Below are 115,343 nucleotides of genomic sequence, written 5' to 3'. Positions count from 1 at the left end.
AAGCGAATGCTTGCCCTTCATTTCCGGTGCCGTGAATCCGGGCGTACCCTTCTCCACCAGGAATCCCCTGATCTGGTTTTCGAGTTTAGCCCAGACGACCGCTACATCTGCGATGGTCCCGTTCGTTATCCACATCTTTGCGCCGTTAAGCACATACTTGTCTCCTTTCAACTCGGCGCGAGTAATCATACTTCCGGGATCAGAACCGAAATCGGGTTCAGTCAATCCGAAACAGCCGATCGCATCGCCCTTGGCCAGCCCCGGAAGCCATCGGTCCTTTTGTTCTTCGGAACCGAAAGTGAAAATAGGAAACATGACGAGACCGCTTTGTACTGAAGCAAAACTCCGAACGCTTGAGTCGCCTCGTTCCAATTCCTGCATGATGAGACCGTACGCCACGTTGTTCAGTTCCGCGCACCCATACTTCGCCGGGAAGGTCGGGCCGAGGATACCGAGCTCGCCCATCTTCTTCACAAGATGTTTCGGAAATGTTCCTTCTCGGTAATGTTTCTCTATGATGGGAACAACTTCGTTCGACACGAAGTCACGCACGGTGTCCCTGACAAGTTTCTCTTCGGCAGATAGGAGGCTCTCAGTATTAAAGTAGTCAACGCCGCCAAACTGTACCATCGCAACCTCAAGATTTTGGTGGGTTCTCCGTCGACTCGCCGGATGCAATAAGCAAGCCGCCGGATCATATTTTTGTCCGATCAGAGGAGATCAGATTGGCAGAAAAAATAGCCAAGAATTGGCTCAGAATCAAGGTTGTCGCGGCAGCACGATAGTGACATGCAACGTCAGGGTGTGCCGAGATCATTGTACTGCCAACGCACTGATATGTCCATCCAAGAATCTTCGAGGCTGTTCTCAATGATCGAATTTGCCACTCCCTTTGAGTTTCCTTCCATCCAAATCCGGGTGCAGCGCATCGCGAATCCTTCGATGAGCCTCGACTCGTCATCACGTGAGAAATTGGGCGTTGCCGATACTCTTTCTCGTTTGACAGTGACTCTTTATTTCTTTAGTTTTCCAAATCGGAATCTGTTCAACCGCGTGAATTCAAGTCGTCAAATATTATAATCTTACATAATTCAATGAGACTCGAATGGAGAACTTTAAAGAAAAGTCAGCGATCGTAACAGGTGCTTCGAGCGGGATCGGTCGGGCGACCGCAAAAGCACTCGCAAGATCGGGGGCTAATGTGGTCGCCGTTGGAAGAAACAGAGAACGGCTGGAGTCATTGAAGACAGAGATCGATGGATCGGGTTCATTATCGATTGTACAAGCCGACGTGACCCTCGAGGCTAATCGCAAGAAATGCGTCGATAAGGCTTTGGAGCGCTTTGGCGGAATCGATATTCTAATTCAAGCGGCAGGAATAATCGCGAACGGGACCGTGGAGAATACGACCGACGCGCAATGGAACGAGATGATCGAAATAAATCTGACCTCCGTTTTCCGGCTCATGCAGCTTGCCCTTCCTTCTATTATCAAGCGGAAGGGAAATATCGTGAACGTATCCAGCGTGACGGGAACCAGAGCGTTTCCGAATGTACTCGCCTATTGCGTGAGCAAGGCCGGGGTGGATCAGCTTACAAGATGCGCAGCCCTCGAGCTGGCACCCAAGGGTGTGAGAGTAAACGCGGTAAATCCCGGCGTCGTAGAGACGAATCTCCACAGGAACAGCGGGATGAACGAAGAGACCTACGCAGGTTTCCTCGAACATTCCAAAACTACTCACCCAATCGGACGCGCCGGCAATCCGGAAGAGATTGCCGACTTGATTCTCTTCCTTGCCTCCGACAAGGCGTCTTGGATAACCGGCGTCACTTACAGCATCGACGGAGGACGGGCACAGACATGCTTAAGGTAAGAGTAGAAATAAATCTGGAGGTGCAAAATGTCTGAACACGAGATGGATGATGAGCTTCAGGAAATGTATGAGGACCCAAAGCGCCGTGAGAAGGTTCTCTCAAACGACGTCCTGAGATTGCCAATAAAATCAGTAAGACTTCAGGACGCGATTTCCATTTCACCTGAATCGAGTGTCCTGGAGGCGATCGAGCTCATGAAGTCGCACAAGATGGGATGTCTCCTCGTAGTGGACTCAAAGAAAGTCGTAGGGATATTCACGGAGCGAGATCTCCTTTACAAGTTGGCCGGCACGAAGAACGACTTGTCGGCGGTCAAGGTCAAACAGTACGACACTCCGAACCCTGAAATGCTTCAGGCGAATGACGAGATCGGTCACGCCCTCAATCTCATGCACATAGGCGGCTACAGGCATATTCCGATAGTGAACGCAAAAGGAGAACCAAAGGCCGTACTCTCTATAAAGGACATTGTCTCTTTCCTTTGCGAATACTTCCCGGAGGACGTCCTTAATGTTCCTTCAAAACCGCTGAGGACGACGACCGAACGCGAGGGAGCATAGTTTAGGAAAACTCTTAGGAGTAAGCGGGACCCGATGCAGATTTGAGCCCCGAGAATAAATTGACTTCCTTCTCAGCGAAGCGAACGCCTGAATCTATTGACGCTCAGCGAGAGGACAATTGTTCCTATCGCGAGGAGCGCGAGCGTTTGAGGTATTAGATCGCCGAAGTTGTCGCCTTTCAGAAATATTCCCCTGACTATCTCAAGCGCGTACCTTATCGGGATAATATAAGTCACGTACTGGAAGAACTTCGGCATGTTTTCAATCGGGAAAATAAAGCCTGAAAGTATCAACATCGGAAAGAGGAGGAGAAATTGCGCAGCCATTGTTGCCTGTTGCTGCGTCTTCGATATCGATGAGACAAATATCCCGAATCCAAGTCCGACGATGACAAATAGAACGCTGAGAGTGAGTAATGCAGGCAAACTCCCTGAGAGGGGAATTTTGAAGAAGAAGACCGCCACAATCAGAACGAGTGACACCTGTATGAAGCCAGTGATCGTGAACGGGATCATTTTCCCGAGAATAAACTCCCAATCGCGTAGCGGTGTGACTACTATTTGCTCGATTGTGCCGGATTCTTTCTCTTTCACGATTGCCATAGCGCTGATGACAGTCATGACAAGCATTAAGACCATCACCAGAACGCCGGGGACCATGAAGTTTACGCTTTTCAGATCTTGATTATACCAGGCCCGGGTCTGCGAGGTCACCTGCGGCAGGTCTGAAGGATTCTTTATCAGGTTGAACATTTCGGCACGCTTAACGAGGATGTTGCGCGCATAACTGGCCGCAATACTACTGGCGTAACTGAGTCCGATGCCTCCTGTGTTTGAATCCGAGCCGTCTGCGGCGACGACAAGCTGCGGGTTCCTCCCCGCCAGCAAGTCGCGTCCGAAATTGACCGGCACGATAAGCGCAATTCCAGCAGCGCTCCTCCTGAAGTACGTGTCGATGTCATTCATATCCCGGGAACGACCGACAAGATTGAAGTATCCCGATCCTGAATAGTGTTCGATGAGCTCTCTGCTTTCTTTGCTGTTATCCAGATCGCAGACGACCATCGGAATGTTTTTTATATCGAGCGACGCTGCATATCCGAGAAGGACTAGCTGGAGGATCGGAGCAGCAAAGAGCATCCCGACCATTCTGCGGTCTCGCCGCATCTGGAGGAACTCTTTTTTCACGACATGGAAGACTCTATTCATCTCAAATTCCCTTCGCGGCTGTGCGCCGTGAGGCAGTCACCAGGACGACAACGAAAATGATTATAAGCGGAACAATCTGATCCCAGATATCGAAAAGACCAGAACCCTTCAGGAGAATTCCTCTCAAAGAAGCTATGAAATATCTCCCCGGGAATAGATAAGTAATTGTCCGCAGCCAGAAAGGCATGCTGCTAATGGGAAATATGAAACCCGAAAGTATCATGTTCGGTAGAAACCCCAATGCTCCCGCGGCCAGGTAAGCCTGAGCCTGGGTTGCAGTAGCGGTCGATATGAGAATTCCAATCGCCAGACTTGCGCTCAAAAACAGGATTGTAACCGCAACAAGGAGAATCACGCTTCCTCTTATCGGGATGCCGAACAGGACTACGCTGACGGTGATTACGACGAGGGTGGCCAGCAATGAGAGAACAAAATAGAGGAGAGTCTTTCCAAGTATTACTTCCAGAGGTCTTACAGGCGCAAGCAGAATGTGTTCCATCGTACCACGTTCCTTTTCACGAACGATGGAAATGGCCGGAATCAGCATGGTAAGTACCATCAGGATAAAAGCAACCAGGCCGGGAACGAGATACTTCATACTTTGAAGCTCTGGATTGTAGTAGACTCTCGGTCTAAAGTCGATTGCCCCCGACGAGATTGAGAACCCCTTCCGGTTCATGTACCTCACAGTCAAATCCTGAGAAAAGTTCTGGACAATCCCTTCGATATAGCCCATGATTATGGTGGCATTATTGGAATTTGTCCCGTCAATGACGACTTGAACGTTTGTAGATTTGCCGCGCAGGATATCTTTCGCGTAATCGCGCGGAATAACCAGTACAGCAGTAGCCTTACCATCCTGGATGAACTTGTCAACCGCGGGTTCATCCGACACATTCCCGGCAAAATCAAAATATTCCGTGCTGAAGAATTTCTGTGCCAGTTCACGGCTTTCCATCGTTTGCGAATCATCCAGGAGACCTAGCCTCACGTGCTTCACATCAAAATTAAGTGCATATCCGTAGAGCAAGAGCATTAACACGGGTGTAAAGATAATAGCCGCCAGCGTAAGCTTGTCGCGCTTCAGTTGCCTGAATTCCTTAGTATAGATCGTCAGTACATTCTCAAACACTCTTCAACTTCCCCTGTTCGCGTTAACAAAGATATCTTCGAGAGTCGGCGCGGCTTTCGTGATGGAGAATCCCTTCTGTTTGTGCTCGTTCAGGAATTTCTCTATTGACCCAACCGGATCATCGGCTTGCGCGAACACGTGGACGCTTCCTCCGAGAATCGATGCTTCGGTCACCCACGGCTCGGCTTCCAGTAGGTTGAAAACCTGAACCGGATTATTGGTTTCAATTTCAAATAGCGGGAGATCGGCAAACTCACGCCTGATGTTTTCCGGCGAACCATAAACCACTATGTTCCCGCCATGCATCATCAGCACTCTCTCGCAAAACTCCGCCTCCTCCAAATGGTGCGTCGTGACAATCATCGTGGCGCCGCCACGCGACAATTCTCCTATCAATCCCCAGAACTTATCACGAATGACCGGGTCCACTCCGCTTGTCGGTTCATCCAGAAAGACGACCTTCGGTTGATGAAGCACTGCGCAGCCGAGAGCCAGCCTCTGTCGCCATCCCAACGGCAGATCCTTGGTGAGGATATTTTCCCTCCCTTTGAGGTCGGCAACCTCCACTACCCAGTCAAATCGTTCCTTGAGTATGCTGTTGCTCAATCCGTAAATCCCGCCGTAAAACTCGATATTCTCCTTGACGGTGAGGTCGCTGTAGAGTGAGAACCTTTGAGACATGTAACCGATGCTCTGGCGGACCAGTTCGGGATGGCGGGTTACGTCGATCCCCGCGACGAGTGCCTCTCCGGACGTAGGTCTGGACAATCCACAAAGCATTTTGATCGTCGTTGTCTTGCCCGCGCCGTTGGCGCCGACAAAGCCGACGATCTTCCCTTCCTCGACTTCGAATGATATTCCGTTAACAGCAGTGAAGTCCCCGAACTTCTTTGTCAGATTCGATGCCTTGATTGCGAGCGCCATCTTACAGCTGGCCGGTCGCCTTTTCAAGACTAATGCGCGCTATCTCGAGACCCGTAAGCGCCTGGGTGTAATTGAGTTTTGTTTGTAGAAGTGCGATCTCGGCATCCATCAGATCAGTGTTTGTAACCAGACCGACTTTGAATTTCTGGTCCGAAATTCTGTAGCTCTCTTCGGCATCATTAACAGCCGTCTGAGCAACGGCAATTTTGTCTTTTGCCTGTTTAAAATTCAGGTAACTCTGGGTCACGTCTAGATACACTGCGTCGGCAGTCTGTTTCAACGCGAGGTCGGCTTGTTCACGCTGGGCTCGCGCCTGGTCTACTTTAGCTTCAGTCTGCCCCCAGTTCCAAATAGGAAGACTGATCATTACGCCGGCATCCCAGGTGTTCTTGAAGGCGTCGGTTGGCGGTTGAATCCTCTGGTTGGGTCGTTGATAGTACAAGTCTCCGACGACAGCTACCTGCGGCAGGTATGCTCCCCAGGCGGCTGCCACGGCGGCATCCGCTGCTTGTCCCTTCAGTTTGAGCGATTGCAGCTCGTTTCGGTTTTCGAGCGCCGTGTGGAGCAATGCGCCGATATCCTGCATTGTCGTGTCGCCCGTCTGAGGGACCGAGGTAATAGTGTATTCCTTGTTTAGTGGTACACCGAGGACATTATTCAAGGCCACCGCCGCCAGTCTCAAATTGTTCTGAGCGTCGAGAAGCATCAACTGGGCGTTTGATACTTGAACCTTCACACTTAGTACGTCGCTCTGCGTTAACATACCCTGGTTCAACATGTCCTGGGCCTGTTTGTAATGGAGCTGCGTGCGGTCAAGGTTCTCCTGCATGAACTGCGCGGCTTCCATTGCCTGGTAGAGGTTCCAGTAAGATGTCGCGATCTGCACTTCTAGATTTGATCTATCCGCTTTCGAATCATATGTAACTGCTTCGGCTGTCTTCTCGGCTGCCTTCGATGAGTTTAGCAGCGTGAACCCTGTGAATATCGGCTGCTGGAGCTGAAGTTGCAGATTGTAATAATCGTACAGGTTCTGATAGAGCGAAAATGACAGCGGCGTCGGATTGCCGAACTCTCCCACCGGAATGGTCACATTGAACGGAGGAACAGTCGATAACCTGGTGTATCCACCTTTGAGTGTCAGGTTTGCCCAACGGTTTGCATTCACTTCATTTGATTTCTCCTGTGCAATCGAAACATTGAGCTGCGATATCTTAAGCGACTTAGAATTCTCGAGACCAATTTGTATGGCATCTTGTAGCGAAAGCGTTGTCTGAGCAGAAGATGTCATTGCCCACCCGATTAACACAATCCCAATAATTGCTCTTTTCACTTTAGTTTCCTCCGTGCGAATTAGCCGACAGCCGATAGTCCTTTTGCATGTAATCCGATACAATCGAACAATCGTCCGGCATTTTATTGTTTTATCAGACTTGTAAAGATATTGTCAAGCGAAGCGCCGATCTCTTTCATCTCCGCCTTATCATCAACGGATTTTCTCACGGCGTCGAGCACGGACATTACATCCATCTCCGTGTGATGATCGGTGACAAAGTTTATCCTGTCGCCAAGTATTATGACGTTTTCAACAAACTTAAATTTCGAAACAACGGCATGCGCCTCGCCGAGATTTCTCGAATGAATCTCATACACATGAAGGTGCGTTTCAGACGTCAGCGCTGCCACAGAATCGTACCTCAGGAGCTTGCCCTGATTGAAGAGCGCGACTCTACTGCATCTTTCAGCTTCGTTCAGATAAGGAGTAGCGACGAGAATCGTCATGGAGTTCTTGAGGAATGTGGCAAGGATGAGCCACAATTCTCTCCTCGATACAGGATCGACTCCTGTTGTAGGTTCATCAAGAATCAGAATCTTCGGCTGATGAATTACCGCGCAGCAAACTCCAAGTTTCTGTCGCATACCGCCGGAGAGCTGATCTCCGAGACGATTTTTAAAACCATTTAGGCGCGCGAATCTCAGCAGCTCGTTTCCACGTTGCTCCCAGTCCTTCACCTTATGGATCTTGCCGAAGAACTCGATGTTCTCCCAGACGGTAAGATCGCCGTAAGCCTGACTTACCTGAGAAAGGTAACCGATCTCTTCTTTAAGCTGCTGGCGGTCTTCAAGAAAAGTCTTGTCATTGATAACAATTTTGCCCGAAGTGGGTTCCAGCGCCCCGGCGATCATCCGCATGAAGGTTGTCTTCCCCGCACCGTCGGGCCCGATTATGCCCACCAGCTCACCTCGCTGAATTTCCAGAGTGACTTCGTCGACTGCGATAAGGTCGCCGTATTTCTTCGTAAGGTTTTCTACTCTGATTATCATTTGGTGTATATGGAAGCGTCAGCAGGCAGGCCGGCCTTTAAATAATTATCCGGATTAGGTATGCCGATCTTTACAGCGAATACAAGTTTGATACGGTCTTCCTTGGTTTCGACGTTCTTCGGGGTGAACTCGGCGGTCGGAGAGATATAGATTACTTTTCCGTCGAATGGGTGGTTCGGCATGCCATCGAGTACCACTTTAGCTCCGTTACCTAGTCTAATCTTTGCCAGGTCGACCTCGTTCACGTAGACAGTCATCTTCATCATCCGGAGATCAGCGACAGTGTAGATGGGCGTGCCGACGTTCGCGTAATCTCCAACCTCTACAAGTCTTTCCAGCACAGTTCCGTCGATTGGATTCAAAACGTAGGAATGCTCAAGCGATATCGTCGCATAATCGAGTGCAGCTTGTGCCTGCTCGACCTGCGCGGCCGCGGTCCTGATTTCCTCGGGTCTGGCAAAATGCTGCATCTTCTCGAGAGTCTGTTTTGCCGATTGCATCTGTGCCGAAGCGACCTCATACTGTGCCTGGGCCGCGTCCATCTGGGATTGCGAAACGCTGTGGTCACTAAACAGTTTCGTTGTGCGCTCCATTGCGAGGTTCGCCAGGTTGAAATTCGCTTCCGCTTGTTTGACACCCTCTTCCGCTACTCTCAAGTCCTCACTTCTGGCGCCTTTGACAAGCATGTCATACTGTTGGCTGGCCATAGTGAGAGCCGCCTGAGCTTGGTTCACTTGTTGAACGATCGAGCGGTGGTCTATTTCCGCGAGCGTGTCACCCTTCTTTACGATTGCCCCCTCTTCGTAATTGACCTTCATAATACGGCCCGGTACTTGCGCTGCAATTGAACTCTCGGTTGCCTCGATCGTTCCGGTCGCTGACACATCGTCCTTATCCGAGCTGGAGCTGCATCCAACGAGAGAGACTGCGGCAGCCAGGATCACTGCGGTAGTCACGACACGAATATTAAAACTCACTTTCTTACTAACACTCCTTCCATAAAGATCTTGAACAGTTGCTTCGGTAATACCTCTTCGGTAACAGAATGTCTCGCGAGGAAGTCGGAATTAAAGAGTTCCTTTGCTGCCCCCAGGTAAGCAATGACAAACAGGTCGATATTTAGATCCTTGCGGACAGTTCCCTGTTTCTGTCCTTCCCTGATTATGCTTGGAGCTACTTTAGTTATGAAATACGTGAGGATTGCCTGAATTTTTTTTGAAACCGATGGGACGCTATGCACGACGTCGGCCATAAGTCTTTGCCAATCTGGATCGACAAATCTCGGAAACATCTCAGCGACCCGCTTGATCCGATCATCCGCGGGGCCGTTGTCCGCCAGGAGGGCTTTAAACGCCTCTTCTCCGCGTTTAACTCTTTGATTCACTATCTCTTCGAGGATCGTCTCTTTGCTCGCGAAATGTTTATAGACGGTCTTTTTGCTGATCGCGAGTTCGGTCGCGATCTCGTCCATCGTGATCCGCTTGAAGCCGTGTTGACTGAACTTCTTGTACGCGAGCTCGACTATGGCTTGCTTTACTTCAGATTCGTCTGATACCATGGAAACTAATTTAGTGTTTTGAGTTTCCAATGTCAAGGGGGAATATAATGCTTGATCGGTACTTCTTTTGGAATCGGAGTTTAAGCGGCGGGCGTGAGAAGCTGGAGGAAGCTCTTGGCGATTATCTCTAGGTCCAGCCAAATCGATTGATTTCGGGCGTAGTAGACATACAGTTTTTCCACTTCTTCCTCGGAAAGGGTTTGGCCTCGATTGAGCTGTACTACACCTGTGATTCCCAGCTTCCCGAAAATCTCGTCGCCTCCCTGCGGGTAATACTCGGAGCGACCGACAACGGACCAGCTTCCGTTCAGGACCCGCGATAGATTACCGAAGACCCTCGCCGCGGTAGAGTCGCGTTTGAACAATCTCGCGGGAAGCAGGATCATTCCCGCAACCAGGACAAAGAAAATGTCAAAGCTACGCTTCAAGATCTTGTTGCGGCGCCGATTGATGCTGTAGTTGATATCCACCAGCGGAACATCCGCCAGCCCATCGACATAAGTTTTGCCGATTATTACGTCCATCGTGTCGGGCACAAGTTTGAAATGTACCCCCTTGTCCCTGACACTGGCGACAGCCTGGAGAACCTGCGCATAAGAGATCCGGCCTGAAGCGAAGACAACGTCGTCCGCTCGCCTCTCACGAACAATTTCGGGAAGTTCGCTTAAAGTACCCACGACTTTGATCCCGAGAAGCCTGGCTTCATCAGTCACTCCTTCCGAGACCACGCCGATAATATCAAAGCCCATCGCAATCCTGCCCCGCATCTTCCGTATCAGCTCGATGGCCCTCTGATCCATACCAACAACCAGAGTCCTCCTGCCAAATACTGGGTGTCTCGAAGTACCCACCGAACTCCTGAGTTGATATACCAGCCTCCAACCGGGTATAAGAATTACCATGAAGATTCCGGCAATCAGAACGATCAATCTGGAGAAGGCAAATGCCTTGAAAAAATACGTACCTGCCGAGACGAGCAGGAATGTCAGAAAGGCAGTAAGAAACGAATATCGAATTGAAAATTTATTTTCACCGTACACGCCGAGGCTGCCGGCCAACGTAACGAGTATTATTCCAGGCGCAAGATAAAAAACAGGTTTGCCATAGCTTGGAATTGAGTAGAGCTTGTGGACTCGGAGATACTCGCCCACGAACATCGCACAGACGCTTATAAGGTAATCGATCAGCACGGGAGACATGTCTCTCAGCAAATGTGAAAACGAATGTGCGAAACGGCTAAGCACGATTGCCACATTTAGCAATCGCGACAACATTGTCCCCGACCCATACCTTTTCTCCACGAAGATTATCATCGCCCTGTAGAATTCGTATGTCTGTTTAATGGTGCTTCGTCTCGTGCTTTCACCTTTAAAGTGAATAGCGGTAGTCTCCGGATTATAGTAAATCTTATATCCCGCCTTCTTAATCTTGTAGCATAAGTCCAGGTCCTCACCATACATAAAATAGTCTTCATCGAAGCCGCCCACCTTCTTGAATACAGCTCTCGGAATGAACATGAAGCTTCCGCCAATCGCATCGACCTCATGGCACTCTCCGGGATTGAGATAGGTCAGATTATATTTTCCGAACATCTTTGTTCGTGGAAACAGGAAACTAAGTCCGGAGATCTTTGTGAATGCCACCCAGGGAGTTGGGAAACTTCTCCTGCAGGATTTCTGGAGAGTCCCGTCGGCGTTCAGCACTTTACAACTTGACGCACCTGATTCCGGATGTTTCTCCGAGAACTCCAGCATTCTCTTTACCGTGTCTTCGGCAACAACGGCGTCAGGGTTTATGATCAGAAGGTACTCTCCCGTGGACGCACTTACACCCTGATTATTGGCCCGTCCGAAACCGACGTTTGTTCGGTTCTCGATCAGTTTTACATTGGGGTGATTTTTTCTGACAAACTCGACGGTGTCGTCATCGGAGAAATTATCCACCACGATTGTCTCTGACGGGACTCCTTCGAGCGCACGCCTCAGTGAGGCGAGGAGGTTTTCCAGGAAGCCACGGACATTATAGCTTACAATTACTACCGAGACTTGCGGAATCAATGATTTCTCAGCCTGAGGAACTTGAGCAGCCTTCCGACTCCGAGGATAAGGACTATCTTCACGCCCTCATAGACGATCCTTTTCGACATCTTGCTCGAGCCGACGCGCCGCTCGGTAAACACAATAGGCACTTCCACAAGTTTGAATCCCCGGCGATATGCGCGGGCATTCATCTCCACTTGAAAGGCGTAGCCGTTCGATCTTATGGAATTGAAATTGAAGGACTTCAGTACCTCTATCTTGAATGCTTTGAAACCGCTTGTCATGTCGTTCACCGGCACACCGGTCACGACTCTCGCAAAAATATTTGCACTATAGCTGAGGAGGAGTCTTTTCATCGGCCAATTTAAGACCGATACGCCGAAGGCGTAGCGTGAACCGATTGCTACATCGGCATGATTCTGGAGTGCCTGATGAAACTTCGGAATCTCATTGGGCTCGTGCGACAGATCCGCGTCCATTTCAACAACGAAATCGTATCCATGCTCGATCGCGTAGCGGAATCCTTCAACGTATGCGGTCCCCAGACCCGACTTGTTCTTGCGGCTTAATAGGCGAACACGTATGTCCGACAGAGAAATATCCGAAACGATCCGGGCGGTACCGTCGGGGGAACTGTCGTCTACCACGAGTATGTCTGTATCGGGATTGGAACTGAATACTTTCCTGATGATCGCCCCAATATTTTCTGCTTCATTGTATGTGGGAATCACAACCAGCGTCTTCGCCTTGTGCTCCTGTGAAGCCTTCGCAGTGGACGGGGTTTCCGATACTTGACTTAACATGTCACCTCCGAACTATCCGAGCCAAATGGATTAGTCCTCATCATGCGTGACCTTTTCCAAGGAGTACGTGAAAGACCGTCCAGAACAGAATCTGAAAATCCAACCGGAGCGACATGTTTTCAATATAATACAGATCATACTGCAGGTCGATCTTCACATCTTCGATACTCTCATCGTACTTGTATTTCACTCTGGCAAGGCCGGTGAGTCCCGGCTTGATTTTGGACCGTCGTCTATAAAGTGGGATTTCCTTCGCAAGCATGTCGACAAAGAACGGCCTTTCAGGACGAGGGCCGACGAGACTCATATCACCGACAAGCACATTCACAAACTGCGGTGTCTCGTCGAGGTGCGTCTTCCTCATAAATCGGCCTACCGATGTAACTCGTGGGTCGTTCTTTGATGCCCAGACGGGACCACTCTGTTTCTCTGCATCCACGTACATCGACCTGAACTTGATAAGCGTGAATGGTTTCAAGTCCTTGCCGACTCTTTCCTGACGATATATGACCGGTCCGCGGGAATTGATTTTAATGGCGATACAAACCACCAGCCACAATGGAAAACATATCACCAACGCAAAAGCCGATGCCAAGATGTCGATGAGGCGTTTCGTAACTCTTTGCCACTGCGTCATTATTTCAGGGACGACATCTATCAGCGGAAAGCCATACAGCTGAGACACTCTCGCCTGCCCGGCGATGGAGTCGTACAGATCAGGCACAATCTTTATCCCAGCCTCTGCGCCGTTGATGTGTGAGATGACGTCATAAAGGTGTTCTTTTTCAGATTCCTCGAGTGCGATAATCACTTCCCTCGCCTCCATTCTTTCGATCGTCGCGCTCAATCCTGCAACATCCGAAAGGACCGGAGCGGGTAGATTCCCTTTGGATGACGACTCGTTCAGGCTAACGAACCCGAGCGGTTTGTAGCCAAGCGTCTTGAACTTCGAAGCGAGATTATACACCGAGCTTGCTCTTTCACCCGATCCGACTATGATGGCGTTTCTCAATCCGACGCCCCCAATGAGAAGTCTCTTTTGTATGGTCCTGAATCCGATTCTGGCAATACCCGGGAAAGCAATGACAAGTATCCAGTACAAAAGTATGAAGATTCTTAAATGAGGAATCCTCCCCGATCCAGCGTCGTCGAAAAAGATCGCAAAGAAGAGAATGAGTATATAGACCGTCGAGATCTTCAGGATAGCTATGAATTCGTCGAGTCGGGAACTTAAATACGAAAAGTTGTAAAGTCCCCAGAACCAGTACAGGAACATCAAGAACAAGGTGAGGACCACAACCGGCCCCCAAAAATCAGGGACTGTCAGTATGGAGAATAGTCCGCTCCTGATTCGAAAGTAATAGTATATTATATTGGCCAATGTCAGGGAAAGAAAATCTAAAGCCAGTAAGGTGCGCGCTTCTCCACCCTTTTTCACGCTCAATCGTACCATTATCAGCTATATTTCAACGACTGAAGAGTCAACATCATCCCTTTAGATTCTCGATGTGTACCTTAGATCCTTCTCCTAAACCTGCTGCGATTAGGAAGATAGTCCCTCCCGACAAAATAATGAATAGACACGTGTGAATCGACAGACCAGACTCAGAGACAACGAAAACCAACTCAGAGACGATTGTCCTGGCGATTATGGCTCGCGGAGCCATCGACTATTTTTCGGAGATCTTCTTCAAAATCGGCTACTATTCTCTCCCAACTGAGAGAGTGCCGTACAGATTCGAGCCCATTTTCAGAAAGGCCCCCTTCAAGAGATTCTTGCTTTAGGATTTCGACAAGGCCGTTTCCAAAATCATCGGGTGAATCCGCAACGTGAACGAATCTTTGCGCGGCAGAAGGAAGCCCCCGAACTGCGATAGAGGTTGCGACCACCGGCACTCCCAGTACAATCGGTTCGATAACCTTGTTGAGTGTGCCCGCCCCGAACCGGGTTGGAGCGATCGCAACCGCACTCTTTAAGTATTCGGTGACAATATTATCTACGAATCCGGTAACTATGATATTCTCGGACGCCAGACTTCTTACCTTGCGAGTCGGACGACGTCCCACGACAAACAACTTCGCGTCCGGAACTTCTCGCAGGACTCTTGGAAAGATAGTGCTCACAAAATAAAGAACCGCGTCCTCGTTCGGGAAATACGGCATGTTTCCCGTGAAAATGACTCTCCGCTTGTCGGGGGTCCGTCTTGTTCCTTTAAAGAGCTCGGTATCCACTCCGTTGGGGAGTATGTGAAAATCCGCCCTGATGCCCTTTCCTAAAAGATAATCTCGATCCAGGGTTGAGCAGATGAATGACGCATCGTACTTCTCGGCGATACGTTCATAAGCTGCGATCCGGTCACGTTCCATCTTTATCAGCCATCGTGAAACCGGATTTCTCTCAGTCTCGACAAAGCGTGACAGGTAGAGTGAAACCGCATCGGTAAAGTCCAGCACCTTCACTGGTTTCACTGAAGAGACATACTCAATGTATTGTGCACTCCTGATAAAGTGAAAGTAGATTACGTCGGGATCGAACGCCGACGCGATTTCCGCAAGTCTTCTGCCCAACCGGCCGCTTCTATAAAGGGAAACTTGTATAGGCCTCCTGGTAAATACTCCGATCAGCGCGCCGATGGCGGACTTAAGCAGCGAATGCGGAACGGCCTCAATATCTGCTCCGAGCGCACGCACGCCGTCCAGATATTTCTCCTCCGATCGACTTCCCGAGAGACAAAGGACTTTGACAGTATTATTTCTCGCGAGATGTTTTACAATATTGTAGATCTTAAGCTTGTCGCCTTTGTGAGGGGGGTACGGGACGCGCGTGGTAACGATGAGGATCTTCAATCAATTTCCGGTTTGCTTATTGAAGTCACGAATTAAGTTTGAGTAGGTATTCCAAAACAAATCGCCGATTTGATGCCACGAGTATTTTTCACGGACAAATTCGGCGGCCGCGCGCCCGATTTGCGCACGGAGAGCCGAGTCATCAAGAATTTTGACTACATTCTCCGCAAAGTCTCCCGGTGTATCAGCAATGAAAACATGTTTCCCCGGCTCGCAGTTTATTCCTTCGCATCCGATTGAAGTCGTCACAATCGCCTTGCCTGCGGCCATCGCTTCCAGAATCTTGATTCGAATCCCACTCGCGGCGAAGAGGGGAACAATCATTACGCTGGACTCTCTAAAAACTGTGCGCACATCCTCGACGAATCCTTTGACCCTAACGTTTTTTCCATTATCCAGTCTATCAATGCCATGCGACGCATTCTTTCCATATATATTAAACTTAACACTGGGTTTCGATTTTGCAATTATTGGCATCACTTCCTGGACAAACCACTTCAGTCCATCGATGTTGGGGAGCCAATCGAGGCTGCCAACATAACCAATAGTATCCGTTTCTCCGACTGAGCTACCCTCCTTAAAGAAATCTGCGTCGACTCCCGCGGGAATCACATCGGCATCAATGCCGGCTCTCAACGACAGAAGTCGGTCGCGGTCTTGTTCGGTAATCATGATGCACTTGTCCATCTTAGCACAAATACTTGGTTCGTATTCCAGAATTTTCCGCGCCTGTAACGAAGCATATAATCTCAAAGCGGGATTACTTGATGTCTCGGCGAAGCGCTCCGTTATCTTGAATTCAAGATTATGCTCTCTAAGGACCACCGGCACTTCGAGTATCCTCTTCAAGGCAAGTCCGTAATAAGCCATGTGAAGATGGTCAACATGAATAAGTTCGATCTTCTTATCCGCTGCAAATGCGATAACCTTTTTTAGAATCTTCCCGGAATGATATTTCTGAACGTTGATTGGCACGGAAGAGAAGAGATTTCTTACGGCGCTCTTGAAACCGTATTTATATGGAGTCCGCACAATTAATACACTTTCACACAGCCTTGACAATTCCTCCGGCAACTCAGCCTTCTCGTTGCCGGAAACAGCAACAAAAAAGATTTTGGCTCCCCGTTCGGCCAGCAGCCGTGTAATATTAAATATGCTCACACTCCCGCCCTCGGTAAGAGGGTAAGGAATGCGGGGAGCTATCTGAAGTATCCTCACGTGCAACGGCTATCTATTTATCAACGAAGACAAGAACTTGAACAAGCTATCCTTCTGATACTCGAAAGCAAATCTGGAGCTTATCTCGAGAGCATTTCTGCGCACGCTATCCATCCACCGGTGGTCGAGTAGATGTTGTCGTAACTCCTCAGCGTCCTCATATACCAGACCAATATTGGAACTCGTGACGATTTCTTCACATGCTGAGAAAGTACCCCTTTTCATAAAGATAGGAATTCCGGCAATAAAAGCTGCCAGGAAACGCTGGGGGATGCTGTGTGTAAGTTTTAGTCTTTTGGAATTGCCGTTATAAAGTACAAGACAGCCATCAAACTGAGTCATGAACTCAGCGAACTTGCCGTTAACCAAATCAGGCGTGTCGAACCGCTCGAAGAAGTGCACGTAGTGCCCACCAAGATCTTCTCGCGTCGTCTGGCCGCAGTGTACGTGTATCTGACACCTTGTTACTTCAACTATCTGCGCTGTGACATCATTATACGTTTTCGAGAAATCGTTCGTGCCCGGAAAGACAAGATGAGGTTCGCCGGTCTTATCGGACATCAGCGGCATTCTATTCCTGGCAAAGTACTCCGAAGCGTAATATATCGGACCTACAAACATGGAACTGCCGTTCATCCCGAACTTCTTCGTGAAAAAACTTTTCATCGGTTCACTTCCCGTAATGAACCCCTGGACACTTGGAACGTTCCTTCTAAACATGTACAACTCAAGCGACTCTCTTATTTTAGATAGCTGAGAGGTAGGAAATGTCGGCAGATAGTGGACAATCGGAACAGTTGGATCAACCGCACGCAGGAAACGAATGTCTGCAATGACACTGATCCCCCAAGCCGCAAACACCAGATCGACTTTTTCTTTGTCAAGGACATTCTTAATGAATTTCTTTTCGTAGTTTCCTAACGCGAACAGAGAGAAAAATGAGTAATTAAATCCCGAAAGATACCTTAGAATCTTCCTGAGTTTGGCGACGGTTCCAAGCCCCTTCGGATTAACGGGCTCATATAGATTGTAAACTACAAGTTTCTTGCCGATCGCGTCGTGGACAGAAGGAGGTTCTTCATAAAAGTTAGTGAGGCTTGTATTTAACACTACGATGTCCGTGGCGACTTTCGACAATGCGATCAGGTTAGAAATCGCGTCTCCCATTTCACCCAGATAAAGAACTCTCATTGGAAATCCGCGTTGACGCTACTGCGGATCAATAGTTTGGAATATATGGTTGCAGTTTTGCTGCCGGCCGGCAACACACCAGTGGATCCAGCTTGATCATTAGGTTTTACACTTCCTATTCTCTCCATCAAGCGCTCAGATGTACAGCATTGAAGGTTTTGACTAGACAGTCCCATCTCCATTACCATATTGCGCCTTGTTCTCATGAACAGAATATTTGTCTATGATCATCGAAGCAATTACGGCAAAGACCAGGCTAACAATCCAATAGCCTAGCCTCGATACCTGCACAAAGAACGAAAAGAAAACTGCAACGTGTAAATGGGCGACAATTGCAAGAAGCGTCAACGACTTCCTGCGTCGATAGGCTTCGACAGCGACAGAGCAAAATGCTCCAAGCAAATACACAAAGAAGAGAGTTCCGCCTATCCCCCAGTCGGCGTAAAGCTCTCGCAGATAGCTTGCGGTGTTAGTTGACGCTGGAACCGAGTAGGACTTCTGGTATTCTAAAACTGGATCCGTGAGGCCGATCTTGGCAAACAATCTGAAGAACGGCGCAAAAGTATTTCCTCCGATCGGTGTGTGCTCTACACGTCCCGAAAACTCATAGTTCAGGAACTTGTTCAACACAGCAACATCAGAACTAAGATAGAGGTAGATAGAGGGCGTTATAAGCCCAACCCCATTCATATGCGAGAGACTTGTAGTCTCACCGGAAAAACTTTCTCTCATGCCACGAAACTGTCTTATGAACTCCATCCCGAAGATGAAGATAATCAGTATCGAGGCAAGCAGGACTACCTGCTTCCATCTAGCACTCCTCTCTGTGGCCTGTTTTTTCACCTGCGTGAAGAAGAAGGCTGTACCCCATAAGATGATCCCTATAAGCAATCTGCTTCGTCCAAATGCTGCGATCGCATTCGCAAGTTCAACTATGAAAGGAGCCACCGCAAGGAGAATCGGCCGGCGGCGAAGTCCCGCGAAATAACCTCCAACAAAATCAGCTGCTAGACTCACGCTGTCAACGTATGGCCACATGCCAGGAATTCCGCCCTCTTCCCTGCGAAGCGCATACATCAGATTGGCATTGAAAACGACACCTTTCACGCTGCCGAACATTCTCAACAGCACGGTCCAGTGTTGATATGTACCTATTGCCCCGATCAACGTGAGGGTGACAAGGACGATAGTCAGGACATCATGTCGAGGCGCCGGCAGTGCTCGCGTCTCGGGCATTTTGTTAGAATAGAAATTCCGAATTGTTAGAGAGGAAAAAACAAATACCGCCCATGACCCGAAAATAAACATGGTCGTCTCAAAAGAGAGAGCATGATAAGCGATAAGCCTCATTTCAAACAGTATGACCTGGATTCCCCAAACCATTCCATAAATAGTGATATGATTGATCCACCTTCCGAAAGCGCGTACGCCTATCCACATTGTCGCGACAGTGATTAGTACGTATAGGAACAGCGTCAGCTCAGGCACTTGCCCTCCGGAAAGTCAAATTGACCAGGAACTTCTTCTCGTTCTCTTCAAGTGAAAATTTAAAAACAATCAAACCGTAGAGTAAGAAAGAAATGAGTCCGAGAATTATTTTCATTGCAATGACATCCTGGAAGAATATCATACAGATCATGCCCCCAACAAGACAAGAAGCGGGGGTCACGATCTTTTTGACAAAACCTTTCAAGATTCCGACCTTCAATCCAAGTTTTTGGGACGTGAATGTATAAAGCAGGACCGCATCCATAATAATCCTAAAGAAGGTCGCTGTCGCTGCCCCGATCAGGCCAAACTGCTTTATCAATATGAAAGTAACCAAGAAATGGATTGGCAACTCAATAAGATGTATTTTCCCTGTCAAATCCGATCTGCCAACTGCCTGCAAAACTGTGAATGGAAGTTGTGCGACGGAGTTAACCAAGAATGCCAAAGAAAGGATTTCAAAAACCAATCCAGCACTTTGCGCGAAGCTGCTTCCCATCCACAACTTCAAAATCTCCGGCGCAAATATAAACAAGAATGCCCCGACGGGGAGAAACGCGAAAACCAAGATCCGTTCGGATTGTATGTAAAGCTTCCTGAAATCCTGATTCAGTCCACCGGTTCCATGAATCTGACTCAAGGCAGGAAACAGAGCGGAGACCAATCCGACTGACAGGACCAACATTTTTGATGTTGCCTCATAGGGGACCACGTAAAATGTAACGACACTTGTCGCTACCAATGCACTGAGCAGGAATCTTTCCGCGTATTGCAATAGCGGACTCACAACCTGGCTGACCATTGCCCAGCCTCCAAAGACCAAAACCTCTTTCATCAATGAGAAATTAAGTGTCCTGCTGAATTTCCCCCAACTTATGATTCGAGAGATCATCCCAAAAAGTACAATGGTCGTCATCAGGCGACTTAACATCACAAAACCGATTACCCACAATACATCGAAATGCATCCAGACTAAAACCAACGCTCCCCCCCACTGCAAGAATCCATTGATAATCTGGACCAGATTTGACAAATCAAATCTATCAAAACCCATCACGACACCGCGAAACACACTCTGCAGAAGAAGAACGGGCATAGAAACCGCGACAATCTTCAGAGCTATATCTACCGTTAACTCAAATCCTGGTGGCACTGTAAAGAGCAAATGTGCCAATTGAGAATCGAATACGAAGACCAGAACACCGAATATGCCACCAAGAAGGAGGCCAATAACCGTTGAGATGTAGACCACCGATACAACATCTTTGTCTTCACCGATTCCTTTTTTTTCGGCGACAAATTTTGTTACTGCCCGACCTATTCCCAGGTCCCATAACGTGAAATAGGTAATTACCGTCCAGACCAAAGACAATATTGCAAAAGATACGTTTCCCAGTCCCCCAACTATCTTCGGGACCGCAAAAAACATAATCAGCATGACGACGATTTGAGCTGCTATGTTTAATGCGGAGTTCTTATAGACCTGTTTCAAAGAACTTCGTCTTTAACCCTGAACCGCCTTGCAGCATTCGACGCGTAACGTCGCAGCCTTATCTCTAATGAATTTAACCCGTCAGATTGGAGTCTCACCCTCTCAAAGAGATGAACAGAATAAACGAGTGCTGAGAGGACCACAAACGCGAAAATAACCTCAATGAAAAGCCTCTTGGGAACAGTAGGCCTCTCAGGTGGAAGTGCTTTGTCGAGGACTATGACAGCAGGAGTATCTTTCTGTTCCTCAATTTTTGCCTGCTCATATAGCGGCAAAATAAACTCGAGCAGTTTAGTTTGGATTTCATAATCGCGGTAGAGTCTGAGATAAGCAATTCCGAGTTCCGGAACATTTTTAAAAGCTGGGAGAACACTTGCACCCTTGGTGAAATCCGACCCGGACCCAGTTTGCATGTCCATAAGTTTTCGATTCAGTTCCTGGATCTGAAGAGTCTTCAGCTTCACCTGAGGGGCGTCTTCTCCGTATTGTTGTTTCATGACGCCTAGCTCGACTTCGGCCTCTATTCGCTGGGCTTCGAGATCGGCGCCGGCGGATATCGCAGCCTTCGCTTGTTCCGGCATGTCATATACTTTATAGCGCTGCTGAAAATCCTCCAGTGTATCCTCTGCAGACCTCAAGTCTTCCAGATTTTTTGCATACCGTTGCTGAATAAATAATCTGTTATTATGAGCTTCCTCCACGCTTACCTTGACGTAAATCTCATTGAGAAGAACCACTAAATAGTTCGCCATATTCGCTGCGCGATTCGCGTCCTTATCCAAAACGGTAATATTTAGCGCGTCATTTTCATCAATGTCAAAAATCGTATTGGCGCGTAATTCTTTCTCAGCAGTCTCCATCGGATAGCTGCTTATGTCGTAAACCTTGACCAGGTCAAATCTATATATTACCGAATCCATTACGGATCGGCTGTTGAGGATGGCAAGATAGGCGTATGTCGGTGAAGCTGAACCCAATCCTGTTCTGCCAAGCAATGGAGATACGCTTTGAGCTAGAGACGCGAAACCGGACAGCCCGCTTAGAATGTCGGAATTTCTTGGAGGGAGGACCGAAGCTTCTGCCTTGTACCATCTTGGGATCAATAGAAGGATGATCGTGACAATGATCATGACAGCTGCAAACCAGACGAGGAGAAACCATTTCCATTTTGTCAAGACGTAGAGAAATTGCCAGAGCGTACTCCTGCTCCTGGCGCCTGCTAATGTTTCCGCCCCATCTTTCTGTGTCGAATTTGAACTCATTGGACCAATCTTTCTTTCTAATTAAGTAGTTGATCGAGATTGCTAAGGCTGAACTCAGAAGATTAATTCAGCTTAGGCGCGGTCGATCTCCAAAATAACGGATCACTGCTTTTGCCCAAGCTCATCACTGTCCGGTAAAAACAGTATCTCGGAGGGAACGCTGGTACCTGCGCGACACTATCTTTCTCATCTTCCTAAAGACGCCCCGGATCTTCTTGAATGCAAAACGGGGTATGCTATATGGCAGTATCATATGGCCAAGCTCGCGAATCCGGACGGAAAGCATCACCTCGTTAAGCATCGCTTTTACTTTAGATCGGAATAAAGGCCATGTCTGCTCACTCAACTCGATCCTTCCGTGCCACTCTTCCGTCAGCCAAGTGATTATGTTGCGCTTGTATACATCGTTCATTGGAGCAGTTTTTGCAAATGGGCTGTCCAATCCTGGAAATTGCAGAGGAAGGTAATCGTCTAACATTTTTTCATCAACCATTACAAGTGACTGCAATTTATTCAGCAAGGAAGTTGGGATGAAGAAACAATTAGTGTTGACCCATATCCTCGTGCCTTTATTATGAAGACGAGTCCTTTCCCATCTCGTATCAACGAACCCAATTGCGGCATTCAGGAAATACGTCTTTCTGATCAACCAATTGATATTGTTGTCCTTAAGGTAGCTTGGTCCTATCGCTTCAAAAGCCTCGTTCACGAAAAGGACGACATCATATTTTATCTCTTGTTCCCGGAGAAAATTCAAACCCCTTTGCCACCCGGAAAATTCCCTGTCGCTGTTATCACCCTCGAGATAAAAAGTATTCTCATCGAGATTCCGCCACGAACTTCCTTCATTCCTGTTGTCGACTATGAGGCACGTTATATTGCGCTTCTTGCCGTTAATGAGATACGATTTCAGTCTTTCAAAGGCGTGTGGATATTTCTCGTCATAATACTTGACAAAAATCAGGGCGACTTTCGGGTTGAAATTCAATCTCATTCGATGTCTTTGACGGTTACGGAACTATTATTGAAGGTGCTCTGCATTAAAGGGCGAACCGGCATATCATTCATCGTCATGCTCCAATATCCGATTCAAGCGGAACCATATGCGTTATCCAGTATCTTCATTACGCGTTCCGCCGCCTTTCCATCCCACAACTCAGGTACCCTGCTCTTCTTCCACTTTCCGGAATAACATTCCTTCACCAGATTTACAACTTTTTCAGCCGACATCCCGGTGAGTACATTCGTTCCATCTTCTATTGTTGCGGGCCGCTCGGTGTTGTCTCTCAAGGTTATGCACGGTACGTTCAAATAAGTGCTCTCTTCCTGTATGCCACCCGAGTCCGTCAGGATTATCTTCGCGTCCATCATCAGATTCAGGAAGTCCAGGTAGCCGAGCGGGTCCGTCAGCAGCAACTCCTTCACAGCCGCAAATTGTGACGAAAGTCCGAATTCTTCAATACGTTTCCGCGTTCTCGGGTGAATGGGGAACACGATCTTCCCGAATCCCGCAATCTCTTTGAAAATTCTCAAGATGATCTCAAGATTCTTAAGTTCATCCACGTTCGCCGGGCGATGAAGCGTGACGAGAGTGTATTTTCCCGCGGACAATCCAAAGCTTCCCTTCACGAGAGAACGCTTCGCTTTTTCCTTATACATTATCAGCGAGTCGATCATTACATCTCCGACAAGATGAACTTTCTTCTTATCTATTCCTTCATTATTGAGATTGACAATCCCGCTCTCTTCGGTAACGAAGAGATGATCGCTCAAAACGTCTGTCACGATCCTGTTTAGTTCTTCCGGCATTGTCCTGTCAAAACTTCTGAGGCCGGCCTCAACATGAGCAACCGGGATCCACAACTTCGACGCCGTGAGGCTGCATGCTACGGTCGAATTGACATCCCCGACTACTATTACGAGATCCGGCTTTTCCGCGACGAGAATTTTTTCGAATTCTACCATGATCTTTGCGGTCTGAACTGCATGCGAGCCAGAGCCCACTCCCAAATACACATCCGGCTTTGGAAGTTCAAGGTCCTCGAAGAATACTTTAGACATGTTATCGTCATAATGTTGACCGGTGTGAACGATGAGATGTTTTATGTCTTTATTCTTAGAGAACGCCCGATGCAACGGCGCCACTTTCATAAAATTCGGGCGAGCCCCGACCACACTAATAAATTTCAATCGGATCTTCCCTTTTCAATACTCCCTTTTCACTTACCATCGCCCAACAGGACGATCCTATCCCGCCAGTTCCTGACTTTCCTTGTAGCGTTTCTCGAGTCAACTACGCACCTGGAATTTTTGACAATCATGTCGTAGTCATACGATGAATGGTCAGTAGTGATCACAACGCAGTCCATCTTCTTCAGAAGCCGTGGAGTGAGCTTCACGGACTTGAATACCTTCCCATCCACGCGGATCTCAGGTACGTAGGGGTCGTTATAGACTATGTTCTGTGCCCCGTCGGTGAGCAGCAGTTCCATCACTTTTAATGCCGGTGAGTGCCTGGTGTCGTCAACATCCTTCTTGAATGCCACGCCAAGAATCAGGATCTTCGCATTTCGGAATTTGACCGGCCTGAAACTAAGTTCGCGCTGTACCATGTTGCGAACGTAGAAAGGCATGTTCTCGTTGACTTCAGCGGCGAGCGATATGAAATTCGTCTGGAAATCGTACGCTTTCGCGAGCCATTCGAGGTAGTACGGATCGATGAGTATGCAATGTCCCCCGATCCCGGGTCCGGGATAGAATGGCATGAAGCCGAACGGCTTCGTCGCGGCCGCATCGACGACCTCCCAGATATTTATCCCACCCATCCTGTCGCAAAGCTGCGCCAGCTCGTTGACGAGGGCGATATTCACACTCCTGAAAATATTCTCCAGGAGCTTTTCCATCTCGGCAATTTTTGGATTGGACACTTTCACCACCTGGTCGACGCTTTCCATTATTGCGAGAGCGGCCAGCTCCGTACTCGTCTCGTCTATTCCGCCGACGACGGTAGGAATGTTGTTTGTCTTGAACTTATTGTTGCCCGGGTCGATCCGTTCAGGCGAGAACGCCAGAAAAAAGTCTCTCCCCGCCTTCAATCCTGATTTTTCGAGTACGGGCAGAACATGTCCCTCCGTCGTGTTCGGAAACGTTGTGCTTCGAAGCACGACGAGCTGGTTCTTCTTCAATCCTCTTGAAATATTTTCTGCGGCGCTTATGATAAACGAGATATCCGGCTGCTTGTTTGGAGTGAATGGGGTCGGGACACAAATAAAAATCGCATCAAGGGTCCCAATACTTTCGTAATTCTTCTCGGCACGGAGTTTTCCCGATGCGACAACTCTCTTGAAATCCTCGTCGGCAATGTCACCGATATAATTGGTCCCCTTGTTTACATTCGTAACCTTCCGCTCGTCGATGTCAATACCGACAGTCTCAAAACCCTTCGACGCAAATTCGACCGCGAGCGGTAACCCGACGTATCCCAGCCCGATGACTCCAACTCTCATTGTCTTGTTGACAATCTTCATTTTAAGATTTTCAATTTGCGAATTCATCTTCCCTCATATTGAAGTTTATAATAATTCTGATACTCACCCGAAATGATCCGCCCCCACCACTTCTCGTTAGCGACATACCATTTTATGGTCTCGTCAATGCCGTTCTCGAACGAGTGCCGCGGGTTCCAACCAAGTTCGCTTTCCATCTTGGCGCAATCCATCGCGTATCTCCTATCATGCCCCGGTCTGTCCTTCACAAACTTCAGGAGTGTGTGCGGCTTTCCAAGTCGATCGAGAATCATCATGGCCATGTCGATGTTTTGGACCTCATTGCCGCCGCCGATATTATAAATTTCGCCGGGTTTGCCGGTCTGCAGAACCGTATCGATTCCCTCACAATGGTCTTCCACAAAAATCCAGTCCCGTACATTCTTTCCGTCTCCGTATATCGGTAAATCCTTATCCTGAAGAGCGTTGATGATCATGAGCGGAATGAATTTCTCGGGAAACTGGAATGGACCGTAATTGTTAGAGCATCGCGTGATGAGTGTCTGCAGCTTGAATGTTTTGTCCCAGGCTCTCACGAGGAGGTCGGCGCTCGCTTTGCTGGCCGAGTAAGGGCTGTTTGTCGCGATCGGTGTCTTCTCGGTGAATTTCCCCGTCGGACCGAGTGATCCGTAAACCTCATCGGTTGAAACCTGAAGAAACTTTTCCAGTCCGAACTCCCTGGCAGCTTCGAGCAGCGTCAGCGTCCCCTTGATGTTAGTCTCGATGAAAATGCGGGGACCCAGAATGCTTCGATCGACATGAGACTCGGCCGCGAAGTTCACCACAGCGTCGAACTGCCACTCGTGAAACAGCCTGGACACACATGAGCTGTCCGCGATATCTCCCTTGAAGAAATGATAGTGCGGTTCACCTTCAATATCGTTCAGACTTTCGAGATTCCCGGCATAAGTGAGCTTGTCGAGATTTACCAGCTCGATGTCGTTGTGTCTTCGGAGGAAATACCTGATGAAATTGTTTCCGATAAAACCGGCGCCTCCGGTCACCAGAATTGACTTAAGTGGCAGGGACATTGATTACTTAATTAAAATAATTAAAGTGTTATAAAGACTGTGGTACAATAGATGGTTGATTTTCAATTCGCTGTGTGAAAATATACCATCGCTGTTTCAGACTTTCAATAAGTGATTTTCTCCGGTTCGATGTCATGCTGCAGCTGGAAAATCCGAGATTTGTTGGATTGGAGCGTGACGACGCTGGTCAATTTGACTTGCTGCCAACTCTTGTAGATCGTTGGAAAATTGCCTAAGGATAGCTAAATTTAGGAAACTTATGGAGAAGTAAATGGCAAAAGTGTGTGACATCTGCGGAAAGAAGCCGGTTTACGGACACAATGTGAGTCACGCTCACAACATCACCAATCGCAGATGGGATCCGAACCTGCAAAGCGTTCGTGCTATAGTTGACGGAAAAGTGAAGCGCATAAAGGCATGCGCCTCTTGTATTAAACAGGGGCGAGTCAGAAAAGCCGCGTAGTAGAACCTTCCGTATACGAATCAAAATCCCCGGTTAAAGCTAATCATCCCGTTTGGAGAGTGCTCTTACCTGTCCCGCTTTTGAGGATGCTGTAGGACCTCAGCCCCCATAAAGTCTCCTTCGCTATGACTCGGAGAACAGTGTAGAGCGGCATCGCGAGAACCATACCTACTATCCCTTTCAGCTCCCCCGCCACCAGGATCAAGACCACAATCGTTAACGGATGCATCGAGGTGCTTCGGGAGTAGACGAGGGGTACGATCACGATGTCGTCTGCCACTCTGATCGCGACAAAAAGGATAAGTATAGGAACCAGCATGCTCAGGTTTCCAGTCTGGATAAGCGAGACAACTATAGCCGGGACGGCACCGACTATCGGTCCAAGATATGGGATGAGGTTGGCAACTCCGGCGACCACGCCGATAATAACCGCGTACTTTACGCCTATCAATAGGAGACCGAGGATTGAAAGAGTGCCGACTATCGCAGCTTCCGTAAGCCAGGCACGGATGTAAATCCCGAGCTGGATTCCAATCTTTTGAACAATGTTCAAAGTCATCTCGAAGTATTTATTCGGAACCAGCGCGATCATTCCGCGGATCATCATATCACTGTCCTTCAGGAGAAAGAAAGTGACAAACGGGACTATAACCAGGATCATCGCCACGGACCCGGCGCTCGTGATAATTGAAACCCATTTGTCCGCAAGCTCAACCGTCAGTTCGTTAAATTTCTCGGAGAGATTCCCGAAATTGATAAATGATAATTTGGATTGCAGTTCAGTCTGGATTGCCTGGACGCGGACATTGAAATCGGGAGACTTTATGGCGTTTTCCAGACTGACCACCTGTGCAAGGAGGGGCGGAAGAAAAGTCCTGACGAGGCCATAGATTACGGCAATTATCGATCCATAGATGAGGAGAATGCCATAGACTCGCTTCACACCCCTTGTCTCAAGAAACTCGACTAACGGTGACAGCAGGAACGTGCTTAAAATCGCAAGGAGAAAAAGTATGAAGACGCTTCCCAGGAGTGAGACGAACCAGAGCGCTGCCAGCAAGAATACGATCAGTAGAAATACTTTGAAGCTATTCTTTTTAAATATCGACCGCATCATCATCGTCCTTTAGAATTTTCCGAAGCACCTTTGAGATTGTATTCCACTCAAATCCGCGGCGAGCGAGAAATGCTGCGAGCCGTTCACGCCGCTTGGATAAATCAAGGCTTTGCATGCTGCGCATTCTCGAACGTGCCGCTTCACACGCAAGCTCGAATTGTCTTTCGTCTGTACCGATCCCGGCAACAGCTGCAGCGGCCAGTTCCTTTGACACACCCTTTTCACGCAGCCTCCGTTCCAGTTCTCTCCTGCCGAGAGGTTTGGATGCGGTCTTAGTGGCAACGAATGCCTCGGCAAATCTGGAATCGTCGAGCAAGCCAAACGATCCTAATTTGTCGAGCACCCGGACGATCACCTCCTGTTGAAAGCCTTTCTTCCGCAATCTCCCGCTGAGTTCACTAGCAGTTCTCATTCTGTAGTTGAGAAGTCGGACGGCGGAAAGGTAACCCTCCGTGAAATTCTGAGCGTCCTGGATCCGGCCGATTTGCTCGGAACTCAGGTCGTCGTTCCGTCGCAGTCCAAAATCTACGAGGACTTCTTTCCTGACGACAAATGCGCTCCCGTCTTCAAACACCAGCTTGAACTTTCCTCCCTGACCGGATCTTTCAATCGAAGCTATGCGCATCGTTCAGGCCGCATGGGACAAGACGCGGATTAGTCTCTCTGTTTCTTAACTTCCTTTTGTTTTTCCGGTTTTTCAGGAGCATTTGATCCGCCGTTACTGCCATTCTTTAGCGCGCCAAGTCCAAGTTTGCTGCGGACTTCGTTTTCCAATTCGTTTAGCGCCGCAGGAGTATCCTGGAAATATTTTTTGGCGGCGTCTCTTCCCTGTCCTAAACGATCTGACTTGTACGAAAACCATGTACCGCTCTTCTGAACAATATTCTGATCGACTGCCACGTCAAGCAGATCTCCCACCCGGGAGATTCCTTCGCTGTAAGCTATATCGAACTCAACTTCCTTAAAGGGTGGAGCGACTTTGTTCTTCACGACTTTCACCCGAACCCGGTTGCCGATGATTTCCGCTCCTTCTTTGATGTGATCCCGCTTGCGTATGTCGAGTCGAATGGCCGCATAAAATTTCAGAGCATTGCCTCCGGTCGTCGTTTCGGGATTTCCGTACACAATTCCGATTTTGCTTCTGAGTTGATTCGTAAAGACCACGGACGTGTTGCTCTTGTTGATCGCGGCAGTTAGTTTCCGCAGCGCCTGGGACATAAGTCGCGCCTGGGCGCCCATCTGGGCGTCTCCCATTTCGCCTTCGATTTCAGCGCGTGGCGTGAGCGCGGCGACAGAATCGATCACCACAACATCAATCGCTCCGCTCCTGACGAGTGTCTCGACGATGTCGAGTGCCTGTTCGCCGAATTCGGGCTGCGAGAGAAGCAAATTATTCGTGTCGACGCCGATTCGCTTTGCGTAATTCATATCAAGGGCATGTTCAGCGTCTATGAATGCCGCGATTCCACCGCGACGTTGGGCCTCTGCAATGACACTCAGACACAAAGTAGTTTTCCCGGAAGATTCCGGACCAAAAATCTCAGTTATTCTACCTCTCGGTATTCCTCCGATTCCCAGCGCCCAGTCCAATGAGATCGATCCCGTAGAAATCGAGTCGACCTTCGCTATCGGTCCTTCCCCCAATTTCATTACGGCGCCTTTGCCATAGTCGCGCTCGATTTGAGTCAACGCAATGTCAAGCGCTTTAAGTTTCGCTTCTTTGTCTTCAGCCATTTTTGGAACTACCTTTCTGTCCGTCTAGGTCAGCGGACGCTCCCTCGGACTCTTGTAATGGAAATTCGTGCAAGATTCTATATTCCGAACCCGACCTGTCGGGGTTCATAAAGCTTTCGAACAGGGCAACACTTCGTGGGACAAACCGCTCCACGCCCAATTTACTCTCGGACCAAAACTTCTGCAAGTCGATTGACGATTCTTTCCTGCCGCGATATTCCTTGAGCCTCGCGAGAGTGATGTGTGGCTTGTAGCCGCGCTGCTCCGGAGTGACGCCATATTTCGCGGAGCTTAACTCAATAGTTCGCGCAATTTTTGACAGCGATCCGTCGTCGCTGCAGTCGATCCAGATTCCCCGTTTCATTTTCTCGTTTGGGAAATAATTCATGCCCGCCAATCGTACCGGAGAAAATCCGACCGAACTCTTATTCAAGTCGTTCCTAGCAGATGCAAATAGCTCCTCAAGTCCGTCCTTCCCAAATTCTCCGATGAACTGCAGGGTTATATGCAGTTTGCTTTTGCTCTCGAGTCTCGCTCCCGGCTCGAAAGCGAACAATTCGTTCTGGAGTTCACCGATTTTCGACTTGATCTGATCAGGAATTGTCGCCCCAAAGAAAATTCTCATCACAACATTCCAAGAATTCTTTTTCTCACCATTTCAAGCGCGGTCTGTGACACTCGATCCTTGAATACCAGTCGCCCGTCCGGGAACATATGACGCGCGACCATGATCCCTGAAGAGTCGGCAAGGCCGACATACACAAGTCCGACCGGCTTTTCCTCAGTCCCGCCCGTCGGCCCCGCAATCCCTGTTACTGAGATTCCGATATCGGTGCCCGATATCCTCCTCACTCCATCAGCCATTGCACGAGCCACCTCTTCACTAACCGCTCCCTTGCTCGAAATCAATTCTGCCGGTACTCCGAGAATCTTTATCTTTGCGTCATTGCTGTAGCTCACGATGCCCCTGTTGAAGTAGGCTGAGCTTCCAGAGATGTTCGTGATACGATGAGAGATATAACCGCCGGTGCAGCTTTCAGCTACGGCGATCGTCAGTCCTTTTTCCTTCAGGAGATTTCCGACGACTTCCTCGATATCGATTTCCCCTTCGGCATAAATAAACTTGTTCGCCTTTTCCCTGATCCGACTTTCGACTTCCTGAATAATCGAATCAACTTCGGCAGCTGTTTTTGCTTTGACGGTAATCCGCAGGCGGACACCAAATTGACTCGGCAGGAACGCGAGAGTGGCCTTGCCCTTCAATATATCATCTACATTTCCGAGTAGTTCAAACAGCGAGGACTCCGCGATACCAGTCGTCTTGAGAACTTTGTGCCTGATCACCTGCCCGATCGCGCGAGAGCTGAGCTTCGGAACGACATACTCGTTCATCAGGTTTTCCATTTCATGCGGGACGCCAGGCATCACAGCGAAAAATTTTCCGTCGCGCTCAAAGAGCATTCCCGGAGCAGTCCCCCAATGATTCATGAGCACTTCGCAAGTCGACGGAACGAGTGCCTGTTCTTCGTTTACTTTTCTCATCGGCACGTTTCGCTTGAGGAGTCTGTCACGCACGTTCGCGAGGACTTCATTATTCATCACGAGTTTGTCGTCGAAGAAGTCGGCGACCACTTTCTTCGTGATGTCGTCGTGTGTCGGACCCAGTCCGCCCGTCACCATGATCGCATCAAAATTCCCGTAGTGTTCCTTGAACGCCGCCATAATTTCGCCATAGTCGTCGCCGACTACGACAGTTCGTTTGACCTCAATTCCAATTTCCGACAATTTCTTGCCGATGAATGCTGAATTGGTATTTGTAACCTGTCCGATCAGAATCTCATCGCCGATTGTGATAATGGCCGCTGTTTTCATTCTAAAAAAATCGCAGATAGATTTGGATGAGTAAATTTGTGTATATGCCGCAGGTGAGATCGTCGAGCATTATTGCCAGACCGCCTGCGTTCTTGTCGAATCGGCTGGCGGGAAACGGCTTTATGATATCGAGCAGCCTGAAGAGAAGAAATGCGGCCACAACGACGACGATTTTCTTCGGAAGAAATACGAATGAGGTCCACATACCTACGATTTCGTCGATGACGACACGTGACGGGTCGTGGCCGTACACTTTTTCCATTTTACCGGAGGCAAATGCACCCCAAAAGAAAAACACAGCAGTTGCGGGGATAATAATCTGGTTCTTCTCAAAACCGGGAATGAGATATATCAGGATTCCGACGAGCGATCCGGCAGTACCCGGAGCTACCGGTGAAAGCCCGCTCCCCAGTCCTGTAGAGACCAGTTTGTCGATAATGGTGGCTTTGCGCTCACTCAGATTCTGGTCTTCCACCCACGAACCGAAAGAAAGAATGAATAATCTTCAGGTTTTCCAGAACATACTGGACGCCGGTTCCAAATGTGAGAATCGTGACCACGAGCATCGAATAGTAGACCACATTTCTATCGAGAATAAGTTCCGTGACCGGTGACAACGCAGTGAAAGTATTTCTAAAGACGACCGCGAGCAAGATGCCATAAATGAAAACCATTTGGGTAAATGTCTTCACTTTTGCGCTGAAGTTTGTAGCCATCGACTGTCCCCGCAGCTCGGCAAACGAACGAAGAATCGTAATGGAAATATCCCGTACAACAATAACCGCAACCATCCACCAGCCGACCATTCCAAGCCACGCAAAAGCAATAAAAGCGGCCGAAGTGAGAACCTTATCCGCGAGCGGATCGAGGAACACGCCCCATTTGGTAACTTTCCCGAGTTTACGCGCGATCCAGCCGTCGTACCAGTCAGTCAGTGCAGCGACAGCGAATACCATCACCGAAACCTGCTTCAGAATAAGTCGCTCACTCACAAACATGACAACAAAAATCGGAGTGAGAAGAATTCTTAGAATTGTAAGCTGGTTCGGTAGCGTCATCTTGAGACAATTTAAGTTTGATCGGAATCGCGGTCAAGTAATTAAACATGCAGCCGCTAATCTTCATAAGTCAATTGAATTTGAAGAGTTAACGAAATATTTTAAAGTAATGACGAACAATTCCCTTCGGTCAAAGAGGGCCGATCGGCCGGAGGCTGAACCAGCGAAGAACGTGGCAGAAGTTGTCTTAGGTCTTGGTAGGAAATTCTTTCCTCAGGTCGTCAAACTCAGGCGTCACCTACATCGATATCCCGAACTTGCATTTGAAGAACTCATTACAGGAAAGACGCTGGCAGAAGAGTTGAATAATTCTGGCGTTAAAGTCACGAAGGGTGTCGGGAAAACAGGTATCGTTGGTGTATTGAAGGGCACCGGCTCCGCGGGGACCGTTGCGTTGCGTGCCGACATGGATGCGCTCCCGATCGACGAGCAAAGTGGTGTCTCATTCTCGAGCCAGTCAAAGGGAAAAATGCACGCGTGCGGGCATGACGCTCACATGGCGATGCTCATCGGAGCTGCGAGGATTCTCTCACATATGAGAAACGATCTCCGTGGAAAAGTAATTTTCATCTTTCAGCCCAGTGAAGAAAAAAACCCGGGTGGTGCACCGGGAATGATTCGGGACGGGGCGGTCTCCGATGCCGATGTAATTTTCGGTCAGCATATCACGACTGATCTTCCCACCGGTCGGATCGGATTTCACGCCGGACCGATGATGGCTTCCGCGGACGAACTCTATTTCACGATAATCGGTAAGGGCGGACATGGAGCCAAGCCTCACGACGCCATCGACCCGATTTTCATCTCGGCGCAGGTGATCACGTCCCTCCAATCAGTGATAAGCCGGATGAAGGATCCGCTCGATCCTTCGGTCTTGACGATCGGCTCGATCCATGGAGGAACGGCCACAAACATAATCCCTGACTCGGTGAAATTATCGGGCACACTCAGGACAATGAATGAGAGCTGGCGCAGTAAGGCCCTTAAGTTGATTAGTTCAACGGCAAAGCAGACTGCGTCGTCGGTGGGAGGAAGGTGCGACTTCACGATAAGCAGCGGTTACCCTGTACTGGTGAATTCAGAATCCGAGACAGAGTTTGCCAGGCAAGCTGCGCAGAATTTGTTTGGGAAAAAGTCCGTAATCACGGTGCCCGCGGTGATGGGGGCAGAAGATTTCGCTTATTTCCTCCGAGTTGTCCCCGGCACGTTCTGGTGGATCGGTGCGGGCAACAGGAAAATGGGTGCCACCTCTTCAATTCACAGCTCATCATTTCGGATAGACGAAGAAGCTATGTTTTACGGTTCTTCCCTGCTCGCATTCCTCGCAATCGAATATCTGAGACAGCGTGAACGCGACACTTAAACAGGCCGCAGGCGCATCCCTTCAGAAGATATTCGAGTTGATCGTCAATTCAGGCGCCGCGATTCAGCCGGGCGAGTTCATCGAGAAGCTCGAATCCTGGGCGGAGAACTCACCGGACCAGCTGATGGCTCTGAATAATTTTGAGCGGTTCCTGTCGACGACGCCGAATATCGCATCGGTGGTCTCAGACTTTGGAAAGAGCGAAAAGCTGTCTCAGGACTTCCTCCGGATAGTCTCTACAAGCCAGTATCTCGCCGACATAATGGTCACGCACCCCACGTATTTCCGGTTTCTGTTTTCTCCGGTTGGAATTGAAAACCAGTTGAACCCGGCCGCGCTCCTGTCCGAGATTACACGTCAGGTATCGATTTATGGAGAGGCGTCTCACAAGACGGATTACATCAGACGAATTTACAAGAGGGAAATTCTGAGAATTGGGGGAAGGGACATTTGCGGACGTGACGAATTGCCGGGTACCACCCTTCAGATTTCCCAACTCGCGGATTCAATTCTCAAGAGCTCATTCGAAATTGTAACCGAAATATTCAAAATGAAATACGGAGTATCGCCTCCGCCGGTGTCGTGTATCGCGCTCGGGAAGTTCGGCGGCAACGAGCTGAACTACAGTTCAGACATCGACCTCATGTTCCTTTATTCCGATTCGGAGGACAGTCAGGAAATTTCCGAGAAGGCAAACTACTTCGTGAACCAGCTTGTGAAGCTGCTGACATCAGAATCACCGGAAGGTCATCTCTACAGAATAGATCTAAGGCTGCGGCCTGATGGTGCGGCCGGTTCGGTAGCCCGGAGCCTGGGCAGTGCTATCACCTATTACGAATCGCGCGGCGAGTTGTGGGAAAGACAAATGCTGATAAAGGCCCGTCATGTAGCCGGTGAGGAGTTAGTCAGTAGCACGTTCCTCAATCATATGCGGCCTTTCGTATACCCGCGGACATGGTTCGAAAATCCTATCGATGAAATCCCGCGCATGAAAGTGAGAATCGAGGCCGCAAACCCGAACGAGCTCAACGTCAAGTCGCGGCGCGGCGGAATCAGGGATATCGAGTTCATAGTCCAGGCGCTTCAGCTGCTCAACGGAGGTCTGAAGCCTGAGGTTCGGGAAGGCAACACACTTATCGCTATAATGCTTCTAGGAAAAAATAAAATCATCAGCAAACAGGAATCATCTCTACTTACCGACGCGTACTCTTTTTACAGATTGGTCGAACATCGACTCCAGCTTCTCCTCAACATTCAGACTCACACTCTCCCCTCCGACCTTGTCGAATTCCGAAACCTCTCCAAGCGGTGCGGTTACAAAAACGAGAGAAGGTTCAGGAACGAATTGTTCGGCTATTTCGACCGTGTAGCAGGAATGTTCGACAGTGTTTTCAAGATCGACCAGCCAATCGAGAGGTCGGAAATAGAGCAGCTCCTCGAAGGTTCTCTGAACGACGAGCGAACAAAACACGTTCTCGAAAACTACGGCCTGGTAAAGTCGGCAGAGAGCTACCGCAACACCCAGTTCCTATCGCGGGGCGTCACGCGCGCCGGAGACGTCGAGTTCCCCGCGGTGGTGACGAAAGCCTTCAGGGAGATCGCGCCCGCATTGTTCGAGGACATGAAATTGACAGTGGACCCCGATCTCACGCTGAGGAACCTTGCGAGAATCGTGCCGACGGTCAAGAGTCTGGAAGTATTTTACGGATCGCTCGCCGACGAGAATTTTAGACGGCTGATCCTTACCCTTTGTTCGAAGGCGACAAGGTTCGTCGATTATTTGACCGTGCAGCCTATTCTGTTCGATCTTGCGATTTCCCGCGACCAGCTTCTGGACCGTGCGATATTCGTTTCGGATTCGCTCGGCACACCGCTTCTCAAAGAATTCAACGAGCTCAAGCTCGGGATGCTGTATCTTCTCGGTGAGATTACGCTTCACGAAATGGAGGAGACATGGACGAGATTTACCGAAACGCTCCTGACAAGCGCGTGCGATTCCCTTTTTCATAAGAACAAACCGACTATCATTGCCGGTGGAAAGCTCGGTACAAGAGAGATGTCGTTCCTCTCGGACCTCGACGTCATATTCATCCTACCCGATAAACACAAAGCCATGAAACCTGCCATCGAAAAGAAAATTTCCAAGCTCCAGGAACTATTCCTCGATGAGAATGGTGCTCAGGTGATTTCCATAGACTTGAAACTCCGACCGGAGGGCAAAAGCGCTCCTCTCTTGATGACCGAGTCTGAATATAAAGTTTACCTAGAGAAGAGACTGTCGATCTGGGAATTAATGGCAATGACTCGTTTCAGGTCGCTGTCAAACGATCAGGAAGTGATGAATCTGATCTCGCATGCTCTTCAGAATTTTCAATTAACTCGTGACGCGCTCAAGGAAATCCTGTCGCTCTACAGTAAAGTCATTCAGAGCAAAAGTTACTTTGACGAAATAGATATTAAATTCGGAGACGGAGGGATCTTTGCAATCGAATTTCTCGTCCAGGCTCTCATATTGAAAGACCCAAAGCGGACCGTAGCATTCATACCGGCGAGTGTACCGCAACTTATCGACGAGTTGAGGGGAATTGATTTTCTGGAAGAGGCGGCGGCCGAAGAAATAAAAGAGTCGTACGAATTCTATCGGATGATAGAGTTTTCGAATTACGTTTCACTTTCGAAGACCAGCCACAAGATTCCACACGATGAAGCCGAGCTCGCGTCACTTTCCGCTTTACTCGATTTCAAAAACCCGACTGAATTCAGCGACAGCCTCAAGTCAAGGATGCGCCACATGAGCTCGCTCTTCAAGAAGACGATTCAAGATCTGCAGGCAGACGCCAAGTAGTGGCACGCTTGGGAAGAATCGAGAAGCGGCAGCACAATCAACCCGCAAAGAACGCCAGGAGCCTACCGGAACATCGGGTGGCGCAACTTGTACCGTTCGACAGATCAGACTATCTGGTCTCAGCGGGACTTGCGTCGGCGTCATTTTGCGTTTACCTCTTCACCATGTCGCGAAGCGTTCCGCCAATCGACGGCGGAGAGCTGACGACTGTCCTCTGGACGTACGGGATCGCTCATCCGACCGGTTACCCACTCTTCAGTCTCCTGGGCGGGTTATTCGTTCACATTCCCCTCACAAGTGAAGTTGCGGTAAGGGCGAACCTGTTTGCAAACTTATGTACATCACTTGCCTGCGGAACCTTCTATCTCGCCTTTGTTTCTGCCCTCAACGTATTCCCGCCCACATCTCCGGACCGTGAACGGGACAGGACGAAGGTCGCTCCCGGTGACAAAGCATACAGAACGATGAGACTGCCGCGAACCGCCGCTTCGCTGACCGCCGCGTTAGCACTGGCATTCTCACGGACTTTCTGGGATCAGAGTAATTCTGTCGAAGTCTACCCACTCCAGTTACTTCTGTTTGGGTTGGTCATTCTCTCCTGGACGCGATTCTACTCCGCGCCGTCGAGACGAAAAGCATTCATTTCGGGCCTCGCACTCGGAATTGGATTTACAAATCACATGACGACCGTACTGACGGTACCTGCACTCTTGTTTCTGGTATACCTCACCTACAGGGACAGGTTGTTCGACAAGTCCTTAATCCTGCCCGTGATCTATGGAGGACTTATCGCTTCGGCTTTATATCTTTATCTTCCGCTCAGAGCTTCGCAGTCTCCACTGATGAATTGGGGAGACCCTGAAACTGTCAAGAGATTCATCTGGCACGTATCAGGCAAACAATTTCGGGTTTGGATGTTCAGCTCGACCGACGTGTTCCAGAAACAGCTGGGGGTGTTCTTCACGAGCATTTACCCTGAATTCAGACTGACATTAATACTAATCCTGGTCGGGATAATCGTCTCCCTTAGATTATACAGAAGGTTGTTCTGGTTTTGCGTTCTCCTTCTCGCGGGGGATATACTTTACGCGGCCAACTACAATATTCATGATATAGCAAGCTACTTCTTGCTCGCGTACGTCGCACTCGCACTTTTTGCAGCAGTAGGAGTGAAATGGGCAGTGGAGCAAGTTGCAAGACTGAATGTCGGATACCTTTTTGTTTTCGCCTGCTTGGCAATCTTCCCGCTCTTCGCGGCATATTCGAACTTCGCCGATGTCGACGAAAGTAAGGATTACTCGGTTGAAAAGTACACACGTGATATATTGACGAACCTCCCGCAGAATGCGGTCGTCTTATCGTTCCAGTGGGATAACTTCGTCTCGGCCTCGATATACTATCAATACGTTGACCGTATTCGTCCGGATGTCACCGTAATCGACAAAGAATTGCTGCGGAGGTCATGGTACGCAGCTGACGTCCACACACGATTCGCCTCACTTTTCCCTACTTATGACCCGGCATATGATTCATATCGTGAGAATCTCAGACTTTTTGAAAACGAACTTCCTTACGACGCCGCAGCAATCGAACGGAGCTACTCGAACTTTATCAGGGAAGTTATTTCAGGTGGACTCAACAGCGGAAGACGCGTATTTGTCGGACCGGAAATGGAGGACCAATATCTGTACGGATACAAGAAGGTTCCATTTGGATTACTATTTGAACTCAGGACGGATACAGTGTATGTTCCCTTCAAGTCCGGCGGACTGGACGGATTTTTGGCGAGCAAGACGGTTGAGACCGACTATTCAAAACAGATCCTGGGATTCTATACACGAATGTTCTATATGCGGGCGGTCTATGAATTTGCACACAGCAACATCCCGGAAACACGATCGTGGTTGGACAAAACACTCGAGGTGGATCCGTCTTTCCAGTCCGCTGTCGCAGCAGAACAACAACTTTCTCAAAGGCAGTACGGCAAATGAGTTTTGAAGGCCTGCTGGGAATTTTCATACTGCTCTACATAATTGAACTGGGTTTCTATTCCTACGCCGCGAATATATCCAGACGAAGCTCAAGATCGATTCGAAATCTCAGCACGCTTCCGCGCGTATCGGTGGTAATAGCCGCAAAAGATGAGGAGGTGAATTTACCTGCTTGCTTGAAATCTGTTGTCGAGCTCGATTATCCCGCCGACCTGCTGGAAGTAATTGTGGTGAATGATGACTCGTCTGACTCCACGCCTGCCGTCATTGATGGATATTCTCGAATAACCAATACGGTGAGGAGAGTCGACGCGGTAGAGACAAAGACTCTCAAAGGAAAAGCAAACGCACTGTCTCAAGGAATCGCCAATGCAAGCGGCGAATTTATTTTTCTTACGGACGCCGACTGCATCGTGCCAAAGGGTTGGATCAAGGAAACGCTGAAGTACTTTGATCCGGACGTCGGTATAGTAGGCGGAGTTACGCTCATAAGCCAGACGGATAAGGCCGTTTATGGAATGCAGGCGCTGGATTGGGATTTCCTGTTGACGGTGTGCGCGGGCGCCGCCACGCTCCACAAACCTATAGCGTGCCTTGGAAATAATCTCGTGGTTCGGAAGAAAGCCTATGAAGATGTGGGTGGCTACAGCAGGATTCGTTTTAGTGTAACGGAAGATTTCGCACTCTACAAAGCGATAGCGGAATCGGGAAAATGGAGATTTGCTTTCCCGATGGACCGAAACACGCTGGTGGAAACCAAACCGGTCGGGACATTGAAGGATGTTTTTTCCCAGAGAAAGCGATGGGGAACCGGAGGAAAAGACACCGGCATCTTCGGATTCCTGACACTTGGCGCCGGATTCATGCTCCACTGGGCGATCATTATATCTCCATTTGTATCGCTCGAAGCGTTTGGACTCGGCTTGATTGCAAAGATTATTCTTGACAGCGTCTTTGTTTTGCCCACGCTATCGCACTACGGAAAGATTGCTCACTTGAAATTTATACTTTATTTTGAGATTTATTATATAACATACGTTGCTATTCTTCCCTTCCTGGTTTACGTGGGGAAGGGAGTCACCTGGAAAGGACGAAACTATTAATGTCCGAATCGTCCGAGCGATTCGATTATTTTGAAGATCCGACCACATCGTTGAGCGAATTAAGAATTCCGCTGCATGTCGGGCTGTTTCTGATCACTCTTTTTACGACGACTCTAGCAGGAGTTCAGTGGGTCGGCAAGGACGCCTTCGACTTGCGCAATTTTGAGTCTGGGCTCGCATACAGCTTGTCTTTACTACTCGTCCTCGGGACACATGAATTCGGGCATTACTTCCTGGCACGTCGGCACAAGGTAAAGGCGACCCTGCCATATTTCATCCCCTTCCCGGCAATTCCGGGATTGTTGAACTTCGGAACGCTGGGCGCGGTGATCCGCACCAAGACGCCCGTGCCGTCACGCAAAGCAATGTTCGATATCGGAGTCGCCGGACCTATCGCGGGTTTTATTGTGAGCATAGCCGTACTCATTTTTGGATTCACTCACCTACCTTCACGTGAGTACCTGATTGCGATTCATCCTAACTACAATTTTGCTACGAACACTGTCCCTGGATCGGACGGTATTCCGCTGGCTTTCGGAAACACGATATTGTTCAAACTGCTCCAACTCGCATTCACAAATCCGCACAGCGAATTCGTTCCGCCGATGAGCGAGATTTACCATTACCCCTTCCTCTGTGTCGGTTGGTTCGGTCTGTTTGTAACAGCAATGAATCTCCTTCCCGTCGGGCAGCTGGATGGCGGTCACCTGATTTATGGGATGTTCGGCAAATCGCACAAGAAAATAGCCCGCATATTTTTCGCGATCATCCTTGCAATCGGATTGGCCGGACTCCTTCCACTTGCAGGAATCCAAACAGACTTCGGCTGGATTGGATGGATCCTTTGGTGCATCATCCTCTTTTTTGTCATCAAGCTCGATCACCCTCCGGTAATGGACGCATCGCCTCTAGACACCAAGAGAAAAATCATCGGATGGCTAACCATCGTTATTTTCATCGTCTCATTCTCACCTACACCTTTCGCAGTCCAATAGGGGAAATTCTTGAGAAGAACAATTTTAGTGTTTGCATTAGCTTTGATATTCTCTGCCTGTCAGAAGGCGGACAATTTAGTCATTGACAGTTCGCAGCCTATCAACGCTGAGCTGACTTCGTTTGACAGAGACAGCGTCGACATAGCCCAATACATCGGCAGCCAGTCGTTGACGATCGGCGACGATTTTGTGGTGAAGCTGAGTTCAGTCGAAGGCTTTGGCCATCTTGACGCGATGGTCCTCAATGATTCAGGCACAACGCTGGCGGATGTTTCATTTCCCACTGCAAGCGGCGACCTGGTAAGCGGAACTATAACCATATCGAGTTCAGGAGTATACGTCGGCGACCTCGCCTACACTTTCACCGCGTACAACGTCCGCGGTAATGCGGGGAATCCGACAACAAAATTTGTAAGACTATTCAATTCGAAAAACCACGCACCTGTCGTGGATTCAGTGCAAGCACCGGATTCGGTAAGTGTAGACACTCTCCTGACGGCGCTTATAGACATCTACGCGTTTGTTCACGATGCGGACGGATTAAACGACATCGTAAAGGCATATTTTAACTCGACGAGGCCCAACGGGCAGCTCTCTAACGGTAATCCTTTCATCATGTACGATGACGGAGGAGCCAGTGGAGCCGGGGGCGACGCGGACCAAGTGGCACACGACGGCATCTATACGTTGCAGATCCAGCTCCCTCCGGGCACCACGACGGGCACGTACAAATTCACATTCTTCGCCGTCGACCGGAGCGGAGTTTCGAGCTCGCCACTGTCAATTAATCTCAAGGTTTACCAATGAAGATGAGATGTTTTATTTGCATTACATTTCTTGTCGCAAATGCAAACGCGCAGCTACTCAAGGAGACATACAAGCTCGGCGGCTCGTCGAGTCTTCCTTCCAGCAATTCGGTTTCGCAGATTGTTATCGAAGGCTCAAAAGTATTCCTCGGTACTGATAAAGGGTTGAATCTGACGACGGACGGCGGGAAAACATTCCAGACCAACTTCGGACAGAACTCACCGACAGGCATCAGTGTAAACGCGGTCGCCGTAAAAGGTGATACTATAGTCGTCGCTGTCTCCACTACATTGGATCAAAGCGGGACGACTTATCCGGTTGGCAAAGGACTTTATGCGTCGACCGACAACGGAGCGACATGGACGAGTCAACCTCAAAGCCTCGACTCGCTCCGGGATTCAACTGTGGTCTTCGGCATCGACACCCTGAAGGCGCTCCCGGTGACTACTGCCGTCAACAACATTTCATACGACCTGGCATTTCACAAGGGTTTTTTGTACACCTCCAACTTTGCCGGCGGACTGAGGCGAAGTACAGATCTCGGCAAGACTTGGGAGCGCGTCGTGATTCCTCCCGACTACCTTGATTTCATAAGCGCGGACAGCAGTTACACTTTCCAACTTTCACCAGTCTCGGGCAATATCACTAGCGAAAGCAATTTGAACCACCGAGTCTTCTCCGTGTTCTCAGACGGCGACAGCGTACTATACGTCGGCACGGCAGACGGAATAAACAAGTCGACAGACAACGGTCACACATGGTACAAGTTCGATCACCAGAATCAGGCGAATCCTATCTCAGGAAATTTCGTGGTCTCTATCAACTCCCAGGGTCTTAGCGGGGTTCATCACATCTGGGCGGCGACGGTGAACGCCGAAGCGTCCGACGAAGTCCCGGCGCTGAGCTATTCGGCAGACGGAGGATTAGATTGGAAACAGATCCTCAGCGGACACTTCTTCCACGGGATGGCCTTTTACGGAGACATCGTATATGGCGTCTCAGATGACGGACTGTTCAGGACATCAGATTACGGTCACTCCAGTCAAGTGATAACAAATGTCTACGACTCGAGGACCGGTCAATCCACTCTCTCGCCCGCCTTCTACGCGGCTGCGACCTCAGGAGACACACTCTGGGCAGGTTCATCGGACGGAACTGTGAACGGAGTGGATGACGGGGTCGAGATCGATCCGGCCAGCTGGCAGGTATTCAGAGCATTTGTACCGGTCGCTGCGACTCATACTACTTACTTCTACCCAAACCCGTTCTCGCCTCATCTGGATGTCGGTAGAATACATTACAGCGTAAACAAATCGCAGAGCACAGTGACTATACGGGTTTATGATTTTGCAATGCACGTAATCTCAACCGTACTTCAGAACGCGACACGTACCACGGGAGAGCAGGACGAGCCCTGGAACGGCACTGACGACGGCGGAAAAAATGTTGATAACGGAGTTTATTTCTACAGCGTCGCTCTTGACGGCGGCAACCCGATTTGGGGTAAAATCCTGGTGGTAAGATGAAGACACTTTTCCTTGTTTTTCTAACTTGCTCAATCTCTCTCGCACAGAGTTACCCAGGGAGTTTTGCCCGCCTCGGCTTGAATGCTAAGGGAATGGCACTCGGCAACTCCATCGCGGCAATGACCGAAGGAAATGTGTATACATACTACAACCCTGCCCTGGCGTCCTTCCAGAATGGCGGAAGTGTTTCAGCATCTGTCTCTTTGCTTGACCTGGACCGGGAGCTAAACGCGCTTACTTACACCCAAAGTCTGAAGCCGACCGCGGGATTGTCACTGGGCATCCTTAACGCAACCGTATCCGATATTGATGGCCGTGATGCTGACGGAGTCCACACTTCAGACCTGTCGACGAGTGAAAACCTGTTCTTCTTCAGTTTTTCAAACAAGTTCAGCGAGGGATTCTCGCTGGGACTGAGCCTGAAGCTGTATTACTATAAACTTTACGGCGGAATAACATCGACATCGATAGGTTTCGACCTGGGCGCGGCTTACAAAGTTACTGGCGATCTTTCGATGGGCGTTGTGGTAGCCGACCTCGGGGAAGATTACCACTGGGACTCTTCGAGCCTCTACGGCACAGACGGATCAAACTTCACCACAGCCTTCCCGCACGTTGTCAAGTTAGCGGCATCTTACGCATTGCCGATAACTCCCTCCGTTCTATCGGTCGAATATGACGTTGCGCCCGCGCCGCTGAACGGCTTAAGGGTCGGCCTGGAGGTGTCTCCGTTCGAAGTGCTTGCGATAAGAGCCGGAGTATCGTCATCGAATGAACAACATGTGGGTACGCAACTGACCTGGTCTTTTGGATTCGGTGCGAAGGTATCGTTCCTTGATTTGGCCCCCGAAATAAACTACGCTTATGTAGTGGAGCCGTTTGTGCCTAATGGAATTCAGTCATTCTCTCTAATTTTCGGATTCTAAGAATCATGAGAACAACTATTTTGGCGGGCCTCTCGGTGATGTTTCTCGCTGCTGGCGCATTCGCGCAGCCGGGAACAGCAGGATTTCAAATCTTGAAACTCGGTTATTCCGCCCGGGATCTTTCGCTCGCAAACTCATCCGATGTACTTACGAAGGAACCGATTGCCGTTTTTCTGAACCCGGCCGGGTTGGCATCAGCTGGTGACCCTCAAGGGATCGGTCTGAATATTCTGCTGACGCACAGAACCTACATTGCAGGTACAACCATCGATTTGTTCGGAACAAGGTTCGAGGGCGGCGGCTTCTCTTTCGGCACAAGTCTTCTTCTCTCCACCGTCCCGGATATCGAGGTAAGGAACGTTGTCGGTGATCCCGCAGCTACGTTTAACGCGAAGGATTTCGCTTTTGCCGCGGGTATCGCTCACTCATTTGATAGGTTCGACGTCGGCATGTCTGCGACCTATCTTTATGAAAAACTTTTCATTTACGAATCCCAGGGACTGGCTTTCAACGCCGGCATGAAATACTCGATCGCTGACAACATCCAAATCGGAGTGGCGACCGGTAACATCGGCTCCGCGTCTCAGATGATCTCCCAGAGGATCACCCTTCCGCTTTTTCTGAGAGCAGGCGGAAGTTACACGACATCACTGGACGCGAATTTTGCCCTGACCGCATACGCGGGTGTTGTGACATTCAAGTCAGGCGGTATAACGCCGAGTATCGGTGCTGAGCTTGGCTATCACGATCTCATAGCATTCAGGGCGGGATACGCGTCCGGAAATGACCTTATGGGATTCGCGGTCGCAGGTGTGACGGGCTTTTCGTTCGGCGGCGGAGTACAGTACCGTTTCGTAAAGTTCGACTACTCATACGTACCGATTCAACAGGATTTCGGCAACACCCAGACATTCACCCTCTCTTTCATTCTTTGAACCGGGTACATGCTTGACGTATTGATCGTCGTAAGTTCCGATCCCCGGTACGACACTCGAAGCACCAAATTCCTGAATTCCCTTCTTGCGACAGGATTCAAATCAAGAATTGTCGGGATTTCGATCGACGGGTCCTCGGAACATACAGACCAATTAGTGCGCCTTCCAACAAGAGCACGGAGCGGCAAGAAATTCTTTTTTGATTTTTACAGGAATGTAATTCCAGAAGCGAGACGCACACAGGCAAAGCTCGTGATCGCGGGAGATCTGTTCGCTTTGCCGCCCGCTCTTGCAGCAAAAAACTCGGGCTCCCGTGCAGGTTTATCTTCCAGATTAATCTACGATTCGAAAGAACTGTACAGAGAACTCCCCAGCCTGAAAAGGAGAAGGTCGAGCTTTCTTTTTTGGGATTTCATAGAAAACCGATCGATCAGAAAAGTGGACTCGGTAATAACGGTTAACCAATCCATTTCCGAGGCTCTTGAGGCAAGGTGGCATCTTCCCACCACAGTTGTGATGAATGTTCCTGATTCCAGACCTATGCGGCCGGAAACTCCGAGATCGCTCGACAAAATTCTCCTCGCGTTCTCCGGAGGACTTCAGCCAGGTCGAGGATTGCACAATCTCGTCAGGCTCTTGACCTTCCTGCCGGAAAAATACGAACTGCGAATCATTGGAGATGGAAATCTGCGACCTGAGTTGGAGAACCAGGCGAAGATGCTGCGCCTGGGAAATCGCATCCATTTCAGCGGAAGAGTGAGAAGTTCGGAAGTCGTGAATGAATTGTCTAAATGCCACTTGGGTGTTTATCTCATGGAGAACACCGGCTTATGTCATTACCTGGCGCTCCCGAACAAACTGTTCCAGTTCATATCCGCCGCAATCCCGGTAATCGTTCCCAATTTTCCCGAGATGGACAGAATTGTAAGAACGTATTCGGTCGGGAGAACGGTTGATCCCGCCAATCTTGATGAAGCGGCAAAGACAATCGTCGAAATGACTTCACGTCGTGAAACTTACGACGGGTTTGTCGCCAATTGTGTGAACGCGTCTTCGGAATTGAACTGGCAGGTGGAGAAAGAAAAATTCCTTAGGGTAGTGAGCGGACTAATCAAGTAGTCCGAATTTTTTCCTTTTTTCCCAGAGAGTCTTACGAGTGACGCCGAGCTGCTTGGCAGCGGCCTCAAGATTGAAATTGTTCCATTCCAGAACCCGCTTCAGGTATTCGCCTTCAATCTGGTCGAACGACATTCCTCTCGGCAGATGAAGACCGTCCTCCATCCCGGGAGTCTGAGTTGCGAGGCTGGTGAGCGCGATTTCGTCGCCGTCGATATGTTCCTTCTCTGCGAATATCATCGCGCGCTCTATAACGTTGCGGAGTTCCCTCACATTTCCCGGCCAATTATGTGAAAGAAGCTTTCGCTCTGCAGAATTCGTCAAACCCTTCACGTGCTTTTTGAATTTGGCATTGAAGTCTTCGATGAATTTCCGTCCGATCAGGATGACATCCTTATCCCTGTCGCGCAGGGGCGGCACGATAAGCGACACGACATTAATGCGATAGAACAAGTCACTCCTGAATTTTCCGGCGGACACGTCGGCTTCCAGATCGGAGTTCGTAGCGGAAATGACCCTGAGGTCGACAGGAATCTCTTCGAGTCCTCCGACGCGTCTTATGCGGCGATTTTCTATGAACGACAGAAATTTTGCCTGAAGCGAGAGGTCCATGCTCGTGATTTCGTCGAGGAGAACCGTACCACCGCTCGCCACTTCCAGGAGGCCTTTCTTCGAGGTCTTCGCGTCAGTAAAAGCGCCCTTCTCGTATCCAAAGAGTTCCGCTTCGAGGAGATTGGACGGAAGCGACGCGCAGTTAATTTCCATGTATCGTTTGTCGAATATCGGACTCGTGTAGTGTATGACGCGTGCGACAAGGTTTTTGCCGACTCCGCTTTCTCCCCTCATGAGTATGACGGCTTCCGTGACTGATGAGACGCGCTTGATAAAATCCCGCATCGCTTTGATGGGCTCGCTTTCGCCAATGATACTATCGAACGAATAGCGGGACTTGAATCCGGATTTTATTTCATCGACTTCGGTGCGTAGCCGTCCGACTTCCACGGCGCGGCCGATAGCAAGTTTGAGCTCGTCAAAATTGATCGGCTTTGTGAGGTACTCGAATGCACCGGCCTTCATGGCCCTTACCGCCGTATCGACAGCCGCTTTCGCGGTCACCATGATCACCGGCATAAACCTCGACAGCCCGCGAAGCTTGTCGATCAATTCGATGCCGTCGATATCGGGCATCATCACATCGCTCACGACAACGTCGGGGTATTCGACCTTTATGGCCTCGATGAGATTTGTAGGATGATCGAAGAATTTCATGTTAAACTGCTCGTTGCGCAATCCGTACTTCACGAGCTTGATGATGTTTTCGTCATCATCCAGAAAGTAGACCACAGGTACAGCCATGTTGCCTAAATATAGTTTACGTGACTAAGATGCACAAGAGACATGGTGCTAAAAGCCGTTCAATGCTCGAGTACTTTCATTCCATGGGATTTCGAAGCGTATCCTCCACAGATTTATTGAAATAGGCACTCTCCTCAGAGGATCCCGCGTTAACACGCAGATATTTCTGCAGCATGGGATACGAAGAGACGTCCCTTACAAGAACATTGTTTTTATCCAGGAGACGGTCGAACATTTCCCGTGCCCCGAGGGGCGTAGAAAACAGGAAGAAATTCGAGTCGGAGTCGAGGGCTTCCACCCCCGCGAGCGATCTCAGTTTCGTTATCATTTCTTTTTTCTGTTTCTTGAGGAAGTCGACGCGTTCTGCAAAGAGCTCCGAGTGTTCCAGGAGCTTAACTGCCGTAAATTCAGAAAGAGGATTAACAGTAAAAGGGATCTTAACTTTTAGAATCTCAAACGCCGTCCCAGGATGCGCTGCGAGGTAGCCGATCCTCAATCCCGCAAGGCTGAATGCTTTAGAGAATGTTCTTAGCACGACAAGATTTTCATACTTGGTAACGAGATCAATTGCGCTTTTCTTTTCTGAGAATTCAATATATGCTTCATCGAGAAGGACTATCGCGGGCGTCGATTCGAGTAATCGCGCAAGGAATCCGGAAGTCACGGATTTGCCGGTCGGATTGTTCGGGGACCCGATGATGACAAGTCCATTTCCGATTTTCGAGGCAACCCGCAGGATTTCATCTTCATCAGGGGACAGATCCGCGCGCGCGTTCACCTTTACTATCCTTCCTCCAAGAATTGTGCAAATCTTCTCGAAGAGATAGAAGGTCGGCTGGGGGATCAGGACTTCGGTCCCCTCCATGACGATCGAGGTCGCGATCGTGTAGATTAGCTCGTTAGATCCGTTCGCGACGATGAAGCAATCAGGCTGTAAGTTGTGCCGCTCCGACAATTTTCGTGGAAGTTCAGACGCAAAGACTGAGGGATACCTGTTCCAACCGATTCGGAAGAACTCTTCTGTGATTTCTTTCTTCAATTTTAGCGGAATGTCGAAGGGACTTTCATTCTGGTTCAGTTTGATTTTCGCCGGATGCCCCGACACATTATAAGGGGCGAGTTGAAGTACTGTATTCCTGAAATTACTTTTTGCGTCCACTTTTCTCTCTGATCTTTATAGACATCGCATGTGCAGTAAGTCCTTCGTTTTCGGCAAATGTCTGAATCTTCTTTGAGTCGTTTTCGAATGCCGTTCTTGAATAATGGATTATGCTCGAACGTTTCACGAATGCGTCGACGCCCAGCACGGAAGAGAACCTGGCGGTCCCGCCGGTGGGAAGCACGTGGCTCGGTCCGGCGAAATAGTCGCCCACTGGTTCGGGCGAGTATTCTCCCAGGAACACAGCTCCGGCATTCCTGATTTTGTCGAGGATCTCCCAGCTATCCCTTGCGATCAATTCCAAATGTTCGGGCGCAATCTGATTTACAAGGGCTACTGCATCACTGACGGTTCGCGCGACGAACGCGGCGCCGTTCCTGCGAATAGACTCCGACGCGATTCGTCCCCGCACTAACCCTTTAAGCAGCACTTCAATGTTCCGTTTGACTTTCCTGGCGAGCCTCCCATCCGTAGTCACAAGGATCGCGGCAGCATTGACGTCATGTTCGGCCTGAGCAAGGAGATCAGCAGCGACCTCTGCCGGGTTCGCGCTCGAGTCTGCGAGTACCACGACCTCGCTCGGCCCGGCAATCATATCAATGTCCACATCTCCAAACACTTCCTTTTTAGCCGCCGTGACATAGACATTCCCCGGACCGACGATCTTATCAACTTTAGGAATCGATTCGGTTCCGTATGCAACAGCCGCAATCGCCTGCGCCCCGCCTACCGAGTACACATTTTCGAGGCCAAGAATGGCGCACGTGGCGAGAACGTTCAGGTTCACACTGCCGTCCTTATTCGGCGGAGTGATGACAATTATCTCGTCGACACCGGCGACTTGAGCAGGAACGGCATTCATAATAACGGTCGATGGATATGCGGCGGTGCCGCCGGGGACATAAACCGCTACGCGTTCGAGCGGCAGCACCCGTTGACCGAGGATTGTTCCATCCTCTTTATGAATCGTCCACGACCTTTCTTTTTGATTTTCGTGAAACATGCGGACGTTTGCCGCAGCCTCTTCAAGAATCGACATTAATCGCGATCCCACTGCCGATTTAGCGCGTGTTATTTCCTCGGGCGGTATTCTAAATCTCTCGAGAGTGACTCCGTCAAATTCCTGAGTGTACTTCTTCACAGCAGCGTCCCCTGATGCCCGGACATTTCGGATGATCTCGACGACCGTCCCGCGCACACCGGCGTCAAGGATAGCATTCCTTGAGCGAATCTTCTTAAGTAGTAACTGTGCCCTTTCGGATTTGAGATCGACTATGGGGAACACACCATGAATTTTCATATAACTCAATTTATGCGAGGCCGCAGTAGTTTCCAACGTTTTTCCCCCACCAGCCTTAGGCCTACGTCTATACCTTGAGCTGGCCTAGAACAGCATCTCAAGAGTGAGGCCGAATAGATCATGGTACATACCTGAGCTCCATTCGGGATTTTTGGCGTATGACATTTCAATAGTTGTAATGGGAAGAACCGGCAGGACAAGTTTTATGGGGAAGCGAAGAGAGAAACCGTATGAAAAACCAGTGCCCATCATAGGAACCTGCAAATGATTATAACCGTCTTCAACTCTAACGGTAGGAGCCTTGTATGTGTACCCAAGTCTGAGGGATAAGATGCCAAGTGCAGAAGCTTCTAATCCTAACCTGTACTGGTCAGTGTGTGAGACGAGATTGTCCGGGGGGCTCGAGCCTTTGAACAAATGGGAATAGTCCAGGGCTCCTGTCAGTCTGAAAAGCTCGAAGTCCGCAACCCGGTAGTTCGATGCAAACAAATAAGATCCGCCGATAGTCAATACTTCCGGCAGGATAATACCCGGATTCGGTTGGAGATTCGGACCGGAGACCGGATTCAGTGTGGCGCTTCTCAAAATATTAGAGAACGTCGCGCCGCTCGAAACAATCGCGAGGAAGAAAGTGTTATCCGCAAGAACAGTTCTGTTTTCTATTCCCACATCCACAGTGAATTTGTCCGCGTTCGATTGGTAGATTTGTGTTGCGCCGTCAGGAATCGAGGTCGAATTCGATCGCGTGTACATAACATATTTGCCGGTAATTCCCGCAGCAAAACCAAGAGGTAACCCGAATCCAATACCGAATCGAGCCACATCGGTCCGCCATCCGCCGAGGTAGGAACTCGTGTAAGCGATTCCCGCTCCCAACGGTCCGACCGGAAACGCCGTAGAGACGTCCCACGCCGCTAGTTTCCCATTTTGAAATGGATTTGACGTGGAATCGCCGAGAAAGAGTTCACTCACATCCCGCGAGAAATATTGATAATCCGAAGCGGCGTGGACGAACTGCACAAAACCAAGTTTCGCCGGATTCAATACGACAGCATGAGGATAATCGGGATCGGCAACGTAGGCTGACATCGCGGCCGCCCTGGTTGGGAGCAAATACTCATCATCAAGGAAGATGGATTGACAAAACAAGGTGCCGTTCCAGAAGAACGTAGCAAAGATGATAATAAGAAGAAAATGAAAACCGCCGCGTGCAGGGTGACCGCTCAGGAGCTCTTCATCATTAACCGTCGCAGGTTTATTTTCTGCGGGCCATTTCATTTCAAAGTCAACCTCAGGCTGTCGACTTTCTTGCCATCAGATTTCACTACAAGAAATTCAAATCCGTGGATATACACTCTTTCTCCTTGGGCGGGTATTCTTCCCAGCTCGGACAACACCATTCCGGCCACCGTAGTATAGTCTCCTTTGGGGAGTTTAATTCTCAGCCTTGTTTCGACTTCAGCGACCTCAGCACCGCCTGATATCAGATATTGTTTCCGCCCGGTCTCGAGTATCTTCTGCTCATTTGACATAATCGCAACTTCCCCGAGAAAGAGTTCCATTACATCCGACGTGGTGACAAAACCTGTCGTGCCTCCAAATTCATCGATCAAGACAGCCACATACACACGTTCGGACCGAAACTCGTCCAAGAGATCCACCACTGAAATGTTCTCAGGGACAAAAAGGACATCGTTCACAAGTTCGGATATTGAGGCGGCGTTCTTAAACAACTCTTTTGCATGGACAACGCCCACGATATTATCTATCGTGGAATCGTATACCGCCACCTTGGATTTTCCCGTCTTTTCAAATATGTCCCTCAGTTTTTCAATTCTGGTTCCGAGCTTGACAGCTACAATCTGCGTTCTTGGGACCGCGATGGTTCTCACAGGTAGATTCGCATTGGACAGAAATTTGCGAATCATTTCCGATTCAATCTTATCAAGATACCCGCTACTGACAGTTTTCCCCAGGAATCGATAGACGTCACGTTTTTGAAAAATGGCAGAATGCGGTGGAGACTTGAAAATATGTTCAGCTATAAATGAAGATACGCGGGCAGTGGAATCGACCACAGGCCGGAAGATGGAATAAAAGACTTTCACCAGCGGGAGTAAGTAACCCGCGGCAGGTTCTGCACTTCCCATGGCCGCAGTTTTCGGGATGAGCTCCCCCAGCAAAAGACCGGCAGACGTTGTCAGGAGAATCACTGCCGAAAGGCCCAGGTGCAGCTGTTCATGGAACACTCCCTCGCTTAGAGACGAGAAGATTGTGATGAACAAATTCGCCGCAACTACCACTGACGCGAAGAAGATGTTGTCATTTTGGAGAAAGAAGACGGCGGACTTTGCCGAATAGCCCTTCCCCTGTCCCACGAGAAGCGCGACTTTGTCGGAGACAACGAAAGAGGTTTCCGCTGCCGAGAAGCAGGCGACCATTATAAGCGAGAACACCAGGACCGCGTACTCCGTCAAAATGCGAACTCCTCAAATGAATATAGAAAGTCTGCGCTGCAAAGAACAATCGACGGCGAAAATTGTCTCGTGGAAGGCCGGAAAATTATCTCTCCTGTCGTACTGCGTTTCGCTCCGCTATCGAGACGAACAAAAGAATTACGGCAGCCGCCGCAACATCAATCAGGAAGTCTTTGAATTCCGGCGAACGCCCCGGAGTGAATGACTGATGAAATTCATCGCTCGCACCATAGACGGCCACAATGATGAACGCGCCAGTAATTCTGTAGGTCGATAGGAAACTGATTCTATTCTGATGCCGCAATGCCAGGTACGCAAGGAAGTAAAGGGACGCATACAAAACAATATGTGCAATCTCGTGGGCCAAAGGAAACTCAAAATGCGAAAGGGTGGAACCAGGTACCGATGAGAGAACAAATATCAGAATCATCCAAGCAAGGGCCGGCAACTGATACCTGACAAAATCAGGCAATCTTTTCAAACTCGACTATCTCCCCGCGATCAATTTTTCTGAAGGCTGCCGGGAGATCTTCGATCAGGTCAGTCGCAATCATCGGGTAGAGTCCCTTCGACTCCAGAGCAATGTCGCCGGCTACGCTGTGTAAATAGACCCCGGCGATCGCTGCGTCTACGGGGCTGAGTTTTTGACTAACCAGCGCCGCGATAATTCCTGTGAGGACATCTCCCGTACCGGCAGTTGCCATGCCGGGATTCCCGTGGACATTTATGAAAGTCCTGCCGTCCTTCGACGCGATAACCGTGGGTGATCCCTTCAGCACGAGAGTAACGTTGTTTTCTCTCGCGAAGCGGCGAGCCATCTCGACTCTGTCTCTTGAAATTTCTGATTCAGAAAATTTCGTGAGCCTGCTGAATTCACCGTGATGAGGAGTCAGGATTATTTCTCCCTGGCTGTCCTTCAGCATCTCGGGTTGGTCGGCTATTGCGTTCAGGGCGTCTGCGTCGATGATTATTGTGCCATCATGACTTCTGAGCACCTTGTGCACCAGCTGCGCAGTCTCCTGATTCTTCGAAATACCGGGTCCTATTACAAGGACGTCAGCCCAGTCAAAGTACTTCTGGATATCGAGAAGGACCGCGAGTGAAAGCGTGCCGTCACGCGTTTCGGGGAGCGGCACCGTCATGACTTCAGTGAGTTTCGTTTCAAAGATCGGATTCAAGCTGGAGGGTACGCCGAGGATCACAGCGCCGGCCCCACCGCGCATTGCAGCTTGTCCAACCATCACTCCGGCTCCGGTAAGTCCAACAGAACCTACGAGCCCAAAAACTTTTCCGACCGCGTGTTTGTGAGTCTCTGCCTTTCTGCGAGGGAGAAGATTGCGAACATCATCGCAGTTAATCATATATGTGTCGACCTTCTTGGCTCCCGGCGTGTCATCGGGCAGACCGATGTCGATAAGAAAAATTTCGCCCGCGTTTTGCTTACCGTCGTTCATAAGGAGACCGCGTTTCAGGTTTGACATGGTAGCGGTAGCCGCGGCACGCACGGAAGCTGCATAGGACGAACCATTGTTGGCACTTAACCCGCTGGGTATATCCACAGAAAGCACAGGAGTAAACGCGTTTCGCGCGAGTTCAATTGCTTTCTGGGCCGATCCACGTGGTTCGCCTGTCAGGCCGGTGCCCAGGATCGCGTCTATCACAAGGTCACAGTCGTTGAGATCCAACGACCCTGATTCTCTTTCAAATTCCAGGATCTCAATCTTCGCATGCTGGTCGGAGAGTTGCCTTAACTTGTCGAAAAACACCTTGGGGTCTCCGGTAATATCCGAAGTACTTCCGAGTACATAGACTTTCAGCGTTGCGCCCATTTGAGCCAGATAAAAAGATGCGCCGAACCCGTCCCCGCCGTTGTTGCCGGTCCCGCATAGCGTAGCGATACGTTTGCCGCGGACTTCGCCCAGCATCTTGGAGGCCACCTTGGCTACTCCAAGGCTCGCCTTGTCCATCAGCGAGACACCTGTCACCCTTCCCCCTTCGATGGCTTCCAAGTCGCAAACTTTCATCTCTTCTGCAGTCAATACTTTTTCCATACTACCTCAGTAGGCTATGTATCATAGTCAAGAGTCTCGTTGCTTTTTCATGATAATTTAACAACTCAGACACTCTAAATAATTTTAGAACAGCTTCTCGGTCAAAGATACAATGTACCCCGGTGTTATGCCAAGTTCAATAACTGCCAGAGCGGCTAATACCAGGGCAGCCGCACCGAGTCGGGAGACTCTAAAAGTGGCGATCTCTTCCGGTACTTCCTTGAAATACATGTTTACTACCACGCCCACATAAAAATAAACCGAGACGACACTTGCAAGAACGCCGACAACCGCAAGCCATGTCATGCCGGAACTAACGGCGGAAGCGAAGAGATAATATTTTCCGAAGAATCCAGCAAACGGCGGAAGGCCGGCAAGGGAAAACATGAACAGAGCCATCAGGGCCGCGATCACGGGATGCCGATTCGCCAGCCCTTCGTAATCGCTGAGTTGAAGATACTTCCCGTCCCGGCTTTCAAGGACGGACACAACGCCGAAGGCGCCAATCTGCATGAAAGTATATGCAAGCATGTAGTATAGAACGCCGGTTGTTCCCAGGTTGTTGCCAGCCGCGATCCCCACCAATGCATAACCCGCGTGCGCGATACTGGAGTACGCGAGCATCCGTTTGATATTCTGCTGGACCAATGCTATAACATTCCCAAGTATCATAGTGATTGCGGCGATATATGCGATTACAAGCTGCAGCTGCCAGGTCGGGCGGATCGAATAACTGAAAGCAACTACAAGCGCAGCGAATGCTGCCGCCTTGCTTCCGGTCGACATGAATCCCGAGATGGTTGTGGGTGATCCTTCATAGACGTCAGGTACCCACATGTGAAACGGGACAGCAGAAATCTTGAACGATAGTCCGATTAGTATGAGAGTCGCGCCACCCCACAGGAGAGAATTATTCTGGAGCGACGGGAGCCTGCCGACGATCGCTGCCAGGTTCGTCGTTCCACTAGCACCATAGACGAGGGAAATTCCGTAAAGGAAGAAGCCTGTAGAGAACGCACCTAGCAAGAAATACTTGAGCGAGGCCTCATTCGACCTGGCGTCCCGCCTATTGTATCCCGCAAGGACATACAAGCTGATTGACATCAGCTCCAGACCGAGAAAGAGGATCATCAGATCCCGCGCGCTTGCCATTAACATCATGCCGATGGTTGCGAAAATTATAAGTATGTAGTACTCACCGTGGTTGACTTCCGTCCGTTCCAGATACGGCTTCGAAAGCACTACGCTGAAGCCCGCGCTTAACAGAAACACAATTTCGAAAAAGGCAGGAAATCTTCCGGTGAAGACCATTCCGTTGAAAGCGCTTCCCTGCGCATAGAAAGTGTTCGCGGTCAAAACCGCTGTCGATATAATGCCCAGCACTGTAAGAACATAAACGATATTTGCTGATTTCTTAAAGCTCGCGTCCACAATGAGAAGGAGAAGCGAAAAGACGCTCAAGAAAATTACAGGACTTACGGAAATGAGATCGTTATAGTTAAACGCCATCAGTTACCTCTGGGATTACAGTATATCTATAAGTTTTCATTCAGCCACTCAAGTATGATTTCCATCGCCTCAGGCTTCGTGTTTAAGAGATCGATCCCCTGTGCTGCCGTCTCATCGAAAATCTTGACCGTCCTGGCGCCGCTGGTGTACTTGTCGGACAGTTCTGCCGCGTCCTTCGCGGGCTGTCCCTTGCCCGCCATGTACAAAACTTTGTGCATGGCTCTTTCGCCAGGCTTGTGGCTGAGAAATGTCAGAGCTCCCTTCAAGGAACATGAGATTGCAACCGTGGCCTTGACCTGTTCGCGGTAAGCCGCATTACCGCCGCATGCGACGTAGGCACCGAACGAAACGCCGATTGAAGCGAGTCTACCCGCATCCACGCCTTTTCTATGGGTCAACCAGGTTACCGCACCGTCGAAATCGAACGGAGCGAGCTGCGGATCGCTTAGTACGGAAGTAACGTCCTTCAGGTTTGCTGATTCGCCATGTCCTCGAACGTCGTACGCCAGGACCTTGTAGCCGGCGCTCACGAGCGCAGCCGCGAAGCTGTTCCATTGCTCCCTGCCCTTCTTGAATTCGTGGACGAGTACGACACACGGCTGCGCAACAGATTTCTTTCCGTTTTCAAAATAGAAATCACCGACGATCCTGCAATGATCAGGAGTTTCAAAAGATATACGTTCTTTCTCAATTCTCGCCATAGAACCTCCAGGCGCTGCTCCGAGTTGCAAGATAGAAACCGACAATGAAAGAGTAGGAATCCGCGGATTGGCATTCCGGAATTCCGAACTGTCTTCGTGGCAGGAATCAGCCTTGGAGGTGGCGTGACTATCTGCGACCGCAGAAAGCATCACCGTGCAATGCATAATATTATTCCGGTGCCTATCACTGCGTAACGGCGAGCGCTCCTACTTTTACCTTCGTCAAGGTATCAACCAACGCTCTGACCGCCAGTTCGCTCTTGGATAAGAACGTAATAGGGTGCACACCAATCCATACTATGAACAGCACCAGGACCGCGAGCACTGCGGCCTCACGAAGGTTCAGATCCTTCATAAGTTCATTCTCCGGAACGTCAATCTTCTTGAAGAAGACCCGCTGATACATCCATAACAAATAGACCGCGGCAAGAATGACGCCGCTCGTGGCAAGGATTGCATAAGCCTGGCTTCCGAGGAAATCGCTCTTAAATGATCCTGCGAGGATAAGAAATTCACCAACGAATCCATTCAGACCGGGAAGCCCGACAGATCCGAGCATGGAAATCATGAAGAATGTAGCAAGGACCGGAACGACCTTCGCCAGGCCGCCGAAATCGCTTATCATTCTTGTGTGCCTCCTGTCGTACATCAAACCTACCAGAAGGAAAAGGGCGCCTGTCGTCAGGCCGTGGTTGACCATTTGAATTACCGAACCCTGGATTGACTCCACGGTGATCGCGAAAATTCCAAGGACCACGAATCCCAGATGCGCCACTGACGAATACGCGACAAGTTTTTTTAAATCCTTTTGGACCATCGAGACGAGGGCTCCATAGACTATGCCGATGATCGCGAGGACCGCCATGAGAGGAAGAAATTTGAACGTCGATTGCGGGAAGAGAGGAAGCGAGAACCTGAGGAGGCCATAAGTCCCCATTTTAAGGAGAACACCAGCGAGAAGCACGCTCCCTGCCATCGGGGCCTCAGTGTGCGCATCTGGAAGCCACGTGTGAAATGGAAATATGGGCACCTTTATTGCAAAACTTAGCGTGAACGCCAGGAACAACCACACCTGAATCGCCATAGGAATTGTCGGACCGATCCTGTAGAGTTGGACGAGGTCAGTTGTAAATCTTCCCCCGGGCAAAGTTCCAGCGTAATACCCCAGCCAAATGATCGCGACCAACATCAGGAGGCTTCCAAACATCGTGTACAGGATAAACTTTACAGCGGCGTATACTCTCCGCTCATGCCCCCATATTCCGATGATGAAGTACATCGGGATCAGCATTGCTTCCCAGAAAATGTAAAACAGGAAGAGATCGAGCGAAGAAAAAACTCCAAGCATTCCCACTTCGAGGAGGAGAACGAAGAAGTTGAAGCTCCGGACTCTCTTTTGAATTGAGGACCATGACGCGATCAGAGACAGCAGAGTGAGAAGTGTCGTAAGGACAATCAAGAGTAGAGAAATTCCGTCTACGCCAAGATGATACGAGACATTGAGGCTGTAGATCCATGGAACAAATTCTACGAACTGGAATCCTGCCGCCGAACCGTCAAAACGGAGGTACAACAATACCGACAGGGCGAACGTCAAGCCGGCGAAAAAGATGGCTTCAATCTTGGCAACGCGATCGCTCCGCATCATAGGAAGGATCAACGCTCCAAGGAGCGGCGTGAAAATCAAGTATGTCAGCAAATTGGAATCGAACATTTCACAGTACTCTTATTACTTCAGAATGAGGAAGCCGACTATCAAAATGATTCCGACCACGAAGATCGTGGCGTAGGTCTGGACTAAACCCGTCTGGATCCGGCGGCTAAGTCTCCCGACGAGGCGTACCAGCTTACCGGTACCGTTCACGCTTCCGTCAATGACCATCTCGTCAACTCCCCGCCACAGATATTTCTCGCTGAGATATACAAGCGGTTTCACGAAGATGGCGGAATAGATTTCGTCTATATAATATTTGTTAAGAATAATCTCGTAGAAATCACCGGCCATCTTCTTTAGCCTGGTTGAGACGGCGGGCTTCTTCAAATAGGCAATGTAGGCAAGATACACCCCACCGACCGCGAGCAGAACCGAGATAAGCATCAAGACAAATTCGGTAGAATGCTCAAGAAAGAATAGTGAGGGCATCTTTGCCTGTGCGTTATCAAATACTGGCTCGAGGAATTTGTCGAAGGTCTCTCCGCCACCAAGAACGGATGGGATACCTATCCAGCCTCCTACAACTGACATGATACCGAGGACCCAAAGTGGTATCAGCATCGATGGAGGAGCGTCGTGCACGTTGATATGATGCGAGTCGAATCGGGGATTCCCCTCGAAAGCCATAATGAAAAGTCTGAAAATATAGAACGCGGTCAGGAAGGCAGTGATCACGCCAATCAACCACAGGTAGAAAGAAGTCGCGAACGCATGGGCGAGTATTTCGTCCTTGCTGAAAAAACCTGCGAGCGGCGGCAAGCCCGCGATCGCCAGACACGCAAGGAGGAATGTCTTGTGCGTTCCCGGCATGAGAGACTTGAGACCTCCCATATTCCGAAGGTCCTGGTTTTCATGCAGTGCATGAATGATAGCTCCGGCGCCAAGGAAGAGAAGCGCCTTAAAGAACGCATGCGTCATAAGATGGAACACGCCCGCGCTAAACGCGCCTACGCCGACAGCAAGAAACATATAACCCAGCTGACTGATGGTCGAATACGCGAGTACTTTCTTGATATCATTCTGCACAAGACCCATCGAAGCCGCGTAGATCGCGGTAACTGCTCCGACAATCGCCACGAGCATCATAGCTGAAGGGGCGAGCGCGAATATGACGGCACTCCGGGCGATCATGTATACTCCGGCGGTGACCATCGTAGCAGCGTGGATCAGAGCGGAGACTGGAGTTGGACCCGCCATGGCGTCGGGCAGCCAGATGTATAACGGGATCTGCGCGCTCTTCCCTGTCGCGCCGATGAAAAGTAGTATCGCTATCCACGTCACGGTCGTGTCACCGGTCGCGAAATGAGACGCAGCGGTTCCAAATACCGTGTCGAAATTGAATGTCCCGAAATTCACTAAAATCAAGAACATTCCGATCAGGAAAGCAAAATCCCCGATTCGGTTTACGATAAACGCCTTCATCCCGGCGTCTCCGGTCCACGTTATGCCGACTCCTTCGAACTTTCTGTCGTACCAGAACCCGATCAGAAGATAGGAGCAAAGTCCGACGCCTTCCCAACCGAGAAACATCAGCAAAAAATTGTCCGCAAGGATTAGATTCAGCATCGAGAAGACGAAGAGATTCAGGTAGGTGAAAAACCTAAAGCAGCCCCTGTCGCCGTGCATGTAGCCGATTGAGTAGACGTGAATCAGAAAACTCACTCCTGTAACGACGAGGAGCATGACTATTGACAGGGGATCGATAAGATATGAAACGCTGGCCGATATCCCGCCCGCCGCGATCCAAGTGTACAAATTGAAGATATGGTTTCGTTGGCCGGCAGGTTCGCCGAGCAAATCGATAAGGATCACGACTGCGCAGGCGAAAGAAAGAGCTATTGTCGCACTCCCAATGAGCCCAACAACTTTTTCCCCGAGTTTCTTCTGGATGATCGCACCGAACAAACCGTTTATTAGTACGCCTAAGATCGGAAGCGCGACAATATATATTACGAGGTTCTGCATGACATATCCTTAATTAGGAGCCGATTGTCCGATGGAGCCTGGTCCGATCAAACCCTCGCGACGATTTACCATTTCAGAATATTTACTTCGTCGATGTTGACCGTGAGTCTGTTACGGAAGAGCGCGATGATTATCGCGAGTCCAACGGCGGATTCGGCCGCCGCAACCGCGATGACGAAGAAAACGAGAATTTGTCCCGCGGGGTCGCCGGAATATGCCGAAAAAGCGATCAACGATAGATTGACCGAATTCAGCATCAACTCGATGGACATGAAAATCACGATAGCATTCCGCAAAGTCAGAACGCCGACTACTCCGATCGAGAAGAGAACTGCACTTAGACCTATATAGTATGACAGTGGTATCATTTAATCGAATTTTTTCTTTGCAAGCAAAACCGCTCCCACTATTGCTGCCAGTAGGAGGAACGAAGTAATTTCGAATGGGAATAGGTAATTGCCGAACAGGACCTTGCCTATCGCTTCTACCGTACCGAGAGTCTCCGCTTGAGACGATATTGGTCCCTTGGAAGTGTAGGCTCTCACGAAATATAAAATCTCTATGAGAAAGGCGACACAGAGAAGGGTCGCGACTGTATTCGCGGTAGTCGGCTTCCAGCGAGAAAGTCTTTCATCTCCCAGGTTGAGCAGCATTATCACAAAGAGAAAGAGTACCATGATGGCGCCGGCGTAGACTGTGATCTGGATGATCGCAATGAACTGAGCGCGCAGAAAGAGATAAAGCACTGCAATCACGAAGAAGTTCAGTACCAGATACAGCGCACTCGCAACGGGGTTCCGGCGGGTGATCATCAGGACGGCAGAAATTATTGCAACAGCAGCGAGAATTAAAAACCCAATAAGCTCGAGATTCAACAGTTTGCCTCAAGATGTGTATTCTGGACGGAAAAATATAAAAAAAGGGGCGAAAACAATCAACGAGAAAAGCCCACGGCCTGATTCGTCCGAGAACTCCATTGCAATTTGGAATTGCAGATAGGCGATCCCGGTCGTTCTTGCTGTCAGTCAGCTGAGCCGCCGCGCGCGTATCATTTCTTTACGTACTTCCAGTTTCTGATTTTCCCTTCTGCCATCCATTCGATCGCAGTTTTCAATCGCTTGTTTCTAGTCTCATCCGTCTTAGCTTCGAGAATCCACATTACATACTCTCTCTTATTGCCGGGACTGAATTTCTCGTAGGTCTCGAGCGCCATCTTATTCTTCTTCAGTGCATCCATGAAATAGGCCGGAGGAATTGATTCGACTTCGAGACCCGCCTTTCTTCGTGCTGGAGTTTTGATTCCGACTTCGTTCAGCTCCATTGCTTTCTTGATGTACGATGCAATTATCTTTTCGGAAGGAAGATCTTGAACCGATCCAATTTTTCCAAAGCTCCCCATTGCCTGGGTTTCTTCTTTCGCACGCTTGTTGCCGAAAATCAACTTGCCCTTCCAGAACCCGAAGGCGCAGTGATTCTTAAATGAGGCCATGTTGCAAAGGATGCCCTTGTACTCGAAGATGGGCATGTTCCACTTGATGGTTTCCACAACATCGGGACACGCGCGATCTACGATCTTCCGCAAATGAATCAGGATAGGTTGCGCGAACTTTTCCGACTTTGCAATGTAAGCGTCAACTCTCGGGTCCTTTTTGCCCATGCGTTCTCCTTTAATGAATGATTTACTTTACGGACATTTGTTCAAACTTTACGAAAAATTCATCGCAGAGACAACTCCTCCGGCCTTCGGCTGAAAAACTTGATTCTCGACTACCTTCTTGATACTTTCATCAAAACACAAGGAGGCAGGAGTCGTCATTTGATCGAAGGGAACTTCCCGAACGAACCCAACTGACGAGCAGAGGTCGGGCCTCCAACCCAATTCAGTAGACACGAATAATTAGGAGGATTCATGTCAAAATATTTTGCGCTTTCGGTGACGGTTATAGCGTTGCTGGCCGTCCAGTCTCAGTGCCAGATGGCAAAACCGGTCTTCGGCCCCGAGCTCGCGAAACTCAGTTTCCTGACAGGGCATTTTTCAACCCAAACCAAAGTCTATATGGATCCGAACTCGGGTGAACCTATCGTGGGATCAGGCACCTCCACACTCCGCTGGGGGCTCGACTCGATGTTTGTGTTCCTGGATGCAACGGAAAACAATCCGGGGCTCGGGCAATACAAAGGATTCGGCATCCTCGGATATGAATCGAGATCCGGGAAATACGTATTGACGATGTACAACAATTTTGGAGACAGGCCCGAATACACCGGGGCCTTTTCGGGCGATACACTCACAATGTCGTCCAACATCAGCACGCCCGAGGGACCGTTCGTTCAAAGCCTGAAGTGGTTCAAGGAGGGAAACAACGTGAGGCTTCAGGTGTTCAACGACATGGGTCAAGGGAGCATGCTTTCAATTGACCAGATTGCGACTCCTTTATCCGATAAATAGGATGTCGGAATGACGACTGATCCCAAACCCACCCTCAGCCTCGAAGATCCGGAATTGGTTTCAATGATCGATGAGCTTTCTTTGTGGTCGGCACCGTTCGGACTTGCGCTGCTCGACGCCGTCCATTACGGGAAGCACTTGAGAGTGCTGGACATCGGGTCCGGGTTAGGTTTCCCGATTGTGGAGCTCGCGATGCGCCTCGGAGAGACATCACTGCTGACCGGAATCGATCCATGGCACGAGGGCTGCAAAAGAATACGACAGAAGTGTGATGTATGCGGCGTGAGGAACATTCACGTCGTGGAGGGAACTGCGGAAGATATGCCATTCGCGGATTCCCTTTTCGATATGATCGTCTCCAATAACGGCATAAACAATGTCGAGGATCTCGGCAGGACGCTCGAAGAATGTGGACGTGTATTGAAAAAGGGCGGACAGTTCGTGTTCACCATGAATACGGAAAAGACGTTCATCGAATTTTACGAAGTGCTAAGGAGCGCCCTGGGAGATGCCCAATTGAAAGACGGCGACAGAATTATTTCCGACCACATTTACCTGAAACGACGCCCAATCGATGAAATCAAACGGCGACTTAATGGGTCGGGTTTCAAGGTGAACTCTCTCCGGGAAGATTGCTTCAGTTACAGATTCAGCGATGGATCCGCCATGTTGAATCATTTTTTTATCAGGCTTGCGTTCGGAGAAAGCTGGAAGAAGCTCGTCCCGAGCGATATCCGGGAAAGTGTCTTTCGGAAGGTGGAAAACGAAATCAACGACTCTGCAATGAGAACCGGCGCCTTTTCCATGCAAGTCCCTTTCGTTACGGTCGATTGCGAGCGCGTGTAGCGATCCAATCATCCTGACTCGAGCTGCTTAGCGCTGTCCACGAAATGTTCTTTTCTGATATCGAGTACGCTTTTCGCGGGTATTCAATACTTGAAAGTTTGAATCTCCCGAAATAATTTCGCATGTGAATTAGGCGTGGAATTATCTTCATAGTTCTGATTTCACCTTCCTCACTATTGACGCGGCAAAGGAAGCAATACTGATCGCAAAAAAAATCTTCGATACGACGTAAGGAGCCTAAGAATGGATCTCGGACTAAGAGGAAAGACAGCAATAGTGGCGGCGTCCACGAAGGGTCTTGGAAAGGCGGTGGCGCTAGCACTTTCCAGTGAAGGCGCCAATGTGGTCATTAACGGCCGTCATAAACAAAATCTCCACGATGCAACGGAAGAGATAAAGAGTGCCACCGGGAGAACGCCTGTCGCTCTTCAGTGCGACCTTACAAAACCTGAAGACATTGAGAAATTATTCGATCAAGTCGAAAAAGAGTTGGGTAGTGTCCATGTGCTTGTCGCCAACGCAGGAGGGCCGCCGGCGGGAAACTTAGCGGACTTCAACGACGAACAGTGGCTCAACGCAATTGACTTGAACCTCATGAGTACTGTTCGGCTCATCAGGAAGTCTCTCCCAATTATGCAGAAGCAAAAGTGGGGACGAATAGTCAACATAACTTCACTGACTGTCAAACAACCGGCGGATAATCTTCTCCTGTCCAATTCCGTTCGCGCCGCGGTTGTCGGTTTTGCAAAATCGGTTTCGCAGCAAGTCGCGAAAGACAACATCCTCATAAACAACATCGCACCATACTACGTATCTACAAAGCGAGTGGATTACCTTCTGGAAGAAACTGCTGCAAAGAGGGGCATTACAAAAGAGGCGGCCTTACAGAACATCGTCAAGGAGATTCCGATGGGAAGACTTGGAACGCCTGAAGAATTCGCGAGCGTTGTTGCTTTCCTTTGTTCCGAGAAGAACGGTTACATCACCGGAGCAACTATACAATTCGATGGCGGCGCATATAGAGGCCTCTTCTAATCGCGCCCTGCGGCCTTGTTAACTTAAGTCTGCCTCAGTAACCTATTCTTCCATCAGGCTGCGATACTGCCTGCTGATTAGGTGATGTGTGCACATCGCAAACAGGGGGAAGGTACTTCGCGTTAAAGATCTCCTGGACCTTCTGCGGGCAGAACTCGGTAGCGATCTTTCCGGTTTGAACACAGATCGTCGCGCTTACCACGCCGTCTGGCTGCACAAAAGAGCTGATAGGCAGTCCGATGTCACGGTCGTCGTAAGCATACTTCATGAACATTCCCCAGATTGGGGCCGCGGCGCGTCCGCCTTGACCATCCCAATCCGTGAAATGAATTCTGTCGTCGTCGAACCCGACCCATACTCCCGCCACAAGTTGTGGAGTGTAGCCTACAAACCACGCGTCGCCGAAATCCTGAGTCGTGCCTGTCTTTCCGGCTGCGTCAAGGAAGAACGAGCTTCGCACGCGTGAACCGGTTCCACCGTTAACCACGCCTCTCAACATGTCTGTCATCAGGTACGCGGTCTGCTTGCTCAGGACCTCCGTGGATTGAGTCTGGTTCTGCTCGATCACGTTTCCATTCTTGTCTTCGATTCTCAAAATTGCGATCGGTTTTGTGAGAACGCCCTCGTCGGAAAAAACTCCAAATGCGGAGACCAGTTGAATCGGTATGACCATATTGGTTCCCATCGCGATCGAAGCATACGGCGGAATGTAAGTTGAGATTCCCATTCGGTGCGCGTAATCAATCACCTGGTTTACCGGCGCGATTTCCTGGATGGCACGCACCGAAACGACATTAATCGAACGCGCAAGCGCTTCCCGAATCGTCACCTCACCGCCGAACGACCCGTCCGCGTTTCTCGGCGACCACCGCGTGCCGTCAGGCATTACGATCGTCACAGGCTGATTGAGAAGTTTATAAGAGGGCGCGTATCCATTATCAATTGCCACGGAGTAAATGAACGGCTTAAACGCCGATCCCGGCTGACGCTCTATCTGTGTGACATGATTCAGCCCATAACGGAACTGCCGGTAGTTCGAGGCGCCTACAAGAGCTTTTATGTAGCCTGTCTTCGGATCGATGCAGACAAAACCGACTTGAATTGTCTGTTCAGCCTTCTTGACGGAATCAATGAACGATTGGCTCGTTTCAAGAGTGCTGTAGATCATATTCCGCTCGTCCTCACTCACGGCATCACGGTACTGCGGAAGTTCCTTTATCGCCTTGTCGATGGCTGTATGGAGAGTCGCCTGGTTTGTGGTCCAGTCCCACCTCGAATCGAAAAGTTTCTGATAATCGCGGATATGCTGGTCCACTGCACTATCAGCGTACGCCTGCATCCTCGAATCGAGAGTGGTGTAGACGGTAAGACCGTCCCGGTAGATGTCGAAACCGTATTTCTCTGCTTTCTTTTCCAGGTCCTGCCTTATCATCTCGACAAAATGCGGAGCGAGACCCGTCGATGGGCCATGGTATTTTACATCAAGCGGCATCTTCTTCGCGTCTTCGTAAGTCGTATCGGAGATCTTTCCATCTTCAAATAAGTTCTTCAACACGACGTCTCTCACCGTCAGCGCGCGGCTCGGATGCTCAAGCGGGTCGTATCTACCCGGTGAGCGGAGCATTCCAATCAATAGCGCCGCTTGCGGGAGCGTAAGGTCGGAAGATGATTTGTCGAAATAAAGTTGCGACGCGGATTCAAGGCCATAGACGCCCCTCCCGAAGTAGGCGACATTCAAATACATTGCAAGAATTTCTTGTTTCGTGTAAGTGCGCTCGATCTGAACTGCGGTAACGGCTTCTCTGATTTTTCTCGTCAGTGAGACTTCCTGCGATAGGTAAAGGTTTCGGGCAAGCTGCTGAGTAATCGTGCTCGCGCCCTCTTTGGCTCTAAGATGGACGACGTCGATCGCCATCGCGCTCAATATCCTAATCGGGTCGATCCCCCAATGCGAGTAGAATTTCTTGTCCTCAGTTGAAATCAGAGCGTCGATAACATAATGCGGGACCTCGTTGACATCGACGGCCGCGCGATTCGTCAGGAAGAACTGGTCTATCACTTGCCCGTCGGCGGAAATCACTCTTGTTGCCAGCTCCGGTTTTGGATTCTCGAGCTCCTCGAGCGAAGGAAGGCCGCTGACCACATACACTACATAGCCGATAAATAGCACTACGACCGCTATCAGCGCACCGAGTCTTACCGCGCGATTGTTTCTTGTCAATTCCTTCTTCTTCCTTCTTGACGACTTCCGGTATTCAGGGTCGTTGAAGTACCTTTCCATTTCTTCCTTGGTGTAGCGCCATTTCATCGTTCAAATTCCCATTTCATCAAATGCATCGTTCCGTCTTCAAAAATACCGTAAGTAAAATTCTTCAACCAGTCACCAAGGTTAATGTACATTCCTTTGCCGAATCTCTCGACTTTCGGGACATGATTGTGACCCATTATCACGTAGTCATAGCCTTCCCGGAGTTTCCTTTCCGCGTATTGCATCATTCCATCGGTCTCGCCGAAATCCTTGTTCGTCGTGTACTCCCTACTTTTTTTCGAGAAAGTCCGCGCGAGTGCGAACCCCACATCCGGATGAATCCACTTTATCATTCGACGAACGAATCCGTTTCGAAGAACCTTCTTCAGCATCCTGTACCCTTTATCCCGCAATGCAAGTCCGTCGCCATGGATCACAAGAAATTTCTTGTCGTTTATCTCCTCTGTAAAGCCGTCCTGAAACACTCTCATGCCCAATGACTCGGAAAAAAACTGTCCTTGTGCGAAATCGTGATTCCCTGCGACATAATCAATTTTCACTCCCCGGTCGGCAAGTTCTCTGATCTTGGCGTAAAGCCAAAAATAATCCTTCGGAATAACATATCTGTACTCGTACCAAAAGTCAAACAAGTCGCCGACGATAATGAGGCGGCTTCCCTTTTCACCTACAATACTCAGGAACTTCAACAATTCATTCTTTCGTTTCAAATCGAATTCTTTCCCGATGGAAGGCGCTCCGAGATGAATGTCAGAAATGAAATAGACGGGCTTCAATTACGATTTTACTCTCAGGTCAATTGAACGCCTGTCTTTCGCCATCCTGCACCAACCTTCTTTCGAAGAGCAATAGGTATAGGTTATCTCTACGATTACCGTGTGAGTGCCGGATTTCAATCCAGACGCAATGCATTTTACTCTCAGCGGCTTCGAGCTGTCCAGATACTCTCCGGTCTTTGAAAAGCTGTCGATGCTGAACTTCACACTGTCGGCTGATTTGATCGTCACCGGAGGTTCTGCATTTAAATGAATCCCTTCCGATGGTTTCAATGACAACGAGAGAAAGAACTCCTTGCCGTTCGCAACCTCTAAAGTTGCAGGACTTATTTCGACTCCGACGTACTTCTGGGAATTACCAGATTGAGCAATCATAGACATTATCATTAACGAAATTAGATTTAAAATCATTTCCTCATTCCGGTTCGGATCTGCTGTGCCATTCTACTTTGACCTGTCGAAGCAATATAAGACCACCGACAAAAAATATCAGTACAGACAGGACCGCGATCCGCTGACTTCCTGTGAAGCTTGAAATTGCTCCAAATGTGAGAGGTCCCATGATCGCAGAAGCATTTCCAGCGATGCCGTCGTAGAAGCCGAAGAACTCAGCCGCATGTTCCCCCGGAGTAAGTAGCGCCATTAGGCTTCTGCTCGACGACTGCGACGAGCCGATCGCCAATCCTGCAAACAGACCGATAATATAAAACTGTGTCTTCGTCTCGATGAAAAACGCCGAGAGCACGACGCCGATCCAGATCACAAGCGTTATGGTAATGCTCTTCTTCGGTCCCCAATGGTCAGTAAGGATTCCGAATACAACGGAACCGATGACTGCGGTTGTCTGTGCCACGATAAAGAAGACTATTACTTCGACAGGGCTGAACCCGAGTGTGCCGCGCGCATATAGTGCCGAGAAAAATATTACAGTGTTCACACCATCGATGTAAAGGAAGAAAGAAAGAAGGAACCGGGCGAGGTTTTTATGTTTGCCAAGTCTCTTGAACGTCCTGACCGCGCGGCGAAAACCGAGACGGAAGTACGGAAGTTTATGGTGGTACACGCCTGTGTGATCACGCAATCTGAGAAAAGCAGGTATGGCAAAGACAGCGAAGAAGACCGCGGCTATGAGAAAGCTGAATCTGAAATTCATGATATTCGAAGGCGCGAAACCTCCCTTGATGAATGGGAAAGCTACTGCAAGAATGGAAAGCGCGCCCAGGTAACCCATAGCGAATCCATAGCCGGAGACGCGGCCGTAAATATGTTTCGGCGCAATCTCGGGGAGGAACGCGTCGTAGAATGTATACCCCCCCTGAAAACCCACATTGGCAGCGATGAAGACCAGCATTCCCGGCAGAACCATGCCGCGCTGTATTTGATACAGAAGCGCGGTACCAAAAACACAGATAGAAGAGAAGACGATGAGGAACCTTTTCTTCCTGTGGGAATAGTCGCTTGCCGCTCCGAGGATAGGCGACAGGCAAGCGGCGATTACCATCGAGATGCTGTCGGCCAGTCCCCAATAAAAATCGCCCCGGGAAGTTCCGGCCGCTACTATCTCGCGGAAGTAAAGGGCGTAACCGACAGTCTTCACCATTACGGAAAAAGAAGTACGCGCGTAATCGAAGAGCGCCCAGGAAAAGATCGTGAGCCGGGAATATGACTGTCCCGTCATGATTTCTTTTTTGTAGAAGTATTGATTAGACCCCTTCCCTCTTTCACCACCTTCCCTTCACTGTCGAGCTGTCGCAAAGCCGCGTCGAGGATACCATTTACAAACTTCGGACTTTCTTCGGTACTGTATCGCTTCGCGAGCTCTATAATCTCGTTCATTGTCACCTTAGTGGGAATCTCTGGAGAATAAAGAATTTCTGCGACACCCATTCTCAGCAGGCCTCGATCGATTGGATTGACCCTTGAGATATCCCAATGATCAAGATGTGCCTGAAGGACTGGATCTATCGCAGGCATGTTCTCAAGCGTATCGCGGAAGAGTTTCTTGGCAAATTCCAGCGCGGTACTGTTCTCGATGTCTTTGAAAATATCCTCGCTCAGGAAATCGGGTGCGGATCGGGAAAGATCGTAGGCGTAAAGCGCCTGCAAGACACGTTCTCGCGCAAGTCTTCTCTGTGAAGTCATATTCTATTCAAAACCGTCTCATTTCCTCGAACGCGATCCATGAGTCAAACTCCGAAAAGCAAATATACCTGAAGAGCAGCGGATTCCCTTACCCGGTAGTACAACTCGCTTGGCCACTGCATCCTGTAGTTGCTCGCGATTCCTGTGACAGAAATGTTTTCCCATCCGCACATCAACAGGATCCTTGGAAGGTGCCAGCTGTCGGTGACAACTTCAACATTCTTCATTTTAAGGGATCCCATTACGCGATCCTTTATGAACTTCGCCTGATCCGAAGTACTAAGTGTGGATTGTTCCGCAATAACTGACGAAGGAGGAATTCCATTTTCGATGAGATATCTTTGCTCCACTGCCGATTCAACGGTACCGAATCTCTTAGTTCCTCCTGTCACGACAATTTTCGAGACGCGTCCCAAATTATATAATTTCAATGCGGCGTCCAATCTTCCTTTGAGGAGTGGGCTCGGTGTTTGCTTACCCCAGACCGAAGCGCCCAGTACGACTGCGGCATCCGCATCCCGGTTGTCATTGTTCGTCCCGTCGCTGCTGAAAGTATACATGAACCCCGCAGCTGTCAAGCCGGCGAAAAGGAAAACGGCAATGATGGCGATGCGATTCAGCCCCGACCGCACTGCCAAAGTTGCACAGATCACGCCCGCAAGCTGTACCACGATTGAAACATACGCAGCGACAGATGCGGGGTCTTTGAGAGGCGATTCGGAGAGCATCGGAAACGTAGAGGCAAAGAAGACAACAGCGCTGAGACCAAACGCCGCCGTCACTTGAAAATTATTCCGCCTTGTGGAAAACTCGGCGGTTGCTACAGCAAACAGAACTACACACCCCAAAATCAAATCATGCGCAAAGGGGAATACCATCTGATCCCCTTCATTCGCTGCGCGGTTCAGGAATATCCTGACAGTTGCTATGACGTCCAAAAGCATGGCAAGGCGTAAAAGAACTCTAGATCTCAATATCAACCACACGTATTATTTTCATTCGCTAGATGAGAAGAAATTTAAGATAAAGCGGCGGGAATTAAAAAAAGAATCGCAGCTGGATCAGCGCTCCGGACCTCTCATCCTTTGCCTGAGCATAACCCTTATCCGGTCCCTGATCTCCCTGTCGAATTTCTGTTCGAACACCAGGTATCTCGCAATCTCGACGGGGGACAGTATTCCACCGAGCGACTGCAGGAACTTCGCGTGGATGTCGGCGAGCTGATAGTCAAGGTCCATTATTTTCTGAATTCCTTTTTGGATCTGAGCGTCGCTGAGCTGGTTGTCCACCGCCGTATCAAGATTCCGAATGGCATCGCGCCTGTCGGCCGTTACTCCCTTCAATTTGGTCGTGTAGTCATTATACAGAGGAAAGAACTTCTCCGCTTTGCCTGTGGGGAGATCCATTTCTTTAGTCATCTGCCAGATCTTGATCTGCTCGAGCTGTCTTCGAACCTCGGGCGCATTGTTCCTCATTTCCTGCCCCGTCACAAGGGACACCTGGAGTGCCACAACTGCGAAAGCTATAACAATTCTCTTCATAGTACTCCTATTAGTTGAAGATGGGGTTCGAGGAAAGATCGACGTTGTCCAACGAGCCGGTGGAATCGGCAACCGACGTCCACATCGATCTCAGCACCGCTTGCTGGACGGAGTCGTCCACAGCGTCCATTTCTTCAAGCCCGTCGGTCTGAGTCGATGCAGCTTCCGTGTAGTTGGTATTCAAGCTTGGAAGAGAGACAATCTCATCGGTCGGGAGCGTAGACGCCAACGCAGTGACACTCCGGGTAGTTGAGACAGGCGGAAAGACGACCCTGTATATTCCGAAGCCGATCAGGAGAACGAACGCAGCGAGGCTTCCGGCAAAAACCGGAATCCGCCAGGCGCTTCTCCTCGGAGCCGAAACACTTTCCATGATCGAGGCTCGCATTTCCTGCCAGAATGACTCGGGATATACTTCGTCGGATAGTCCACCGAGGACGGCAGCGGGTCTGCGAAGCTCCTCGAGCTCCTCCCGGCAGTCCGCGCAAGATTCAAGATGGTCTTCGATGTACCTCTTCAGGTTCGGTTCGATTTTCCCGAGCAGAAAATCGGGCAAATTCACCAGGACATCATCGCATTGCATTTTTCAAGTATTCTCCTATTTTCTTCATCGCATGAAAATAATTCGCCTTCATCGCACCCATCGACCTATGCATCACCCTTGCGATTTCTTCATACGAAAGTTCTTCATAGAATCTTAGAATGAAAACTTGTTTCTGTTGAACCGGGAGTGAAGCAACCGCATCGGCAACGAGTTTCTTCAATTCCTCGCGGTCCGCATCCCGTTCCGGCTCTTTCCCGCCCGCCAACATATTCGAGATCACTTCGTCGAGCCTCACGACCGCCCGTACTTTCCTCTTTCTCAAATAGCTGATCGCCACGTTAGTGGCAATCCTGTAAACATAAGTGTAAAGGTTTGCTTCACCGCGAAACTTCTTCAGAGAGTCATGAAGTTTTATGAAGACCTCCTGTGTCGCATCCGAGGCTTCATCGTCGTCGTTCAACATTCTCTTGACGACAAAGAAAACTTTTCTCTCATAGCGATTCACGAGCTCGCCGAACGCCCTGTCGTTTCCGCTTCTTACCTGCTCGACTAGCTCTAGATCGCTCGGACTTTGCATTCAAAGAGCTGTTTGTTTATGGTCGGTCCGCCACTTTTTCACATAATAGTCAAAATTATGACGCCAAAGGCCGTCGCGCGGTTTAAGTCAGCTTTCAATGAGAACCACCGCAACGACATAATCGCCTGAGTGAGACAACGAGAGAAAAACCCGCCTCTTTCCAAGATTCTTGAGCGAATTCCCGCTGAGGCACAGAGTGGGCTTGCCGCTCTTTTCGTTGATAACCTCAACTTCATGCCAGGCGAACTCATTGTTCCACCCGTTTCCGGTGGCCTTGCTGAATGCTTCCTTCGCGGCGAAGCGAGCGGCATAATGCTGGAACGGATTTGGCTTCTCAGAACAGTATTTCACTTCGGCAGGCGTATAAACTTTACCCGTAAACGACTCTCCGTATTCTTTGATACTCTTTCTTATCCGGCTCACTTCGACGATGTCAACGCCCAGTCCTTCAACCATTCTTGTTCTCTTTCCTGATTATCCCTATGAGTTCCTGAATGTCGTTGGCATCATAATCGCCGCCCGATACAACTGTGTTGAAAGTGTCACCGTAGCGTGCGAAGACGGTCTTCATACCGACTTTCTTAGCACCGATAATGTCGCGCTCTGCCCAGTCACCCACCATCAGCGCTTCTTTCGGCTTGATGCCCAGCTTGGTCAACGCAAGAGTGAATGGTGCGGGATGCGGCTTCCTCTCGTTCGTGTCTTCGAATGTCACCACAACGTCAAAAATATGGTGCATGTTAAGATAGGTCAGTCGCAGCCACGCTTCCCTTGCGGGCGCGTCCGAAATGACGGCAAGCTTCATTCCCATTTTAAGAAGCTCATATAATGTAATTTGCACATGCGGATAAGGAACAAGTGCGGCCTCTCGGGCGCGTCTGTAAGCGACCACACCGGCCGAGAGAATCTTGTAATCCACTTTGTCAAATATGTCGGACAGCAGGGAATCGAAAACGTATTGGAACTCGATTCCCTTCTCCTTGTAAATCGCGTCGATCCTTTTCTTCGTTTCGTCATAAGTCAAATCGAGCCCCGCGTCGATCATTGCCCTGATCGCGGCATCTATTGCCTCGCCTTTCATCTTCATGAAGTCCACAAGCGTGTTGTCGAGATCGAAAATGACAGCCTTGATCATTTCTTCAACATCCCGGACAGCGCGAACACGGCGGCGAAATATGAGAACTTGCCGAAGCCTGTGACTGTTCCTTTGCACACTGCCGACACGACGCTCTTCCTTCTAAATTCCTCTCTCGCGAATATCTGTGAAAGATGAACTTCGACGACCGGTTTCCTGATGGCCGCCACCGCGTCTCGTAGTGCGTAACTGTAATGCGACAGCGCGCCCGGGTTGAGTATTACGCCGTCATAACTTTCCTTCTCGACCGATTGGATCTTGTCGATGAGCTCGCCTTCGCTGTTTGTCTGGAAGAACTCAAACTCAATCTCCTGGAACTTTCCCTTGAGCTCCGAGTTGATGACCGCCAGGGTATCGCTACCGTAGATATGCGGCTCCCGCAAGCCGGTCAGGTTCAGGTTCGGGCCGTTAGCTACCAGCAGTTTCATCTTGCGCCTCCGTTCCGTATGTTCCTTCAGTCTGTTCCTCGATGAATTCTCTTACCGCGGGCTTCAGGAATAGATTTTCTATTCCGACTTCTAAAAGGCTTCTCGCGAGCGTGGACGCGCGATGTTTCTGGTCGAACCGTTTGTTGATCACGATCAACTTTTCCTCTTTGAGGATGCAGTATCCTCCGCTAAAGTCGCCCTTCTCGTAAATCACCTTCAAGCCGAGTTGCTCGGCTGCTTCTTCAAGCTCCGCTATCAGCGCTTCTGTCTTAAGTCTCGGCATTCCCGCTAATCTTCCCTTTATTTCTCTTCTTTATTGGATTAAAAACGATTGCTCCTATCGCGCTAAAATACGAGAGCACCGCAATTACGGACAGCCCACCTACACCGCCGACTCTTTCGACGAACAACTTTCGCATATCGTCCCGAAGAGGACCAGGGTCGGCGCCCAGGAAGAGCTGCAATTGAAAATCTACATAGTACGCGAAGAACTTCAAATCGAGAAGAGAAGTGTAAATCTCGATCGGTATGAAAATGGCAAAAAGGATGGCAGCCATCAGGACGTTCGGATTCTCCTTCATGTTCATTTTACTCTTGAACATGAAGACGATAAAACCGATCAGAGCAAGCACATATCCAAGGACGACAAGGAGCGACGTCCTGGCAAGAAGATTATAAATTTCTTTCTCGGCGTCAAACGGAAGATCCTGGCGGAATTTTAGAGTCCCGAGTTCGACTAAGTCGTTTCCGATTATTGCGCGGGCCGTCGAACCGCCGAGATAAAAAATCCCTCCCGTAATCATTATAAAGAGAGCTACCCTCGCGCCCTTCGAAGTGGAGTCCCAGTCTCCGGCTCTGAATTCCGGCTTAACTTCCAGGTCGGTCATCGGTCAATACCAGTCCGCATTGCCGAACTAAATCTGCTCCGGTGTCTCGATGAATTCAGCGACGCATCTCGCCGGCAGGAGCGCCCTCTCATAAGCGAGATCGAGAAAAAGTTGAATTGCCTCTTTCCCTTTCCTGCCATAGTCGAGAGTCCAATCGTTCACATACATCCCCACGAACTTGTCGGCTAGTTTCGTATTCATCCCGCGGGCGAACTCGAGCGCGTAATTCAATCCTTCTTTACGGTTTTCAAGAGAATAAGCGATAGATTTCTTCAGATAGAAAGCCACCTTCTTTTTTACCTCCGTGGAGAGATCCCGCCTGATGACGTTTCCTCCGAGAGGGAGCGGCAGTTTAAATTTCTCTTTAAACCATGCACCGAGATCGACGATATTATGGAGACCGCTATCGCTGTACGTCAGCTGTCCCTCATGGATTATCAGGCCCGCCTCGAATTCACCCGACAAAACCTTATCGATAATCTTGTCGAATGGAACTACCTCGTATTCGAACGTGCCGGCGAAAATGCTCAGGGCAAGAAAAGCGGAAGTCCTTTTCCCGGGTATGGCGATCCTGAGTTCATTAATCTCTTCGATCTTGTGCGGGTTCCTGCTTACCAGCATAGGTCCGTAACCGTCCCCCATACTCGCGCCGCTCGATAGCATCTGGTATTTGTCCGAGATGTAAGGATACGCGTGAATTGAAACCGCGCTGACTTCGTATTCGCCCTTCACGGCTTTCTGGTTAAGGGTTTCGATGTCGCTCAGGATATTTTCGAATTCAATTCCGTCCGTATCGAATTTCCTGTTCGCGAGTGCATAAAACATGAACGCGTCGTCTGAATCAGGACTGTGCGCTACTCTTACCCTCAAATCACTTTCCTTTCTTTGCGGGAAACCGGAAGGCGGAGGGGCAATACTTCTGGACGCTGCAGGCTTCGCAATTCGGTTGGCGTGCGTTGCACACCTTTCTCCCGTGTGCCATTAGAAGGTGACAAAGCAAAGTCCAATTTTCCGGTGGGAATATCTCCATCAAATCGAATTCTATTTTCGTGGGGTCTTCCTCTTGCGTGAAACCGAGTCGTTGTGCAAGTCGCCCTACATGCGTGTCGACGGCAATTCCCGGGATTCCGAACGCATTGCCAAGGAGCACATTCGCGGTCTTTCTACCGACGCCCTCGAGAGACAAGAGCTCGTCCATCGTCCGTGGGACATTGCCTCCGAACCTATCAACAAGCGCGCGGCTACATCTCATGATCGATTTCGCCTTGTTGTGATAGAAACCTGTCGACCTGACCTCATTTTCAAGATCGGCTAAATCCGCCGCGGCAAAGTCGGCTGGCGATTTATATTTCTTGAAGAGAGCTGGAGTAACCATGTTGACTCTTGCATCCGTGCACTGAGCTGACAGTATTGTAGCAATAAGTAGCTCGAATGGCGTGTTGAAGTCGAGTGCGGTTTTCACATCGGGATAGTCCTCCCGTAGACGTGAGAATACTTTCTCCGCCCGTCTTTTCTTCGCCGTCATGTTTTCGCGCGCGTTAGACTTCTGCTTCGCCTTGGCGCGTATTCCCTTTTTCGGGACGCTTCTCGATTTCTTCATTGTGTTTCAATTTATCATTCAAACCCCGCTTAGGCAACCGACTGCAGTCTTCATCCATCACAAGCCCCGAGGGTCAAGTTGAAATCAGTGCGCTGTTCCTGAATAGTTCAGATCCGATCCGAACAGGCTATGAGGAATCATATATACCGCGAGAGTGATCACCGCGGACCATATGATTAATTTGCGCGGGCCCTTTTTTAATCTGATTAGAAAAGTCGAGACGATCCACATTGCAACCGCGACAACGGTTTTGTTATCAGTCAGGTCGTTGCCGAACGGCCAGCCTGTCCAAAACCCTCCGAATGCATATTTTTGTACCAGTGGACCGAGCATGAGCCCGCCCATCACGAGGCATCCGGTAGCCCAATAAGTGAGCCCGTTCATGCTCGACTCGTTAACCGCCGCCGAGATTCCCGCTCGTGTTGAGAATAACATGCCGGCGAACATCGCGATTATATGAACTAGCAGGATTCCGGGTGGTACAGAACCTTTGAACCTGATTACCGCCGGAATCCTTGACGGCATCATAGTGTTCAAAGAATCCTGCCTGATGATCGCGAAGTACTCAAGCTTTCCCGCTGGAGGCTGGTGCGGTAGACTGGCATGAAGACTTCCTTCGTCGAATTGCATCGGCTGCACTGTCCAAAAATCGTTTGTGCCAAATCGCCTCCACGCAATCATTCCTGATAAGTTGTTGCCATGCGTCTTGACTTCTAATTCGCAATCGGACGAGCTCTCATGTGAGGTGGGGAAACTATACCGGTACTCCTTTCCTCCAAGAACCACTGTCCCTTTAGTCGGATAGGTCGGTCCAGTAATTCTCTGAAATATCGCGGAAGCAATCGTGACCACGAACGCGATGATCCAATAGAGAATATTTCTCTTCATTTGACATCACTCCACGAAGAACAATCTTTAGACTCTAATCTACGATGGTAATGCTCAATCAGCCGGTAGCCACGCGACGGTCAAATGGCCAAGCCTCATTTGCGTTTATCTTAGGAGACATCTATGCCAATCGCAGTCGGTGACATTCGCTTTCAAGAATGATCAGACGAGATTCCTGTTTCCTACTTATGCTTTATTTTTTGCCGATCCAGCGGAATCAGAATTCAGGATGCCAAAACTTAGTTTCTCAGGTGCGTACCTTGGATCCTTGAGGAGAAGACGCTCCACCACTTCGCCCTTCATTATATGCTTCTCGATAATCTCAACGACATCAGCGGTCGTAACGTGTGAATACCACACGCCTTCGGGATAGATCACGACATTCGGTCCATGCTCGCAAACATCGAGGCATCCGGACTTGTTTGCTCTCACTATCGCTTTCAGTCCTCTCTGGTGAAGTTCCTTCTTGAAGAGAGATCGAATTTCCTCGCTTTCCTTTTGCGCGCATGAACCCTTCGGATCGTCGGCCGGCCTGAGGTTTGTGCAGATGAAGATGTGTCTGGAATATCTCAAGGTCAGGTATGAGGCAATGACTTGGAATTCATCAGCAGGAGAAGGTCATTATCGTGTGTGTTGGCTGCAAACGATTCGCCCTCGGAATATTCGAACTCCTGCGTGACATTGAAGAGCACGAACTCATCGGAATCGAAGTCCGGACCGAAAATCTTGCCTACCAATTCAGGCATTCGAGTTTCCGGAGTGCATGCCGGGTCAATCTCCACGCGCGTGATCTCTCCTGAGAATCCCTTGCTCACGTAGACGACCATCACCAATAACCTGTTGTTATGCTGACATCGCCGAGGACTCTGGCGCTGCACGCGACTCGCTCGTTATGTGCATAATTTCTAGTTTCCATCAATTTCTTCTCGCATGCTCCGGGCTCTGACAGGTTCTCCATCCCTTCGAGAATTTCAACCTTACACCAACCACAGACACAGTCACCGCGGCACGAGCTGCCGATTGGAATTCCGTGAACCCTTGCGGCTTTAAAGAGAGTTTCACCGTTCTTCAACTCGACGGTCGTATTCAGTGGAACAAATTTAACTTTTGGCATTTTTTCCAGAGGATCCGGATGCAAGAAACTTCTTCACCTGTTGGACGGAGCTTGTGTTCAACAGATCGTCTTTCGTGAGCCAACCTTTCCTGGCAATGAAGACGCCGTAGATAAACTCGGAGAGACCGTTTTTCGAATGTGCATCAGGATTTATTGAAAACTTCACTCCGGCCGCTTTTGCTTTCTTGAGATGCCGCCAATCCATATCGAGTCGGTGAGGGCTTGCGTTGATCTCGATTACTTTTCTATAGCGAGAAGCTGTTTTGATAATCTCGTCCAGGTCGACCTCGTATCCACTCCTGCCAAGAAGGAGCCGACCGGTCATATGTCCGAGGAAGGTGAGGTACGGATTCCTCAGCGCAGAAGTCAATCGCTTTGTCGCCTCGTCCTTTTTCATGCCGAGCCTGCTGTGCACAGATCCCACCGTGAAATCGAGTTTCTTCAGGACCGAGTCTCCGAAATCGAGTTTACCATCTGCAAGAATATCGACCTCGCTGCCTTTAAAGACGAAGAAATCGTCATTTTCGGCGTTCACTCTATCCACCGCGGCGGCCTGCGCTTTTAGTCTTGCCTCATCCAATCCGTTCGCGTAGAATGCGCTCTTGCTGTGGTCGCTGAGTCCGAAATACTGAAGTCCCAATCTTTTTGCGGCCTTTACCATGTCTTCAAGAGAATCCGCGCCGTCGCTCCAATTCGTGTGCACATGGAAGAGCCCGCGAATATCCTCCACCGTCACGAGTTCGGGGATATTTCCCCTTGCCGCCGCGAGTACGGCGTCCTCGCCTTCGCGAAGTTCGGGCGGGATGAATTGAAGTCCGATCTCGCTGAAAATGTCCTCTTCGTTCTCGAAGTGGAGCTTGTCTTTTCCCTTCTTAAGTTCACGCATACCGAGATTGTATCCGCGCGCCGACGCGTACTCTTTCATGCTTGCGAAAAATTCTCTACTCCCCGTGGAATGAAGAACCGCAAAAGGATACTCAGCCTTATTCGTCACGATAAACTCCACGGGGACGCCGTTGGACCAAACGACTGAGACAAGATCATTGGCCGACGAACCTGAAGCGCTCGGGTCTTTTACTGCTTTTGCGCCTTTCAACTTTCTGAGAGCCGCGAAGAGCTTGTCACGTTCACCCGATCGGAACTTAATCACACAATCGACATCACGTATTATCTCCCTGCGGCGGCGATAACTCCCCGTAAATTGATAGATTTCAACGCCCGAAAGCTTTTCGAGTGCCTCGGCGATTTCGCCGGCGGTTTCATGGATGACGTTCAATAAGTGATACTCGCTATTGGCTTTCAACTGTTGAATCGAGGCGAGCACCTTGTCTTGAGTCTTTTTTCCGAAACCATTCAGAGTAACCAAACGATTTTCATTGCAGGCATATTCGAGTTCGGATATCGACTTGATATCCATCTGCTCGTAGAGCGCCTTCACCTTGCTCGGCCCCAGACCCTGTATCGAGAAAAGTTCGAGAAGTCCGTCCGGAAAACTCTTTCGGAGTTCTTCAAGAAAGGCCAGCTTGCCGGTCTCGACATATTCCGTCAACTTTTTCGAGAGCGCGTCGCCGATGCCGGGAATCTTCTTCGCCTCTCCTTTGGTGACGAGCGCAACTACATCGGATGTCGTTTGTTGAATGGAGCGGGCAGCGCGAGAATACGCGCTCACTTTGAATCTGTCCTCTCCCTTCAACTCGAGGAGAAGAGCGATCTCTTCCAGCATACCTGCAATTTGCTTTTTGTCCATCAAATACCCCCGACAAGTTCGTGAAACGCCGCCAGTTGAGCGGCCGTCAAAATAATTCCCAGGAGTGCACCTGCCACCACCTGAGCCTTAGTATGAGCTCTCAATTCGACCCTCGCCCATGATACAACCGGAACGAGTAAGAACGCCGGCGCCGCTATCCATCCGAAAGTCATTGCGAGCACTGTCAGCGGTCCGGATGCGCCCATCGCGTGAGCACTTATCTTCCAGCGGACATTAATGAGCGAGACGACAAATGTGTTCGTCGCGTAACAAAACATCAGTGCGTATACCGGGAGCGAGGCCTTAAGGATGAAGAGAATAACGAATCCGAACGAATATATTGCCACGGAGACAAGATAGGGGATCGTCCTTTGTTGTCTTATGGGTATGTCGATCTCCGTCACTTTCTTCCGGTGGAGAAGCAAATAAAGGTAAGCAAACGGTATGATGGCGCCGAAAGTCACTGCAACGGCAGCGATGGCGAACTCGTTCCGGCCATATGACGTTTGGTTCGAAAGAATAATGAATGAGATGAATGCGAACGTCGTCGGCATGCATATATATGAAATGATCCGGGCTGTCCTCTGCTTCATTCACCAATTTAGTCCGAACGTTCCATAATTCGCAATTATGAACGCGGTGAGAATCAAAAGGTGGGAATCGATATTGTTGAGGCTTCCGTGAAATCTATGGGAGAAACAACAGGATTTCTTAAACCACGAGTTCGAAGAGTTTACTGCGTGAAGTCGCCCCCCGAATCAAACGAAGTTTGCTCGCGGGGACTTTCAGGAAGTCGAGAAGGAGTTTTCTAACGGCATCGTTTGCTTTGCCATCTACCGGCTTCGCCCGGACGAATACCTCCAAGCTGTCGGGAGCTTTTCGCAATACGGTGTCAACTCGGGAATTTGGATGGACTTTAACCTTGAGATACATCTTTTGTCGGGGCGGTGGGATTCTCCGCCGCAGGCGGATCCCTTCGGGAGAACCCACAACGTTGGTGCCTGAGGCGCCACGATCTAACCGCCTTCGGCTCTGATTTTTCTTTTGTCGGGGCGGTGGGATTCTCCGCCGGAGGCGGATCCCTTCGGGAGAACCCACGACCTTGGCGCCATACGCGCCACGCTCTAACCGCCTTCGGCTCTGATTTTTCTTTTGTCGGGGCGGTGGGATTCGAACCCACGACCTCTTGGTCCCGAACCAAGCGCTCTAACCGGACTGAGCCACGCCCCGCGGTGTTTTGTAATATAACTCAACAAACCTTTATGGAAAAGGGCCATCCGCCGTCCCGCCTCGGTCTACGATCAAGGAAGATCTCACAAAGTTCAATCAATTGCCAAACCGGAACTTCGCACAAATCACGGAGGTTGTACTACAAAGAACGCGCGTACCTCTAGTTTACCAATATGAGTTCATAGTCAAATCACATATGTTTAATTGTAAATGGAAGTGAAAATTGAATAAACGTGCGGATCTGTTTCAGGTCTGTCAATTTCCGAGGACGGTCCTCAGAGGTTATCAACCTCCTTTGGTTGCAAAAATGAATTCCGATTCCAGGTACGAACTATGGTCAAACAAACAAGTGCTCGTTGAAGGAAGAAGGCACGACGAACTGTATTTCGCGGGAATAAAAATACAATCCAGTTTTGTCGGCTCCTATTTTATGCCGATCTGTTCAGATACGTCCGTCAGGGATAAGCTCGGGAAAAACATATTGTCAAAACTCAAAAGAAAGTCGTGCTTCCACATTAAAGAGATCGACAGGTCAACCATTCTGCAAATAAAGACAGCTCTGGAAGTCGGTTTTAGATCTTATCAAAAATCCGGTTGGGTTTAGTCGGGTCCGACCGGGTTTAGTCGTTAATAGTCGATGCAACTAGCCAGCAGGAGGAAAGAAATGAGAAAGGTTATACTGTTTTCAACCGCGTTTCTGTTACTGTTTGCGCTTCGCGTCACCGTATCCGCCCAGACAATGTCTGACTGTGAGAAGGAACGAATGACGCTCGAGTCGAACAAGAAGATGGTTGCCGAATTCTACCAGGAGTTATTCGGCGATAAAAACATCGATGCGATAAACAAGTATATCGGCGACGTTTACATACAACACAATCCCTATGTAGCGGACGGGAAACGGGCATTGATCGATGCTTGCAAGGAATGGTTCAAAGGAGCACAGAAGGATACGATAGATATTCAGCACATCGGCGCGGATGGAAACCTCGTGTTCATACATTTGAGGAGTCATGAGGGAACGAGAACCGTGTCCGTTATCGACATCTTTAGAATTGAGAACGGAAAGATCGTGGAGCACTGGGATGTCGGTCAGGCCGTACCGGAGAAAGCGGCCAATGGTCACCCGATGTTTTGAGGTAATCGGAAAAAGAACTTACGATTTCTTAACGGCCGAGTCAGGGCGGACATTTTGCTTTCATTTTTCCTGAGCTTGGTTTGATATTCTTGCTGCCGCACGGTCGTTTTGATTTTTCGGGATACCTTATCTAAATTCACAAATACAAAGATTTTGCAGGTGAGCTGAAGTTCCCTATGTTTCGCGGCGTGAGATCGAATTGCTCCATCAGAATCCAAGACAAACGAATCAGGTGCCAGAGCATAAATAGAGTTCTCCGACATCATTAGTTTCAGCACCATACCTCCATAAAGTAAAGGAGTCAAGCCATGGATGCCCAGATTCAACCAATGACACTCGGCGACATGTTCGAGAAGACTTTCACGCTGATAGGAAGGACATTCGTCAGGAACTTGATTGTCGGCGCCATTTTTCTGATCGTCCCCATAATTCTCATGACGAGCGCAATGAGACATTTCTTTATGGCAATCTCTCAGGTGAATGCGCTTGGCGGCAATGAGACCCTGGGGTCAGGACTTCAGGGTGCCCTCGAGATGATCAGGCTCATGTCCATATTTTGGGCAACGATTATCCTTCTTGCGGTCTGTACCCTTCTTGCCGAGATCGTGGTATGCATTATCGTCAGCAAGGAATTCAAATCAGAACACATCGACGTCGGTGCGGCCCTCGGGGACACGTTTGACAAGAAATGGTTGTACGGGATAGGGCAGATCCTTTTGAAGGATGCCATTTTAATAGGCGGCGCTGTAGTCGGGGGAATTGCGGTGGCAATACTTGCCGCAGTGGTTGCCGCAGTATCAGAGGGAGCCGAAGCGTTCTTTGTTGCGGTGATGGTCGTCGTGATTATTGCCATGATGGTCGCGCTCATCTTCTTCGCAATCAAATGGTATTTCTCCCTCGCTGCAGTTGCAGTCGACGGGCTCGGTCCCACCGAGTCATTGCGTAAAAGCTGGCAGCTCGTCAAGGGGTATTGGTGGAGGACACTCGGTATACTCATCCTCTTCTGGATATTGTCACAATTTGTGATTTCAATAATATCGCTGCCGATTACATTCGCAAGCATGTGGGGTTTTTACAAACATTTCTTCACGATGCTTGGTAATACCAACGGCCAGTTGGACATGGATGCCTTCCGAGAACTCCAGAGATCGCTCGGACCGGCGATCGGTCTGGGTTCGGGTGTGAGCTCGCTCCTTACGCTGCTGATTTCGCCGGTGTATACTGTGGTCATGTACTATGATCTGAGAGCGCGGAAAAATGATTTCCCGATTCCGGAAGTCCCCGCAGACGCGCAGATAACTCCGCCAGCGCCGTCGGTTTAAGGAGATTTAGTGTCGGAATATCCGCCCGAATACATTCCCCCGCCACCCGTACCCGAGTTCAAGGGGTCATGGGAAAGACCCGGAAGAAGTCCTGCCTCGGCAGCGATTTTCGGACTGATTCTGATAGGTATCATATACTTTTATGCGCAGGCCATCATAGCGACGATCGTCATTCTCATCGCTCAACCTGGGGCGCACCAGCAGACCACCGGAAAAACATTCGTCGAAGTTATGACCAGCACAATGGTCGCGATGAAAGGTCCAATCCGGATTGCACTCATTATTTCACAATTCATATTCATGCTGATTCCGACTATCTGGATTATCAGACACTGGCACACCAAAGACTTCCTCTCGTACGTGAGACTTAAGGCGGTCCCGCTTGCCGAAATACTCCTGGCTATTGTCGCGACCGCCTGCTTCGTTCCGGTGAGCGGGTTCATCGGGGAGTTCTTTCTCAAGCAGTTGAACTTCCCCGATTTTCTCGCCCGAATCAACGAGGAGATCTTCACTTCTTACAGCCCGGTCGAATTCATCTGGGTCATCATCGTTGTTTGCATGACTCCGGCAATCTGCGAAGAGACACTCTTCCGTGGGTACGTTCAGCGCACGCTTGAGAGACAACTTGGAATGAAAAGCCTTTTTATTGCAGGAGTGATTTTCGGTCTCTATCATATGGAGCCTATCGGACTCGTGTCACTCTCGATTGTGGGAATCATGATCGGGTTTTTCTTTTACAGGAGCAAGAGCCTTCTCCCCGGGATGGCGGCACACTTCACCAACAACCTTATTGCAATTCTCTCAACCTACAGGACAACCACCGGCGAATTGCGTCTTCCATTCTTGTCTCGGGATGTCAATGCCCTTGAGACTATTGTGGCGCTGATCCTGACATCAGGAATCATCTTCGCGTACTATTCATATACAAAGAGAAACTTCACTCCTCAACCTGCCTGACGCCGCAGCGCAAAAGTTATCCGAATAGGAGTCCTTAAACCAAGATCTTTCATTCCCGTCCAATAACAAAATGCGATGGAGATTTGGAACGCCTGTTCCCAGCACAACGTTGATGTATAGATGAAGCATCGGCCGGTTGCCGCCGCGATGATCGTGCTCTCCTTCATGTTGCCGCACGCCTACTCGCAAGAACGACCCGAACACACTTTCAGCGGAACTGTCAAGAGTTCCGAGACAGGTGAAGTGTTGATAGGCGCCGCTGTGATCGTGACCGGTTTACAATCCATCGGGGCATCATCAAACGCCTACGGGTTCTATTCGATCTCTCTCGAGTCGGGGGTATATGTCGTCCGCGTGCAATACCTTGGTTACAAATCGCTGACCGACACGATCGATCTCAATCGCGATAAGACAGTCAATTTCGAGTTGACTCCCCAGCCAATTACGGAAAATGAAGTAACGATCTCAGGCGAACATCGCAATGCAAACGTGACTTCGACCGACATCAGCAAGAACACGCTTCAGGTCCAGCAGGTGAAGGCACTCCCCGTCATACTCGGTGAGCAGGATGTAATGAAGACAATTCAACTGCTTCCCGGTATTGAAGGCGCGGGAGAAGGGAGCACCGCGTTCTATGCGCGCGGTGGGAGCGCGGACCAGAACCTGATCATTCTCGACGAAGCGCCGGTCTACAACCCATCGCACGTTCTCGGTTATCTTTCAATTTTCAATTCCGACGCGATAAAAGACGTGACCGTGGTAACCGGCGGAATTCCCGCGGAGTACGGCGGCCGGCTGTCTTCGGTCGTCGACATCCGCACCGACGACGGCAACGACAACAAGTTCGGCGGTACAGGCGGAATAGGACTCCTCGATTCAAGGCTAACGCTCGACGGACCTATTGTCAAAGACGAGGGGTCGTTCATAGCGTCCGGGAGAAGAACTTACGCCGATCTATTCCTGAGACTTTCCCGTGACACGACAATTAACCGGGTCAGGCTGTATTTCTACGATCTAAACGCAAAGGCAAATTATAATTTCGGCGATAAGGACAGGTTGTTCCTCTCAGGCTATTTCGGCCGTGACAACTTCGATTACCCGAACCTCTTCGGTTTCGATTGGGGAAATACAACAGCTACTCTCAGGTGGAATCACATCTTTGGAGAAAAATTCTTCTCGAATACTTCCCTGATCTACAGCGATTACGAATACACAAATACCATCGGAGCAAGCACCAGCCAATTCCAGATCACATCAGGAATTCAGGACGCAAATGTGAAATTCGACTTCCAGTATTTCGTGAATTCCGCCAACACGATCAACTTCGGATTGAACTCAATTTATCACACGTTCCTTCCGGGTTCGATCACGGCAGGTCCAACAAGCTTTACAAATAATCTTTCGCTCGACCGTAAGCACGCGCTCGAGAGTGCGGTTTATATTTCTCATCAGACGAGCCTGTTACCGGATTTGAAGCTCAATTACGGGGTGCGCCTGTCGAGTTTTACACTTCTTGGCCCGGGCGCAGTGTTTTCCTTCGACGATCTCGGAAATGTGCTCGATACAGCCTACTACGGCTCCGGAAAATCGATAAAGACTTACGCAAGCATCGAGCCGCGTCTCGCGGCGACATTCATCCTGGATGAAGAAAGCTCGATCAAATCGTCATATGACAGAACCGTGCAGTACCTCCATCTACTTTCCAACTCTACATCCACGAACCCGAGCGATCTTTGGATCCCGAGCACGAACAACGTCCCACCCGAATACGCTGACCAGGTGGATGCCGGTTATTACAGGAATTTTAACGAGAATGAATATGAGTCTTCAATCGTGTTCTATTACAAGAACATGAGGAACCAGATCGATTACAGAAATGGAGCAGACCTGCAGTTGAATCCGACTGTCGAATCGCTTTTGCTTTATGGGACCGGTTGGAGTTACGGAATGGAGCTCATGTTGAAGAAGCAGGCAGGCGCGCTAACCGGCTGGCTGAGTTACACGCTTTCCAGAACCGAAGAGAAGTTCGCGGGCATTAACAACGGGAACCCGTTCCCCGCGAGCCAGGACCGTACCCATGATTTTTCTGTCGTGGCTACTTACAACTACAACGACACATGGACCTTCGGAGCAACATGGGTCTATTACACCGGTAACGCCGTGACGTTCCCGAGCGGCAACTATTTGATTGACGGCCGTCTTGTCCCTTACTATACAACCAAGAACGCTTACCGGATGCCCGCGTACAACAGACTGGACCTTTCCACTACGTGGACTCTTGGGAAGCATTCCAGTCTGAACTTCTCAGTGTATAACGCTTATGATCGTCAGAATGCTTATTCCATAAATTTCCGAAGGAACCCGGACAACCCGAACGAGACTCAGGCAATCCAGACAACTATCTTCCCGTTCATGCCGTCTGTCACATACAATTTCGAATTCTGATAAGATGAAAATGAAGAGAATATTTTTCCAGTCAATGCTGGTCGTCACTATAGCGGTCGGCATGCTGTCCTGCCAGAAAGTGATATCGGTCGATCTCAACCAGTCGAACCCGCAGATCGTCATCGAGGGGCTGATCAACGATCAAGGCGGATTGGACTCAGTCGTCGTAACTATGACCGGAGATTATTTTACTCCCTCATTGAATTTCCCGCCTGTAAACGCGGCGACCGTGACGATAGCGGACGGAGGTCAAATCGATACCCTGTCAGAAGCCGCGGCCGGAATCTATTACTCCACAAATCCGAGAGGCATTTCCGGACGGACATACGCACTCAAGGTAACCACCGCGGGGAAGGTGTACGATGCCGTTTCAACGATGCCTGAAAAAGTGATTATCGATTCCTTTTTCGCTGAGAAGTCTCTGAACCCTTTCGGCGAATCCGGATATGACTTTTATATTACTTTCAAAGATCCTCCAGAGCTGGGGAACTACTATAGGATCGTGCCACACGTCAACTCGCTTCCTCCCGATTCGATCACCGGCGGAAGGGGCGGGTTTCAGATTACGGACGACAAGCTTACCAACGGGAACGAGATAACCTACATGTTCGGAGTGCGAGGGGAAGTTGGCAGCAAACTAAAACCGGGCGACACCGTTTCGGTCGATCTTGAGTGCATTGACAAAGCAACTTACGACTATTACTTCACTCTCAGGAATATTCTCGAAGCCGATCAGAGCCCGACTTCACTTTCTCCTGCAAACCCAAATACAAATCTTTCCAATGGCTCTCTCGGATATTTCTCGGCATACACGATCGATACACGCTCCCTTGTCATTCAATGACAGAACTTCGTCGGGGGTAGACCTTTCCGTATTTCATGATTCCCGGTGATTCGTTTTAATGAGAAGCACAGATATGTCAGTCAGGACTTCCATGAGACGTTTACACCAGAAAACCATGCAGAGACGAAAAGCCGGAGGGCTACGATGATCTTTAACAGTCTTTCCGAAGTGTACTCCGAGAACGAAAGGGTCCTACACTTGCTCGTAAGTAGAACAGGAAGTCTGAGCGACGGCTGCGAAGATCTCAGATCCGCCGGAGGATGGTCCATCACGCAGATCGTCGAGCACATTGCCCTCGTTGACCTACAGCTTCTCAAGGTAATTGAGATTCTCCTCCACAAGGCGGAAAGCGGATCAAAGAGTCTTTCGGCAGAGAAGGGATTCCCCATAGACATTGAGACATTGGTCCAACGAAGTCGCAAGGAAAAGTACGTGGCAAGGGAAAATGCTCAGCCGGTAAATGGCTTCTCCATTAGACAGTCGTTGGACGAAATCGTCGCGATGAACCGCACGCTCGAATCACTCAGGCAGCGCCTTGAAGCGGTAGATCTCTCGAGCGCAGTTCTGCCTCACTGGATTTTTGGACCTCTTACCCTCGGAGAGTGGCTCGTCTTTGTAGGCGTTCACGAGGAAAGACATCTCGAGCAGTTGAAACGCATTCTGGAATCCGGCAATCTCGCCGCACCGGACTCGCTCACGTCGAGGTGACCTGCCGCAGTAGTAACGGTAATCGTGAAGATCGACTACGAGTTTCAAAAGTGAGGGAACCAATTGCTGAGGTTAACTTCCCGGTGTTGGTTCCCTTAATGTCCGTTTCGCCTTTAATCCGCCGAATCATGCCACAGTGCTGCCATTAGTTTGACTTTTGACCCGTCCCGGCTAAATTCCCGTGAGAAAATTTGGTGTGAGTACTCATTTCAATTAAAGTGAGTGCGAAAGGACAAAGATGAACGATCGATTGCGACGCGAGGCCTTTGCAATATTCCGGTACACTCTCAGTATTGTGATAGTCTTGCAGAGTGTGGCGACGATTATGGAAATGGTCCGGACCGGTTCAAGCCATGAATTGATAGTTGTTCTCATTCTCGCGGGCGTGGAGGCGGCAGCGGCAATACTTCTTCTTAGCACAGCAACATTGATGAGAGCCGGATATGTCTTATTAGCGGTCTTCTGTCTTGCGTTCTTGTTCCATCTGTTCAGTGGACAGTTTGAATCCACTCTTCTGATTTATGCGGCGAGCGTTTGGTTAGTCATGAATACCAAAAGCGGCCCGCGAAACTGAAAATGCCTGAACGCTGTTCACCAACAAGGCAATGTCGCCGGATTGATGTTTTTTCGTGATTTCGGGTCCAGGACTCAGATGATGCCAGGGACCCGACTAGCGCACACGAACTATTCAGGCAGTTTGGAGGAGGTCGAGCATGTCGAAAACGAAAAAAATTCCGAAATTTAGAACCGACGGCGAGTTTGCCATTCACGTCCCTGATCTCTCGAAAGCGGAAAAATTTTACGGCGGTGTTCTCGGCTTCAAATTAGTCAGCCGGGAACGTGCCCAACTCGTATTTGATACGGGCATCGTCAAGTTATATGTAAACAAAGATGACAGGATAACTCCTTTCATTCCTGCCCTCGCCGTGCCACGGTACGATGAGGCAAAGGCCCATCTAATTGAAAACGGATGCTCGATACTGAAAGAGTTTGAAGGCGGGAAAGCGCTTTACTTTGCTGACCCATTCGGGATCACGATCGATATCGTCGAGAAGAAAAAATGATAAGTGGCCGGCCGGCAATAAGTCCGCGATTCCGTATGCGGGGAGACTGAATGAGAAGCGGCTACGGGAGAGACGAATTAAATTTCTTTCTCCTGTTGCGGATATAGTCGACGAAGATATACTCGCCCAGTTTGTTGAGTGAAGAGTAATACGCCCGCCCCTTGTTCGCGCGTGTCAATTCTTCGACGAAGTTGATCAGGTACGGATCTTTCGCGACCATGAATGTGCTGATAACCACTTTTTCCCTGCGGCACGCGACCGCTTCGTCAAGGGTCTTGTTGACAATCCGCGGATCGAGCCCGAACGAATTCCTGTAGAGTCTCCCCGTGTCGTCGAATATTGCCGACGGCTTTCCGTCCGTCACGAGAAAAATCTGCTTGTTGACGTTCCCCTTCCTCCTGAGGATGCTCCGTGCAAGCCGGAGGGCGGCGAGCGTGTTCGTGTGGTACGGTCCGACAGTGACGAACGGCAGCTCCGCAAGAGTGATCTCCTTTGCCTCATCGCCGAACGCAACGATATTGAGATGGTCCTTCGGGAACTTCGTTCGAATGAGCTCCGCCAGAGCCAGCGACACTTGCTTAGCCGGTGTAATGCGGTCTTCACCGTACAAAATCATCGAATGGCTTATATCAATCAGGACGACCGTAGCACAATTCGTCATATGCTCGGTCTCGTAGATTTCTATGTCGTCTTCTTCGAGCCTGAAGTTCTCAATTGAATCATGTTTGAGAGCGTTGGTCAGAGTGGATGTCAGATCGATATTTGTCGGGACATCGCCGAAAGCGTATTTCTTTGTCTCGCTGAGACGATCGACTCCCTGGCCCGTATGCGGAGATTCGTGTGAACCCTCGGGGCTCTTCTTCAAATTGGTGAACACTTCACGCAGCGCATCCTCCCGGATCCTCTGCACACCTTTCGACGTAAGAATCACTACATCCTTTGCGTCTTCGACGTAACCGAGCTCTTTCAATTTGTCGATGAAATCCTCGAGACTCATTTCCGAGTCGAACAGCTGATACTCCTGACCGAGCTGACGCATCCAATCGAGTGCCTCTTCGGCATCACCGCTGGTCTGAAGAAGGAGGTAGCTGAACAGCGACAGCATGTTCTGCAGTCGCTGCTCGTCGGTCATCGAATGCTCGTTCCATTCCGAATACCTGAATCTCATCTCAAACCTCTTCCGTCTGAGTTATCTTTCCGTATTGCTGCGATTCTTTGTGATCTGTCGTCGTTTCTCACTTTTCGGAAAGCATCATTTGAACGTATCGGTTTTCGTTTCTCTCTTTCTTCAGCGTGCTGTCCGGGCCGTGTCCCGGAAAAATCCTGACGTTATCCGGTAGAAGAAATATTTTATTGAGAATGCTTCTTGACATTTCATCGTACGAGCCGGATGGAAGATCCGCACGCCCGACCGAGCCGGAAAAAAGCGTGTCACCCGTGAATAGTATTTCCTCACCCTGATTGTAAAGGCAAACTGATCCCGCCGAGTGCCCGGGGGTGTGGATTATCGAGAATTCGATATTGCCCGCGCGTATGTTCATTCCGTCCTCAAGCGGGATATCGACACTGACCGGCTCGATGTACTCCGGCGGAGTTATGATCATGCCGTTCGGATCCCGCATCATCCAGTCATCGGCATTATGTGCGCACACCAGCGCGCCGGTGATGGCCTTGAGCTTGTGCATGTCCCCGATGTGATCCCAGTGACCATGCGTCGCGACAATGTATCGTACTTTAAGGGCAAGTCTATCTACACTCTCATAAATCCTGTCGGCACACCACATGGGAACATCAATTACCATTCCTTCCCGCGATTCCGGATCATAGACAAGATATCCGATCGTCCAGATGGGACCGTCTTCAAATTTCTCGATGAGCAACTTCAGTCTTCCTCGTATCTTCCTTTCGGCGGAAAGATGCTCCCGACGAGATCCTTGTACGATATAACGTTGTCCGCGTCGTCTTTCGCGATGCGCGAGAACTGGTGGAGTCCATCCAGCACAAACTCCATCGAAGTGGCAAGCTCGTATTTGTTCGATTCCTCCACCTTCATGTGTTTCTTGGCGACCTCTTTGAGGTTCGAGACTTTACTTAGTTCGGCGTAATACTCATCGAACGGCATATCGTCGGCTACTTCAATCTTGTTTCCAGATTCAAACCACGAAATTATTTGAGTATACTCGTCGTCGCGTTTTTTCGGTTCTTCTCCGGCGGTGTTCCTCATTTTTTTCTGAAGGGGATCGGGAAAATATTTCTTGAATGTTTCTCTAACCGCCTTGCCGATAAGTGCGCGGCTTACCTTGACCGAGCCTTCCTGCTCGCCCTCGAACACCAGCTCCAGTTTTCCCGTCATGCCGGGGAGCACCTGGTGGAGGTCGCATATGCGCGGAACGATTTGCTTTTCCCTGTTTATGATTGCGCGGCGCTCGGCGCTGCTGATAAGGTTCTCCATGACTGAAATTGTCATTCTGACGCTCACGCCGCTCTTCTGGTCCACGAACTCGCTTCCTCTCGCCTGGAAAGCGATTTCCTCGACAACCTCTTTGATGTAATGCGGCATGATCAATTCTCGCCCGCTGTCGCGAGAGAACCACGCTTCCTGCTCGGTTATTTTCATCGCCTCGTCTATCGACCGCGGGTAGTGGGTGAGTATTTGGGAATCAATACGGTCTTTGAGAGGGGTGATTATGTTTCCGCGATTCGTGTAATCTTCCGGATTCGCGGTGAAAACCATCATCACGTCCAGCGGAATCCTGACATTGAACCCGCGAATCTGAATATCTTTTTCCTGCATGATGTTGAATAACCCAACCTGGATGCGCGGTTGAAGGTCGGGCAATTCGTTAATTGTAAATATTCCCCGGTTTGTTCTTGGGATTATCCCGAAATGGATTGCGCCTTCATGCGAGTAATGGAGTTTCTGCACTGCAGCCTTTATAGGATCGATGTCGCCGATGAGATCCGCGATCGTCACGTCAGGTGTTGCGAGTTTCTCGCCGTAACGCTGCTCGGGCCTCAGCCAGTCCAGCTCGACATCGTCGCCCCGTTCTGCGACCAGGTCTGTGCAACGTTTACAAACAGGATTGAACGGGCTATCGTTGATCTCACATCCCCTGATTACGGGCACCTGCTCATCGAGAAGACCGATTAGGCTCCGTGCAATCCTCGTCTTCGCCTGCCCGCGCAAGCCGAGGAGTATGATGTCGTGCTTCGCGAGAATCGCGTTGACAATGGAAGGGATTACAGTCTTGTCGTATCCGATGATTCCCGGGAAAAGCGACTCCCCCTTGTCGAGTCTCGCGATAAGGTTCCTCCTCATCTCCTCTTTAACGGAGAGAACTTTGTAACCGCTCTTCCTCAGCTCGCCAATGGAATGGGCAACCTGTTTCATTACTTCCCTTTCATCTCTCATGTGAATTTATTTCTGACTTCGGGAAAATGCAATCACGCATGTCTGTTCCCTCTCTGGGCGTATCCTCTCATAATACCTGGACCGCGCGATTCACTCGGCTTGAACTTCCGCTGTCGTTCCGATTGAATGTACTCCGACAAATCCATAATTTCTATTGATGGCGGCAAAAAAGATTCTTGTGATAAGGCTGAGCTCAGCGGGAGACATAATCCTGACTTCCCCGCTATTGAAAATCCTGAAGGAAAGAGAACCGCTCTCCGAAATCCATTTCGTCGTAAAAGCACGTTATGCCGACCTCATATTTCATAATCCTAACGTAAACGAGGTGCATTTAGTTCAGAACGACTCGGGCATTCACGCACTCGAGGATATCCGGCGTTTGTTCGTGCGTGAGAAATTCGATTTGACTCTCGACCTTCAGAATAACTTCAGGAGCATCTACCTGCGGAGGGGCACCTCCGGCGAAATAAGGGTCATCAGGAAGGAAGTCGTGAAAAGAGCGGTGCTTGTCCGGACAAAGTTGAATTTGTTTTCACATGTGCGTTCTGTCGCTCTAAAGTATGCACAAACTTTTGACGGATCGATTTCGAGCGTGGGGTGCCCGGAATTGTTTCTGCCGCCTGATGTCATTAAAGAAACCGATTCGATATGGAACAAAGAGGGTGACAAAAGCCGGCCCGTGATAATTCTCTGTCCGGGTGCCAGGCACTACACCAAGAGATGGCCGGTCGAGTACTGGTGCCAGCTTGCGGGGACTCTCATGTCAAAATATCAGCTGGTCCTCCTCGGTGGAGACGAAGACGTTTCGACTTGCCGTCAGATCCGGGAGGCGAGTGGAGCCCTCGACTTCTCGGGCAAACTATCGCTCGTCGAGAGTGCGGCGATGCTCAGGCACGCGTTCGTGGTTGTCACAAACGACTCATTCCTCATGCATGCCGCAGACGCGCTCAGGAAGAATCTCATCGCGCTCTTCGGATCAAGCGTGCATGAATTCGGATTCTACCCCTGCGGCTCGAACGCTAAGGTCCTTGAGATGAGCGACCTCGAATGCAGACCCTGCTCACATGTGGGACGCGAGTCATGTCCCAAGGGACATTTCAATTGCATGCGCGGATTGACTCCCGAAATTGTCTCGCAGGCGATTTCGGATTTTGAGCGATGCTGAGGGCGTGTCCCAAGAATCCGCGTACTGTCGGCCTCCGTCGCCGTCCCCCGCGCTCAGACGGAGCCGCACACGTTTGCAGACTGACTTTATTTCACCGAATCAATTAAGAACTATGCCGGTGAGGATCTTCAGCGCTAGTAGATACCTCTCACTTGTCCCGCGGATTATCTCCTCCGTGAGATTTGGCGCCGGCGGCTTCTTGTTCCATTTGAGGGCAAGTAGATAGTCTCTTACGAATTGCTTGTCGAAGCTGGCCTGGGCCTTTCCCACTTCATATTTCGATCTGTCCCAGAAGCGCGACGAATCTGGTGTCAGAAGTTCATCGATCAGGATAAGCTCACCCTTTTCATCGATTCCAAACTCCAGCTTCGTGTCGGCGATGATAATCCCCTTGCTCTCGGCGTAAGCGGCCGCGGAATTATAAACCTCGATGGAGTAGCGTCTGACTTTCTCTGCCATTTCGGCGCCGATTAATTTAGCGGCATTCTCGAAAGTAATGTTCTCGTCATGCACTCCCATTTCCGCTTTAGTGGACGGAGTAAAGATCGGCTCGGGGAGTTTTTCAGATTCCTGCAGCCCTCTCGGCAGAGATATTCCGCAGATAGATTTTGTCTGTCGATAGTCGTTCCAGCCGGAACCGCTCAAGAAACCGCGGACAATACATTCGATCGGAAGCGGATTGGTCTTCTTGACGATCATGCTTCGTCCCGCAAGTTCGTGGGCGTAGGGTTTGCATTCATGTGGATAGTGGTTCACATCAGTCGCGACTACGTGGTTGCCTATTATGTTTTTCGTGTGATCGAACCAGAAGTTGGAAATCTGGTTGAGCACTTTGCCTTTATGCGGGATGCCGGTTGGCAATACGACGTCAAACGCGCTGATCCTGTCGGTCGCCACAAGGAGCAGGTGATCTTTTACCTCGTAAACGTCGCGAACTTTGCCGCGGCGGAATAGTTTTAAGTCCTTGTATGCGGTGTAAGATAATACGGTTTCCATTTCCTTCTCCGACTTTCAGTTGGACTTCATTGTTTGCGCCGTTGAGGCGCACCCAACCAAGCAACTTGCTAACATATAAAATTATATACTTGGAACGTTTTTTCCGAATTTCGGAGGACTATATTTTAAAAAACCGCCCTTGCGTCGCCGATTGCTTCCTCTTGCACGCAGTATGAGAATCTCCAGCCTGACTTCTGTCAATCCGTGTCGTATTGAATCAATGAATACACGTCCTTGAATGTAATGGCGGTCCGCCCGCCGAGCGGCGTGAGTTCGATGAGAAAACAAATTCCCTCCACTTTGCCCTGGAGTCTCTCTACTAGCTTGCACGCGGCGGCCACTGTACCGCCTGTAGCAAGGAGATCATCGTGAATCAGCACCTTCTCCCCAGGCTTGATCGCGTCCTTGTGAATTTCCATCGAGTCGGTGCCATACTCAAGTTTGTATTCCTGACGTATCACTTCACCCGGCAGCTTCCCGGGTTTACGGATAGGGACAAAACCTGCTCCAAGTCTGTAGGCGAGGACGCTGCCGAATATGAAGCCCCGCGATTCGACGGAGACAACTTTATCGATACGTTTGTCTTTGTATCGGCTGTAAAAAGATTCAACAACGTATTCAAAAGCCTCTTTGTCCTTCAGTAAGGTTGTAATGTCCCGAAACATTATCCCTTTTTTGGGAAAATCCGGGATGGTTCTGATTTTGCTTTTGATGTCCACTATTCCCACCTCGGTTTTTCTTTCTTCAAAAACGAATTGACTCCCTTCTGGAAGTCATCTGTTGCGCGAGCAACGACATTCATCTTGGTGCTGAAGCGCAGAGCTTCGTTAAGATTCAATTCCCTGACACGCGAGAGTATTTCCTTCGTAAGGGCGACAGCCTTTGAGCTCGTTCCGGACACGAAATCACCGAAGAAAGTCTCGGTAATTCGGTCGAGATCCCGGTCAGGTATCGCGTCCGAAGTGATTCCGATTTTGACCGCTTCCGCACAATCGATAATATCGCCGGTCAATACGAGTCTGCGGACATCAGATTCCCTGAGCTTTCTCAAAGCGAAGTTTAGAACGATGGCCGGGACAAACCCAATTTTTACTTCCGTGAAACCGAATCGTGCGGTATCCGATGCCATTACGAGGTCACACGCGAGGACGATTCCGAATGCTCCGGCCAGCGCGGGTCCACGAACAATAGCGCATGTCAGCTTCTTGCTTTTGTAAATGTTGAGAAGAAGATCTTTCAGCGCGGAAGATTCCTGGAAATTTGAGGGCGGCGTATTCCTCGAAAGTCTCAACAGGTATTCCAGGTCCGCACCGGCCGAGAATGAACTCCCTTCGCCTCGAATTGCGATCACGCGCACCTTACGGTCTGACTCCGCTTCTGCAAGAAACTCGGTCATTTCGCGGATGGCCTCGTCGTCCAGCGCGTTGCGCTTTTCGGGACGCGACATCGTCAGATAGGCGACTTTCCCTTTGACTTCGTAGCCTATTCTCTGTCCCATCTTTATCCCCTCTCCGAAAATTCGACAAAGGCTTTCCGTTTTCCCCGTTCTGTCATAAGGAGGAAACAGCTCATGATATTTCGCCAATATTGAATGATGTCATCACAAACACATCTAAGGAAAAAGAGAAACATCTCATTTCAAATATGATGAAGAGAATCGAAACATCAAATCGGTTTGTAATAGAGGGGGAACGGTTCGATTTCTAACTATAGACGATGAAATCCGACGGAGCCGACGCTGTCGCACGTGATGAGGGCGCTTATTCGAATTGCAGGTGTCGGTTGATAATGAGTCGTTACCGTTCAGGACTCCCTTCATGGTGCATCAGACAAATTGATTTTAATTTTCCGGTGGAATATTTTAAAAAAGGATGAATGAACCTAACCTCCGGAGAATCGACCACGAAGTTGCGTTATTCAACGGAGTGGCACCCTGATCAAGCAGGACAGACTTAATCCCCGATGAGAATACTTCTGGTTGAAGACGAAAAGAAGGTAGCTTCTTTCATAAAGAAAGGGTTGGAGGAACAGGCCTACGCCGTCGACGTTGCTCACGACGGCCTGGAAGGCGAGTCGCTGGTTTCACAGGCAGATTATGACACTATCATCCTTGACATTCTCCTTCCGAAGCAGGACGGCATCACAACTTGCAGGAAGATCAGGCAAAGGAAGATCGACACGCCTATCCTGATGCTCACAGCATTAGGGGACACGGACGCAAAGGTTCGCGGACTGGATTCTGGCGCAGACGATTACCTGACGAAGCCGTTCCACTTCGAGGAGCTTCTTGCTCGTGTCCGGGCATTGCTGAGGAGAAAGAACCAGGACAAGTCGACGATTCTGCGGGTCGACGGGCTCACGCTCGACCCCGTCACTCGCAGAGTAGAACGCGACGGAAAGCAGATTCGTCTCACCATGAGAGAGTTCGCTCTCCTCGAATACCTCATGCGCAACAGCGGAAGGATCCTCTCTCGCACGCAGATCGCCCAGCATGTCTGGAATGTAAGCTTCGATATGGAATCAAACGTGATCGATGTATACGTAAAACTTCTCAGGCAAAAAGTGGACAAGGAGTTCAATCAGCAGCTTATACACACCATCGTGGGTGTCGGATACAACCTGAAGGCAGAAGATGAGAACGATTAGATCGAAGATAACGCTTCTTTACGTCTTGATCTTCGGTTTTACCCTGTCAATTTTCTCGGCAGCGTTGTACCTACTTTATGCAAGACAGAGCGCGCAGAATTTTGACTTGAACCTGAGCAACGATGCGCTCGCGATCGTGGATTTTGTAAAAGGTGACGGGCTGCTAGAGCAAGAGATAATCTCGAATTTGCTCCAGAGACCGGTCACGAGAGATTTCGGGACAAACCGATATGTACAGGTCATCTCGATTTCCGGAAACATTATCATCAAGTCCTCAAACCTCAAGCAGTCAACGCTCCCGGTCAGTATTCAGGTCTTGAATCTCGCGCTGAGTCAGCATCAGGTGTTTGAGACTCTCGACAAGAAATTTACGAAGGAACTTATCGGTTCCGGTAATCTGCGACTTGTGACGTATCCTGTGTTTGACAACGGGATACCCCGGTATCTTGTCCAGGTCGCTTCGAGCACCCAGCCGCTCGATGAGAGTCTTCTGGGATTGAGGATTTTGCTTTTCATCGCGGTCCCTCTGACGATTCTCGCGGCGGCACTCGGCGGTTTCTACATCGCGAAGAAAGCCTTCGACCCGATCGACAGAATCATCAGGACGGCTCAATCGATTTCGGCCGAACATCTCGACAAGAGACTCGAGGCAGGAAACGTCGACGATGAAGTGACCCGGCTTTCGAGAACCTTGAATGAAATGATAGACAGGATAGAGGGCGGATTCAAAATTCAAAAGCAATTTACCACGGACGCATCTCATGAGCTCAGGACCCCTCTGACGATTCTCCTCGGGGAAATTGAAGTCGCGCTGAAGAACCCGCGTACGCCGGAAGAGTACCAGGCGATATTGAGAAGCTCGGTCGAAGAAATAAGGCGAATCACCAACATTGTGGATGAGCTGTTAACGATTGCGCGGCTGGAGGGAGGACAGCTCCAACTGGCGATGAAGCCGTTGAGACTCGATGAACTCCTTCTTGACGCTGTTTCCAGGACATCGGCCTACGCATCTCAGCGATCGATCACAATAAATTTCGAGATCAGTACGGGATCTTCCGGAGAAGGTGAGGAGATTTTCGTGAACGGCGATCGCGACAAGCTCCTCAGCGTATTCATCAACCTTCTTGACAATGCGATCAAATATTCGCACGATAACAGCATGATAAGAGTTGTGGAGACTCTCGAGGAGAACCACGCCATCATAAAGATCGTCGACAGCGGAATCGGGATATCAGAGGAGGACCTGCCTCATGTATTCGATAGATTCTACAGGGCCGACAAATCACGGAGTGCCGAAGGGACGAGACGCGGTTCAGGCCTGGGGCTTTCAATTTCAAGATCGCTGATCGAAGCGCACGGGGGAAAAATGACGATACAGAGCCACGCTGGCGGGGGGACGGCGGTTGCAGTGAGTATGAGTGTCCTTCGCAACAATGAGCTCACTGAGAATCAGCGTGCGGACTCGTTCACGTGATATTTCTTCAAATCCGGGATAATGTCTTCATTCAAGGGCAATAAAAAAAGCGGCTCGCGCCGCTTCTGACAACCGCTGAAAATGATCCGCCGTTACACTTCCATGATTTCTTTTTCTTTCATCGCGAGGATGTCGTCCACCTGCTTGATGTACTTGTCGGTCAGTTTTTGAACCTCGGTCTCGCCCCGCTTCCTCTCATCTTCGGAGACGTGTTCATCCTTTTCTGCCTTCTTCAAATGTTCGTTCGAATCGCGTCGAATGTTCCTGATCGTTATACGCCCGTCCTCCGAAAACTTTTTTGCCACCTTCACAAGCTCCTTGCGTCTCTCTTCGGTCAACGGCGGCACCGGAAGACGCACTACTGTCCCGTCGTTCTGGGGAGTGAGTCCGATATTCGCGGCAAGGATCGCCTTCTCGATTTCGTGTGTCATGGATTTGTCCCAGGGCTGGACTGTTATCAGGTGGACGTCAGGAGTGCTTACTGTAGCGGTCTGCGCTATCGGCAGCTTCTGACCGTAGTAGTCTATCCGGATGTCGTCCAGAAGCGCCACGGTAGCTTTGCCCGATCTTAACTTCGCGAGCTCTTGCCGGGTGAATTCTACAGCTTTTTTCATTTTGTCTTCAGACTCGTGAATGATCTTATCTAACATAAAATCCTCCGAAATGATGAATAATGATTCAGACCTCGCGGACGATTGAGCCTATGCTTCCGCCTGTGACAAGCTTCTTCAAATTCCCGGGTATGGTCATGTTGAACACCACGATCGGAAGTTTGTTCTCTCTGCATAGTGTGATTGCCGTGAGATCCATTACCTTCAGATCCTTCTGAAGCACGTCCATATAGGAGATTTCAGAAAACCTTATCGCCTTCGGATTCTTCTCGGGATCGGAGTCGAAAACTCCGTCGACTCTCGTCCCTTTGATTATCACGTCTGCTCCGATCTCGACAGCACGAAGAGCTGCGGCTGTATCCGTCGTGAAGTACGGATTTCCAGTACCGGCGCCGAATATCACCACTCTTCCCTTCTCAAGATGCCGAATGGCGCGCCTGCGAATGAATGGCTCAGCGATTTGTTCCATTACGATCGCGCTCATCAAGCGTGTGTAGATTCCCTTTTTCTCAAGGGCATTCTGAAGCGCGAGAGAATTTACAACGGTTGCGAGCATTCCCATCTGGTCGCCCACAACTTTATCGACACCGTCGGCTGCCGCGGCGATTCCTCGATAGATGTTGCCGCCGCCAATCACAATTCCTACTTCCACACCGAGAGCGTGCACGCCGGAAACTTCATCCGCAAAGCGACCCAGTACCTCCGGGTCGATGCCGTATCCCTTCTCGCCCATTAGGGATTCACCGCTCAGCTTAAGCAGTATTCGCCGATATTTCAGGTCCACGCTCGCTCCTTTTTCAATTCTAATGAAATAATAATTACAAAAAAAGCTGCACTTTAAAGGAGGATAAGTGCAGCTTTCATAGCTGTTGCTGTCAATCCTTTTCGGACGACGGCTTCAAATTTAAAACCTCACTTGTTGCCATCAACACCGAGTTCAAATCTCTGAAATCTTCTTACCGAAATATTCTCACCTGTTTTCGCGGCCATGTCCGTGATCAGGTCCTTGACCATTTTCTGCGGTTCTTTGATAAACGCCTGTTCGAGGAGTACGACTTCCTGATAATACTTCTCAAGTCTTCCTTCGGCAATCTTGTCAGCGACTTCCGGGGTCTTTCCCTCGCTCGTTGCCTGATCCCGGTAATCACCGAGCTCCTTTTTCACGAGTTGCTCCGGGACTTCTTCTCTGCTGACCACCATAGGGTTCATTGCAGCAATTTGCATAGCGAGATCGCGGGCAAGCTGCCTGAACTCTTCTGTCCTCGCGACGAAATCGGTTTCGGAATTGATTTCAACCATTGCGCCGATACGGCCGCCGGCATGGATATACGATTCGATGACTCCCTGCTTTGCCTCGCGGCCGGCACGCTTTTCCGCCACCTGCGCGCCGTGGGCCCTGAGAATTTTTTTCGCCTGCTCTACGTCGCCATCCGCTTCCTGAAGAGCTTTCTTACAATCCATCATCCCCGCACCGGTGACTTCGCGGAGCGATTTTACCATTTCAGTCGTAATCTGCATTTTCAATTTCCGCTTTCTGCTTTGGCAGAGCTTCCGGCCGCGTCAGCCGACCGCTCCATCATCTCTTCAACTTTTCCATCTTTCGTGCGCTGAGTTCCCTCTATATACGCCTCAGTCAGCGCTTTCAACACGACCTCGATTGCCTTTACCGCGTCATCGTTAGATGGGATGACGTAGTCGATGGGATCCGGATCGCAGTTGGTATCAACCATCGCGAAGATGGGAATACCCAGTCGTTCTGCTTCTTTGACTGCAATATGTTCTTTCTTTATGTCGACGACAAAGATCGCGCCAGGGAGTTTGTTCATATCCCTGACACCCGATAACGTCCTTTCGAGTTTTTCTTTTTCTCTTTTGAGATGAAGGCCTTCTTTCTTAGTCAGGCTATCGATCGTATTGTCCGTCTCCATCTTTTCAATATGCTGCAATCGCCGCACGCTTTTGCGGATCGTGCTGAAATTCGTCAGCATACCTCCGAGCCATCGCTCCGTGACGTAATGGACGCCGGCTCGTTCTGCCTGCTGCTTGATTATGTCGCGCGCCTGTTTCTTTGTCCCCACCAGCAGGACTTTCTTTCCTTCTGCGGCAAGGTTCGCAACCGCTTCGCATGCATCGTCGATCAATCGCTGCGTCTGGCGGAGATCGATGATGTGGATGCCGTTACGCTCCATGAAAATGTATGGCTTCATTTTGGGATCCCAGCGGCGGGTCAGGTGTCCGAAATGGGCGCCCGATGAGAGAAGTGCTTCGATCGACACTCTAGACATTGTAGCTCCTTTGGTTTAATTCTTCTACCTCCGTCTTTTCCCCGCGGAATGGCGCCGACGGCGCCACACCACCGCGCGAATCGGGAGGTATGCTCTTTTGTTTTACTTGATTAACGCTTGGTCCACTGGAAGCGTTTGCGCGCTTTCTTGCGACCGTACTTCTTTCGCTCGACCATCCGGGGATCGCGCGTCAACACTCCTGCCGCACGCAGTCTCGGACGCAACTCTTCGCCTTCCTTCAGGAGTGCCCTCGCAATTGCAAGCTTCATTGCACCTGCCTGACCTGAAAGTCCTCCGCCTGCTACTATGGCGAACACATCATACTTTCCTTGTGACTCTGTCGCCTCGAAGGCCTTGAAGAGCTCGTTCTGAACAGACACGACCGGGAAATACTCGAAGTGAGGTTGGTTGTTCACAAATATCTTTCCCGACCCGGGAACCAGACGAACTCTGGCGGTCGAGGTCTTCCTTCTTCCAACTGCAGCCAGCTTGATTTGAACTGATGCCATTAAATCTCCTGATTATATCTCTAGCGTGGTAGGCTTCTGCGCCGAGTGCGGGTGTTCCGGACCGGAGTAGACTTTAAGTTTCGTAAACAATTGGGCTCCCAACCGGTTCTTTGGAAGCATCCCTTTCACCGCGTGCTCGATTACCGTCTCGGGTTTTCTCTGGATTAGTTCTTTATAACTGACATAAGTCGCGCCACCGGGGTATCCGGTATAATGGAAATAAACCTTTGTCTCGGATTTCTTCCCGCTCACTCTAACTTTTCCCGCGTTCACTACAACAACAAAATCCCCGGTGTCGTTGTGAGGAGTGAACCTGGATTTCGTTTTACCTCTCAGGAGCGACGCTATTTTTGTGGCCAGGCGCCCCAGAGTCTTTCCGTTCGCGTCGACAACGTACCACTTCTGCTCGACATCTTCTCTCTTGAAGCTCTTCGTTTTGTACTCAGCGGACAATTTTCTTTCTCCAACTTTTGACTTTTAATATAACAAAGTGGCGCAATTCAGTCAAGGTAACCCCAAAGCAGGTAGCGACTCACTTTCATAGGCTTCAGTCACCCCGTATGAGTGCCCCGTCAGGTAGCCCGGCAATCTCGCCGGTCCACGTAGATCAAGAGCAACGGAAATTTCAGGTTTTGTTTTTTCCGACGCACTTTTAAACATAAATTGATGAAAAAGGACGGTTATGGCGAAATGGTCTTGGAGAGGAAGGGTTCTGAGCAACACGCCGTCGCATACCGAGGCGTTACATATCCCCGGCGGAAACATAATCAGAGAGTTAGTGTTCGGTGCGAACGACGGCCTCGTGGCGGCGTTCGCGGTAGCTTCAGGAGTGAACGGCGCCGGCGTGAAGAGCAGTGTGATTCTTGTGGCAGGACTAGCCGAGCTTATCGGAGGTACAATATCGATGGCGCTCGGAGCATACCTCTCGACCAAATCACAAATAGAATATTATAAAGGTGAAATGAGCCGCGAAGGATATGAGGTCGATAAATTTCCCGATATTGAACGCGAAGAGATAAGGGAAATATACAGTGCAAAAGGATTCAAAGACGAAATGCTGGAGAAGATTGTTTCGCATATCACATCCGACAAGAAAAGATGGGTAGATATTATGATGCGGGAAGAGTTGGGCCTCTCTATGGATAATACCATTTCACCGACGAAGTCCGGGATTGCAACCGGGGGCGCGTACGCATTCGGCGCGTTGATGCCGATAATCCCTTACATGTTCATGCAGCCAGTGCCGGGTCTCACCCTGAGCATCGCGATAACTCTGAGTGTCCTTTTTGGTGTTGGTGCGGCAAAGACTGTCGTAACCGGAAAGAACTTTCTTCGCAGCGGGCTCGAAAGCATGGCAATCGGCGGACTTGCCGCGGCAGCCACCTACCTGGGCGGAAGATTATTTGCCGGGTGATTTTCTTTTTCTGATGAAGTAAACGACACTCCAAGTTCTTCGTCTGCCAAATATCCTTGCCGCGAAACCGAAACCTGCATTAAGCGCCAGGAAACCAAGACGTGAGAGAAGTTTCAAGTTCATGATGAACGGGCCTTCCGCGTCCACTGAGTCCGGGTCGATGATCTTCAATATCTCGGCGTACCGGTGGTAGATCCATTCAGAAGTCGGCGCAACCCTTCCGGAAAAATCCGTCCCTCCGATCAGTATCAGAACTCCATCGTATCGTCGCGAACAAACTTCATAAGTCTGTTCAAATAAATTTGGATCGCTTGAATATCGCGCGTATTGGTCAGACTGCAACCGAGCATGAATATCGCGTCGAATGACCGATCGTTGATCGGCATGTCAGCCGCATCACCGACAAAGAAGAGAGACGCAGGGTATTTCTCACGCCCCCGCAGAATGCCGACCCGACTGATGTCCAGACCGACAGATTGAAATCCGAGTCGACGCATCTGTTCCGTATAAAATCCCACTGCGCAACCGACATCAAGAACCGACGAGCCAGCCCTCACTCGCGCTTTCCTGAGAAGTACAGTCAGGAACTTACGGGTTGTCTTATTATGGTAGTAGACAAATTCCGATTTCTCATGGAACCTGTCATAACAATCACGCAGCTCGTTCTTAGTGATGACATTCGAGAGGAGGTTGTCGTCTCCGAATCTGTAAACCTTGTCGTCCCTTTCCTGGCTCATTCCAATCCCCCAATGCAAACAGCCACCGTCAAGTGCCGAATATCCGGTCCCCGGCGTCTCCTAGTCCGGGAAGGATGTATCCGTTTTTGTTTAACTCACGGTCGAGCACGGCCGCATAAATTCGTACTTCCGGATGATTCTTCTCGAGCAATCTCACTCCCTCCGGTGCCGCGACAACACAATTCAGCCTGATGTCGTTGGCTTCACGCTCTTTTAGATATTTGACCGCCTCCGAGGCGCTTCCTCCTGTCGCCAACATCGGATCGATCAGGATCACTTTGCTGCCCGAAAGATTCGGGGGGAACTTGGCATAGTAGTCCACCGGTTTCAGCGTCGTCTCGTCGCGATAAAGTCCGATGTGGCCGACCTTCGCGTTAGGAATGAAACTGAGATAGGCTTCAAGCATACCGAGACCGGCCCGAAGAACCGGCACCAGTATCACCTGATCTGATATCAAATGCCCGGTCGTCCTTTCCAACGGAGTGTCGATTGAGTGATTGACCAGTTTAAGGTCTTTCGTCACCTCATACACCATCAGCGATGCAAGTCTTCTCAAGACTATTCTGAAATCTTCGCTTGAGGTCGACTTGTCCCTTAGAATGGTAATGTCCCGTTTTATCAACGGATGATCGATTACAGTTAGATTGCTCATGGGGTCTTTCAAAATTAGTCGTTCATTCGGTGGGAAACCAGTTCTTATTAATCACATCGAGAGTCAAGATGTAACGCTACAAATTGTTGAAACCACTTCGAAGCGAATCGGACAGCTCTTTGATCGAATTGAATGAAAAGTCCGGAACAATGCCGAAGTGCTCGCTGTAGGAGTCGTTGAACTTCCCTGTTTTCACCAGTACGCTGACAAGTCCAGCCTCTGAGGCGCCTTTTATGTCGGACTCGATGTCATCTCCAATCATCGCGAAATCTGCGGACAGCCATCGCTCGCCGGCTTCGACCCTAATATCGTGGACTGCGAGATTGAAGAATTGCCTGGACGGTTTGCCGATGATTCTCGCCTGCTTGCCCGTGGCGTATTCGAGTGCCGCGACGAATGCACCGGCGTCTATTTGTAATCCCTGTGTCCCCCTGAAAAAGCGGTTCTTCTGAAGCGCGATCAGCTCTGCTCCGCCCATCAAAAGTCCGAAAATCTTGTTCAACTCCTCGAATGTCATTGCCCCGCTGATGTCGCCGACCACAACGTAATCGGGATGAGTTTCTGACTCGCTGATTCCTTCGAACTCCTCCATAAGCTCGTCGGCGACCGCGAAATAACATTTCACACCATCGAAGCTTCGCAGAAGTTCGGCAGCGGCGGAAGACGCAGTGAAGATTTCCCCCGGCCTTGCCTCAATTCCCATCTCACTCATTTTCCTGGCGATTTGATTCCTCGATTGGATCGTAGTATTCGACACAAATCGGAAGTGTTTGCCGCCCGAGTGAAGACCATGTACAAACTCGACCGCTCCCGGCAAAGCCGCGTCGCCCACGTAGAGTGTCCCATCAAGATCGACGAGCCAGCCTTTCACTTCATCAAGATTCTTCAACTGTACCTTTCAAATTGTTTTAGTGACTTCTTACGTTCAATGTAGCATTGAGGAAATGAAAATTCACGAAAAATTGGGACTGCTGATGTCTTTCTTGAGATTTAAAGGGGAAAAAGAAGAAGCCGGGAGCTATCCACCTTCTCCCGGCTGGCAAATCTTGAGCTCTCAGGAATGCTGAACTACATTCTCACTTACTTCAATTCACCACTCGCTTACCTGTCTCCCATAGAGCGTGAGCTGGCCGGTAACATGCATGGAGCTGTCCTGGATACCGTTGGGACCCATCATCGGCTCGTGACAGAAGTAACAATTCTGAGACGATGGTCCCTGATATACAGCGCCTTCATGAATTGATGTCGATGGAGCCGGATTCGACGCTGTACCATGACATGTCCCGCAAGCATCTTGATTCATGCCCACACTTGTCCAGGTAGGTGTGAAATTATTGCCGCCCTTGAAATTGCCGTGGCAATAAGTGTTCGAACATTGCAGAGTCTGCGGATTGAAAGAAGGAACCGGGCGAATCGTCGCCATTGTGCTGTCGTAATAACGTGACCCTGGTGTGTTTGTTTGTGTGACTGCCACATTTGAAAAAACGATCAAAGCCTTTCCGGTACCGGCAGGATGAACGCCCGGAGCCGCGCTTTGTGGCACGATATGACATGAAGAGCACTGGACAGAAGAAAGAAAGTCGCTACCGGCAAGGTGCGATTGGTGCGCTCCAACTCCAGCGGCCGAGGTCAGCGTGTCGCCTGCCAGATCCGAAGGCGGCGCCGGATTAAGGTTGCTTCCGTGACACGTGTTGCAGGAGAGAGGTCCGGACGCGCCGTCATGGCATTTGTAGCACGACTTCTGCGTCATCCCCCCTTTAAGATCAGTTCCGTGGCAGGATTCACATGTGCTCAAGTCGTATTTGTTTGTCTTGATGTACTTCCCATGAAAATTCGGAGAGGTAATCAGAGTCCAGCCAGCCGGATGAATGTCGCCGGTCGATTGGACAGGCGCGAGTGCGTTATTCTGCAGTTTGCTACAAGCTCCGAATGCCGCAGCGATCAGGATAGCTAGGAAGAATCTCAAACGGTTTTTCATTGTCAGTCTCCCGGTTTGCTGCCGTGGCAGTAGCCACAGAAGCCTATACCGGGTCTTCCACCCGGATGGGCGTTGGCATCGGTGTGGCATGTGTAACAAACGGATCCAGCATCTGTGTGCCAGTTCCCTTCAACATCGTGCATGAAGAAAGCTGGATGGGTTTTCGGATCGTTTCCTCGAATGCCGTCAGGATCGTTGTGGCAGGTTATGCACGTGGGATCGGCACCCTGCGAGTCGTGACAGCTCGCGCAACTCTCGATATCTTTTCGTGCGTACTGAGCATGTCTCCCGCCTCCGCTTCCGACCCCGAAAGTGATAAAATCTCCTCCATCATGCCACACCGGTTTGATGCGCTCGCCGTTTGCCTCGGACGAGTGGCACTGCACGCAGAAGGTCCTCTCGTCATGGCATGTGTAGCAGTTGCTCTCGCGCCCCTTAGCGTCGATGGAATGCGTGAATCTATAGTCCATCGGATGGACGCGTTCCTCGGTGGTATTCTTATGAGTCGTGAGAGGCGAAAGCGAGGGTGTAGACGGTACGTAAAGCTGGCCGGGAGTCAGATCCTTCGCCATGTTGGAGGCGTCATGGCATTCCTGACAAGACGTCGACGAGTGGCAAGATTTGCAATCGTTCTGTGGTCCGCTCGCATTCACAAAGTCCTTATGCTGCGTGCGGAAATCCGGTTGGCGGTGACTCGCCGGCACAAGTTTCGTAAGATCCTTGTGGCAGTTCTCGCAGGCACCGGGCGCAGCTACGACCGCATGCTCCACTTTTTTTACATCAACATTGGTCTCTCCCTGACCGTGGCATACCGTGCAGAGCTCCATTTTCGGGAGCGCATCGGGATCTTCAGACGAGTAGGCGACTTTATCCAATCCCTGGTGACAAGTCTCGCACTTCAACTTTAGGTCGCCTGCATGCTGTTTGTGGGAGAAGTAGACTTCACTTTTCGTCTGAACAAAATCCTGATAGGTTGTTGAATCCGACGAAGTGTGACAGAATGTGCAGCTTGTCGACGATTGATCGTGGCAAGTGTAGCACGTTTCCATCGTGGGCAGAAGGAAATCGGTCTCTTTCGAGCTGGACGTCACTGCGGTATGGCAATCTGCGCATGCGACGCCGACATCATTCACATGTTTACTGTGTGAGAACTTTATGAGTTTGGAATTATCGACCGCCGGCGCGTCCTTCGAAGCAATTAGATTGGAAATTGACAGAAGCGCGACCAGCCCGACGATTCCGAACGATCTGAAACTTTTCATGTGCACCTCCATCAACGAGCACCGAGATTGTCGAAGAAGTAGTAGTTCGCCCGCAGGTATCCCCTGAAATCGTTTTTGTAAACCGGATCCTGCAGATATTGTCCTTGAACATCGAGCGATAGAAGGTTAAACGGACGATAGGAAATCCCGAGCTCGCCGGTATAGAGTCGGTTCGTCGAGGAGAGGGATTGCAGAATCTTGTAGTCAGTTGCAGACGCTGAACCGATGAGCATCACCTTGCGATCGAGGAGCGGATAAATCAGCTGAGCGCTGAGTCCGTTCAGCTGTCCCGCGAAGCCGTCGTTATGCGAGAAGTTAAGAGAAAAAAGATAGATGTTCGTCCCGATCGTGAATTGGGTTGAATTGTCGCCCGCGTAAAAAATCTTGCTTATCGAGCCGAACGCACTCATATCTCTCGTAAACATGTACGTAAGTCCCGCATCATACTCGTCTGTACCACTATGGTCGAAAACTGAAAAGATTGAGTTGAAAGGCAGCCTCGAATCACGATGGAAATATTCGACATTTGCGGAGACGCTTATTGTGGGTGAATATCTGAACGATGCTTCCGTCCTGTTGAATTCGTCAAAGTTCAAATCGTAATCGAGCCTCAGGTAACCTGACACCTGCTGGTTGTAGTAGAACATATCGCCAGACACGAACTCACTTGCTACAGATGTCGGATCAATATAAACAAGTCTGCTGTCGTCAGGAGCGTTCAGAGTATCGCGTCTGACAGCCCAGTAGCTGTCTGGTTTGAAGTTCCTGTCAACATATGCGCCTCCTACACGAAAATTGTCGAACGGCGAGTAGTAGGCTTGGGCGCCGTAAAGCAAGTTGTCCTTCGGTGAGGAGTTCAAATTAAAGTTCTCATCAGTGGGAGGCAGCGCTCCACCGAACGCGGAGACAGTAATCTTATTGTCAAGGAACTTCGCATCCGCGCTCAGCCCGTCGAATGATGACACGCCCACTCTCTGGAATGTCGGCTGCCTTCCAAGTTTCAAAGTGAGGAAGTCGCCGATGTTTCGTCCCTCGATATAGAGATTGCCCGCACGGAGCCGAGGATCGCCAGGTTGACTCGTGATGAAATCGGTTGTACCGAGGAGGTATGTATGCAACTGATAATTCCCTTGCCCAAAATTAAGCTGCAGTGCTTCAAATCCGCGCAGGCTAAGCTTGGATGCGCCGGTCGTGTCGTATTGCTGGTATGAGTAGAAAGTCGTGACGAACCTGCCGCTCAACGTCTGCGCGCGGGCAGCATCAACAGAATAAATGCCACCAAGTGCGGCGAGAGATAAGAGAAGCAGTCGGGAGATCCGGCGGATTCCCCGATTTATTCCTGGGCGGTATGATCCACTCCTTGCGTCAGTGCAGTCCAGCTGTTCGGGCCCGCCGCAACCCGATCCGTTGCATACAGGACCGGGCATACCACGCCTCCTCGGGATCGTCAGTGATGATTCCTTCACAACCCACCTTCCTTTATGGAATGAAAAGAGTTACGCCTACTGCTTCGGCGCCGGATGAGCTATCTGCGCCCACATCTTCTTGAAATCAAAAGCCTTGAAGGTCGGGCTCTTTTTGTTGTGGCAGGTATCACAAAGTTTTTCCGCGCTGCCATCGGAAGCTGAAACCAGGTTAAGACCGGCTGCGACAGCTTTCTGTCGATCCTTCATCACAGCCATTGACATATAGTCTTTTCCGGGTCCGTGGCAGGATTCGCATTGCACACCGTCGTCTTTGCTGAACTTCGGTCCAAGCATAGATGCTTCGGCGTCATATCCGGTTTCATGACATTCGACACATTCTTTCGCATCGGACGCTTTACCTTTTATTCCCTTCGCATCCGCGATCTTCTGCGCCTCAGGAGTTGAAAGCACTTTCATTGCTTCGGCGTGTTTGCTCGCTTGCCATTTCTGGAACTGCTGTCCGTTCTTCTCGGTCTGGTGGCACATCTTACAAACTTGCACGCCGACGTATTGATGCTTGGTATCAGCTGCATAAGAAACGACCGACATCAGGAACATCGACATGATTACGAGTTTAAGGGTTCGCATAGCGCTAACTCCATTTTGTTAAGGTATTTATGTCTATAGATTTTCCTAAAGTTGCAACACAATTTCGTATAACGCAATCGGTGGAAATTAAATATGAACTGTTAATCAGACGCGCAGGATTCGCAGAAGACTCTCGTGGGCTCTTTCTCGAGTTCCTCGATGCCGATGAAAGCGGAGCACCGCATACAGAATCCGAAAGAGCCGCTGTGCAGTCGGTCCACTGCGAGCTCAAGTTCCTTGAACTCGGTCTCGCATTTCCTCGCAATCTCACATCTATAATCGGGTTCCCTTTCACATCGCTTGTTCTCCATGTCGCAAACGCTGCAAATATACTTTTCTCCACTCTCCAAATCTACAAGTTCAGACGGGTTCGCATACATCAATTCCAGAACACGGCTGATTCTCTTTTTGAGGGCAGACTCGAAATGGAGCCTTAGCTTGTCGCTAATTGCTGACGTCTGCTTCATCATCTCTCCTTTGGAGTGTTCCATTTTCCACAATTATGTCTTCGGAAACCTCGCTCTCAATCTTCAATCTCTCGAGCTCAAGGGGATGCTCTTCCAGCATTTCCTCTTCAGTGATGGTACCGAATAACCACGAGAGGTTCATGGGGTAAACATCAGGATTGAAAATAACGAAATACATATGCCACGCGACGATCGCGAGCGAAGCGAGGATGGCTTCGTAGTAATGAATGAGTGTCGCCGCGTCCAGACCGAGTTTCGTGAAGATACCGAGAGAAACATTATCGAACCAGAGGATCAGTCCGGTAGCTACCATCACAACCGTTCCCCAAACGAGTGCCCAATACTCAGCCTTCTCAATATAGCTGAACCGATCGAAGCGTGGCTTCTCCTTCCCGACGCCCAGATAATATTTCACGATCTGGGCGACATCCCTCGCGTCTTTCAGCTTCGGAACCATATTGCGAATAAACAACCGTCCTTCCTGCGTAAAAGATATATAAAATACATGAAAAAATGCAGTGGCGATAAGCACGATTGCACTGATCCTGTGCAGAAGACTGCGAAGTTCAATAACTCTTTCACCGCCGCCGCCAATATCGCGAATCATTCTCACCCACCATGAGTCAGGGAATTTCAGCATAAAGCCTGTGAACACGAGAAGAGTGAAACTTATGAGTAGCGCCCAATGCTGCATGCGCTCGCTTCGGTTCATCCTCAAGTAGAGTTTCGAACCGATTCGTTCATGATCTGCGGGATTCCTTCGCTCTTTGAGCTTCCTCTTTGATTTCTTGAAGAAATCGAATGTATTGTGGATCACCATCAGACCAATGATTCCGAAAATGAGAACCGCGTAAACTTGAGAAATCCAGTAAAGAAGCGGATCTTTCTTCGATTCGGGAAGAGTATGCACGGCCGCAGCCGCGAATTGTGCATCAGCTCCGGGATGACACTTGCCGCAAGTCGCTGCAAGGTTAGCCTTGTTTATCGGCGACGCGGGATCAGATGAAGGCCTGATATCATGTGCACCATGACAGCTGGCGCAGTTGGCAACAGTCGTAAGTCCGCCGGTCGTCGCCAGTCCATGGTAACTATCCATGTAACTCCCCACTGCATGACTGGGAAGTCCGTAACGCTGCGTCAGGTCCAGCGAGCCGTGACAGTTTGAACAAACCTGTACCACGTTACCGCCCGAGACACTCGACTGAGGATTGCTCTGTGCAAGTATCTGATGATCTCCATGGCAGTCAGTGCATACGGGCGCTCCGCTATTTCCTTCCGCCATCGCTTTGCCGTGGATACCTGCAAAGTACTTAGACCCTACGTTCTCATGACATCCTTTCTGGCCGCAGGTTGACGGAATATTGTTCCTGAAAACTTTTGAATTAGGATCGCCCGCCGGGAGCATGTCATGTGCGCCGTGACAGTCACTGCAGGTTGCGGCTTTCAAATTCCCTTTCGACAGTGCCTGAAGGTGAACGCTGTACTTGATACTCTGAAGGAATGCCGGAGATACTCCCACCAACTTAAGAACAGCATTGTTACCCAGGTGACAGTCGAGACAGATTTTTGGTTCATTTGCACGACTAACCGGCGAATTCGCGTCGGAAATCGAGTTAATGCTGTGCTCGTTGTGACAGTCCGTGCAGACAGGCGCTAGTGCCAGACCCGCAACAAAAGCCTTTCCGTGAGAGGAGTTGAGATAGTGCGTCTTCACATCTGCATGGCATCTCCCGCAAGTCGAGACAATATTAGATCTGGATACAGGAGATTGAGGATCATTTGCCGGCCTGATTAGGTGCGATCCATGACAGTCGACGCATGTGGCTCCCTTGCCAATCTTGCCAAGCGACTCAACGTGTATACTGTGCTGGTAAGACTGGACCAGGCTGGTAAGGTCCTGACCATTGTGCGAGTTTACGCCACGGAAAAGTTCCTTATCAGTATGACATCTGAAACACGCATTTCGCGAAATAGAGAGTCTTGATACGGTGGCATCGTGAGGTGAATGGCATGTTGTGCAAGAAAGAGTTCCCTTCTCAAAAACTCCTTCATGAATTCCTCCCTTTAATTCTTCTCTCTCTTCTTTATGACATCGGGAGCAGAGCGTGTCGCTCGTTAATCCTTTTAACGCGACTGAGATTCTGACATCGTGCGCCTTCTGGTGACAGGTCTCGCAGCCCGGAACTGGTTTTCCCGAAGTAACAATCGCATGCGGCGAACTTAAGAACTTTCTTTCAGCGGGATGACATGACAAGCAAGTCGAGCTGGAAGAGAGATTCTTTGCGGGTTGAATATCATGTTTGCCATGACAACTGTAGCACTCGACTGCACCGTGAGCCGATTTCGTGGGTGTGCCCGCACCGAACGAAATCCCATGACAAGTGTTGCAGTCAACAGGTGTGATGTCTTTCTTATGAGGAACGTTTGTCGGGTCGAATCCTGCGTGACAGTCGACGCACGTTTGATCTCCGTGAGTGGATGATTTGAAAGCCGAACTATCGACGTAAAGACTGATTGTCCTGCCGGCTTTGACCATAGTAAGAGTGCTGTCTGAATGACATGCAAGACAGTCATCGATGGATTGAGCGTCTGCGTTCGAAGAGAAGGCTCCAAGAATGCTGAAGATGGCACCCGCCAGGAGAACAACCGAGTTCTTCACCTGGCCGGCTCGCTTCTTTCCTTGATCGCAGTTTCGCACGAAATGCACAGTCTTGCAGTCAGGTTTGATTCGAGAACACGCAGCGGTATGTCATGTCTGCAAATTACGCATTGCCCGTAGGTACCTTTGTCGATCCGCTTCAACGCAAACAGTAGTTCGTTGACGTCAGCGCTGTCGAGTGAAGCTGCGTCCTGGACAATTTGTTGATTGGACTTACCAGCAATGGATTTCTGATTCCTCAACAGTGATTCTCTCACCTTATTGAGCACGAGTTCATTGAGCGTGACAAGCTCTTCCGGTTTCATCTGGCTTGTATACGATCAAGGAGTGTGCCGCATTGAAAATTTCTACACTCGAAAAAGAGTGAAAAACCATAGATATTCAAAGATTACGCGAGTAGATCGCGATTGCACGACATGTTGGTGTGGTCTTATGGCACATTATGCGATAACTTTCCACACGGATGAAAAAAGATCTGCTGCCAGAGTCCCGTTAAGTTCTCCGGCAGCAGGAGGAGGAGGAAAGAGGAAAAGCTGAGCTTCTACCTAAAACTTTTGGGCCGCCGAATCGTTGGCAGTGCCTTCCCCGAGCGAGTGGCATTTTTAGAAATCGGCAGCCCAAAACTCAATCCCGCAAAATAAACTTCCACAATAACCAGCCTGTTGAAGACTTTGATCGGAGTGACCGCAAGATTACTCTTCGACAACTTCGCCCTTCGACTTTCTCTTATCTGCTTTGAGATCTGCGGTCGCGCGCTTCAGGAGT

At 49.8% G+C, this 115,343-nt stretch carries 117 protein-coding genes and 1 tRNA gene (2 of these 118 running past the window's edge); 29 read left to right on the top strand and 89 right to left on the bottom strand.

Features of this window, described 5'->3' with window-relative positions:
* A protein-coding gene (locus VIS48_09350; GenBank protein ID HEY9166353.1) for an acyl-CoA dehydrogenase family protein crosses the window boundary here: on the bottom strand, nucleotides 1-630 show its 5' portion. The gene continues 540 nt to the left of window position 1, outside the view; only the first 630 of its 1,170 coding nucleotides appear in the window; its start codon is at nucleotides 628-630; the stop codon falls past the left edge of the window.
* Between the two features lie 475 nt (nucleotides 631-1,105).
* Here VIS48_09350 and VIS48_09345 point away from each other — a divergent pair, with 475 nt between their 5' ends.
* Nucleotides 1,106-1,873 (top strand): glucose 1-dehydrogenase, encoded by a 768-nt coding sequence (locus tag VIS48_09345; protein ID HEY9166352.1) that lies wholly within the window; start codon nucleotides 1,106-1,108, stop codon nucleotides 1,871-1,873.
* A 27-nt stretch (nucleotides 1,874-1,900) separates the two neighbouring features.
* Nucleotides 1,901-2,434 carry a CBS domain-containing protein gene (locus VIS48_09340; GenBank protein HEY9166351.1) on the top strand — a complete coding sequence of 178 codons (534 nt, stop codon included), beginning with the start codon at nucleotides 1,901-1,903 and terminating at the stop codon, nucleotides 2,432-2,434.
* Nucleotides 2,435-2,505: 71 nt separating this feature from the next.
* Here VIS48_09340 and VIS48_09335 read toward each other — a convergent pair whose 3' ends face one another.
* The 20 genes from VIS48_09335 to rfbB form a co-directional block, all read right to left on the bottom strand.
* On the bottom strand, nucleotides 2,506-3,642 hold the full coding sequence (locus tag VIS48_09335; protein ID HEY9166350.1) for an ABC transporter permease: 1,137 nt from the start codon (nucleotides 3,640-3,642) through the stop codon (nucleotides 2,506-2,508).
* A gap of 1 nt (nucleotide 3,643) precedes the next feature.
* The gene (locus tag VIS48_09330; protein HEY9166349.1) at nucleotides 3,644-4,774 is read right to left on the bottom strand and encodes an ABC transporter permease; all 1,131 of its coding nucleotides are present in this window, start codon (nucleotides 4,772-4,774) and stop codon (nucleotides 3,644-3,646) included.
* 3 nt (nucleotides 4,775-4,777) lie between these two features.
* Nucleotides 4,778-5,725, bottom strand: coding sequence for an ABC transporter ATP-binding protein (locus VIS48_09325; GenBank protein HEY9166348.1), 948 nt, complete (start codon nucleotides 5,723-5,725; stop codon nucleotides 4,778-4,780).
* A complete protein-coding gene (locus VIS48_09320; protein ID HEY9166347.1) occupies nucleotides 5,700-7,028 on the bottom strand; it encodes a TolC family protein in 1,329 nt (442 codons plus the stop codon). Before VIS48_09320 ends, VIS48_09325 begins: the two co-directional genes overlap by 26 nt.
* 83 nt (nucleotides 7,029-7,111) lie before the next feature.
* A complete protein-coding gene (locus tag VIS48_09315; GenBank protein HEY9166346.1) occupies nucleotides 7,112-8,020 on the bottom strand; it encodes an ABC transporter ATP-binding protein in 909 nt (302 codons plus the stop codon).
* The gene (locus VIS48_09310) at nucleotides 8,017-8,997 is read right to left on the bottom strand and encodes an efflux RND transporter periplasmic adaptor subunit (protein ID HEY9166345.1); all 981 of its coding nucleotides are present in this window, start codon (nucleotides 8,995-8,997) and stop codon (nucleotides 8,017-8,019) included. Before VIS48_09310 ends, VIS48_09315 begins: the two co-directional genes overlap by 4 nt.
* Nucleotides 8,994-9,578, bottom strand: coding sequence for a TetR/AcrR family transcriptional regulator (locus VIS48_09305; GenBank protein HEY9166344.1), 585 nt, complete (start codon nucleotides 9,576-9,578; stop codon nucleotides 8,994-8,996). Before VIS48_09305 ends, VIS48_09310 begins: the two co-directional genes overlap by 4 nt.
* An 80-nt stretch (nucleotides 9,579-9,658) precedes the next feature.
* The gene (locus tag VIS48_09300; protein ID HEY9166343.1) at nucleotides 9,659-11,635 is read right to left on the bottom strand and encodes a glycosyltransferase; all 1,977 of its coding nucleotides are present in this window, start codon (nucleotides 11,633-11,635) and stop codon (nucleotides 9,659-9,661) included.
* Nucleotides 11,632-12,420: a polyprenol monophosphomannose synthase gene (locus VIS48_09295; GenBank protein ID HEY9166342.1), complete on the bottom strand. Its 789-nt coding sequence runs from the start codon at nucleotides 12,418-12,420 to the stop codon at nucleotides 11,632-11,634. Before VIS48_09295 ends, VIS48_09300 begins: the two co-directional genes overlap by 4 nt.
* Before the next feature lie 40 nt (nucleotides 12,421-12,460).
* Nucleotides 12,461-13,873 (bottom strand): sugar transferase, encoded by a 1,413-nt coding sequence (locus tag VIS48_09290; GenBank protein HEY9166341.1) that lies wholly within the window; start codon nucleotides 13,871-13,873, stop codon nucleotides 12,461-12,463.
* A 173-nt stretch (nucleotides 13,874-14,046) separates the two neighbouring features.
* Nucleotides 14,047-15,267 carry a glycosyltransferase gene (locus VIS48_09285; GenBank protein ID HEY9166340.1) on the bottom strand — a complete coding sequence of 407 codons (1,221 nt, stop codon included), beginning with the start codon at nucleotides 15,265-15,267 and terminating at the stop codon, nucleotides 14,047-14,049.
* The gene (locus tag VIS48_09280) at nucleotides 15,268-16,428 is read right to left on the bottom strand and encodes a glycosyltransferase family 4 protein (GenBank protein HEY9166339.1); all 1,161 of its coding nucleotides are present in this window, start codon (nucleotides 16,426-16,428) and stop codon (nucleotides 15,268-15,270) included.
* A gap of 66 nt (nucleotides 16,429-16,494) precedes the next feature.
* On the bottom strand, nucleotides 16,495-17,676 hold the full coding sequence (locus VIS48_09275; GenBank protein HEY9166338.1) for a hypothetical protein: 1,182 nt from the start codon (nucleotides 17,674-17,676) through the stop codon (nucleotides 16,495-16,497).
* A gap of 162 nt (nucleotides 17,677-17,838) precedes the next feature.
* A complete protein-coding gene (locus VIS48_09270; protein HEY9166337.1) occupies nucleotides 17,839-19,164 on the bottom strand; it encodes an O-antigen polymerase in 1,326 nt (441 codons plus the stop codon).
* A complete protein-coding gene (locus tag VIS48_09265; protein ID HEY9166336.1) occupies nucleotides 19,157-20,656 on the bottom strand; it encodes a flippase in 1,500 nt (499 codons plus the stop codon). The genes VIS48_09270 and VIS48_09265 overlap by 8 nt, the downstream gene beginning before the upstream one ends.
* Nucleotides 20,653-21,918 carry a Wzz/FepE/Etk N-terminal domain-containing protein gene (locus VIS48_09260; protein ID HEY9166335.1) on the bottom strand — a complete coding sequence of 422 codons (1,266 nt, stop codon included), beginning with the start codon at nucleotides 21,916-21,918 and terminating at the stop codon, nucleotides 20,653-20,655. Before VIS48_09260 ends, VIS48_09265 begins: the two co-directional genes overlap by 4 nt.
* 124 nt (nucleotides 21,919-22,042) lie before the next feature.
* The gene (locus tag VIS48_09255) at nucleotides 22,043-22,912 is read right to left on the bottom strand and encodes a hypothetical protein (GenBank protein HEY9166334.1); all 870 of its coding nucleotides are present in this window, start codon (nucleotides 22,910-22,912) and stop codon (nucleotides 22,043-22,045) included.
* Between the two features lie 95 nt (nucleotides 22,913-23,007).
* On the bottom strand, nucleotides 23,008-24,108 hold the full coding sequence (gene wecB / locus VIS48_09250) for a UDP-N-acetylglucosamine 2-epimerase (non-hydrolyzing) (GenBank protein HEY9166333.1): 1,101 nt from the start codon (nucleotides 24,106-24,108) through the stop codon (nucleotides 23,008-23,010).
* 29 nt (nucleotides 24,109-24,137) lie between these two features.
* Nucleotides 24,138-25,472, bottom strand: coding sequence for a nucleotide sugar dehydrogenase (locus VIS48_09245; protein ID HEY9166332.1), 1,335 nt, complete (start codon nucleotides 25,470-25,472; stop codon nucleotides 24,138-24,140).
* Nucleotides 25,469-26,494, bottom strand: coding sequence for a dTDP-glucose 4,6-dehydratase (gene rfbB / locus VIS48_09240; protein ID HEY9166331.1), 1,026 nt, complete (start codon nucleotides 26,492-26,494; stop codon nucleotides 25,469-25,471). The genes VIS48_09245 and rfbB overlap by 4 nt, the downstream gene beginning before the upstream one ends.
* Before the next feature lie 271 nt (nucleotides 26,495-26,765).
* Between rfbB and rpmB the strand changes: the two genes are divergently transcribed.
* Nucleotides 26,766-26,957 (top strand): 50S ribosomal protein L28, encoded by a 192-nt coding sequence (rpmB, locus tag VIS48_09235; protein HEY9166330.1) that lies wholly within the window; start codon nucleotides 26,766-26,768, stop codon nucleotides 26,955-26,957.
* A gap of 43 nt (nucleotides 26,958-27,000) precedes the next feature.
* On the opposite strand, the gene VIS48_09230 is transcribed toward rpmB, so the two are convergent.
* From VIS48_09230 to pgsA, 7 genes are read right to left on the bottom strand one after another with little or no spacing between them, the layout of a single operon-like run.
* Nucleotides 27,001-28,071 (bottom strand): AI-2E family transporter, encoded by a 1,071-nt coding sequence (locus tag VIS48_09230; GenBank protein ID HEY9166329.1) that lies wholly within the window; start codon nucleotides 28,069-28,071, stop codon nucleotides 27,001-27,003.
* A complete protein-coding gene (locus VIS48_09225; GenBank protein ID HEY9166328.1) occupies nucleotides 28,055-28,699 on the bottom strand; it encodes a RecX family transcriptional regulator in 645 nt (214 codons plus the stop codon). The genes VIS48_09230 and VIS48_09225 overlap by 17 nt, the downstream gene beginning before the upstream one ends.
* Before the next feature lie 29 nt (nucleotides 28,700-28,728).
* The gene (gene recA / locus VIS48_09220; protein ID HEY9166327.1) at nucleotides 28,729-29,808 is read right to left on the bottom strand and encodes a recombinase RecA; all 1,080 of its coding nucleotides are present in this window, start codon (nucleotides 29,806-29,808) and stop codon (nucleotides 28,729-28,731) included.
* The gene (gene thpR, locus VIS48_09215) at nucleotides 29,801-30,433 is read right to left on the bottom strand and encodes an RNA 2',3'-cyclic phosphodiesterase (GenBank protein ID HEY9166326.1); all 633 of its coding nucleotides are present in this window, start codon (nucleotides 30,431-30,433) and stop codon (nucleotides 29,801-29,803) included. Before thpR ends, recA begins: the two co-directional genes overlap by 8 nt.
* Nucleotides 30,433-31,680, bottom strand: coding sequence for a competence/damage-inducible protein A (locus VIS48_09210; protein ID HEY9166325.1), 1,248 nt, complete (start codon nucleotides 31,678-31,680; stop codon nucleotides 30,433-30,435). Before VIS48_09210 ends, thpR begins: the two co-directional genes overlap by 1 nt.
* A gap of 1 nt (nucleotide 31,681) precedes the next feature.
* Nucleotides 31,682-32,155: a phosphatidylglycerophosphatase A gene (locus VIS48_09205; GenBank protein ID HEY9166324.1), complete on the bottom strand. Its 474-nt coding sequence runs from the start codon at nucleotides 32,153-32,155 to the stop codon at nucleotides 31,682-31,684.
* A complete protein-coding gene (pgsA, locus tag VIS48_09200; protein ID HEY9166323.1) occupies nucleotides 32,133-32,738 on the bottom strand; it encodes a CDP-diacylglycerol--glycerol-3-phosphate 3-phosphatidyltransferase in 606 nt (201 codons plus the stop codon). Before pgsA ends, VIS48_09205 begins: the two co-directional genes overlap by 23 nt.
* A gap of 172 nt (nucleotides 32,739-32,910) precedes the next feature.
* On the opposite strand from pgsA, the gene VIS48_09195 reads away from it, so the two are divergent.
* The 10 genes from VIS48_09195 (at nucleotide 32,911) to VIS48_09150 (ending at nucleotide 46,348) form a co-directional block, all read left to right on the top strand.
* On the top strand, nucleotides 32,911-34,101 hold the full coding sequence (locus VIS48_09195; protein HEY9166322.1) for an amidohydrolase: 1,191 nt from the start codon (nucleotides 32,911-32,913) through the stop codon (nucleotides 34,099-34,101).
* Nucleotides 34,085-36,946 (top strand): hypothetical protein, encoded by a 2,862-nt coding sequence (locus tag VIS48_09190; GenBank protein HEY9166321.1) that lies wholly within the window; start codon nucleotides 34,085-34,087, stop codon nucleotides 36,944-36,946. Before VIS48_09195 ends, VIS48_09190 begins: the two co-directional genes overlap by 17 nt.
* Nucleotides 36,947-37,023: 77 nt before the next feature.
* Complete coding sequence (locus tag VIS48_09185; GenBank protein HEY9166320.1) at nucleotides 37,024-38,937, top strand: DUF2723 domain-containing protein; 1,914 nt, start codon at nucleotides 37,024-37,026, stop codon at nucleotides 38,935-38,937.
* On the top strand, nucleotides 38,934-40,040 hold the full coding sequence (locus VIS48_09180; protein ID HEY9166319.1) for a glycosyltransferase: 1,107 nt from the start codon (nucleotides 38,934-38,936) through the stop codon (nucleotides 40,038-40,040). Before VIS48_09185 ends, VIS48_09180 begins: the two co-directional genes overlap by 4 nt.
* Entirely contained in the window at nucleotides 40,040-41,035 is a 996-nt protein-coding gene (locus tag VIS48_09175; protein ID HEY9166318.1) for a site-2 protease family protein, read from the top strand. Before VIS48_09180 ends, VIS48_09175 begins: the two co-directional genes overlap by 1 nt.
* A 9-nt stretch (nucleotides 41,036-41,044) precedes the next feature.
* Complete coding sequence (locus VIS48_09170; GenBank protein ID HEY9166317.1) at nucleotides 41,045-41,842, top strand: hypothetical protein; 798 nt, start codon at nucleotides 41,045-41,047, stop codon at nucleotides 41,840-41,842.
* A complete protein-coding gene (locus tag VIS48_09165) occupies nucleotides 41,839-43,368 on the top strand; it encodes a hypothetical protein (protein HEY9166316.1) in 1,530 nt (509 codons plus the stop codon). Before VIS48_09170 ends, VIS48_09165 begins: the two co-directional genes overlap by 4 nt.
* Nucleotides 43,365-44,294, top strand: coding sequence for a hypothetical protein (locus tag VIS48_09160; GenBank protein HEY9166315.1), 930 nt, complete (start codon nucleotides 43,365-43,367; stop codon nucleotides 44,292-44,294). Before VIS48_09165 ends, VIS48_09160 begins: the two co-directional genes overlap by 4 nt.
* Before the next feature lie 5 nt (nucleotides 44,295-44,299).
* Nucleotides 44,300-45,229 carry a PorV/PorQ family protein gene (locus VIS48_09155; GenBank protein ID HEY9166314.1) on the top strand — a complete coding sequence of 310 codons (930 nt, stop codon included), beginning with the start codon at nucleotides 44,300-44,302 and terminating at the stop codon, nucleotides 45,227-45,229.
* Nucleotides 45,230-45,238: 9 nt separating this feature from the next.
* Complete coding sequence (locus tag VIS48_09150) at nucleotides 45,239-46,348, top strand: glycosyltransferase (protein HEY9166313.1); 1,110 nt, start codon at nucleotides 45,239-45,241, stop codon at nucleotides 46,346-46,348.
* Here VIS48_09150 and VIS48_09145 read toward each other — a convergent pair.
* The 14 genes from VIS48_09145 to VIS48_09080 all read right to left on the bottom strand — a co-directional run bounded on the left by VIS48_09145 (nucleotide 46,337) and on the right by VIS48_09080 (nucleotide 62,234).
* Entirely contained in the window at nucleotides 46,337-47,701 is a 1,365-nt protein-coding gene (locus VIS48_09145; protein ID HEY9166312.1) for a sigma-54 dependent transcriptional regulator, read from the bottom strand. The two genes, VIS48_09150 and VIS48_09145, sit on opposite strands and share 12 nt — an antisense overlap.
* A gap of 76 nt (nucleotides 47,702-47,777) precedes the next feature.
* Nucleotides 47,778-48,860, bottom strand: coding sequence for a histidinol-phosphate transaminase (gene hisC, locus VIS48_09140; protein ID HEY9166311.1), 1,083 nt, complete (start codon nucleotides 48,858-48,860; stop codon nucleotides 47,778-47,780).
* Entirely contained in the window at nucleotides 48,844-50,196 is a 1,353-nt protein-coding gene (hisD, locus tag VIS48_09135; protein ID HEY9166310.1) for a histidinol dehydrogenase, read from the bottom strand. The genes hisC and hisD overlap by 17 nt, the downstream gene beginning before the upstream one ends.
* Before the next feature lie 48 nt (nucleotides 50,197-50,244).
* The gene (locus VIS48_09130) at nucleotides 50,245-51,438 is read right to left on the bottom strand and encodes a hypothetical protein (GenBank protein HEY9166309.1); all 1,194 of its coding nucleotides are present in this window, start codon (nucleotides 51,436-51,438) and stop codon (nucleotides 50,245-50,247) included.
* Nucleotides 51,435-52,637 carry a hemolysin family protein gene (locus VIS48_09125; protein ID HEY9166308.1) on the bottom strand — a complete coding sequence of 401 codons (1,203 nt, stop codon included), beginning with the start codon at nucleotides 52,635-52,637 and terminating at the stop codon, nucleotides 51,435-51,437. Before VIS48_09125 ends, VIS48_09130 begins: the two co-directional genes overlap by 4 nt.
* Before the next feature lie 85 nt (nucleotides 52,638-52,722).
* Nucleotides 52,723-53,118 (bottom strand): VanZ family protein, encoded by a 396-nt coding sequence (locus VIS48_09120; GenBank protein HEY9166307.1) that lies wholly within the window; start codon nucleotides 53,116-53,118, stop codon nucleotides 52,723-52,725.
* Complete coding sequence (locus VIS48_09115; GenBank protein HEY9166306.1) at nucleotides 53,102-54,688, bottom strand: NAD(P)H-hydrate dehydratase; 1,587 nt, start codon at nucleotides 54,686-54,688, stop codon at nucleotides 53,102-53,104. Before VIS48_09115 ends, VIS48_09120 begins: the two co-directional genes overlap by 17 nt.
* An 84-nt stretch (nucleotides 54,689-54,772) precedes the next feature.
* Nucleotides 54,773-56,197 (bottom strand): NADH-quinone oxidoreductase subunit N, encoded by a 1,425-nt coding sequence (locus VIS48_09110; GenBank protein ID HEY9166305.1) that lies wholly within the window; start codon nucleotides 56,195-56,197, stop codon nucleotides 54,773-54,775.
* Between the two features lie 26 nt (nucleotides 56,198-56,223).
* The gene (locus VIS48_09105; protein ID HEY9166304.1) at nucleotides 56,224-56,898 is read right to left on the bottom strand and encodes an alpha/beta fold hydrolase; all 675 of its coding nucleotides are present in this window, start codon (nucleotides 56,896-56,898) and stop codon (nucleotides 56,224-56,226) included.
* Between the two features lie 184 nt (nucleotides 56,899-57,082).
* Nucleotides 57,083-58,612, bottom strand: a complete 1,530-nt coding sequence (locus tag VIS48_09100) for an NADH-quinone oxidoreductase subunit M (GenBank protein HEY9166303.1) — start codon at nucleotides 58,610-58,612, stop codon at nucleotides 57,083-57,085.
* Nucleotides 58,613-58,627: 15 nt separating this feature from the next.
* Entirely contained in the window at nucleotides 58,628-60,577 is a 1,950-nt protein-coding gene (gene nuoL / locus VIS48_09095; protein HEY9166302.1) for an NADH-quinone oxidoreductase subunit L, read from the bottom strand.
* A 65-nt stretch (nucleotides 60,578-60,642) separates the two neighbouring features.
* Nucleotides 60,643-60,945, bottom strand: a complete 303-nt coding sequence (nuoK, locus tag VIS48_09090; GenBank protein ID HEY9166301.1) for an NADH-quinone oxidoreductase subunit NuoK — start codon at nucleotides 60,943-60,945, stop codon at nucleotides 60,643-60,645.
* Nucleotides 60,946-61,452 carry an NADH-quinone oxidoreductase subunit J gene (locus VIS48_09085; GenBank protein HEY9166300.1) on the bottom strand — a complete coding sequence of 169 codons (507 nt, stop codon included), beginning with the start codon at nucleotides 61,450-61,452 and terminating at the stop codon, nucleotides 60,946-60,948.
* 173 nt (nucleotides 61,453-61,625) lie between these two features.
* Nucleotides 61,626-62,234 carry a YdeI/OmpD-associated family protein gene (locus tag VIS48_09080; protein HEY9166299.1) on the bottom strand — a complete coding sequence of 203 codons (609 nt, stop codon included), beginning with the start codon at nucleotides 62,232-62,234 and terminating at the stop codon, nucleotides 61,626-61,628.
* A gap of 252 nt (nucleotides 62,235-62,486) precedes the next feature.
* On the opposite strand from VIS48_09080, the gene VIS48_09075 reads away from it, so the two are divergent.
* The 3 genes from VIS48_09075 to VIS48_09065 all read left to right on the top strand — a co-directional run bounded on the left by VIS48_09075 (nucleotide 62,487) and on the right by VIS48_09065 (nucleotide 64,907).
* Complete coding sequence (locus VIS48_09075) at nucleotides 62,487-63,026, top strand: DUF1579 family protein (protein HEY9166298.1); 540 nt, start codon at nucleotides 62,487-62,489, stop codon at nucleotides 63,024-63,026.
* Nucleotides 63,027-63,035: 9 nt separating this feature from the next.
* Complete coding sequence (locus VIS48_09070) at nucleotides 63,036-63,872, top strand: class I SAM-dependent methyltransferase (GenBank protein HEY9166297.1); 837 nt, start codon at nucleotides 63,036-63,038, stop codon at nucleotides 63,870-63,872.
* A gap of 243 nt (nucleotides 63,873-64,115) precedes the next feature.
* Nucleotides 64,116-64,907, top strand: a complete 792-nt coding sequence (locus VIS48_09065; protein HEY9166296.1) for an SDR family oxidoreductase — start codon at nucleotides 64,116-64,118, stop codon at nucleotides 64,905-64,907.
* A gap of 34 nt (nucleotides 64,908-64,941) precedes the next feature.
* Here VIS48_09065 and VIS48_09060 read toward each other — a convergent pair whose 3' ends face one another.
* The 24 genes from VIS48_09060 to VIS48_08945 all read right to left on the bottom strand — a co-directional run bounded on the left by VIS48_09060 (nucleotide 64,942) and on the right by VIS48_08945 (nucleotide 81,782).
* Nucleotides 64,942-67,215 (bottom strand): PBP1A family penicillin-binding protein, encoded by a 2,274-nt coding sequence (locus tag VIS48_09060; GenBank protein HEY9166295.1) that lies wholly within the window; start codon nucleotides 67,213-67,215, stop codon nucleotides 64,942-64,944.
* Nucleotides 67,212-67,949 (bottom strand): UDP-2,3-diacylglucosamine diphosphatase, encoded by a 738-nt coding sequence (locus tag VIS48_09055; protein HEY9166294.1) that lies wholly within the window; start codon nucleotides 67,947-67,949, stop codon nucleotides 67,212-67,214. Before VIS48_09055 ends, VIS48_09060 begins: the two co-directional genes overlap by 4 nt.
* Complete coding sequence (locus tag VIS48_09050; GenBank protein HEY9166293.1) at nucleotides 67,950-68,360, bottom strand: hypothetical protein; 411 nt, start codon at nucleotides 68,358-68,360, stop codon at nucleotides 67,950-67,952.
* Nucleotides 68,361-68,364: 4 nt separating this feature from the next.
* On the bottom strand, nucleotides 68,365-69,627 hold the full coding sequence (locus VIS48_09045) for an MFS transporter (GenBank protein HEY9166292.1): 1,263 nt from the start codon (nucleotides 69,625-69,627) through the stop codon (nucleotides 68,365-68,367).
* Complete coding sequence (gene nusB / locus VIS48_09040) at nucleotides 69,624-70,091, bottom strand: transcription antitermination factor NusB (GenBank protein HEY9166291.1); 468 nt, start codon at nucleotides 70,089-70,091, stop codon at nucleotides 69,624-69,626. Before nusB ends, VIS48_09045 begins: the two co-directional genes overlap by 4 nt.
* Before the next feature lie 44 nt (nucleotides 70,092-70,135).
* Nucleotides 70,136-71,065, bottom strand: coding sequence for a YdcF family protein (locus tag VIS48_09035; GenBank protein ID HEY9166290.1), 930 nt, complete (start codon nucleotides 71,063-71,065; stop codon nucleotides 70,136-70,138).
* 87 nt (nucleotides 71,066-71,152) lie between these two features.
* Nucleotides 71,153-71,632, bottom strand: a complete 480-nt coding sequence (locus VIS48_09030; protein HEY9166289.1) for a hypothetical protein — start codon at nucleotides 71,630-71,632, stop codon at nucleotides 71,153-71,155.
* Between the two features lie 10 nt (nucleotides 71,633-71,642).
* On the bottom strand, nucleotides 71,643-72,215 hold the full coding sequence (locus VIS48_09025; protein HEY9166288.1) for a zf-HC2 domain-containing protein: 573 nt from the start codon (nucleotides 72,213-72,215) through the stop codon (nucleotides 71,643-71,645).
* Nucleotides 72,202-72,753, bottom strand: coding sequence for a sigma-70 family RNA polymerase sigma factor (locus tag VIS48_09020; protein ID HEY9166287.1), 552 nt, complete (start codon nucleotides 72,751-72,753; stop codon nucleotides 72,202-72,204). Before VIS48_09020 ends, VIS48_09025 begins: the two co-directional genes overlap by 14 nt.
* Before the next feature lie 87 nt (nucleotides 72,754-72,840).
* Nucleotides 72,841-73,209: a holo-ACP synthase gene (acpS, locus tag VIS48_09015; GenBank protein ID HEY9166286.1), complete on the bottom strand. Its 369-nt coding sequence runs from the start codon at nucleotides 73,207-73,209 to the stop codon at nucleotides 72,841-72,843.
* A complete protein-coding gene (locus VIS48_09010) occupies nucleotides 73,202-73,888 on the bottom strand; it encodes a TIGR02253 family HAD-type hydrolase (GenBank protein ID HEY9166285.1) in 687 nt (228 codons plus the stop codon). The genes acpS and VIS48_09010 overlap by 8 nt, the downstream gene beginning before the upstream one ends.
* Nucleotides 73,885-74,316: a type II 3-dehydroquinate dehydratase gene (gene aroQ, locus VIS48_09005; GenBank protein ID HEY9166284.1), complete on the bottom strand. Its 432-nt coding sequence runs from the start codon at nucleotides 74,314-74,316 to the stop codon at nucleotides 73,885-73,887. Before aroQ ends, VIS48_09010 begins: the two co-directional genes overlap by 4 nt.
* Entirely contained in the window at nucleotides 74,297-74,599 is a 303-nt protein-coding gene (locus VIS48_09000) for a hypothetical protein (protein HEY9166283.1), read from the bottom strand. Before VIS48_09000 ends, aroQ begins: the two co-directional genes overlap by 20 nt.
* Nucleotides 74,586-75,203 carry a hypothetical protein gene (locus tag VIS48_08995; protein ID HEY9166282.1) on the bottom strand — a complete coding sequence of 206 codons (618 nt, stop codon included), beginning with the start codon at nucleotides 75,201-75,203 and terminating at the stop codon, nucleotides 74,586-74,588. Before VIS48_08995 ends, VIS48_09000 begins: the two co-directional genes overlap by 14 nt.
* Nucleotides 75,204-75,230: 27 nt before the next feature.
* A complete protein-coding gene (locus VIS48_08990; protein HEY9166281.1) occupies nucleotides 75,231-76,073 on the bottom strand; it encodes an MqnA/MqnD/SBP family protein in 843 nt (280 codons plus the stop codon).
* Between the two features lies 1 nt (nucleotide 76,074).
* Nucleotides 76,075-76,803, bottom strand: a complete 729-nt coding sequence (gene nth, locus VIS48_08985) for an endonuclease III (GenBank protein HEY9166280.1) — start codon at nucleotides 76,801-76,803, stop codon at nucleotides 76,075-76,077.
* Nucleotides 76,804-76,887: 84 nt separating this feature from the next.
* Nucleotides 76,888-77,691: a hypothetical protein gene (locus tag VIS48_08980; protein ID HEY9166279.1), complete on the bottom strand. Its 804-nt coding sequence runs from the start codon at nucleotides 77,689-77,691 to the stop codon at nucleotides 76,888-76,890.
* Nucleotides 77,692-77,877: 186 nt separating this feature from the next.
* Entirely contained in the window at nucleotides 77,878-78,264 is a 387-nt protein-coding gene (locus tag VIS48_08975; protein ID HEY9166278.1) for a (2Fe-2S) ferredoxin domain-containing protein, read from the bottom strand.
* 2 nt (nucleotides 78,265-78,266) lie between these two features.
* Entirely contained in the window at nucleotides 78,267-78,437 is a 171-nt protein-coding gene (locus VIS48_08970; GenBank protein HEY9166277.1) for a hypothetical protein, read from the bottom strand.
* An 80-nt stretch (nucleotides 78,438-78,517) separates the two neighbouring features.
* Nucleotides 78,518-78,805 carry a 2Fe-2S iron-sulfur cluster-binding protein gene (locus VIS48_08965; GenBank protein HEY9166276.1) on the bottom strand — a complete coding sequence of 96 codons (288 nt, stop codon included), beginning with the start codon at nucleotides 78,803-78,805 and terminating at the stop codon, nucleotides 78,518-78,520.
* Nucleotides 78,792-80,552 (bottom strand): DNA polymerase/3'-5' exonuclease PolX, encoded by a 1,761-nt coding sequence (gene polX, locus VIS48_08960; GenBank protein HEY9166275.1) that lies wholly within the window; start codon nucleotides 80,550-80,552, stop codon nucleotides 78,792-78,794. The genes VIS48_08965 and polX overlap by 14 nt, the downstream gene beginning before the upstream one ends.
* Entirely contained in the window at nucleotides 80,552-81,145 is a 594-nt protein-coding gene (locus VIS48_08955; protein ID HEY9166274.1) for a hypothetical protein, read from the bottom strand. Before VIS48_08955 ends, polX begins: the two co-directional genes overlap by 1 nt.
* 118 nt (nucleotides 81,146-81,263) lie before the next feature.
* Nucleotides 81,264-81,485: a DUF167 domain-containing protein gene (locus tag VIS48_08950; GenBank protein HEY9166273.1), complete on the bottom strand. Its 222-nt coding sequence runs from the start codon at nucleotides 81,483-81,485 to the stop codon at nucleotides 81,264-81,266.
* Nucleotides 81,486-81,707: 222 nt separating this feature from the next.
* Nucleotides 81,708-81,782 (bottom strand) — tRNA-Pro (locus tag VIS48_08945).
* A gap of 307 nt (nucleotides 81,783-82,089) precedes the next feature.
* Here VIS48_08945 and VIS48_08940 point away from each other — a divergent pair.
* The 9 genes from VIS48_08940 (at nucleotide 82,090) to VIS48_08900 (ending at nucleotide 90,257) form a co-directional block, all read left to right on the top strand.
* Nucleotides 82,090-82,386, top strand: coding sequence for a hypothetical protein (locus tag VIS48_08940; GenBank protein ID HEY9166272.1), 297 nt, complete (start codon nucleotides 82,090-82,092; stop codon nucleotides 82,384-82,386).
* Nucleotides 82,387-82,446: 60 nt separating this feature from the next.
* Nucleotides 82,447-82,917, top strand: coding sequence for a nuclear transport factor 2 family protein (locus VIS48_08935; GenBank protein HEY9166271.1), 471 nt, complete (start codon nucleotides 82,447-82,449; stop codon nucleotides 82,915-82,917).
* A 308-nt stretch (nucleotides 82,918-83,225) separates the two neighbouring features.
* Nucleotides 83,226-84,239 (top strand): hypothetical protein, encoded by a 1,014-nt coding sequence (locus VIS48_08930; GenBank protein ID HEY9166270.1) that lies wholly within the window; start codon nucleotides 83,226-83,228, stop codon nucleotides 84,237-84,239.
* Between the two features lie 9 nt (nucleotides 84,240-84,248).
* Nucleotides 84,249-85,196 (top strand): CPBP family intramembrane glutamic endopeptidase, encoded by a 948-nt coding sequence (locus VIS48_08925; GenBank protein ID HEY9166269.1) that lies wholly within the window; start codon nucleotides 84,249-84,251, stop codon nucleotides 85,194-85,196.
* A gap of 120 nt (nucleotides 85,197-85,316) precedes the next feature.
* Entirely contained in the window at nucleotides 85,317-87,641 is a 2,325-nt protein-coding gene (locus tag VIS48_08920) for a TonB-dependent receptor (GenBank protein HEY9166268.1), read from the top strand.
* A 10-nt stretch (nucleotides 87,642-87,651) separates the two neighbouring features.
* A complete protein-coding gene (locus tag VIS48_08915; protein HEY9166267.1) occupies nucleotides 87,652-88,485 on the top strand; it encodes a DUF4249 domain-containing protein in 834 nt (277 codons plus the stop codon).
* Between the two features lie 144 nt (nucleotides 88,486-88,629).
* Nucleotides 88,630-89,193: a DinB family protein gene (locus VIS48_08910; protein ID HEY9166266.1), complete on the top strand. Its 564-nt coding sequence runs from the start codon at nucleotides 88,630-88,632 to the stop codon at nucleotides 89,191-89,193.
* A 238-nt stretch (nucleotides 89,194-89,431) separates the two neighbouring features.
* Nucleotides 89,432-89,767 (top strand): hypothetical protein, encoded by a 336-nt coding sequence (locus tag VIS48_08905; GenBank protein HEY9166265.1) that lies wholly within the window; start codon nucleotides 89,432-89,434, stop codon nucleotides 89,765-89,767.
* Nucleotides 89,768-89,906: 139 nt separating this feature from the next.
* Nucleotides 89,907-90,257, top strand: a complete 351-nt coding sequence (locus VIS48_08900) for a VOC family protein (protein ID HEY9166264.1) — start codon at nucleotides 89,907-89,909, stop codon at nucleotides 90,255-90,257.
* A 61-nt stretch (nucleotides 90,258-90,318) separates the two neighbouring features.
* Here the strand turns inward: VIS48_08900 and VIS48_08895 are convergent, their stop codons facing one another.
* The 3 genes from VIS48_08895 to VIS48_08885 form a co-directional block, all read right to left on the bottom strand.
* The gene (locus VIS48_08895; GenBank protein ID HEY9166263.1) at nucleotides 90,319-91,425 is read right to left on the bottom strand and encodes a VWA domain-containing protein; all 1,107 of its coding nucleotides are present in this window, start codon (nucleotides 91,423-91,425) and stop codon (nucleotides 90,319-90,321) included.
* A 67-nt stretch (nucleotides 91,426-91,492) separates the two neighbouring features.
* On the bottom strand, nucleotides 91,493-92,137 hold the full coding sequence (locus VIS48_08890) for an MBL fold metallo-hydrolase (protein ID HEY9166262.1): 645 nt from the start codon (nucleotides 92,135-92,137) through the stop codon (nucleotides 91,493-91,495).
* Between the two features lie 2 nt (nucleotides 92,138-92,139).
* Complete coding sequence (locus VIS48_08885) at nucleotides 92,140-93,648, bottom strand: sigma 54-interacting transcriptional regulator (protein HEY9166261.1); 1,509 nt, start codon at nucleotides 93,646-93,648, stop codon at nucleotides 92,140-92,142.
* A gap of 178 nt (nucleotides 93,649-93,826) precedes the next feature.
* Between VIS48_08885 and VIS48_08880 the strand changes: the two genes are divergently transcribed.
* Nucleotides 93,827-94,834: a glycosyltransferase family 9 protein gene (locus VIS48_08880; protein HEY9166260.1), complete on the top strand. Its 1,008-nt coding sequence runs from the start codon at nucleotides 93,827-93,829 to the stop codon at nucleotides 94,832-94,834.
* A gap of 99 nt (nucleotides 94,835-94,933) precedes the next feature.
* Here VIS48_08880 and VIS48_08875 read toward each other — a convergent pair whose 3' ends face one another.
* The 3 genes from VIS48_08875 to VIS48_08865 form a co-directional block, all read right to left on the bottom strand.
* Complete coding sequence (locus tag VIS48_08875; protein ID HEY9166259.1) at nucleotides 94,934-95,830, bottom strand: phosphoribosylaminoimidazolesuccinocarboxamide synthase; 897 nt, start codon at nucleotides 95,828-95,830, stop codon at nucleotides 94,934-94,936.
* A 197-nt stretch (nucleotides 95,831-96,027) separates the two neighbouring features.
* Nucleotides 96,028-96,549, bottom strand: coding sequence for an adenine phosphoribosyltransferase (locus VIS48_08870; GenBank protein ID HEY9166258.1), 522 nt, complete (start codon nucleotides 96,547-96,549; stop codon nucleotides 96,028-96,030).
* The gene (locus VIS48_08865; GenBank protein ID HEY9166257.1) at nucleotides 96,549-97,328 is read right to left on the bottom strand and encodes an enoyl-CoA hydratase-related protein; all 780 of its coding nucleotides are present in this window, start codon (nucleotides 97,326-97,328) and stop codon (nucleotides 96,549-96,551) included. The genes VIS48_08870 and VIS48_08865 overlap by 1 nt, the downstream gene beginning before the upstream one ends.
* A 464-nt stretch (nucleotides 97,329-97,792) precedes the next feature.
* On the opposite strand from VIS48_08865, the gene VIS48_08860 reads away from it, so the two are divergent.
* Nucleotides 97,793-98,476, top strand: coding sequence for a response regulator transcription factor (locus VIS48_08860; protein ID HEY9166256.1), 684 nt, complete (start codon nucleotides 97,793-97,795; stop codon nucleotides 98,474-98,476).
* The gene (locus VIS48_08855) at nucleotides 98,463-99,950 is read left to right on the top strand and encodes an ATP-binding protein (GenBank protein HEY9166255.1); all 1,488 of its coding nucleotides are present in this window, start codon (nucleotides 98,463-98,465) and stop codon (nucleotides 99,948-99,950) included. Before VIS48_08860 ends, VIS48_08855 begins: the two co-directional genes overlap by 14 nt.
* A gap of 92 nt (nucleotides 99,951-100,042) precedes the next feature.
* Here the strand turns inward: VIS48_08855 and frr are convergent, their stop codons facing one another.
* The 6 genes from frr to rplM form a co-directional block, all read right to left on the bottom strand.
* Nucleotides 100,043-100,600 (bottom strand): ribosome recycling factor, encoded by a 558-nt coding sequence (gene frr, locus VIS48_08850; protein ID HEY9166254.1) that lies wholly within the window; start codon nucleotides 100,598-100,600, stop codon nucleotides 100,043-100,045.
* 28 nt (nucleotides 100,601-100,628) lie between these two features.
* The gene (gene pyrH / locus VIS48_08845; GenBank protein ID HEY9166253.1) at nucleotides 100,629-101,339 is read right to left on the bottom strand and encodes a UMP kinase; all 711 of its coding nucleotides are present in this window, start codon (nucleotides 101,337-101,339) and stop codon (nucleotides 100,629-100,631) included.
* 134 nt (nucleotides 101,340-101,473) lie between these two features.
* Nucleotides 101,474-102,079 (bottom strand): translation elongation factor Ts, encoded by a 606-nt coding sequence (tsf, locus tag VIS48_08840; protein ID HEY9166252.1) that lies wholly within the window; start codon nucleotides 102,077-102,079, stop codon nucleotides 101,474-101,476.
* Nucleotides 102,080-102,081: 2 nt separating this feature from the next.
* Entirely contained in the window at nucleotides 102,082-102,846 is a 765-nt protein-coding gene (gene rpsB, locus VIS48_08835) for a 30S ribosomal protein S2 (GenBank protein HEY9166251.1), read from the bottom strand.
* Nucleotides 102,847-102,956: 110 nt separating this feature from the next.
* On the bottom strand, nucleotides 102,957-103,355 hold the full coding sequence (gene rpsI, locus VIS48_08830; protein ID HEY9166250.1) for a 30S ribosomal protein S9: 399 nt from the start codon (nucleotides 103,353-103,355) through the stop codon (nucleotides 102,957-102,959).
* Nucleotides 103,356-103,367: 12 nt separating this feature from the next.
* Entirely contained in the window at nucleotides 103,368-103,808 is a 441-nt protein-coding gene (gene rplM, locus VIS48_08825; GenBank protein HEY9166249.1) for a 50S ribosomal protein L13, read from the bottom strand.
* Between the two features lie 229 nt (nucleotides 103,809-104,037).
* On the opposite strand from rplM, the gene VIS48_08820 reads away from it, so the two are divergent.
* A complete protein-coding gene (locus VIS48_08820) occupies nucleotides 104,038-104,769 on the top strand; it encodes a VIT1/CCC1 transporter family protein (protein HEY9166248.1) in 732 nt (243 codons plus the stop codon).
* 248 nt (nucleotides 104,770-105,017) lie between these two features.
* Here the strand turns inward: VIS48_08820 and VIS48_08815 are convergent, their stop codons facing one another.
* The 11 genes from VIS48_08815 to VIS48_08765 all read right to left on the bottom strand — a co-directional run.
* Nucleotides 105,018-105,506: a class I SAM-dependent methyltransferase gene (locus VIS48_08815; GenBank protein ID HEY9166247.1), complete on the bottom strand. Its 489-nt coding sequence runs from the start codon at nucleotides 105,504-105,506 to the stop codon at nucleotides 105,018-105,020.
* Nucleotides 105,507-105,534: 28 nt separating this feature from the next.
* Nucleotides 105,535-106,158 (bottom strand): uracil phosphoribosyltransferase, encoded by a 624-nt coding sequence (gene upp / locus VIS48_08810; protein ID HEY9166246.1) that lies wholly within the window; start codon nucleotides 106,156-106,158, stop codon nucleotides 105,535-105,537.
* A gap of 76 nt (nucleotides 106,159-106,234) precedes the next feature.
* Nucleotides 106,235-107,047 carry a TIGR01458 family HAD-type hydrolase gene (locus tag VIS48_08805; GenBank protein HEY9166245.1) on the bottom strand — a complete coding sequence of 271 codons (813 nt, stop codon included), beginning with the start codon at nucleotides 107,045-107,047 and terminating at the stop codon, nucleotides 106,235-106,237.
* 201 nt (nucleotides 107,048-107,248) lie between these two features.
* The gene (locus VIS48_08800) at nucleotides 107,249-108,136 is read right to left on the bottom strand and encodes a CxxxxCH/CxxCH domain-containing protein (GenBank protein HEY9166244.1); all 888 of its coding nucleotides are present in this window, start codon (nucleotides 108,134-108,136) and stop codon (nucleotides 107,249-107,251) included.
* Nucleotides 108,137-108,138: 2 nt separating this feature from the next.
* Nucleotides 108,139-109,398, bottom strand: coding sequence for a cytochrome c3 family protein (locus tag VIS48_08795; GenBank protein HEY9166243.1), 1,260 nt, complete (start codon nucleotides 109,396-109,398; stop codon nucleotides 108,139-108,141).
* 11 nt (nucleotides 109,399-109,409) lie between these two features.
* Complete coding sequence (locus tag VIS48_08790; protein ID HEY9166242.1) at nucleotides 109,410-110,825, bottom strand: hypothetical protein; 1,416 nt, start codon at nucleotides 110,823-110,825, stop codon at nucleotides 109,410-109,412.
* 75 nt (nucleotides 110,826-110,900) lie between these two features.
* On the bottom strand, nucleotides 110,901-111,452 hold the full coding sequence (locus VIS48_08785) for a cytochrome c family protein (protein HEY9166241.1): 552 nt from the start codon (nucleotides 111,450-111,452) through the stop codon (nucleotides 110,901-110,903).
* A gap of 101 nt (nucleotides 111,453-111,553) precedes the next feature.
* Complete coding sequence (locus VIS48_08780) at nucleotides 111,554-111,919, bottom strand: hypothetical protein (GenBank protein HEY9166240.1); 366 nt, start codon at nucleotides 111,917-111,919, stop codon at nucleotides 111,554-111,556.
* Nucleotides 111,897-114,578: a cytochrome c3 family protein gene (locus VIS48_08775; GenBank protein HEY9166239.1), complete on the bottom strand. Its 2,682-nt coding sequence runs from the start codon at nucleotides 114,576-114,578 to the stop codon at nucleotides 111,897-111,899. The genes VIS48_08780 and VIS48_08775 overlap by 23 nt, the downstream gene beginning before the upstream one ends.
* Nucleotides 114,575-114,883, bottom strand: coding sequence for a hypothetical protein (locus tag VIS48_08770; GenBank protein ID HEY9166238.1), 309 nt, complete (start codon nucleotides 114,881-114,883; stop codon nucleotides 114,575-114,577). Before VIS48_08770 ends, VIS48_08775 begins: the two co-directional genes overlap by 4 nt.
* 387 nt (nucleotides 114,884-115,270) lie before the next feature.
* On the bottom strand, nucleotides 115,271-115,343 hold the end of the coding sequence (locus VIS48_08765) for a hypothetical protein (GenBank protein ID HEY9166237.1). Its footprint extends 329 nt past the window's final position; only the last 73 of its 402 coding nucleotides appear in the window; its start codon lies off the right edge, out of view; the stop codon is at nucleotides 115,271-115,273.

This window comes from Candidatus Kryptoniota bacterium (assembly GCA_036567965.1).
GTDB lineage: Bacteria > Bacteroidota > Ignavibacteria > Kryptoniales > JAKASW01 > JAKASW01.
The sequence above is the reverse complement of the archived record's forward strand: the minus strand, read 5'-3'. Positions and strand labels throughout refer to the sequence as shown.

Coding starts and splice junctions, on each gene's coding strand:
- VIS48_09345 (HEY9166352.1), top strand. CDS start 1,106: ATGGAGAACTTTAAAGAAAAGTCAGCGATCGTAACAGGTGCTTCGAGC.
- VIS48_09340 (HEY9166351.1), top strand. CDS start 1,901: ATGTCTGAACACGAGATGGATGATGAGCTTCAGGAAATGTATGAGGAC.
- VIS48_09335 (HEY9166350.1), bottom strand. CDS start 3,642: ATGAATAGAGTCTTCCATGTCGTGAAAAAAGAGTTCCTCCAGATGCGG.
- VIS48_09315 (HEY9166346.1), bottom strand. CDS start 8,020: ATGATAATCAGAGTAGAAAACCTTACGAAGAAATACGGCGACCTTATC.
- VIS48_09305 (HEY9166344.1), bottom strand. CDS start 9,578: ATGGTATCAGACGAATCTGAAGTAAAGCAAGCCATAGTCGAGCTCGCG.
- VIS48_09295 (HEY9166342.1), bottom strand. CDS start 12,420: ATGTTAAGTCAAGTATCGGAAACCCCGTCCACTGCGAAGGCTTCACAG.
- VIS48_09290 (HEY9166341.1), bottom strand. CDS start 13,873: ATGGTACGATTGAGCGTGAAAAAGGGTGGAGAAGCGCGCACCTTACTG.
- VIS48_09275 (HEY9166338.1), bottom strand. CDS start 17,676: ATGAGAGTTCTTTATCTGGGTGAAATGGGAGACGCGATTTCTAACCTG.
- VIS48_09260 (HEY9166335.1), bottom strand. CDS start 21,918: ATGAGTTCAAATTCGACACAGAAAGATGGGGCGGAAACATTAGCAGGC.
- VIS48_09255 (HEY9166334.1), bottom strand. CDS start 22,912: ATGAGATTGAATTTCAACCCGAAAGTCGCCCTGATTTTTGTCAAGTAT.
- VIS48_09245 (HEY9166332.1), bottom strand. CDS start 25,472: ATGAATTCGCAAATTGAAAATCTTAAAATGAAGATTGTCAACAAGACA.
- rfbB (HEY9166331.1), bottom strand. CDS start 26,494: ATGTCCCTGCCACTTAAGTCAATTCTGGTGACCGGAGGCGCCGGTTTT.
- rpmB (HEY9166330.1), top strand. CDS start 26,766: ATGGCAAAAGTGTGTGACATCTGCGGAAAGAAGCCGGTTTACGGACAC.
- VIS48_09230 (HEY9166329.1), bottom strand. CDS start 28,071: ATGCGGTCGATATTTAAAAAGAATAGCTTCAAAGTATTTCTACTGATC.
- VIS48_09225 (HEY9166328.1), bottom strand. CDS start 28,699: ATGCGCATAGCTTCGATTGAAAGATCCGGTCAGGGAGGAAAGTTCAAG.
- recA (HEY9166327.1), bottom strand. CDS start 29,808: ATGGCTGAAGACAAAGAAGCGAAACTTAAAGCGCTTGACATTGCGTTG.
- thpR (HEY9166326.1), bottom strand. CDS start 30,433: ATGAGAATTTTCTTTGGGGCGACAATTCCTGATCAGATCAAGTCGAAA.
- VIS48_09210 (HEY9166325.1), bottom strand. CDS start 31,680: ATGAAAACAGCGGCCATTATCACAATCGGCGATGAGATTCTGATCGGA.
- pgsA (HEY9166323.1), bottom strand. CDS start 32,738: ATGACGCTACCGAACCAGCTTACAATTCTAAGAATTCTTCTCACTCCG.
- VIS48_09180 (HEY9166319.1), top strand. CDS start 38,934: ATGAGTTTTGAAGGCCTGCTGGGAATTTTCATACTGCTCTACATAATT.
- VIS48_09175 (HEY9166318.1), top strand. CDS start 40,040: ATGTCCGAATCGTCCGAGCGATTCGATTATTTTGAAGATCCGACCACA.
- VIS48_09165 (HEY9166316.1), top strand. CDS start 41,839: ATGAAGATGAGATGTTTTATTTGCATTACATTTCTTGTCGCAAATGCA.
- VIS48_09160 (HEY9166315.1), top strand. CDS start 43,365: ATGAAGACACTTTTCCTTGTTTTTCTAACTTGCTCAATCTCTCTCGCA.
- VIS48_09155 (HEY9166314.1), top strand. CDS start 44,300: ATGAGAACAACTATTTTGGCGGGCCTCTCGGTGATGTTTCTCGCTGCT.
- VIS48_09150 (HEY9166313.1), top strand. CDS start 45,239: ATGCTTGACGTATTGATCGTCGTAAGTTCCGATCCCCGGTACGACACT.
- VIS48_09145 (HEY9166312.1), bottom strand. CDS start 47,701: ATGGCTGTACCTGTGGTCTACTTTCTGGATGATGACGAAAACATCATC.
- VIS48_09130 (HEY9166309.1), bottom strand. CDS start 51,438: ATGAAATGGCCCGCAGAAAATAAACCTGCGACGGTTAATGATGAAGAG.
- VIS48_09115 (HEY9166306.1), bottom strand. CDS start 54,688: ATGGAAAAAGTATTGACTGCAGAAGAGATGAAAGTTTGCGACTTGGAA.
- VIS48_09110 (HEY9166305.1), bottom strand. CDS start 56,197: ATGGCGTTTAACTATAACGATCTCATTTCCGTAAGTCCTGTAATTTTC.
- VIS48_09105 (HEY9166304.1), bottom strand. CDS start 56,898: ATGGCGAGAATTGAGAAAGAACGTATATCTTTTGAAACTCCTGATCAT.
- VIS48_09100 (HEY9166303.1), bottom strand. CDS start 58,612: ATGTTCGATTCCAATTTGCTGACATACTTGATTTTCACGCCGCTCCTT.
- nuoL (HEY9166302.1), bottom strand. CDS start 60,577: ATGCAGAACCTCGTAATATATATTGTCGCGCTTCCGATCTTAGGCGTA.
- nuoK (HEY9166301.1), bottom strand. CDS start 60,945: ATGATACCACTGTCATACTATATAGGTCTAAGTGCAGTTCTCTTCTCG.
- VIS48_09080 (HEY9166299.1), bottom strand. CDS start 62,234: ATGGGCAAAAAGGACCCGAGAGTTGACGCTTACATTGCAAAGTCGGAA.
- VIS48_09075 (HEY9166298.1), top strand. CDS start 62,487: ATGTCAAAATATTTTGCGCTTTCGGTGACGGTTATAGCGTTGCTGGCC.
- VIS48_09070 (HEY9166297.1), top strand. CDS start 63,036: ATGACGACTGATCCCAAACCCACCCTCAGCCTCGAAGATCCGGAATTG.
- VIS48_09065 (HEY9166296.1), top strand. CDS start 64,116: ATGGATCTCGGACTAAGAGGAAAGACAGCAATAGTGGCGGCGTCCACG.
- VIS48_09060 (HEY9166295.1), bottom strand. CDS start 67,215: ATGAAATGGCGCTACACCAAGGAAGAAATGGAAAGGTACTTCAACGAC.
- VIS48_09050 (HEY9166293.1), bottom strand. CDS start 68,360: ATGATTTTAAATCTAATTTCGTTAATGATAATGTCTATGATTGCTCAA.
- VIS48_09045 (HEY9166292.1), bottom strand. CDS start 69,627: ATGACGGGACAGTCATATTCCCGGCTCACGATCTTTTCCTGGGCGCTC.
- nusB (HEY9166291.1), bottom strand. CDS start 70,091: ATGACTTCACAGAGAAGACTTGCGCGAGAACGTGTCTTGCAGGCGCTT.
- VIS48_09030 (HEY9166289.1), bottom strand. CDS start 71,632: ATGAAGAGAATTGTTATAGCTTTCGCAGTTGTGGCACTCCAGGTGTCC.
- VIS48_09025 (HEY9166288.1), bottom strand. CDS start 72,215: ATGCAATGCGATGATGTCCTGGTGAATTTGCCCGATTTTCTGCTCGGG.
- VIS48_09020 (HEY9166287.1), bottom strand. CDS start 72,753: ATGCAAAGTCCGAGCGATCTAGAGCTAGTCGAGCAGGTAAGAAGCGGA.
- acpS (HEY9166286.1), bottom strand. CDS start 73,209: ATGGTTGAAGGACTGGGCGTTGACATCGTCGAAGTGAGCCGGATAAGA.
- VIS48_09010 (HEY9166285.1), bottom strand. CDS start 73,888: ATGATCAAGGCTGTCATTTTCGATCTCGACAACACGCTTGTGGACTTC.
- aroQ (HEY9166284.1), bottom strand. CDS start 74,316: ATGAAACTGCTGGTAGCTAACGGCCCGAACCTGAACCTGACCGGCTTG.
- VIS48_09000 (HEY9166283.1), bottom strand. CDS start 74,599: ATGCCGAGACTTAAGACAGAAGCGCTGATAGCGGAGCTTGAAGAAGCA.
- VIS48_08995 (HEY9166282.1), bottom strand. CDS start 75,203: ATGACCGACCTGGAAGTTAAGCCGGAATTCAGAGCCGGAGACTGGGAC.
- nth (HEY9166280.1), bottom strand. CDS start 76,803: ATGAAGAAATCGAGAAGCGTCCCGAAAAAGGGAATACGCGCCAAGGCG.
- VIS48_08980 (HEY9166279.1), bottom strand. CDS start 77,691: ATGAAGAGAAATATTCTCTATTGGATCATCGCGTTCGTGGTCACGATT.
- VIS48_08970 (HEY9166277.1), bottom strand. CDS start 78,437: ATGCCTGAATTGGTAGGCAAGATTTTCGGTCCGGACTTCGATTCCGAT.
- VIS48_08965 (HEY9166276.1), bottom strand. CDS start 78,805: ATGCCAAAAGTTAAATTTGTTCCACTGAATACGACCGTCGAGTTGAAG.
- polX (HEY9166275.1), bottom strand. CDS start 80,552: ATGGACAAAAAGCAAATTGCAGGTATGCTGGAAGAGATCGCTCTTCTC.
- VIS48_08955 (HEY9166274.1), bottom strand. CDS start 81,145: ATGAAGCAGAGGACAGCCCGGATCATTTCATATATATGCATGCCGACG.
- VIS48_08950 (HEY9166273.1), bottom strand. CDS start 81,485: ATGTATCTCAAGGTTAAAGTCCATCCAAATTCCCGAGTTGACACCGTA.
- VIS48_08940 (HEY9166272.1), top strand. CDS start 82,090: ATGAATTCCGATTCCAGGTACGAACTATGGTCAAACAAACAAGTGCTC.
- VIS48_08935 (HEY9166271.1), top strand. CDS start 82,447: ATGAGAAAGGTTATACTGTTTTCAACCGCGTTTCTGTTACTGTTTGCG.
- VIS48_08930 (HEY9166270.1), top strand. CDS start 83,226: ATGGATGCCCAGATTCAACCAATGACACTCGGCGACATGTTCGAGAAG.
- VIS48_08920 (HEY9166268.1), top strand. CDS start 85,317: ATGAAGCATCGGCCGGTTGCCGCCGCGATGATCGTGCTCTCCTTCATG.
- VIS48_08915 (HEY9166267.1), top strand. CDS start 87,652: ATGAAGAGAATATTTTTCCAGTCAATGCTGGTCGTCACTATAGCGGTC.
- VIS48_08910 (HEY9166266.1), top strand. CDS start 88,630: ATGATCTTTAACAGTCTTTCCGAAGTGTACTCCGAGAACGAAAGGGTC.
- VIS48_08905 (HEY9166265.1), top strand. CDS start 89,432: ATGAACGATCGATTGCGACGCGAGGCCTTTGCAATATTCCGGTACACT.
- VIS48_08900 (HEY9166264.1), top strand. CDS start 89,907: ATGTCGAAAACGAAAAAAATTCCGAAATTTAGAACCGACGGCGAGTTT.
- VIS48_08895 (HEY9166263.1), bottom strand. CDS start 91,425: ATGAGATTCAGGTATTCGGAATGGAACGAGCATTCGATGACCGACGAG.
- VIS48_08885 (HEY9166261.1), bottom strand. CDS start 93,648: ATGAAACAGGTTGCCCATTCCATTGGCGAGCTGAGGAAGAGCGGTTAC.
- VIS48_08880 (HEY9166260.1), top strand. CDS start 93,827: ATGGCGGCAAAAAAGATTCTTGTGATAAGGCTGAGCTCAGCGGGAGAC.
- VIS48_08875 (HEY9166259.1), bottom strand. CDS start 95,830: ATGGAAACCGTATTATCTTACACCGCATACAAGGACTTAAAACTATTC.
- VIS48_08865 (HEY9166257.1), bottom strand. CDS start 97,328: ATGGGACAGAGAATAGGCTACGAAGTCAAAGGGAAAGTCGCCTATCTG.
- VIS48_08860 (HEY9166256.1), top strand. CDS start 97,793: ATGAGAATACTTCTGGTTGAAGACGAAAAGAAGGTAGCTTCTTTCATA.
- VIS48_08855 (HEY9166255.1), top strand. CDS start 98,463: ATGAGAACGATTAGATCGAAGATAACGCTTCTTTACGTCTTGATCTTC.
- frr (HEY9166254.1), bottom strand. CDS start 100,600: ATGTTAGATAAGATCATTCACGAGTCTGAAGACAAAATGAAAAAAGCT.
- tsf (HEY9166252.1), bottom strand. CDS start 102,079: ATGCAGATTACGACTGAAATGGTAAAATCGCTCCGCGAAGTCACCGGT.
- rpsB (HEY9166251.1), bottom strand. CDS start 102,846: ATGTCTAGAGTGTCGATCGAAGCACTTCTCTCATCGGGCGCCCATTTC.
- rpsI (HEY9166250.1), bottom strand. CDS start 103,355: ATGGCATCAGTTCAAATCAAGCTGGCTGCAGTTGGAAGAAGGAAGACC.
- VIS48_08820 (HEY9166248.1), top strand. CDS start 104,038: ATGGCGAAATGGTCTTGGAGAGGAAGGGTTCTGAGCAACACGCCGTCG.
- VIS48_08815 (HEY9166247.1), bottom strand. CDS start 105,506: ATGAGCCAGGAAAGGGACGACAAGGTTTACAGATTCGGAGACGACAAC.
- upp (HEY9166246.1), bottom strand. CDS start 106,158: ATGAGCAATCTAACTGTAATCGATCATCCGTTGATAAAACGGGACATT.
- VIS48_08800 (HEY9166244.1), bottom strand. CDS start 108,136: ATGAAAAACCGTTTGAGATTCTTCCTAGCTATCCTGATCGCTGCGGCA.
- VIS48_08795 (HEY9166243.1), bottom strand. CDS start 109,398: ATGAAAAGTTTCAGATCGTTCGGAATCGTCGGGCTGGTCGCGCTTCTG.
- VIS48_08790 (HEY9166242.1), bottom strand. CDS start 110,825: ATGCCCGGTCCTGTATGCAACGGATCGGGTTGCGGCGGGCCCGAACAG.
- VIS48_08785 (HEY9166241.1), bottom strand. CDS start 111,452: ATGCGAACCCTTAAACTCGTAATCATGTCGATGTTCCTGATGTCGGTC.
- VIS48_08780 (HEY9166240.1), bottom strand. CDS start 111,919: ATGAAGCAGACGTCAGCAATTAGCGACAAGCTAAGGCTCCATTTCGAG.
- VIS48_08770 (HEY9166238.1), bottom strand. CDS start 114,883: ATGAAACCGGAAGAGCTTGTCACGCTCAATGAACTCGTGCTCAATAAG.